Origin of the sequence: Sphingobacterium sp. 2149, from assembly GCF_031455655.1 — a bacterium.
Classification (GTDB): Bacteria; Bacteroidota; Bacteroidia; order Sphingobacteriales; family Sphingobacteriaceae; genus Sphingobacterium.
Genome location: NZ_JAVDTD010000018.1, coordinates 1 through 115,343, shown reverse-complemented (window position 1 = coordinate 115,343; position 115,343 = coordinate 1). Strand labels below are relative to the sequence as shown.

Sequence of the window (115,343 nt, the reverse complement as noted above, 5' to 3'; positions counted from 1 at the left end):
CGATTATAATTTCAACGAGCGATACGAGTTTGCTGGCAAAGCTAAAATGTTCAGTATTATCGCTGTTGTACTAGGTATAGCTGCTGTAGCTATCGGGTTGCTTTCGGGCGATCACGATACTGTAGAGCGTACTTATGCCAACTTGTTATTGATGGGTTATTACTTTACATGTGTATGCGCAGCTGGAACATTCTTTGTTGCCTTGCAATATGTGACCCAATCTGCATGGTCTGCAGGTTTGGTACGTATACCTCAGGCTATGGCGAGTGTTTTACCAATTGCTTCATTGATTTTATTAGTTATTGTAGGTTTAGGTTTAACTACACATAATTTATACCATCACTGGAATGCAGACGGTATCACTGATCCGCATAGTACAAATTATGACCCTATCATCGCAGGGAAATCTGCTTATTTAAATGTTCCATTCTTCTTGATCCGTCAAGTGGTATTTATGGGTACATATAGCATTTTTGCAGTTATTTTTGCGAAACTTTCTTATAAAGAGGATTTGGAAGGCGGATTGACTTCTTATAAAAAGTCATTCAAATTGTCAGCAATCTTCTTGGTTATTTTCGGTTTTACCACACCTATCTGGTCTTTCGATACCGTGATGTCTTTAGAAGCTCACTGGTTTTCGACGATGTTCGGTTGGTATAACTTTGCAGCAATGTGGGTAAGTGGTATTTCATGTATTACCATCATTGTTGTTGTGTTGAAGAAAGCGGGTTATATGAACTGGGTAAACGAAAATCATTTACACGATTTGGGTAAATTGATGTTCGGTTTCTCGATCTTCTGGACTTACGTTTGGTTTGCACAATTCATGCTGATTTGGTATTCAAACATTCCAGAGGAAACAGTTTATTTCTACAAACGTTGGGAACCGGAATACAAACCTTGGTTTTGGTTAAGTATTATCATTAACTTTGTGGCACCTTTGTTATTATTGGTAGACCGCGATGCAAAACGTAAGCAAAACGTTATGTTGTTCGTTGGTATTCTATTGTTGGCTGGTCACTGGCTTGACTATTACATCATGATTATGCCAGGTACCGTAGCAGAGCACAGAGGATTTGGTGTCATTGAAATCGGAACTGCGCTTGGTTTCTTAGGTTTGTTCACTTTCTTAGTGTTTAGCAAATTAAGCAAACAGGCATTGGTGCCTAAAAATCATCCTTTGTTGGATGAGAGTTTGCATCACCAAATATAGTTTCACTTTTAAAGGAAGGTTACGTAAAAAACGTTATAAAAGAAATGAGCTTTAAATTAAATAATAGATTCAAATCCATCTCGGGTTTTGTGCTTGCTCTAGGGTTGCTTTTTGCAAATCCTATCCTGGCGAGTCAACAAGATACAGTAGCATCTGATTCTGCAAAAGTGGCAACTACAGCGGTAGCGGCCCCTGCAGCGACGGATTCGGTTGCAAAAGATACAACAGCGGCAGCAGGTACTGCTGCTGTTGCATCTGCTAGTTCTTCTACTGAAGCTAGCGCGGCTGCTCCTGCTGTTGAAGAAGTGAAGCAGATAGACCCTCAGGTTTATAAAAACTTCACATATTATGTGTTGTTATTCTTAGTTGTGTGTACAGTCGTTGCCGTTATTGGCAAAGTACTTTCGATCTATGAATTGACAAGAAAAATGAACGGTAAATACAATCCGTTTGCGAATAACACATTTCAATCGTCATTGTTATTCATTTTCTTGGTCGTATTTCTTTATGGTGTGTATTGGTCCTATGTACATTGGGGAGCAGCTTATTGGCGCTCAGCAGTGACGGAGCATGGCGAGCGTATTGATACCATGTTTATCATTACGACAGCGATCACAACATTTGTATTGGTTATCACACACATTCTGTTGCTAACGTTTACATTTTTGTACCGTATGCGGGCAAAACGTCAAGCTTATTATTACCCACATAACAATGCAATCGAGAAATTGTGGACAATTGTTCCTGCTGTCGTATTGACAGTATTGGTATTGTTCGGTTTCTTTACGTGGAGATCGATTACAAATATTCCTGAAGATCTTCAGAAATCAGCATTACAGGTTGAGGTTCTTGGTGAGCAGTTTCAATGGAATGTTCGTTATGCTGGTTCAGATGGCGTTATTGGTAAGCGTAATTATAAAATGACGACGCCAACTAATCCATACGGTATTGACTTTAATGATAAAAATTCTTGGGATGATATTCAAGGATCTGAAATTTGGTTGCCTGTCAATAAACCTGTACGTTTCCATATCATTTCAAAAGATATTATTCACTCTTTCTACATTCCGGATTTCCGCGTTCAGATTAATGCGGTACCAGGGATGACCAACTATTTCCAATTCACACCTACTGTAACGACAGAAGAGATGCGCGATCGTTTGGGTGATTATAACTATGACTTCGTGATGTTGTGTAATAAGATCTGTGGATCTGGTCACTACAATATGCAGAAGAAAGTTGTTGTCGTAACAGAGGAGAAATATAAAGAATGGTTAGCTAAACAAAATAAATATTTTACTGAGGATTTGCAAAAAGAGTTCAGTGGTAAAACAGCTAACGTGAAAAAGGATAGTGTACAAGTTACAGCATCTTTGAACTAATTAAGAATTTTTGAATATAAAATCGAATATGTCAAGTACAGTAATATCGCATAGCGCTGAACATCACGATTCGCACGGCCATCATCACGAGGAGTCGTTCATCAGAAAGTATATCTTTTCGGGTGACCACAAGATGATTGCCAAGCAATTCTTGATCACTGGTATCATCATGGCAGTTTTTGCGATGCTTTTATCAGTATTATTCCGTATCCAATTAGCATGGCCGGATAAAGAGTTCCCTATATTAGAAGTATTCTTAGGTAAGTGGGCTGAAGGTGGACGTATAAAACCGGAGTTTTTCCTTTCCTTGGTAACCATTCACGGTACCGTAATGGTATTCTTCGTGTTGACGGCTGGTCTGTCAGGTACTTTTAGTAATTTATTGATTCCATATCAAATCGGAGCACGCGATATGGCATCTCCTTTTATGAACATGTTGTCCTACTGGTTGTTCTTCGTAGCATCGGTGATTATGGTGGCATCGTTCTTTGTAGAGAGTGGACCTGCTTCTGCTGGTTGGACAATCTATCCGCCATTATCGGCTGTTCCTACCGCTATCGCAGGATCTGCAACTGGTATGACCTTGTGGTTAGTGAGTATGGTTCTATTTGTTGCTTCACAGTTGATCGGTGGTATTAACTATGTAAGTACAATTTTGAACATGCGTACAAAAGGTATGGACTTATGGAAAATGCCTTTAACAATTTGGGCATTCTTCTTGACTGCAATCGTAGGTATGTTGTCATTCCCGGTATTGGTTTCAGCGGTTGTTCTTTTGATTTTTGACCGTGCAGCTGGTACGTCATTCTATTTATCTGATCTTGTTGTTCAAGGACAGATTTTGCCGAATGAAGGTGGTTCTCCAATTTTGTTCCAGCACTTGTTCTGGTTCTTAGGTCACCCTGAGGTATATATCGTTGTTATGCCCGCTTTGGGGCTAACATCTGAGGTTATTGCTACAAACTCTCGTAAACCAATCTTTGGTTACCATGCCATGGTTTATTCGTTAATCGGTATTACTGTATTATCGTTTATCGTATGGGGTCACCATATGTTTGTAACGGGTATGAATCCGTTCTTGGGTGGTGTATTTATGATTACAACACTGATTATCGCAGTTCCTTCTGCTGTAAAAGCATTTAACTACCTTGCAACCTTGTGGAAAGGTAATATCCGTTTCACTCCTGCAATGATGTTTGCTATCGGTTTGGTATCATTCTTTATCTCTGGTGGTTTGACAGGGTTATTCTTGGGTAATGCGGCTTTAGATATCAACTTGCATGATACGTATTTTGTTGTTGCTCACTTTCACTTGGTGATGGGATCTGCATCAATTTTCGGTATGCTTTGTGGTGTTTACCATTGGTATCCTAAGATGTTTGGCCGTATGATGAACGCCAAATTAGGTTATTTACACTTCTGGTTGACTTTCATAGGTGCTTATCTGGTATTTTTCCCAATGCACTTTATGGGTATTGATGGTGTTCCCCGCCGATACTATGCATTTACAGAATTTGCTTTCATGGCTAAGTGGGTTTCTGTAAACAAATTGGTTACTTGGGCTGCGATTATCGCTGCCTTAGGTCAGGTAGCATTCTTATGGAATTTCTTCACATCGATTTTCTTCGGTAAGAAAGCGCCTCAAAACCCTTGGCAGTCGAATACATTGGAATGGACTACTCCGGTAGAGCATATTCATGGTAACTGGCCAGGTGAGATTCCAACTGTGCACCGTTGGCCTTATGATTATAGTAAGCCGGGTCATGGTGAGGATTTTATTCCTCAAGATGTTCCTTTCTCTGAAACGATGAGTTCTAACTTACCTCATGATTTTGAAGGAGATGAGGAAGCTGAGCGCATCCAATCAGAATGGAATGCTCAAAATGGTAGAAAAGACTAATAGAATCTTATCAATAGAGTGGGAGCAATCCTACTCTATTTTATAGAAGTTTGTATTTTTTTAAGAGGTAGGGGTAGTATTATGTTTCCAGCAGCTGAGAAGCGATTTATAAAGACCAATTTTATAACAATCATTGTGTTGTTTTTGGTCATTGTTGCTGGAGGAGTGGTTCGGAGTACAGGGTCAGGTATGGGATGCCCAGATTGGCCAAAATGTTTTAACCGTATTATTCCTCCCACAGATATTTCTCAATTACCTCAAGGATATGAACAGCATTATATTGAAGGAAGAGCAAAGAAGAACGAACGTTTCGCGAAGATTGTAGAATTTTTCGGGGATAAGGAAATGGCTTACAAACTCCGTACCGATAAGAGTATTTTGCAGCATGAAGAGTTTAATGTCGCAAAGACCTGGACGGAATATATTAATCGGTTGGTTGGTGTTGTTTCTGGATTCTGTTTGTTATTAACAGCGATTTATTCTTTCACCTATTTAAAATTACGAAGTTCGATCGTTGTATGGTCAGTGATCAATCTTTTTGTTGTAGTCCTTCAGGCGTGGTTAGGATCGATTGTAGTATCGACTAATCTGATGCCATGGATTATTACAGTGCATATGCTTTTGGCGATTGTAATTGTTTGTATTAGTATTTATACTTATTTCAAAGCGGTTACTTTACGAAACAAAAGCCTACTGGTCAATCGTTCGTTGGGTATATTAAAAGGGCTTGCTATAGCTTCTATTTTACTGATGCTAACACAAGTGGTTGTCGGAACGGGTGTCCGGGAAGAGGTTGATTTGTTAACCGGTTCTACAATAGCCCGAACTGATTTTATAACGACTATCGGCCAACAGTTTGAATTACATCGCTGGTTGGCATATTGTTCTTTGATTTTAGTAATCGTATTATTCTTTTTGGTCCGCACAAGTTTTAATTCGGGGTCTAAGCAGTATAAATTTGCTTTGATTGCACTAATTCTAGTGGGTATCCAAATGCTATCAGGAATTATTTTAGCTCGATTTGCAATACCTGCCTTTGCACAGACAACACATTTGGTAGTGGCTACGCTCTTATTTGGAGCGCAGTTTTACTTGTTGTTATTGTTAAATAAGCAACGGCACTAATACCGCACTCGAGATGTTTATGTTTAAAAGGACGTGTTTAATTACACTGATAGTAGGAGGTCTCTTTTAGTTATGAAAGAATTTATTTCAGATTTCAAAAAGCTTATTAAGTTGCGACTTACGTTGACGGTGGTATTTTCTGCCTCAATTGCTTTTTTGATCGGATCAAAACAACAGGGTGATATCGTCTGGATCAACTGGTTATTGTTGACTTTGGGTGGTTTTCTGGTAACAGGGTCTGCCAATGGTTTTAACGAGATCATTGAAAAAGATTTGGATAAACTGATGAAGCGTACGGAAGACAGACCCTTGCCTTCTGGCCGAATGACAACTGGACAGGCTTTGGTATTGAGTGTCTTTATGGGCATATTAGGAACCTTGGTACTTGTTCGATTGAATTTCGTAGCGGGCTTGCTATCGGTATTCTGTATTCTGCTCTATGCGTTTATCTATACACCTTTAAAAAGAAAATCGCCAATAGCAGTGTTTGTCGGTGCGTTTCCGGGTGCATTTCCTCCGTTAATAGGATATTATGCAGCCTTTTCGCAAGATGATTTAGCCTACTATAGTGGACATAACGAAGAGGCCATTATTATTATACCTTTTGTATTGTTTGCTATTCAGTTTTTATGGCAGTTTCCGCATTTTTGGGCAATTGCCTGGGTGGTGGATGACGACTATAAACTGGCGGGCTTTCGCTTATTACCGACGACAAAACGTGATAAGATATCGGCCTTTATGGTGTTTTTAACAGGGTTGTTTATGATACCTGCAGGTTTTATACCTTATTATTTTGGCTTTGGTGGGATTTGGTTTACGGTTGTTTCCGTGATTGGTGGATTGATGTTTGGTTATTATGGTTATTTGCTGTTTAAGAATTGTGATATTCCCTCAGCAAAGAAAGTGATGTTTACCTCATTTATCTATCTGCCTGTTACGCAACTCGTATTATTGCTTAACTTTATTCCATTGAAATAATGTTAGATATACAAACACAAACTGACGAGAAGTTAGTACAGAGAAAAGCCCAGAAGTTCAACCTATGGTTGGGCATGTTGGGTATGTTTATGATGTTTGCCGCGTTATCCAGTGGTTTCATAGTATATACGGCGAGTGGTGTTGACAAAGGAATTAAGACCTTATTACCCAACGCACTTTTGTATAGTACACTGGTGATTGTGGTTAGCAGTCTGACCATGTTTTTAGCGCATAGATCGGCTAAAAATGGTGAGCCTTCCAAACAGCGGTTGTTTTTGATAGCAACTTTTATTTTGGGAGTCGTATTTTTTGCCTTGCAAGTTCATGCTTGGAATGTATTGATCGATAGGGGTGTTTATTTTGTGAATAACAATGCATCACAATCGTTTGTATATGTTTTTATATGGATGCACTTGGCACATATTATTGCGGGTTTGATCGTTTTGATTGGCGCGATTATAGGAATTAACAAACTTCCTAAAGACGGCAATCTTTTCCGCATGGATCTTGCCAGTATTTTTTGGCATTTTCTCGATCTTTTATGGATTTATATATATGTTTTCTTACTTTTGAATCAATAATAGTAAACAATGAGTACAACAGTATCGCAATTGGATAAGGTAAAAACTGGTCCATGGAATGGTGGAAAATCACCTTGGAACTTAGAGTATGGAAAAATCATGATGTGGTTTTTCTTGGTAGGGGATGCCTTCACATTTTCTGCATTTTTGGTTTATTATGGCGCACAACGCTTTTCTCATCCAACCTGGCCTGATCCAGATAAGATCTTCCAATCTATCCCTGGAATTGCGGAGCATGGTCAGCCATTGGTATTCGTCGGTTTGATGACATTTATTTTGATTATGTCTTCGGTAACGATGGTATTGGCTGTAGAGGCAGGCCACCGTAACCAAAAGAATGAAGTAGTCAAATGGATGTTGTGGACTATTTTGGGCGGTATCTGTTTCGTTGGTTGTCAGGCTATTGAGTGGACCCACTTACACCACATGGGTTTCTGGTTTGGTAAAAATCCAGCAACTGGATTGGAAGGTGATGCTATCAAAACAGCATTATTACCTTATTTCACACACGACATTTCCTATACTTCCGCGTTACAATTTGCTAACTTGTTCTTTACAATTACTGGTTTTCACGGATTTCACGTTACAGTAGGTATTATTTTAAATATCATCGTTTTATGTATGACATTAAATAATACATTTGAAAACCGTGGTTCTTACCTAATGATCGAAAAAGTAGGTTTATATTGGCACTTTGTGGATTTAGTATGGGTATTTGTTTTTACATTCTTCTACTTAATCTAATTACGCAATAAATAATTTTAGATAGCTATGTCACAATATCAAGATAATATCGCTCATGGAGAGCATGCTCACGAAGGTGGGATGGATAAAAAAGCCATTTGGAGAGTATTTGGCGTGCTTTTAGCGCTTACTTGTCTAGAGTTCTTAATTGCATTGGGCTTTGTGCACCATTGGCAAATTTTAGCGAAGGGTGCATTGGTAAATACCATTTATATTGTACTTACTTTGGTTAAAGCTTATTATATCGTTGCATTCTTTATGCACTTGAAATTCGAAAAATCGAGCTTTATCGTTACCGTTGGAATTGTCTTTATTTTTATTATTTATTTTATTGTTTTGATGCTTGTCGAAGGGGGGCATTTAGCTTCTGTTTTTCAAGAACATCAATTATTTCCCAATAAATAGATAAAGTGAATGGATAATAATACTGGACAAAAGAAAGGTATTAAAACTATATTGATCCTGGCCGTAATTCTTTTACTGCCAGGATTTTTATATTTTATACTGAATAAAAGCGGTTCGAACAGCTATGCTTCTTTGCCAATTTTTGGAAAGAAGGAAGTGCCTGGCACTACCCATCGAAAATGGGGGCGGGACATTGTTGACACAATTTATCATACCGTACCCTCGGTTGATTTTGTTAATTACGATGGTAAAGAGGTGCATCTATTGGATAATGATACGACGCTTTCTGTAGTGCATCTGATGTATTCTAGGGATGCTTCGTTATCTCGAACTATGATTAAGCGACTTGATCAAATTGCTAATCGATTTATTCAGAATAAGAAGGTTAAGTTGTATTCGATTACCGTTGATACTACTTATGATACACCGGATGTATTGGCAAAATATGCAAAAGTTTACAAGCCCTGGACCAAATCTTGGTTTTTTGTGACGAATCCTTCGGTGGATATCTTTAAATTTGCGAAAGAAAGTCTTTTACAGGATGCGCTTGTCAACCCTGATGGTAGCAAGCCATTTATTATCGGATCAAATTATCTGTTGCTCGATACCAAAGGTAGGATAAGAGGAATATACGATATCAATGTGAAGACTGACGTTGATCGTCTTGAGGATGAAATTAAATTATTATTGGTCGAGGAAATCCGGAACCATCCAGCTACTATAGAACAAAAAAGGTAATTATATCATGAGAGAGAGTCTCAACACAGAGAAAAAGTATAGTAAGTGGATTTGGCTACTATCTATTGTGATTCCAATAGTAGTCGCTATCCTTTTTACAGTGAATTTGCAGAAATTGGGTTATAATGTGAAGCCGCTTACATTTTTACCTCCGATCTACGCTACGATAAATGGCATTACTGCTGTATTGCTTTTTTGGGCTGTAGCTGCAATAAAAAGGGGTAATAAGTCCTTGCATGAACGTCTGATCAAATGTTGTATCGCTTGCTCTTTGGCATTTTTGGCGATGTATGTTGCCTATCACATGACTTCGATTGAAACAAAGTATGGTGGTGAGGGCATTTGGAGACCGATCTATTTTTTCATCCTGATCACACATATCCTGCTTTCTATTATCATTATTCCTTTTGTACTATTTACATTTGTACGCGGTATATCGGGATCTTACGAACGACATAAGAAATTAGCTCGAATTACTTATCCGATGTGGTTATATGTTGCTGTTACAGGAGTAATTGTTTATTGGATGATTTCTCCTTATTATATTGGTTAATTTAAGCAAGGAAGGGAGTTTATTTATGAAACGTATTTGGATTTATCAGGCTGATCGCATATTGTCTCAAGAGGAAAGCGCGCAGATTTCGGCCGAATTGATGACTTTTGCCGAACAGTGGAAAGTGCATGGAAAGCCACTTTCGGCTTCTGCGGAATTGCGTGATGGGCTTTTTATTATCCTTAAAGTGGACGAAGAAATCGCCGCTGCCTCTGGTTGCTCGATTGACAGCTCGGTACGCTTTTTAAAAGGCATTGAATCTAAATATAATATTCAATTATTTGACCGTATGCAGTTCGCATACAAGTCCGAGGATGGGATCGCCGTAGTTAGCCGTGATGGATTTGAAAAGTTATTGGCTGATGGTATCATCAATGACGATACTTTAGTATTTGATAATACGATTACACAGGAGCATCAAATGGAAAATGCTTGGGCCATACCTTTCCACAGCAGTTGGCATAAGCGACTTTTCAAATAATTCTATTATAATGACAACTAAAGGCCATAGTACTGAACTATGGCCTTTAGTTGTTTAATAAACTGCCTCGTTTTTGCCACTTTCAGGGCCTTCGCCAGAGGCATGATTCTCCGCTTACTCAGGAATGGTATAATGGTGCATGTATTTTGCAATTGCATTTGCGCGTCTATTGACATACGTGGAAGGGTTGCGTGCATCCCATTCTCTGGGATTTGGCAATATAGCTATGATTAGGGCAGCTTGCTTTTTGGAAAGATTGCTCCCTGTCTTGCTGAAGTAATATGCTGCCGCGGCGTCAGCACCATAAACCCCTTGTCCCATTTCAATCACATTCAGATAAACTTCAAGAATTCTTTTTTTACTCCAAAAGGTCTCAATAAGTACGGTGAAGTAGGTTTCAAATCCTTTTCTCAACCAGGATCTTCCAGGCCATAGAAATACATTTTTCGCTACCTGCTGGCTAATGGTACTTCCTCCGCGCAGTTTTTTGCCTTGTGCATTTTTTTTGATGGCATTTTGAATTCCCTTTAAGTCAAAACCCCAGTGGGTCATAAAATGGGCATCTTCTCCTGCAATAGCGGCTAACTTGAGGTTATCGGACAGCTCATCGTAATCCAGCCAATTTTTTTCCAATTTGAAGCCTTTTCCTTGTTCTTTCAGTTCAAATCCGCGTTGAATCATCAGCCAAGTGATTGGGGGATTGATAAAACGTAAGCTAATGACCCAAAATAATGTAACACCTATAAAATAGAGAATGACTCGTGTGACAATACGGAGGATGGGCGACTTTATTGACTTCAACGGGTTGAATGAATTCTTTTTGAAGGTGTTTTTTTGTGTGCTGGACGTATTTTGTTTACCAGTTCTTTTGATGGCCATGACTAATTTTTTTCGCTTACAAACTTAGCTTATATTCTTGTTTAATGGAAATGATTTTATTGAGAAGTTGAGTGTATCGTTTGCCAAAGCGATGTTATTATCCTATTTTTACGCTTCATAAAAATTGATTTTAAAAGTTGGCAAAAGAAAAGAAAGTAACCCCATTGATGCAACAGTACAATGCGATCAAGATTAAGTATCCTGGAGCGTTGTTGTTGTTCCGTGTTGGCGATTTTTACGAGACATTTGGTGAGGATGCAATTAAGGCTGCTCAGATTTTGGGTATTGTTTTGACGAAGCGTGGAAATGGCTCGGAATCGGAAACGGCATTGGCTGGTTTTCCGCATCATTCGCTGGAAACTTATCTTCCGAAGCTGGTACGTGCTGGTCAAAGGGTGGCGATTTGTGATCAACTGGAGGATCCGAAGACTACGAAAACAATTGTTAAGCGTGGTGTGACAGAGCTGGTTACTCCTGGTGTTTCTTACAATGACAATATTGTTCAACAGAAGTCCAATAATTATTTGGCATCAATTTTTATCGAAAAAGAGCGGATTGGGATTTCTTTTCTCGATATTTCAACAGGTGAATTTTTAGTTGCTCAGGGAAGCGTTGCGTATATCGATAAATTGCTTCAAGGGTTTAAACCGACGGAAATTATTCTATCCAAAAAACAGAGCAAGGAATTTATCGAGCAATTTGGGGCACAGTATTACACGTATTTTCTTGATGAATGGCCTTACACGGGCGACTATGCTACTGAAACATTATTGAAACATTTTGAGGTTTCATCAATGAAAGGATTTGGAGTTGACCGTATGTCTGCGGGTATTGTTGCTGCTGGTGTGGCTTTACATTACCTCAATGAAACCGAGCACCGTAACTTACAGCATATCTCTACGCTTTCCCGGATCGAAGAAGACCGTTACATGTGGCTGGACCGTTTTACGATTCGCAATCTGGAACTAATTGGCTCGATGAATGAAAATGCAGTCACGTTGTCGGATGTATTGGATCATACATCCAGTCCAATGGGGGCGCGCTTGCTTAAGCGCTGGATTGTAATGCCTTTGAAAGATAAAAAGAGTATTCAGGAGCGATTGAATGTTGTGGATTTCTTTTTCGCTAACCGCGATTTAAGAGATGAATTGATTGGCCAGATCAAGCAAGTGGGCGATCTTGAACGCTTAATCTCGAAGATCGGGCTTCAGAAAGCGAATCCCAGGGAAATCGTGCAATTGAAGCGTGCGTTATTTGCTATCGAGAAGTTGAAGGAACTTACAGATCGCAAAGATGCAAATGCACTGCGTACGATTTCGGAACAATTGGATGCTTGTACGGCTATTCGTGAGCAAATTGAGCTACAGGTTCAGGCAGAACCACCTGTTGCCATCAATAAAGGGAGTGTAATTGCTGATGGGGTTGATGCGGAACTGGATCGCTTGCGTAAAATTGCCTTTGGAGGAAAGGATTATTTGCTGGAAATCCAAAAAAGGGAAGCAGAGATCACGGGTATTCCTTCCTTAAAAATTGCGTTTAACAATGTGTTCGGCTACTACCTGGAGGTTACTAATACACATAAGGACAAAGTTCCAACTACTTGGATACGTAAGCAGACCTTGGTAAATGCCGAGCGTTATATTACCGAGGAACTTAAAGAATATGAAGAACAGATTCTTGGAGCCGAAGAAAAGATTCAGGCTTTAGAGAGTAGGTTGTATGCTGAGCTGTTGATTTCGATCGCCGAATACATTAAACCTATTCAGCTGGATGCACAGTTGATTGCTAAGCTGGATGTACTCCTCAACTTTGCCGTTGTGGCGGAGAAGAATTATTATGTCAAACCAGAAGTCAGTGAGAGCAAGATTTTAGATATAAAAGGTGGAAGACACCCTGTCATCGAAAGAAACCTACCGGTGGGTGAGGATTATATCACTAATGATACCTTTTTAGATCCGAAGACACAACAGATTATTATCATTACCGGGCCTAATATGGCGGGTAAATCGGCACTGCTCCGTCAGACTGGATTGATTGTATTAATGGCACAAATAGGCTGTTTTGTTCCTGCAAAAGAGGCTAAAATTGGCTTAGTTGACAAAATATTTACTCGTGTTGGCGCATCGGATAATCTTTCTTCTGGAGAATCTACCTTCATGGTCGAGATGAATGAAACTGCGAGCATTATGAACAATCTGTCAGACCGCAGTCTTATTCTCTTGGACGAAATTGGCCGTGGTACAAGTACATATGACGGGATTTCTATTGCTTGGGCCATTGCGGAATTTTTGCATAATCACCCGGCTGCCAAAGCAAAAACACTATTTGCGACCCATTACCATGAATTGAATGAACTGACAACTTCTTTGGATCGTATCAAGAACTATAACGTTACTGTAAAGGAGGTCAATAATAAAGTCATTTTCTTGCGGAAACTTGTTCCGGGAGGTTCGGAACATAGTTTTGGTATACATGTAGCCAAGCTGGCAGGGATGCCCCAAAAACTACTCAATCGCGCTAATCAGATTTTAAAAAGGTTGGAGCAGGAGCGTACTGGTGGAGAGCAGATTAAGGATAGTATGCGTAAGATCCAGAAACAGGCGTATCAGCTACAGATGTTTTCGATTGATGATCCTGTCCTAAACAAGATTAGGGATATGTTGAATAATTTGGATGTTAACTCGTTGACTCCCGTCGAAGCGTTGATGAAACTGGATGAAATTCAGCGGTTGCTAAAGCATTAATCTTTAAAATAGGGCTTATTTTTCGATTGGAATAGCGCAGTAGCGCGCTATTTTGGGTGTACAGGCATAAACTGACTTATTCATTTTGGATTACCTATATTTTTAAAATCTAAAGAATAGTGCTAAGCTTCCATAGTTCGCCTGGATGGGGCTCAGTACTTTGCTGCTGGCGTCATACGGTGCGTAATGATAGCCTAGTTCGAAGCCGATGTACTTTTGGTTTTTCATCCGGAATAGTGAGGAAAGACCAAGTCCGAGGTGAATATTGTTGATGGTAACCATATTCTCTGTATATCCACCGTCATAATAATAACCATCCGGATCATAATAACCTGAAGAATACGTATTCTCCGTGATGCCGGTATCTGTGATGTCAATACCTAGTATGGCTTTTGGAATTAGGATGAATTTGTCATTGTCAAAAACTTTATAGCCCACCGCACCTCCTATAAAAGCGGTCGCTGATGAATTGACTGATACTTCTGATCCATCATAATTATAGTCGATATTGCGATCGTTTGCGTTGATGCGTACCTTTAAACCTCCTTCGAAGATCAATTTCCTTTCCAGCGAGCTCATCAACATAAATCCGAGCGTGAGGTTTGTACCGAACACTTTGTTGCCTCCTCCTAGCGGGCTCATCACGCCTATGGAAGGGACATAGCCTAGTTTGGCTTTATGCCGGTTTCTATAAACTTTAGGGGTTGGAAATTGTTGTTCATCACTTTGTGTATTGGCTTGTTTGTCTGCGATTTCTTCAGGTGCTTGTGTATCCGCAAAGAGATGAAGGATTTTTATTTCCTGACTGCTTAACGTGTAATTATCAGATGCAAGTAGTGCCTTCGCCCTTAATTTGATAAGGTTATCTAATGGATGACGCAATGGATAGAAATGGAATTTTGCTTTATTTTGCTCATACTGCGTTGTAAAATCTTCTTGATCTGCAGCATCTAGTCTTTGGAGCAGGCTCTTATCAAATTGATTGTTCCAGTATAGGTCGACCGCTGTCGTGCTATTTTTCTTTTCAATAATGAGTATTAGGATGCGCAGTCTTTGTATATATTCGTTGATGCCGCAGCTTGCTTGTATAGTATTCAGTAGGGGGTCAATTTTTTCGAACTCATTGTTGTTTAAGGCTTTGGTCAACAAAGGAAGGGTCTCAACCGTATATCGTTCACAATTTTCCTGTGCATGCAAGCGTGTAGTGGGAAGGATGCTACTAATGATCAATATGAAAAAAGCAAGCTGGCGGATATTCATGGTTTATCTAGATTTATTGCAAACTAAATTAGTAAATAAATCGCAGGATATATTCGTTTGTTTGTGCCAACGGCGTTAAAAGTTTTATCTTTGGTCTATGGCGTCGATATTTCGGTTTAAAGAATTTGAGGTTGATCAGTCTGATTGTGCAATGAAGATTAACACAGACGGCGTATTATTGGCTTCACTGTTGGAAGTGGGGACTGTAGGACGAATTCTCGATATCGGTACAGGAACCGGAGTCATTGCATTGATGTTGGCTCAACGGTTTGTGGGCAGTTGGGTAGAGGCTGTCGAGATGGACCCTTTAGCTGCTGCGATGGCAGATAAGAACTTTCGTCATTCCGTTTTCTGTGATCGGCTTATGCTTCATGCCTGTGCCTTTCAGTGTATGGAAATGGCAGAGCCTTATGATTTGATTGTTTCAAATCCACCATTTTATACGGATTCACTCCATAATCCTGACAATCGAAAGAAGCTCGCGCGGCATACTGACCTGAATTTTTTTGCTGAATTATTGGATTTCGCTTCTTTGCGCTTATCGAATCAGGGAAAATTAATTCTGATCGTTCCTACAGCTTTGGCAGCTATACTGATGGAGATTTCAACAGAGAGAGCTCTTTATTGTTGTGCTGAAGTTCAGATAAGTTCCTTTGAAGGTGGATCGGTCATCCGTAAGATCATTACATTTGAACGGAAGCCTGTCGAATCGGTTACTGTACGTGAGTTTGTTATATACGCAAAGAAAGGTATTTATTCAGCAGCTTATCGAAGCGTATTGGCACCTTATTTTTTAGCTTTTTAGGTTATGACAAAAATCGGATTACTTTCGGATACACATTCTTTTCTAGACGAAGCGGTATTTACTCATTTTGCAGCCTGCGACGAGATCTGGCATGTCGGAGATTTTGGTGATGGTGTTATTGCAGACCGATTGGCGTCGTTTAAACCATTACGCGGCGTTTATGGAAATATTGATGGTCAGGATATTCGTTTGCAATTTCCCGAAGATTTGAGATTTAGATGTGAGGAAGTAGACGTTTTTATGACGCATATTGGTGGCTATCCAGGGAAATATGCTGCGCGTGTTAAGGGGGAATTAATGAAAAATCCTCCGAAATTATTTATCACAGGACACTCACACATTTTAAAGGTGATGTTTGATCCCAAAATACAATGCCTTCACCTCAATCCAGGGGCAGCAGGAAAGCACGGCTGGCATAAAGTGCGGACATTGATGCGATTTGACATCAATGCGGATAAAATTGAAAATCTTGAGGTTATTGAGCTGAATGGGCGTTAGATCAGAGCAGCTTTTTATGCTTCTTTTTTTAGAATGGATAGCCTAACAATACTTTGAGCGATAGCAAAGAGATCATGGGGTGTATTGGGTTCTAATGCAACTAACATGCCTTTCGTCAGACTGATTTTACTTCCGTTAACACCAAAGTCTATATTACCTTCGACAATTTCAACAACTATTGATGCCGCAGTTTTATGCTCTTTCATGTATTGTCCTTTGGCAAAAGCTAGACGATATTCTTTGCTACCATTTGTTTCCAGCAGAAGATCCATTTTGGGCTGTTTATCTTGGTATGTAACGTTTTGAAAAATAGATGCTGTTTGCATAGTCTTTGTTCTATTAGATGGTGTTGCTCAATATGCTTTTGGGACCTCTGTTCAACGAAAGGATTTCTGCAGTAAATAGGGTGTTATAAGGAATCACGAACTTCAACAAGAAAGCTCTTTAGACGCTCTAGTGAATCGATAACGCGTTGATTTTCTTTTGCTTCTGATTTGTTGTCTCGCAGATAATCGCGTGCTCCCTGAAGCGTGTAGCCTTTGTTTTTAACCAGATTGAAAATGATTTTTAAATTGGCAATATCTTCCTGCGTAAAAAGGCGATTACCTTTTTTATTCTTTTTAGGTTGTAAAATATCAAACTCACGCTCATAAAAACGTATTTGGGAGGCGTTTACTTCGAACATCTCTGTAACTTCTCCCATTGTATAATACAATTTATTTATTTCACGCTCTTTGTACGGCATATCTTCACAATTAATCTATAGCAAACTTAATAAAAATTCCTATTCAAAAAGAAATTTTTGCGATCATCTTATGTAGTGAGCGACTGAAAGAGAACAGCGTAATCTAATCTATATGTAATCGCTAATTATTGTGGGTAAGCGTAAATTTTTATAAGTTTGATTCGTGTGAAAAGGGTTAAAGTATTATGTATGGTTATAGTTAGCAAATTTTGGACAAATTTATTTTCTTTTGGAAGAGCGAATGCAATTACTATTTATCCCTTTATTTTTCTAAAAAGTACCTCTTTCAAATGCAACGAGAACCTGATCCGTCATGAACGTATACATTTGCGCCAAGCGCTTGAATTGGGTATTCTCTTCTTCTATGTATGGTATCTTATTGAGTTTGTCTTTCGCTTTATTCAATTGAAAGATTTTGATCGCGCGTATCTACGTATATCTTTTGAGCGGGAAGCGTATGATAAGGAAGGTGAACCGGACTATTTGAACAGGAGAACGCTATGGTCATTTTGGCGATATCTTTGAATAAGACTCTGATGGTGTTTAAAAAGAGAAAAGCGGTACCAAAACTAGTTTTGGTACCGCTTTCTGTTTTATCTTTTGGAAGATTAATTATCCGACTAATTTTAGATAAGTAGCTACCTTGTTTTTCAACTGTCTGCGGTCGACAATGAAATCTAAAAATCCATGTTCAAGAACAAATTCTGAAGTCTGGAACCCTTTTGGTAGATCCTTTTTTATTGTTTCTTTAATGACACGTGGGCCAGCAAACCCGATTAACGCACCTGGCTCTGCAATATTTACATCACCCAACATGGCATAAGATGCTGTAACTCCCCCCGTAGTTGGATCTGTCAGCAAACAGATATACGGAAGGCCTGCTTTGGCCAATAGGGCTAATTTGGCCGAAGTTTTAGCCATTTGCATCAATGAAAATGCAGCTTCCATCATGCGCGCACCACCTGATTTTGAGATTAGCATAAATGGAATTTTATGCGCAATACAGTAATCTATCGAGCGTGCTATTTTCTCACCGACCACTGACCCCATTGATCCGCCGATAAAACTAAAGTCCATACAGGCGATAACAATATCTTGGCCATTCATTTTTCCATGTCCAGAACGTAAAGCATCTTTAAGGCCTGTTTTGGCCTGGCTTTCTTTTAAACGATCGGGGTATGGCTTTGAATCGAAAAATTCTAATGGGTCACCCGAACTGAGATTGGGAAATAGTTCGGTAAATTCGTTATTGTCAAATAAAATTGAAAAATATTCTTTGGAGCCAATTCTTAAATGGTGGCCACAATATTGACAAACATAGTCATTTTCTACTTGTTCAAGATGCAATAATGGCTTTTTGCAAGTGGGACATTTGTTCCACATGCCATCAGGTGCTTCTTTTTTATTAGCGGTAGCTGTGCTAATACCAGCTTTTTCTCTTTTAAACCAACTCATACGATAGTTCTTATTCGATTACAAACTTATATAAATTTGAGTTTATATACAATTATAATTATGTTGAATGTATAGGCCACGCGATGAAAACGCCTTGTCTAACAGGCCTTCTATTCATAATGGGACTATGGGCCACCGTTGGGATATATAAGACATTGAGCTGATTATTAGATTGAAATTAATTTTGAAGTGGCAGGTCAGCCAAAAATTAGGGCACAAAAAAAGGGTAAGCTACTTCTATCGCACCGCTCAACCAAATACCCTTGCTTTGTTCCCAACCTGGGGGAGTCAATGGGAGCTGGTCGTAGAAGACTTACCCGTCACAAAAGTAGAAAAAAAAACAGTTTTAGGAAAGAAAAAATGCTATTTTATCTTATGCGATTGATTATCATGGTGATAATTTGTTTGAAGTGATGAAAAAGGCTTACATTTTGTTTTGGTCATATTCTCCCAATAGCGAATAATACCCAAATAAGCCAAGTCCAATGGAGATAATCGGTGTCAAGATACATAGGATAATGATTCCAAATACTACATCTTCCTGGTGACCGGTGGAGATTTTTGGCAATGCTAGTTCAAAAACGGAAAAATAAGCGGTAAATAGCGCTAAAGTTATCCAGAGTATGCCAAGTAATTTTTTGATACTATTCATGATTAGTGGGAGTTGATTTGTTATTGATATAAATACTGCCGATGATAAAACATACAATTGCGATAATAATCGGATACCATAGTCCCGCAAGATAAAATTGTGGTGTCTGCGCTACTTCGGCATTGGTAGTTAGGTAGGTGGATACGGCGGGCAGGAGTCCACCGAATATTCCGTTTCCAACATGGTAAGGCAAGGACATGGACGTGTAGCGGATTTTTACCGGGAACAGTTCGACGAGAAAGGCAGCAATGGGACCATATACCATGGTAATATAAATCACCTGGATAAAGATAAGGAGAATGAGGCATATATAGTTCCAGTTGGCAATATGAACAGTTGTTGTGACTGTTTGCTGTCCTTTTAGTTTGCCCGATTGGTGTATTGTTTTAGCACGAGTGATTTCGGTTCCGTCGTCATATTGCGTTTTGACAACTGATTTTATTTCTGTTTTTTCTGTAACCGTCGGACTTTCGACTGTTTCATTCAGTTTGACTTTGTGCTCTGCATTGGAAAGTTGGTACATCGATTCATAAATTGGGCGATAGGTCAACACAGCGAGTAACATACCGCCGAGCATAATCCACTTTCTTCCAATTTTGTCACTGAGCCATCCAAACACGACAAAAAATGGTGTCCCTAAAAGTAGGGCTATCCCAAGAATGGTATCTGCCTGATCCGATTGGAGGTGCATCACTGTTTTCATGAAACTCATGGAATAGAACTGTCCGGTGTACCAAACAACACCTTGTCCCATGGCGGCACCAAATAGTGCGAGCAGCACAAATTTGAGGTTGTATCGGTTACCGAAACTTTCTTTTAATGGATTTGTACTTGTTTTACCTTCTGCTTTAGCTTTGCTAAACTCGGGTGACTCCTTCATTTTTTTACGAATAAGGTAGGAGACATACACCATAACTAAAGAGAGTAAGAAAGGAACCCGCCATCCCCAGATGTCAAATTGTGATTCGGTGAGCAAGCTTTTGGTCAGTAAGATGACGACTAGTGATATAAAGAGGCCAAATGTCGCTGTTGTCTGTATCCAGGAGGTCCAGTATCCTCGCTGCCCAATAGGCGCATGCTCGGCCACGTAGGTTGCTGCGCCGCCATATTCTCCACCGAGGGCAAGACCTTGTAACAGGCGAAGGATCAAAACGAGCAGGGGAGCCCAAAATCCGATGCTTTCGTAGCTTGGAATGCAGCCTATGAGAAATGTTGCTCCGCCCATAAGCATTAAGGTAACCATAAAGGTATATTTTCGACCGATGATATCACCTAGTCTGCCAAAAAATAGTGCACCAAATGGGCGAACGACAAATCCAGCCGCAAATGTGGCTAATGTGGAAAGGAAAGCAGCTGTTGGATTTTCTGCGGGGAAGAATTTGGTGGAAATTACGATCGATAGGCTCCCAAAGATAAAAAAGTCATACCATTCGATGAGGGTTCCCATAGAGGATGCTCCGATGACTTTCCAGATACTTTTTGTGTTGTTTTCGTTCATTAATTGTTTGTTTTGTTGGTTTAGTTTATAATATTGAAAGTAACATGTCCTGCTTTTTACTTCACATGTGCGTTGAATTGCAACGGTCTTTGGCTTTTTGGAGGAAAGTGTATCAATTTTTTTTAGCTCCTACCATTCCAACCGTTTTATACCTTTTGCCAGGCAGGGCGTGAATGAATGATTGCATTTCGAGTTCCAGTAGGATTAATGCCAATTTGCTTTGCGGCCATTTTGTGAGTTCAATCAAGTGATCTAATTCGAGTTGTCCCTTTTGTTGAATGAGTGTAAAGAGGAGTTGCTGATCTTTTGTCAGTGTTAATGGGAGGCTAAGCTGTGGGGCAGCAGTTTTTTTTGTGATTTCCCAATTCATCAGGTATTCAAGATCCTGAAGTCCTCGAATCATATGCGCGCGGTTGGTTTTGATGAGGTAGTTGGTACCTTCAGCGCTTTTTTCATAAATGGAACCTGGGAAAGCACATACATCTCGGTTGTAGCTGTTGGCCAGTTCTGCGGTGATCAAAGCACCGCCTTTAATGGCTGCCTCCACGACAATGGTGACATCGGCGATTCCTGCTATAATTCGATTGCGCATAGGGAAGTTACCGCGTTCGGGTAAGGTATTGGATGTAAATTCTGTCAGTAAGCCGCCATGGTCTAACATTTTTGCAGCAAGCTCGCGATGAGATGCTGGATAAATTCGATCGAGACCATGTCCTAATACGGCAATGGTAGGTAGATGGTTTTTTAATGCATTGCGATGTGCCAATGCATCTATACCATAGGCGAGACCGCTAACGATCAAGGTGTCTTTGGATCCATTCATGGCGTCCAGCAGATCTTCGCATATTTTCTGGCCATAGTGGGTTGCATGTCTAGTACCAACAATACTAATGATCTTCGAACTGTTTAGCGGCTGGTTCCCCTTATAGTAGACAACAAGCGGAGCATCTTCACATTGGCGAAGCCTGTCTGGATAATTTTCGTCTTCCAACCATAAGGCTTGTATCTGGTGTTTTTCGATAAAAGCGAGTTCTTTTTCGCAGGCGGGCATATAACTTTTGTTGTAAATTGCTTCAGCGATTGACTCCCGTATACCGAGAAGCTGCATCAATTCTCGTTTTGAATAGGTGAACACATCTGCTAGGCTATGACCTTGGTCAATGATATTGCGTGCCGTTCTAGGGCCAATGCCCTTGATTTGCGTCAAAGCTATGGGGTAAATTAGTTTCATAATTGGGTTTGTTTAAAGATAAGAAAAATATAAGTAGCTGCTGTACTTTTTGTTAGAATTGCTTGGAGCTACTGTATTTTTTGTTCCAATTAAGCAATATCGATAAGAGACGTAGGGGCGAGGTATAATATGATATGAAATATCGGTCTATTTTGGAAAGAAAGAAGAGGAATTGGTAACTTTGTTCGACTAATGATATTTTAACGATGGAAATGAAAGAACCTTTTGATATTGAATTGGGAGATATAGTTTATTCTGTCTTCCCTGAAGAGGAGGATACCTATGTTATTTTTAAAGATGGCGCTGAATACGTCAAGATTATTAAAGATAATGATACAAACTGGTTAAAATTGAATCCGGAGACAGAACTACCTATGTTTGGGATGGATGAGGAAATCAATCTCATTGGCCTAGAAATCAAAAAAGAGTTAGGACATTAACTTTTTTAGTTAAAGATAGTTAAAAGGCGGTTAAAGATTTTTTAACCTTATTTTTAATTGATTATTTTTAGTTAATCAATTGTAAATATGGTACGGATCGCATTGCTATCTTTATTGTTTTTTTGTGTCTATTTTTCATTTTATCGGGAGAGGCTTTTTGCCTATCCGATGGTTTCTTATGATCAGGATACTATTGAGAAAAGAGGAAGTAAACGAGATACACTTCTATTGGATACTGTTTTGATCAAACGTAAATCTGCTGGGGATAAATCCATCTTTTTTTGGGGCGATACGAAAAACATGGTTACACTTTCCCATCAAGGTGGGATTGCTGTCAATCTAAACAAGCTTTACAATAAATTCAGCCGGAAGGGACGAAATTCAAGGAAGCTCCAGCGTCAGTTTGAAAAGGAATACCATCAGGATCTGATCCGGGAAGAATGGTATCCGCTGACGCAGGAGTATAGTAAGTTGTCGGGAGATTCGTTGCGCAAATTTAGGATATACTATGAGCCCTCCTTAAAATGGCTTCGAGATAATGATCGTTATGAGAAGATCGCTTATATCCATCAGTGTTTAACGAACTACATCGATTCTGTAGACATTATCCATAGGCGGCTACAGTTTCCAATGGGTAATGCCAAGCTTTAACTACATCGGTACATATACCAGATATTTTGTGTCGAAGAAGTCTTCTTTAAAGTAATCTGATAGTGGATGTAATTCTGCTTTGAGTTTGGATTCTTTGATTTCTTCACTGAGATCGCCCCCTTTTAGATAAAGAATACCATTGGGAATTCCGTTTTTATCTTTTTTTGAAAACTTGTTTCTTATCCAAGGTGTAAATTCTGCGAGTCTTGTTACCGCTCTTGATAGCACAAAATCATATTTGTCGTCGAGTTGTTCGGCACGGATGTGGTCTGCTTCGACATTGTTAAGCCCTAATCCGGAGGCAACTTCACGTACGACTTTTATTTTTTTTCCAATCGAGTCGACTAAGTGGAATTTGACTTCAGGAAACATAATGGCCATTGGAATGCCCGGAAAGCCTCCTCCGGTCCCGACGTCCAAAATTTGAGTTCCAGGTGTAAACTCTTGGACAAATTTGGCGATACCTAACGAGTGTAATACATGATGCAGGTAGAGGCTATCAATATCTTTACGTGAAATGACATTGATTTGGCTATTCCAAAACGTATATAGATCGGCTAGTTTTGCAAACTGCTCTTTTTGACTATCGGTCAGTTTTGGAAAATAATTATAGATGATATCGACTGTTGGATTCAAAGTGTGATATTTTAAATGTGAACTATTTCCAGCTTATTTTTTTCTTTTTTCGGCTGAACATACCATTGATGCAAATATAGAAATAGTAGATGAAGTCTACCAAAGGCAACCACCAAATCAGTTCCTTTACAGCTAGTTTTTTATAGATGTTGTTAAATATTATCCATTGTGCAATAAGCCGAAGGAGGTAGGCACTCAAAGGCACATACCAGTACATTGGGAAAGCAACTGTGGTCGCAATGATCGTTATGTAAAAAAGGAATGCGGATACCAGCTGGGTACCCAGCATGCGTTGATGACGTTTTTTATAAATAGTAGATGCACCTGAATGCCTTGCTTTTTGTTTGTAGTAGCTTTTCCAAGTCGTTTTGGGTTCCGAATAGACAATGGATTCTGCCGACAGTACGATGTTGACATTGATCGGATTTGCATTTTGGTTGACAAAGAGATCATCATCGCCAGATTTAATATGCATGTGGGCCGCAAACCCTTTGTTTCGAAAGAAGAGATCTTTTTTGTAGGCCATATTCCGACCGACCCCCATATAAGCATCCCCCTTCAGGGCATAGGAGAAATAACTCATGGCCGTATGACTGGTTTCAAATCGAATCAATAGATTTAATAAGCTTTTTTTCTTAAAATACGGGGAATAGCCGAGCACAATTTCTGTTTCAGGTCTGAAAGCGGCTGCGACTTCTTTAAGCCACTGATTGGATTGTGGTGCACAGTCGGCATCAGTAAACACCAGTGTCTGGTGTTTTGAAGCCTTGATACCCATACTTACGGCGAACTTTTTGCCATGTTTTAAGCGGATATGTTCTTTGATATCGACAATTTTTAAATGCGGATATTTTGCTTCGAATTCATGTAATATCCAAGGCGTATTGTCTGTCGAAAAATCATTGACAACGATTACTTCAAAATTAGGATAGTCTTGATGCATTATGTCCGGGAGGAATTGGGCGATATTATCCTGTTCATTGTGTGCACAAATAATTACGGATAACGGCGGGAATTCCGTTCCTTCTTGTACTGGGGGAATTTGATAACGGCTCAATTTACTATATACAAATAAGATGTAGTATAATTGTATACATAGAAAAAGGCCCAATACTCCGAAAGCAATATAGGGGAGATTGGCCAAAAATACGTGAAGGTCAAGCATAGCTCACAAAGATAAGTGCTTTCCACAACTTTTTTACAGCTGAAAAATGATAATTTATTTTTGAAACATCCTGTTTGCAAATCTTTTTATAGTATTTTTGCAACATATTCTAGGGATGAATCCCAATTTAGGTGGGTATTAGGTAGGTTATCGTAGTTTTTTAAGCTATAAATAATTGATAATGAGCTTGTAGTTAGTTGTAGGCAAATACTTATGGCGCCATCTTTCTGGCAAATCATCCTTTAAAATAGAAATAGTCTCAGAGGAAAAATATTAATGAAATTTACGCTACAAGCACAAGATAAGCTGTCTAAAGCACGTGCAGGTGTTGTCGAAACTGCACACGGTCCCATTCAAACACCTATTTTTATGCCTGTTGGTACGGCAGGTACAGTGAAAGCAATTCATCAACATGAATTGAAGAATGATATTGAAGCGCAGATTATTTTGGGTAATACCTATCATTTGTATTTACGACCAGGATTGAATGTATTGAATAAAGCGGGAGGATTGCACAAGTTTAACGGTTGGGATGGTCCTATTTTGACCGATTCGGGTGGTTATCAGGTGTATTCATTGACTGAAGTACGTAAGATTAAAGAAGAGGGGGTTACCTTTCGCTCTCATATTGATGGATCAAAGCATCTATTTACACCAGAAAATGTAATGGATACGCAACGTATTATCGGTGCCGATATCATTATGGCATTTGATGAGTGTACACCGTATCCATGTGATTATAATTATGCACGTCGTTCTTTGGATATGACGCATCGCTGGCTGAAACGTTGTGTGGATCGTTTTGATAGTACGGATCCGCTTTATGGCTATGATCAAACTTTATTTCCAATTGTTCAAGGTTCTGTTTATAAAGATTTAAGAATAAAATCTGCGGAGACTATTGCCTCATTTAATCGTGATGGGAATGCGATTGGCGGATTGTCGGTAGGGGAGCCTGCGGAAGAAATGTACGCGATGACCGAGGTTGTCTGCGATATCTTGCCGCATGACAAGCCACGTTATCTTATGGGGGTGGGTACACCGGTGAATATTCTTGAAAACATTGCGTTAGGGGTGGATATGTTCGATTGTGTCATGCCAACCCGCAATGCCAGAAATGGTATGCTGTTCACACAAAATGGGATTATCAATATCAAAAATGAAAAGTGGAAAGATGATTTTTCGCCAATAGAAGTGGAAAGCGATTTGCATGCAGATCAATTTTATTCAAAAGCTTATCTTCGACATTTGATTAAATCGCAAGAAATTCTTGGAGCACAAATTGCTTCTTTACATAATTTACATTTTTACCTTTGGTTGGTTAATCAGGCTAGGGAGCGAATCATTGATGGGACTTTCTACGATTGGAAAAGCAAAATGGTGAAAATATTGGATCAACGTTTATAAGACTAACTCGTTCAAGGAAATGCTGTCGTTAATCGATCGTTACATTATTAAAAAGTATCTATCTACTTTTTTATTCACCATGGCCATATTTACTGTTGTCATGGTGGTTTTCGACGTGTCCGAACGATTGGATGATTTTTTAAAGTATCATGCTCCTCTAGATAAGATTATTTTTGAGTACTATGCTGGGTTCATTCCTTTTTATCTGAACTTTCTTTGTCCACTGATCAATTTTATTGCGGTTATCTTCTTTACGTCAAAAATGGCGGATCAAACTGAAATTGTACCGATTCTAAGTGCTGGGTATAGTTTTAATCGGCTTCTTCGTCCTTATATGATTGCAGCTACTTTGATTTTTGCCGTTTCGCTGGTATTCAATATTTTTATTATTCCGAATACCAATAAGATGAAGGTTGATTTTGAAAACATCTATGTTAAGCCACCTAAGGATAATTCAAGGGTTTCTACCCATATGCAATTGGACAAAGACAGCTATGTGTATATAGACAATTTTGATAATACGACCAAAACAGGTTACGGATTTGTTCTTGAAATTTTTAAGGGGGATACGCTTAAAGAAAAAATGATGGCTGACCGTATTACTTGGGACTCAGTGGCCACGAAGTGGAAGATTGAAGGGTATACCAATCGTATTATCAATGGATTGCATGAACGCATGGAAAAAGGTACTGTTAAAGACACTACCTTAGATATGAAACCTTCGGATTTTGAGGTGCGTGATAATATGTTTACTGCAATGGATACACACGAATTAAATATTCGTATCCGTAAAGAGGAGATCCGTGGTACCGGCGTCATGAACGATTTATTGCTTGAGAAATACAAGCGTTATGTGTATCCATTTTCAGCTTTTGTACTGACCTTGATGGGTGTGGCACTGTCCTCCAAGAAAGTGCGTGGGGGGATAGGATTGAGTCTGGGTATCGGTATCGCGTTAAGTTTTACGTATATCGTCTTTATACAGTTTGCAACTATGTTTTCTTTGAAAGGGGGACTACCACCGTTGATAGCCGTATTAATTCCAAATGTTACTTTCTTTTTGGTAGCAATATATCTGGCGATTAAAGCGCCAAAATAAATTTTTGTTCAGTTTTCAATAACTTCAGTGAGCCTGCCTTATTAAGGGAAATAGTAGGTATTGCTCATCATTTCCATACACATGTATTCTAGAGAATATGACTAAAATTAAATTAAATCGGAATATTCTAATTCTGCATTTAACAATACTTATTTGGGGATTTACCGGAATTTTGGGGAGTCTGATCTCCGTATCTGCCCTTCATTTGGTATGGTATCGCGTTGCAATAGCATCTATTGCTCTGCTGATCTATTTCTTAGTGACCAAACAATCTATATTAGTTTCGAGGAAGCAGTTTCTCCAATTTTTTATGGTAGGAGCGGTGGTGGGCCTGCATTGGGTACTATTCTTCTATTCGATCAAAGTTTCTACAGTTTCAGTGACGTTGGTAACACTTTCGTCGGTGACATTATTCACGGCAATATTGGAACCTATTGTGAATAAAAAGCGCATCGCGCGTTTGGACATTGTAGTGGGGCTAGTCATTATTATCGGTATTTATACGATCTTTTCTTTTGAAACGCATTATCTAGTCGGTCTGCTGGCTGGACTTGGCTGTGCTTTTTGTGCGAGTATATTTTCAATTGCCAATGCGCGGATGGTTAAGAAATCGAGCCCTACACTGATTACGTTTTATGAGATGATGGGGGCGTGCTTTTGGATAAGCATATTGATGCTGTTTACAGGAGATTTTAATGCCGGGATGCGATTGGGACAGCAAGATTTAATCTATCTTTTATTGTTAGGTGTGGTTTGTACTGCTGTGGCTTATGTAATGGGTGTTGCTGTCATGAAGGAATTATCTGCATTTACTGTTGCGCTGACGACGAATTTAGAGCCAGTTTACGGTATTCTACTTGCGATGCTGATTTTTGGGCAAAAGGAAACAATGAGTGGTGGATTTTATCTCGGCGCCTGTATTGTTTTAGGAGCGGTGTTCACTTACCCTTATGTAAAAACCAAATTGGAAAATAGACAAAAGGATTTGGTTATCCGTAAATTGCATTAATTGAATGAGGTGCTATCCAATCTTTTTGGACAGCACCCGATTCATGTGACTTTAGACGTCTCCCATTACAGCATCGTTTCATAGATTCAATTTTCAACGGATTCATTTGACTTTTTGATCACCTTTTGTCTCTGCTCATCTACTGGAATGAAAATTCGCCAATCCCAATATTGCGCTCTTTATCTCGGTCAAGATAGATCGTGACGATTTTTCGTTCCTGCTTTCCACTGCTGTAATAGGTGTAGATTTCGGCCATAACTGCGGCAGGACCAGCTAAAGTGAGTGAATTGTCATTATAGAAATCTACTTCAATTTTGTATGTTCCATTAAGTGCTTTTTTCAATAAAAATTGTTCTGGTCCATATCCTCCGGTGAAGTCATTGCTGAGTCGGCCCCCGATTGCTGTAGCAGGATTACTATAGAAACATTTTTCTCCATTTGGATCCGTTACCCAGAGATCGATATCTGTGTTTTGTGAATTCCAGTTAATAACAACGCGGATATCCACAGGCAGGTCTGCAATCAAATTTTTGTTCACCGCAACTTTGGAGCTTGCAGCTTTGTTTGCTTTAATGAGATTATTGATTTCCATGACCAATGTTTCTTCAATACCATCATCGCGATCGGCAGCTTCTGGGGAGTAGCTCTGGGTCAAAATCCCATATAATTGTTCTAGTGCCTCCTTGAACATACCTTTGTCTTGTAAAACGAGGGCATAATCGCGGTGACTTTGAGGATCCATTGGCCGCCATTTCAACACTTTGGCTGTAATGAATAGTGCTTTGTCGTAATCTCCCCATTCGCGTAGTTTGTATGAAATGGTTTTATAGAGATCGGCATTTTCGATCTGCAAGTCAGCCAGTGCGCTTAGGATTAGTACGGCTTTTTGTGTATTCCCTCTTTTGAAGAAAAAGTTTGCAACATCAAAATAGAAAGTTGGTGTTCCCATGTACTGATTCCGAAGCTGGAGATAGGTTTTGTAGGGATCTTTGGATTGATCGAGTTCTTTGAGATAGGCCTGATCTTCTTTAATGTCGGGTATGCTGATTTTTCCACGGATGTTGTCGATGCTGTTGCCCGTTGGTACGCCCGCTACAGGTTCTTCCAAGGATTGAACAACAACGGATTCGTGAAGAACGTCGTCAGATGTGGTTGCCATTGCTAATTCGCTTGTTGCTGCCTTGGCGGTATTTGAATTGCCAACGACTGATATTCTTTTTTCGCTGGCAGCATCTGATGACCTCAATTCTTCGGCGCGTGTTGTCGCGACAGGACTGGCTGAAGCACGTGACGGAACAGGTGTAACAGGAACAACTCCGGTGGCGATCTCTTCGACAGCCATATAGTCTGTGGGCTCAATCTGCGTGTCCCGTTGTGGATATTTCTTTTTTGCCCGAAAGTCTGTATTCCACCAGGAGCGAAGTTCTTCTGCGCTATTTTCGGCTTTATCTAAGAGATTCGCTACACGCTCTTCCCTTTCGATAGCATGTTCTTTTTTGAGTGCATTAAATTGCGGAAGTAATTCTGCTGGAGGTGTTATTGCATAACGTATGTAATCTTCTACAGTTTCCAGTACAATTAGGCTAGTATTTCGCGTCACGATTCCGAACTGTTTACCCAGGGTTTCTATTTCCTCACGATTATTGTCGTATTGAAGGTCCAATGCTTCGATTTTCTTTTGTGCCCAGATCTGCTGCAGGTCAATTTCACCATGATCTTGATGCAGCGCTATGCTTACTTCTTTTGGGGTATGTTGTCCATCTCCTACAAGTAATGTGAGTTGCTTCAATCCTAGGTATTTTCCTATTCCAGCAATAGAAAAATTGGCTTGTATAGGGGTTCCTTTCTTAGGGTAAACTTCATCGAAATCATTGTGCTCTTTTATTCCCAAGTAAAGAAGATCGATTGTATTTAGATTGTGGTAGGCTTGATTTACGGAAACATTGGTCAAATTGATCATCTTTCCGCTATGTTTCTGAGCAATCTCTTTTAGGATACCGTAGTCAGATCCACTGGACGAAGTAATGCAATAAACGGGATTTTCAAGGGTAATTTCACTTTGGCCAAATGTGGAAAGTCCGTCGGTAAACAGCAGGTAATTGCTGGCTTTTATTACTCCAGGTTTTATTTGACTATAATCTGTGCCGCCATCGTAGTCCATTTGTTTGAGATAACTTTTAAGTTCATCCCAATTACCTTGTCTAACTTGAAACGTCGGTCCTTTTACAAATTGGATGTCCAATAAACCCATTTCAACCTGCATGTTAGGATTATCTTTAAAAAAGAGATCTAATAGGGCAAGTTCCTTTTCTATAGCTCTATTTTTAGTACTCAGTGAACGGTCCCAGATAATTCCGATGGTGTCGCCCCATTTTTTCTGAGTAGGTTTCACGGAATTGATGCTTGCATTGGCAAGAAAATAAAAAGTCTTATCATGATTTGTTTGAAATAAGCCCGATGACTCTTTGCTGTCTGTTGGCAGTAGAATGACCAGATTCCGCTGGGATTGAAAATGTTGTTTACGTAAAGAAGCTGTGTAATTGTTGTTGTGTTGGGAGAATGCTAGAGAACCATCTGGTTTTTCTGTGAAATCTGGTTTATGGCTGTCTTGAAGGACATGAATATCCAAGGCAAAGTTATGAATGGCAGCGGTGTAAGTTAACGGCAAATAGTAATAACGTGCCTGATCGGATTCCGTAGTTAGATTTTCGGAATAACTGATCTGAATAGTCCGTTTACCATTCGCTGGCAAAGGATAAATGCGGGTACGGAAGTTGTTACCCTCAACTTTCTCCAATAGTCCGGGGTCGACACGATGTGTTTCTATACTTTCAAAAACTTCGGTGCCTTTATTTTTATCGACTGCAACTGCTTGCCGTAATTTGCCATTGATATCTAAGGCATAGCCGCTCACCGATACGCCTTCCGGCATAGGGAATGTCAGTTCGCCCTCGAGATCGCGATTGGTTTTATTTTCAAACACCATTGTCATCGTCGTTTTGGCGATATTTCCGAAGATGGCAACTTCTACTTTTAGGTCTGCCAACACAACGTTGTCTTGCCGACCATCGTCGTTTTTAATTTTTAAACTGGGTATCTCTCGCGTAGTTCTGATCTGAGATTTTGTATCTACATTGGAAAATACCAAAACTATGAAAAGGGCAATTATGATCTTTTTCATCTTTCTATTTTTAGTAGGTGAGGGCAGAGAATGTACCGTTGATTCGCTGCACAATTAGCTATTTATTTTTGTAGTGATGCATGAAAAAGTAAAATTCCATAACTGGGTGTATTTAATTGATGCGATATGATGGAGCGTACCGATTTGCAGGCTGTAAGTGGAATCGCTGCCGTGAGCAATTCAACATTTATTGTCTTGGAACGCGACGGGGAATATGCGACAGAAGCATCACGTTCTACTGTATTTAAGAAAATTTATAAAATAGATCTTTCTGGCGCAACGGATATCTCGGATACGGATAATACTGCAACTGGGAAATTATTTGATGGTAAAACTGTCGAGGAACTCAAAGATGCGGCTACATTGGCAAAATATACTATTAAACCGGTCCAAAAGGCCATGGTTGCCGATTTAATGACTGACATCACGGAATTGTATCCGCATGATAAAGCAGAAGGCTTGGCTGTTATTAATCCATCCCTGATTGCGGTATGTAATGATGATGATTTTGGGGTAACCGGAAAAGGTTTCTATAAATCGAAAATATTGCCTTACATAAAGACCGTTGACAAAAACAGTATTTATTTTATTAAACTTAAGGACTCTTTGAAATAGGTGCTAATTATTGATGATAAAAAGGTCCGTTGAGCATTCAATGGACCTTTTTATCATTTTATACTGCGCAAGCTTTTGTTCTTATTACTAAAGATTAAACAGTGGCTTGGCATATCACTGGTATGGGGGCTCTATTGCGCGTGCCCAACTCTTATGCATTTATTGTTGCTAAGAAATCTTTGCTTTCAAGTTCGGAATATCCCATCAGGTATTCGTCTACTTTTCTGGCACACTCGCGTCCTTCAGAGATCGCCCAAACAACCAAGGATTGTCCCTTACGACAGTCTCCGGCAGTGAAAATATTGTCAATGGTGGTTTGGTAGTCTTTGGCATTCGCCAAGATGTTTCCTTTTTGATCGACACGGACGCCTAGTTGTTCTAGCAGTGTATGCTCGGTATGTTGATATCCAATGGCCAATAATACGAGATCGGCTGGTATTTCACGGATTTCAGATTCGCCTAAGCGGGTTCTTCGTCCGAATTCATCCACTTCGTATTGAACCTCTTTGATTTTTACAGCTTTGATATGGCCATTTTCATCTTGAACGAACTCTTGGGTTTCTGTAGCCCAAAGTCTTTCACAGCCTTCTTCTTGAGATGAGGATGTGCCAAATGTAAGCTTATCCATGGGCCAGGGGTTGCTTTTTAGCCGTTCTTTGGATGGCGTTGGTTTACGGGCAATCTGTGTGATACTTTTCGCACGGTGACGGTTGGATGTACCGATACAGTCTGATCCAGTATCACCGTCGCCAATGACCACAACATGTTTGTCGGTTGCCAGGATACGGTCTTGGTCGATCGTAATTCCGCTTACTTCTTTATTCTGTTGGGTCAAAAAGTCCATGGCAAAATGGATACCTTTGGCATCATGTCCCGGTAATTGCATATGCCAGGGTACAGTTGATCCTGTTGCCAATACAATAGCGTCGTAAGCTTTTAATTCGTAAACACTTATATCTTTGCCCACTTCAGTATTCACCTTGAATTCGATTCCAGATTCTTTCATGAGGTTGATACGACGATCAATCACTGATTTTTCTAATTTAAAATCGGGAATACCATAGCGTAGTAATCCTCCAACTTGGTCATCGCGTTCGAATACAACAACATCATGACCTGCTTTATTGAGCTGTGCAGCTGCAGCCAGTCCTGCTGGGCCGGAACCGACGACAGCGATGCGCTTGCCTGTTTTTAAATAGCTTTTGTAAGCTTTGACATAGCCCTTTTTGAAAGCAATTTCGATGATGTGTTTTTCGATCTCTTCAATAGTGATCGGAGTACTATGAATACCCAGTACACAAGCCGACTCACAGGGTGCCGGACATATTCTGCCTGTAAATTCTGGGAAGTTATTGGTGGAGGATAAAATCTGATAGGCCTCTTCCCATTTTCCATCGTATACAGCATCATTAAATTCAGGGATAACATTGCCCAATGGACAGCCCGAATGGCAGAATGGAATACCGCAGTCCATACAGCGCGCGGCCTGTTTATTAAGTTCATTCTCAGAATAACCTTTGTTAAATTCCTTGAAGTGTTGTACGCGTGCTTCGACAGCTTCTTTTGTCGGAAGCACGCGCTCAAATTCTTTAAAACCTGTAATTTTTCCCATGATTTGTGCTTCCTATATTATGCTTCAACTAATTTTTGACGAATGACATTTTTGTATTCTCTTGGGAATACCTTAATGAATTTATTTTTTTCTCTTGACCAGTTTTGTAAAATAAAATCTGCTCTGCGACTATTGGTAAGCAAGATATGACGTTTTAACAAAGCAATAATTGCGGTTTCGTCTTCACTTTCCAATGGATCCAGATCAACCATTTCCTGATTACAGTTTTCGCGGAAATCTTCGTTAATGTCGTAGATCCATGCGATACCACCGCTCATTCCGGCAGCAAAGTTACGACCCGTTGCCCCTAAGATCAGTGCACGACCTCCAGTCATGTACTCACAGCCATGGTCACCAACACCCTCAACTACAGCTGTTGCACCCGAGTTACGTACAGCGAAGCGTTCGCCGGCCTGTCCGTTGACGAATAGATGTCCGGATGTTGCTCCAAATAGTGCAACGTTGCCGATAATGATATTATCTTCGGGTACGAGAGCACTTTCTGCAACTGGATAGATTGCTAGCTGAGCTCCTGATAGCCCTTTTCCAACATAATCATTGGCTTCACCTTGTAATTCAAATGAAAGACCCTTTGTTGAAAATGCACCGAAACTTTGTCCGGCCGAACCTTCAAATTTGAAATTAATGGTATTATCAGGCAGGCCTTCAGAACCGTAGAGTTTTGAAATTTCATTGGACAACATTGTTCCGATCGTACGGTCTGTATTTTTGACCTTAAAGGTGCCAAACACAGGAGTTTTGCTCTCAAGAGCTAATTTAGACTGTTTTAATAAGCCCCAATCCAAGATCATGGCCATACCGTGATCCTGCTCTTCGGTATTGTATAACGATTGTCCAGGCTCGTTGCGTTCCACGTGCAAGATGTCGGTAAAGTCAATTTTCTTGGCTTTCCAATGATCTATATTTTCACGTTTTTTTAAGAACTGGGCTCGTCCCACCATTTCGTTGATGGTACGGAAGCCTAGATAAGCCATTGTTTCACGGACTTCCTCTGCGAGAAAGGTAAATAAGTTGACAATATCTTCTGGTTTTCCAGAGAATAATTTACGCAGTTCTGGATCTTGGGTTGCAACACCTACAGGACATGTATTAAGATGGCATTTACGCATCATGATACAGCCGCCGGCAACCAATGCTGCTGTCGATACGCCCCATTCCTCAGCGCCCAATAGTGTGGCGATGATGATGTCGCGACCTGTTTTTACTTGGCCGTCCGCTTGTAATACGACGCGACTGCGCAATTTGTTTTTAACAAGTGTCTGATGCGCTTCTGCAAGGCCTAATTCCCAAGGTAGTCCAGCGTGTTTAATTGAACTGATTGGAGACGCACCTGTACCACCATCAAACCCTGCAATAAGAATGACGTCGGCATGGGCTTTTGCAACTCCGGCAGCAATGGTACCAACACCAGCTTTAGAGACCAATTTTACGTTGATTCTTGCTTGACGGTTAGCATTTTTTAGGTCAAAGATCAGCTGGGCTAAATCTTCGATGGAGTAAATATCGTGGTGGGGTGGTGGTGAAATCAGACCGACACCCGGTGTAGAGTGTCTGGTTTTTGCAATCCAGGCATCAACTTTAGGTCCTGGTAATTGTCCCCCTTCACCTGGTTTGGCTCCTTGCGCCATCTTAATCTGTAACTCATCTGCTTGCGTCAGGTAATTGGACGTGACACCAAAACGTGCCGAAGCGACTTGTTTGATTGCTGAACGCATGGAGTCTCCATTTGGGAGGGGTTTATAACGCAATTCATCCTCTCCACCTTCACCGGTATTGGATTTTGCTCCGATGCGGTTCATGGCTATGGCGAGTGTACTATGTGCTTCGTGCGAGATTGAACCAAAAGACATGGCACCTGTAGCGAAACGTTTAAGGATCTCACTGGCAGGTTCTACTTGTTCTAGTGGAATGGAATTGCGATGTTTTGCAAAGTCCAGTAATCCACGAAGGGTAAACATATGTTCTTTTTGCTCGTTGATTTTCTGCGCGTATTTTTTATAGGTCGCGTAGTCTCCAGTGCGACAGGCCTGTTGTAAGAGGTGGATTGTGTCTGGATTCCAAAGGTGTCCTTCACCTCGGCGTTTCCATTGGTAAATACCACCTTCTGGCAATAGATTTTGTGGGGTACGGCTTTTTTCGAATCCGCGCCAGTGTTTTGAGAGTGCTTCTTTAGCAAGATCATCTAAGGTCATGCCACCAATGCGTGAAACAGCTCCACAAAAGAATTTATCGACGACAGATTTGTCGATACCGAGCACTTCGAAGATCTGCGCTCCGTGATAGGATTGTAATGTTGAGATTCCCATTTTAGAGAAAATTTTCAACAATCCATTGTTGACGGCTTTCACGTAGTTTTTGGACAATTCTGGCCATGTCAGTTCGGTATCCAATGTATTTTGTTCTTTCATGGTACGGATACTGGCTAATGCCATATAGGGATTGATAGCTGTAGCACCGAATGCCAATAAGCAAGCGAAGTGATGCACTTCCCAAGCATCGCCCGCTTCAACCACTAACCCTACTGCACCGCGATTTCCGGTTTTGATCAAATGGTGGTGTACCGCCGATACAGCGAGTAAGGAAGGGATCGCAGCGTGTTTGGAGTCGATTGCGCGATCCGAAAGGATTAAGACTTCAAAACCATCACGCACAGCATCATCAGCATAGCGACACAGGCGCTCTAAACCTGCTTCTAACGCCCCAGGCTTGCCATCTGAGCGGAAGTAGGATTGAATTGTTTTTGCTTGGAATAACCCTGTATCGATGGAACGCAATTTTTCCAGTTCTTTGGAGGTTAAGATCGGATGTGGTAAAGTTACACAGTGACAGAATTTTTTGTCTTCGATCAGAATATTGCCGGCGTTACCGATGAATGTTGCTAAACTCATGACCAAGCGTTCGCGAATCGGATCGATTGGTGGGTTGGTTACTTGGGCAAAAAATTGCTTAAAATAACTTGAAATATGCTGTGGTTGGTCGGAGAGTATCGCTAAGGGGACATCTGAACCCATTGATCCTGTGGGTTCGTACCCTGTTAAAGCCATTGGGGTCAGGATCGTTTCTAGATCTTCCCGGGAGAAACCAAATGTCTTCTGATATTTGAATACGGAATCTTTGGAAAGGTAGGTGTAGGTAACTCGAGGTTCTTCGAGTTCTTCTAATTTGATTTTATAATTGTCTAACCATTCGCTGTAGGGTTGTTGATTGATCAATTGATCTTTTACTTCTTTATCGGTAAGGATACGGCCCTGTTCCATGTCGACAAGAAAAATCTTACCTGCTTGTTGCCTTCCTTTTTTGATGATGGTAGATTCGTCGATTGGAAGTGCCCCAGCTTCAGAAGCAACCACAACGCGGTCGTCAGAAGTGACGGCATAGCGCAACGGACGGAGGCCGTTACGGTCTAACGTAGCGCCAATGTGTTTACCATCGGTAAAGCAAAGCGCTGCAGGACCATCCCAAGGTTCCATTAATGTGGCGTGATATTCGTAGAAAGCGCGTTTTAACGGATCCATTTGTGTGTTACCATCCCAAGCTTCAGGAACTAACATTAACATGACATGGGTTAAACTACGGCCGCTATGTAAAAGCAATTCGGCAACATTATCGAGACATGCAGAGTCTGATTGACCACGGTCTACAACAGGGAGTAGGATTTCCATTTCCTCTTCTGTAAAGTAAGGCGATGATAATGCACGCATGCCTGCATAAAACCAATTGAGGTTACCTGTCAAGGTGTTGATCTCGCCATTGTGTGCCAACATACGGAAAGGCTGTGCGAGTGACCATGAAGGGAATGTATTGGTTGAAAAACGAGAGTGAACTAATCCGAAAGCAGATACTACACGAGGATCGCGTAAATCGAGATAATAGGTTCCGACTTGGTATGTTGTTAATTGACCTTTGTAAATAATTGTTTTGCAAGAAAGGGATGCAAAGTAAAGTGGGAGAGGGTATTCTTGTTGTTGTTTAACTTTTTGGATGATCAGGCGACGTAGTACAAAAAGCTTGCGTTCAAATTCTTCAGTGTTTGAAACGCCGTCCGGTCTGCTGACAAAAAATTGGACAATCTCGGGTTCCGCACTGAGCGCTGTCGGTCCAATACCTTCACGATTGACAGGTACTGGACGGTAACCAAGGAATTTCATACCCCTTTCTACTGCCGCTTCTTCAATTAAATCCCGACATATTTTGTTCATGTCTTCTTCTTTAGGAAGAAAAACCATCCCTGTGCCATAATAACCTGGCTCCTCCAATTGTATACCCAAGCTGATACATTCTTCCCATAAAAATTCATGGGGAAGTTGGATCATGATACCTGCTCCGTCACCACTTTCTGGATCACAACCGCAAGCACCCCGGTGCTCCATATTCTCCAGCATGGTCAATGCATCTTTTACTTGTGCGTGTGATTTATTCCCTTTGATATGGGCAACAAAGCCTACCCCACAGGCGTCATGCTCAAAATTAGGGTCGTAAAGGCCCTCCGTTTTCGGTCTTTGTTCGATCATCTTTCCTTTTCAAATAATTATAATTGCTAATATAGGAATAAAAAACTTAAATATTATAAAAATTATAATGAAAATGTGTTTAATTTAATTTTATTACTTCTTTTAGTGTATTTTATTGCTGATATTGTATTTGATGATTACGGCTGTTATTAGCTGTTTACGCGTACCTGAAATATGCATCATTTGGCAATATTTTTATATTGGATATGAGAAATGCATCTCAAGATTGCGATAATATATATAAATTAGGCAAAGTATTGCATATCCTTTATAATGGTATCGCTATGGCTTAACTAAAGAGAATAAGATGAAAATAACTGAAATTGAAATTTATCGATTAAGTATACCAATGGAACCTTTTGTGATTGCGACTGGTACGATGGATTATGCTCAGAATACGTTTATACGTATTCATACTGACGCCAACTTCTATGGTGTGGGTGAATGTTCAGCCTTTCCGATGATCGTAGGAGAAACACAAGATACCTGTTTAGTGCTGGCAAGAGATTTTGCAAAGATCTGGAAGGGGCGCGATCCTTTGGCTATAGAAGAACGATTGGCTGAATTGGACTTATATATTGCGGGCAACAAAACGATTAAATCAGCTTTTGATATGGCCTTACATGATTTAGCGGCCAAACATGCTGGCCTGCCGCTTTATCAGTTTCTAAAGGGAACGAAGCGGGAAATTACGACAGATATCACCTTAGGGATTGCTTCTCCGGAAGAGATGGCAATGAAAGCAAAGCGTTTACAGGACGAAGGTGCGGTCATGTTGAAAGTTAAACTGGGGAAGGATCCGAAAATAGACATTGCGCGTATTCGAGAAATACGTAAGGCTGTTGGATTCGAGATGCCTATTCGCGTTGATGCAAATCAAGGTTGGTCTTATGCGGGTGCAATAGAAGCATTGCGGGGATTAGAGCCTTTTAAGATACAATTTTGTGAACAGCCTATGCGTACATGGAACGATGAGTATTTGCCTCAGTTGCGCGCAGAAACAATTGTTCCTGTGATGGCGGATGAATCGGTTTATTCTCACCATGACGCGGAGCGCCTCTGTAAAGCCGGTGCTTGCGATTATATCAATATTAAATTTTCAAAATCAGGTGGTATTCAAGAAGCTTTAAAAATTCATGATATTGCCGCTGAATATGGGATTATCTGTATGATCGGTGGCATGTTGGAATCACGACTTGCGTTGGCGGCAAAAGTACATTTTGCGTATGCTGCTCCACATGTCAAGTTTTTTGATTTGGATACCTGTATGGTTGGCCATCTTAAAGATCCCGTGATCGGAGGTATTCGATATGAAGGATATAAAATACATATTTCAGACGAAATTGGTATCGGGGCTGATATAGACCAAGTGTTCTTGGATAGTTGTGAGAAATGGATCATTTAAATTGTGGTAAATTATGAATAGTATGAATTGGGGAATAGGGATACAAGAGATTATTGTTCTGATTATTATCGTTATCTTTTTGGTAGCGGCCTATTTGTTTTTCTCTAAGTTGTTGAAAAAGTAGGTTTAGTTGGCGTTTAAAAAAAATGTGCTGTATACTCGTTTTGAATCTCGATTGGAGCGAAAATAGATTATATTCAGTACCTTTGCGGTACTTATTATTTTATAAAAGTTAGAAAATATCATGAGTACTCAAAAAGGACCTATTTCTCAATTTATTGAGCATAATTACCGTCACTTTAACGCTGCGGCATTAGTAGATGCTGCAAAAGGTTACGAGGAACATCTGTTGGATGGTGGAAAAATGTTGATCTCTTTAGGAGGTGCAATGTCTACCGCTGAATTGGGTGTTTCTTTAGCAGAAATGATCCGTCAAGATAAAGTACACTTTATTTCTTGTACTGGTGCTAATTTGGAAGAGGATGTGATGAACCTTGTGGCGCACTCACATTACAAAAGAATCCCTAATTATAGAGATTTAACAGCTGAACAAGAAAGAGAGCTATTGGATAATCACTATAATCGTGTGACAGACACTTGTATTCCTGAAGAGGAAGCTTTCCGTCGTTTGCAGAAGCATCTTGAAGATGTTTGGCATGATGCTGAAGCAAAAGGCGAGCGTTACTTGCCACATGAATTTCTTTATCAAGTCGTGAATTCAGGTGTATTGGAACAGTATTATGAGATTGATCCAAAGGATTCTTGGATTGTTGCTGCCGCTGAGAAAAATTTGCCGATTGTATGTCCGGGATGGGAAGATTCAACGACAGGTAATATCTTTGCATCCAATGTGATCAAAGGTAAATTGAAAGCCAGTACAGTGAAGTCAGGTATCGAGTATATGATTTATTTAACAGAATGGTACCGCAATAACTCTGCGGGTAAAGGTGTTGGATTTTTCCAAATTGCTGGTGGTATTTCTGGTGACTTCCCAATCTGTGTAGTTCCGATGATGTATCAAGATCTGGAATGGGAAGAAGTTCCTTTTTGGGCTTATTTCTGTCAGATTTCTGACTCAACAACGTCTTACGGTTCTTACTCAGGCGCTGTTCCGAACGAGAAAATTACTTGGGGTAAATTGGATATCGACACGCCTAAATTTATCGTTGAATCTGATGCGACTATCGTAGCGCCATTAATCTTTTCCTATATCTTAGGTCATTAATCTTTTCGATATACAGAAAGGAGCGATTTATCGCTCCTTTTTCTTTTCCCTTTTCTTGTTTATCTTTACTTTCTTATATATCTTTTCTTGATGAGCAATCTTACAACAGATAATCCGGTAGCGCTTCAGGTGTTAATGGATGAAACAATCTTTGCAAATGGTTTTGATTTTCAAAAGGATGTGTCTATTCATCCTATTCCTGAGGGGAATAGTACTCCTATATTATCTGCTGCGCTCAACTCTTCAGCGGCGAGGGACACCTCATATCTGGCAGTAGGATTAGATGCTGAGGAAGCAGTTAAGGGTATTGGGTCTGATAATGGGCGGCAGGATGTGGTTAACGATCTTGAAGAGTTGGGGGGTGAGTTTATCTATCAGGGAAGCAAAGAACAAGGTATACTCTTTATTTTACGTTATGAGCATTATCCTTACTTCTCGCCAGCAGCCCTCGATGCCTTTGAGAAGACAATTGGTGCCTTAAAACTGACCAAAGAGACCGTTGCGGTACTCAATTTGGCAAATCCCCATAATCCGAATGATTTTAAGCGCATTATGCAGTTTTTTCAGCCCACTAAGATTATATTATTGGGTGTAGAGCCGGCCTCCTTAAAATTGCCTTTTATTGCCCATAATTCCTATATGAAGGGTCGTATTGCTACAGTTTTCAATACCTTCAGCTTTGAGGAGATGTTTGCCGATGTGAATAAAAAGAAACTATTCTGGAACGAATTTAAGACCTTTATTGGCTCCTAACTTTTCTCAGATACCTAATGCTGATACTGAGTCATACTAGATTTAGTGGGATTGGTAAAAATCTTTTTTTTGATTTTAATATTGGATAGAATACCATCTTTTTTAGGATAGACCTGATGTAGACTAATCCATTTACACCATTTTTTCATTGTATCAATCGGATATGTGTAGTTTATGGCTACAAAGCGTATAAAACTGCCTATTTCTTATCAATAGATTGGGTGGAGTGGTCTTTTCTTAAATATAGGTGTGGGAATGTTAATGTGGATAAGATTGCATATTTTTGATGGGATATCAAAATAAATAGAAGATGCTAGAACTTGTGTTTGCCACCAATAATACCCATAAACTGGAAGAAGTCCAAGCAATTGTGGGAAATGCTTTTGTCATTAAGAGTTTAAACGATATTGACTGTCAGGATGATATTCCAGAAACAGGCGTAACATTTCAGGAAAATGCACAACAGAAAACAGATTATTTAGTGAATAAATATGGTCTTTACTGCTTTGGTGATGATTCTGGATTGGAGATCGATGCATTAAACGGTGAACCGGGAGTTTATTCAGCCCGCTATTCTGGGTCAAGAGATATGGAAAAGAACATTGATCTCGTCTTGGAGAAATTGGGTAATAACCCTAACCGCTCGGCGAGATTCAAAACGGTTATTTCCTTATATTTGAATGAGCAGCAGCACTTTTTTGAGGGAAGTATTGAAGGTAAAATTAGTGCGGACCGTAGAGGTGTTGATGGTTTTGGTTATGATCCTATCTTTATCCCTAATGGCTATGACAAAACTTTTGCGGAGATGACTGCCAAGGAGAAAAACAGCATAAGCCATCGTGCGATTGCTGTGGGTAAACTTGCTGCTTATTTAAAAACGAAGTAAGTTATAATAACGATCTCGTTCGAATTAATTATAAATGGAAATTTTTATTGATTTAATTTAATGAATGAGCGCATCTGAGAGGAGCAGCAGATAGTCTTGAATCAAAAAAGCAGCGCAAAACAATTTGTTTCGCGCTGCTTTTTTGTGCGACCTGGTAGTGGCGCGGTTATTTAGCTTTTACCTTTGTCTGTGTACTATCTTGCGCCGGTGTCATCGCCGGTTTATTAGTTGTTGAGTCGGACTTTGCAGTTGCTTTGTCGGCTGCAGTTTTTACATTTGGTTGCGCTCCGTTCGTTTTGTCTGTCGTTTCAACCGGTTTGACTGTTGACTTTGCAGTGTTCGTTTTATTATTTTCGGATGTAGGATTTAAATCTTTCAATTTCTCGCTACTCTCGTTCGAATCTGCTTTTTTTGCAGTATCCTTTTGATTGGTAGTAGTTTTATCCCCTTTTTTTATAGACTTCATTGTCCCTGATTCCTCACCTTCCGGTGCAGTAGGAACCGTAAATGAAGCTTTTGAAAGATCTCTTTTTCGATTTAATAAATCATCTTTAGATTTCGGTCGATCTTCCGGGCGCCACGTGAAATTCGGAAGGAATTCCTTATCGGCAGTGACTTCAGCAATAGGATAGACTTTACCGTCCACTTTCCGAATTGATACATATTCTTTTAGCTTATTGTCTTCCATCAAGATCTTGAAACGACTGCTGCGATCGTGGACAAGCTCTGTGGTTACATTGGTCTTCTCATCAATATTGTAGAATATGTTTTCCGCATTACCATCAACGAAAAGGCGTTCCATGCGGTTATTGGTGAAAAAACTTGTGATTTTTCGGCCTTTTATTTGATTAAATTTGAGAGAGTCACTCGTTGCATTAACCATAAAAGCATTCCCTACGAGTAGTGAATTGTCTAATTTCTGATTCTTTACTTGTAGGAAGATGGTATCTCCTGAGATTTGTGAGTTTTCGGCCCACATCATTGGTTTCCCCATAAGTCTGAACATAGAATCTTGCATACCATAATACATGGAATCGGCTACGGCCTGCAAATCAGATTTAAACAGTCGCGCATTATAATAGGCTTTGATAATCCTCGTTTTTGCTGTGTCCTGTGCAAGGGAATCGCTTTTTCCTTCTTTTGCATTTTTTAGTGCAGCTCCCATGAGTTTATCGGATTCTCCACCCTTTGGGATAATCGCTTTTTTGCGTAATACACTATCAGCCTTTAGGTTTTTTTCAATTTCTATTTTGTTCTGATCACCAACGATAATTGGTGCTTTTTTCGGAACAACCGGCTTTTTATTCGTCAGGTTATCGTGTACTTTGTTTGTGTTTTTTTCTACTACGGGTTTCCTGTTGTCTTTTTTATGCAGACTATCGAGGTCTTTTTGAAGACTATCTGCAACGGTTTTTAAAGCATCGATAGAGTCAATCTGTGCTGATGTTGAATCTTTTTCGCCATAATCGACCTCATTATCGTCTTCAATAGCTCCACCTTCACGATCCAATTTGAAATCTTTAGCTACATAATCTTTGCGGAATATCATTTGCGAGAACAGTGTATCGGCCGTCATAAAAACTGAATCTACTTGTGCGTTAGACTGTAACTGTTCTTTTTTGCCGCTGTTTGTGTTTTTACCCGAACGATCCTTTTCTTCGACAATTCCTTCTGATGCGGTCTTATTTGATTTGAGGTTACCTTTCTGTCGATCTTTCTCAATTTCCTTTAACTCTTTAGTTTCTTTTTTGAGCTCTTGCCCTGGTTTTTGTGGAGCAGGAGACAAAGAAGATACAGAATCTTTTTGTGTTGAATCTTTTTTGACAACCGAAATGATCAACGGCTTATCTGTCATGGTGATGGATTCGTTCCTCCCATTGTACAGGCCAAATCCGCCGTAGGCGTAAAATTTGTCTAATGTGTCAACAAAGACCACGTTTTTTACGGCTTTACCTATTCCCACCTGCCTATCGTAGAATAGACTATCTCCCTTGAGAAACTTTGTTCCTTCGGTGTAGAGATTATTTTTAGAAAAATAGGCTTGGCCTGTTGCCATGTGATATCGGCCTTTTTCAGTATATAAGTTTTCCCCCTTATTCCCTTTGATATTAGTAGGGCCATAGAATTCGGTAATACGTGTATTGCCATTGTATTTCATGGAGTCCGTGTAGACTTTTACATTGGTTGATCGAACCACAACTTTTTGGTTGAAATAGGACTCGCCTGTATTTTCGAAGTAAGTAGCCCGCTGGCTGGTAATCGTATCACTTCCTGAAAGAATACGCCCACCACTGTAATAATTACCGATTTTACTCCGCATATTATAGACAAGGTGGTCGGTCGTCAGTATGGAGCCGTTGGTGCTGACCATGCGCACTGCTCCCGTAAGTGTAGCGAGTTGCATGGCAGCTTCATAGTGTAATTTATTGGAAAATATTTGGGTACCGTCGGGTTGAGTGATGATAACATTCCCAAAGGCTTCAAAAAATTGTCGGCCAATGTTGTCTTTATGCAAATAGCCACTATCTGAGGATAGCGTTGAGCCTACATGTTCATAGACTGGACGGTAAAACAGGATATTGCCATCTTTTCCAGTAATAATATGGGATGATGAAAGAAGCTTTAGCTCATCCTGTTTCTGTGCTTGGACCGACAAGCCAGTTAAAATAAATACAATAAGTGTATAAATGTATTGTTTCACATGGGCAAAAATATGGATTTTAATTGCTACTTTACTGGATTTCACAAATTTTAAGACTTGAATTTATCTTTGACATAAAATATACCTTAACTTTGTTCTATGAATGTGCTGGAAAGACTAAAGGGCTATATTGAAAAGGAGCATTTATTAATGCCCCATCATAAGGTATTGCTTACAGTGAGTGGAGGAAAGGATTCAATGCTCATGGCACATCTATTTGTAAAAGCGGGTTATACCCTTGCTATTGCACATTGTAATTTTAAATTGAGGGGGACGGATTCTGATGAAGACGAAGCATTGGTTAGAAAGTTCGCAATGGAAAATAATGTTCCGATATTTGTGCGGCATTTTGATACAAAAGCCTATGCGAAGGAGCGACAGATTTCGATTCAAATGGCTGCCCGTGAACTTCGTTACGCCTGGTTTGAGAAATTGCGACATGAAATGGGGTTCGATCGAATTGCAGTGGCTCATCATCTGAATGATCATATCGAAACGGTACTATTAAACCTCTGTCGCGGAACTGGTCTTCAGGGACTTCAAGGTATTCTCCCTCTCCGGGAGCGCATCATTCGACCCTTACTTTTTCTAAAGGCCAGCGACATTGAGCATTTTGTTAATATGTACGGTATTGCCTATCGGGATGATCAATCCAATTTTTCAACAAAATATGCCCGAAATAAAATACGGATTGATATCATTCCGCATTTTCAAAAGCTTCAGCCAGATTTCGAAATGGTCTTTGAGCAGAATATTAATCATTTTAAAGAGTCTTATCAGCTGCTGCAGCAATTTGTAGAGCCTATTCGGAGGAAGCTCTTTTATCCTACTGGCGAAGGGTGGGAGGTTCGGAAAGAAGATTTAGAACCTTATCTTGATAATCTTCCACTGCTCTATGAGCTATTTTCGCCCTTTAATTTCTCAAAGGCGATATTAAGTGATCTCCAACAGGCGTGGGTAAGAGAGTCGGGGCGTATTTTTCAATCTGATTGCTACCATATGCTCTTGGACAGAAATGAACTTTTTATTCGAGAGAAGGAATTTATTTCTGCTGATGAGGTTTTGATTACCTCTGAAACTTCGACCGTGGAGTGGAAGCAGTATTGTTTTCATGCTGAGGTTTCTACAGATGTAACTATTATCAACGCGACAGAGGTTGCGAAACTGGATTATGACCTATTGGTCTTTCCTCTCACGATTCGATCGTGGAAAGTTGGCGATAGCTTTTATCCTTTAGGTATGGAAGGGCGTAAGAAGCTGAGCGATTTTTTTATCAATAAAAAGATCAGTTTATTTGAAAAAGAAAATATTCCGATAGTGGTGAATGGAAACGGAGATATTCTTTGGGTAGCAAATTATCGGATAGACAATCGTTATAAAATTACCTCCAATACAAAAAAAGTCCTTACTTTAGTTTGCAGAACGGATTAGCGAAAAATACTGACGCTGATTATGACAAAAAACTCTGTTTTTGGAGAGAGTACAATGTGTTTCTATGATCTAATACAGTATCGTGTGGATGGTGAATCCATAGAAGCAAAGCGATGCTATTGATAAGTTGAAATATACGAAAACAATGGTATTGAGTCTCCCAATTGACAGCTAAATCTTAAATAAATGAAAGAAGGTGTACTCTATTCGGAAAATCAATATTTAGGTCGTGACCGTGTTTGGATAAGCGTGCGTTTGGTGCTTGTACTTTTTTGCTTTACTGCATTTTATCTAAATTTGGATCATTTGATTTCCAGTCAATTGTTTTTTATTGTCGGGGTAGGTATTATCATCACATCTATCGTAATGATGTATATGGTGTTATTCCGTACGGAGGTCTTTCAAGATCATATTCTTATTAGCGGGCTTTGGTCTACCCGAGTGGTCAAAATAGATCTTGCTTCTATCACAAAGATAGAAAAGGCGCCATATAGCACTTTCTTTTTTAATAATCCAGTTTACAATCTTCATACAAAAGGTAGAATTAAATTTTTTGCTGGCGGCAAAAATGCTGTTTTTCTGACAGATAAAAATGGCCTTACTTATGTTTTGGGTACGCAGCGTCAAGAAGAACTCTACCGGATTATTATGGAAACGAAAGAGAAATTAGGAAAGTCTTAAAATGTGTTAATAAATTCTTATCTGACATTTTAAAGACATCAATTTTCCGAGTTATTGGTTATTTTTGATAAAATAACAACGAATTAACTATGGCATTTTTAAAATTTATACTTATTGCATTCGCTGTTTACTTTGTAGTAAGATTCTTATTTAAATTATTTTTACCTTTTGCGATGCGCAAAGCAGCTGAAAAGTTAATGAAAAAAGCGCAGCAACAAGGGGGAGCATATAATAGCCAAGGGCAAGGCGGAACCTTTTATTATGAATTTAACGGCCAACGACAAGAGCAAGCTAAAAGATCGCAGCCAGAAGGTAAGGTGCATGTAGATTACATTCCGCCAAAAGAAGGTGTCGAACGTAAGGGGACGGAAACAGCTGGTGAGTTTGTCGATTTTGAGGAAATTAAATAATTTTTAGCAATCCAAATAGCGTATCTTTGTGCCATGTGGCTCAAGCAACTTTCTGTTCTAAATTTCAAAAATTACGCGGAATCATCTTTGGAATTTCTTCCTGAGGTAAATGCATTTACAGGTGATAATGGGGTTGGAAAAACTAATCTTTTAGATGCGATTCATTATTTATCCCTTTGTAAAAGTTATTTTAATCCGATCGATTCACAGCACATCAAATCGGGCAACGACTGGTTTATGGTACAGGGAGAATTTGATAAGGAATCATCCAGTGATTTTATATCTTGTAGCTTAAAAAAAAATCAAAAAAAACAGTTTAAAAAAAACAAGAAAGATTATCCTAGATTGGCTGATCATATCGGTTTGTTTCCTTTGGTCATGATTTCGCCAAACGATAGCATCATCGTCACAGACGGAAGCGAGGAACGAAGGAAGTTTGTGGATAATGTTATCTCACAAACTGATAATAAATATTTGGATACGTTAATTGTCTATAATAAGCTCCTTGCGCAGCGAAATAGCCTTCTCAAACAAGCGCGTCAAACCAGTGTACTTGATCTTGGACTAATTGAAATTCTTAATTTTCAACTTGAGGAAGTAGGAAATATTATTTTCCAAAAGAGAAGTTGTTTCATGGAAGAGTTTCAGCCCGAATTTGACCGACATTATCAGTTTCTCACTGACGACGCGGAGTCCGTACAATTGCACTATGAATCGCCTTTAATGACTGATTCTTTTTTACATATTTTAGAAAAGAACTTGGAGCGTGACCGTATGTTAGAGCGTACCACCCAGGGCATACATAAGGATGATCTGATATTTACAATTCACGGTGGAATGCCTTTGAAAAAATTTGGTTCTCAAGGACAACAGAAATCTTTTCTAATTGCGCTAAAACTTGCTCAATATTCTTATTTGCAACATAAAAAGGGTTTTAAACCTCTGCTTCTTCTGGATGATATTTTCGATAAACTAGATGATCGTAGAACACACAAATTGATGCAAATGGTTTCCGAAGATGATTTTGGACAGATTTTCCTGACCGATACAGATTCAAAAAGAATTGAGCGAATATTTGAGGAAATCAACCGTCCTGTTCGTATATTTGATATTGTAGGAGGACAAGTCAATGTATAAGAAGCAAGTTAAGAAAAGCCTAGAATTTATTCGGTCAAGCGATGATATGACGATTAAGGAGGGAGTTGAACGTCTTCTTGAGGCTTATAAACTGCGAAGGAAATTTGACGAAACATCGATTGCTTCCGTTTGGCCCCAATTGATCGGCAAAGCAATCGCTAACCGCACACAGCAGCTATATGTTCGTGATAAAAAGTTATTTGTACGAGTAGAATCCGCGGTTATTAAGAATGAATTAGCACTTATGCGAAGACAAATTCTAGGACGGGTAAATGAATATGTTGGTCACGTCATTATTGAAGAAGTCGTCATTTTGTAAAGGCTGGTTTTATGTTAGATCAACTCTTTAAAGATTTTTTTTCTACTTCTGATGCTAACGCCCTAAAACTTGTTCCCAACTTCGAACGTGTTGAATTAAAGCGCGGTGAATATCTGATCAAAGAGGCTGATTATTCTTCTCATTTGTTTGTTATTGAATTTGGATTGATTCGTCAATACCCCTGGTCAAATAAAGGAGAGTTTACGCAGTGGATAGGTACTGCAAACTATTTTGTGACCGATCTTGCTTCATTTATTTTTGACAAACCTTCCATATGGAACTTCCAATGTATAAGCGATCTTGGTTCCTTTTTTAGGAAAACTATTTACAGAAACAGAACGGGGATTTGGCCTTTTCAACACGGCGATTAAAAGAAGAGTTGAGCGTGGTTCTTAACTTTCCACAGGAATCTGTTAATATAGTTTTTTTATAAACACGATAGTTAATCAATTTGTCGATGATCGCTAACTTATTCACATTTTCATGTGTATAACCCCTTAGTTTTGCACATTTTGTAGTTTTTTGAAGCTTTTCAACTTGTGTTGTTAACAATGTGATGTTGGTAAGTAGTAACTTATACACATTTTATACTAATACATATAAGTCAACAAGGTACTTGTTAACATTTTATATGTTAGTAAGCGGCTTGTTTTGTTAATAACCGTATTGAAAGGAATAGTTTATCCACAATTTACCAACAATGATGTTGGAGAGATCTCTGAACAATGCTCATTCTGGAGAACTTACATTGAAAGTCGGTTTTTATAGGAATTGTTCTAAATCACCTTTACCTTCACGGACAACTTCAAAAGTACCTTCTGTGAGGTCGACAACAGTGGATGCTATATTATCACCATACCCTCCGTCTATAACCGCATCAACGAGATCTTCGTATTTCTCGTGAATTAATTCAGGATCAGTAGAATATTCAATAATTTCATCTTCATCGTGAATGGAGGCTGTCACAATAGGGTTGCCTAACTGTTTGACAATTTCTCGTACAATATTATTGTCTGGAACACGGATACCCACAGTCTTCTTTTTGGAACTTAGGAGCTTAGGGACTTTCGTTGTTGCATTAAAAATAAAAGTAAAAGGTCCAGGTAAGGCTTTTTTTAATACACGAAATACGGACGTGTCAAATGATTTTGTATATTGCGAAATATCTGTTAGATCATAGCAGATAAATGATAGATTTGCTTTTTCCGGCTTTAGGCCTCTGATTTCACAGACGCGCTCTATTGCTTTTTGTTGCGTAATGTCACAGCCAATACCATATACAGTATCAGTGGGGTAGATGATCACTCCGCCGCGGCGAAGAATATCAACTGCCTGTTCTATTGCTTTGGGATTGGGATTATCGTTATATATCTTAATAAGCATTTTTTCTTTGTTAATCACCTGAATTAGGTCTAATCTCGAGCCCTGCTGAAAGATGTCAATAGGGCATAAATTATTATCTGAATTCAGATACGCTATATTTAAATTAACAACAGCCAAAATATTTTGTTTTGGCTGTTGTTTTTTATATTAAAATTCTGCGTTTTTAGGCGTACGTGGGAATGGAATGACGTCGCGGATATTGGTCATTCCCGTCGTGAATAAAACGAGGCGCTCGAAACCTACGCCAAATCCTGAATGTGGTACCGATCCAAAACGTCGTGTATCCAAAAACCACTCCATTTCTTCCGCAGGAATACCAACTTCAGCCATACGATCCAGTAGGCGTTCCAGATTTTCTTCACGCTGTGAACCACCGACCATTTCACCAATTCCTGGGAAAAGAATATCCATTGCACGGACGGTATTTCTTCCTTGCGCATCCGGTGCATTTTGCTTCATATAGAAGGACTTGATTTCGCGAGGATAATCTATTAATATAACGGGCTTTTTGAAGTGTTTTTCTACCAAATAGCGCTCATGTTCCGATTGTAAATCAGCACCCCAATCGTCAATTAAATATTTGAATTGTTTCTTTTGATTTGGTTTGCTACGTTTTAATATTTCAACGGCATCTGTGTAGGTAACGCGTTCGAAATCGTTTGTTAAAACAAAGTTTAATTTCTCAACGAGATTTAATTCAGAGCGTTCTGTAGCTGGTTTTGATTTCTCTTCTTCCAGCAAACGATTTTTTAGGAATTCAATTTCTTCTGGACAATTTTCCAAAGCGTATCGGATGACATATTTCAATAAGGCTTCGGCCAGATCCATATTGTCCTCTAACTCGTAAAAAGCCATTTCAGGTTCAATCATCCAAAATTCGGCTAAATGGCGTGTTGTATTGGAGTTTTCTGCTCTAAACGTTGGGCCGAAAGTATAGATGTTGCCAAATGCCATGGCACCGAGTTCGCCTTCCAATTGGCCAGATACAGTCAAGTTTGTTGATTTTCCAAAGAAATCTTCTTTAAAATCAATCTCTCCGTTTTCTTTGCGTGGAGGATTTTTTAAATCCAGTGTCGTAACTTGGAACATTTCTCCTGCACCTTCCGCATCTGAACCTGTGATGATCGGTGTATGCATGTAGACAAAATCGTTTTCCTGAAAAAACTTATGTACAGCAAATGCCAAAGCATTACGAACTTTAAATACAGCATTGAAAGTACCGGTACGGAAACGTAAATGCGCAATTTCACGTAAGAATTCTAAGCTATGTTTTTTAGGCTGTAAGGGATACTTCTCAGGATCAGAATCACCAATAATGCTTACTTCAGTAGCTTTAACCTCAACTTTTTGACCTTTACCCAGTGATGCTATCAACTGACCTTTTACGCGAACTGCTGCTCCAGTGGTGATACGTTTTAAGATATCCTCAGGTGTATTTTCAAAATCGACAACTGCTTGAATATTATTGATTGACGAACCGTCATTGATTGTTATAAACTGATTGTTACGGAAAGTTCTAACCCAACCTTTAACAACGACCTCTTTGCCAAATTCTGTGGCATTCAATAGTTCCTTTATTCTTGTGTGTTCCATCTTAATTTTTGGAGATTGACTTGTAAAAGATGCTTTGTTAAAAAAGCAATACAAAAATACGCTATTCTGTTGGTTTATTGGCTATAAATGTTGATTTAATTCAATTCACGATGGGGCACTATAGCTCATGGGACAAATATATTATTACAATCACGACAGGTGGAAATTAGAAAATTAGAAAGTGAAATAGGTCTCATTTCTATAGGAAACATAACTTTGGCAAGCTGGGTTTCATAAGATGAGGTACAATAACAAAAAGCGCGAATTATTTTTAATTCGCGCTTTTTTGCTATGATGATTCAAGGAATTATCCTTTCAATACTTTCGTCACTAATTCAGCAGCTTCTTTCAATAAGATTGCAGAATAGACTTGTAAACCGGATTCATCAATTAATTTTTTCGCTTCTTCAGCATTAGTACCTTGAAGGCGAACAATAATAGGAACTGGAATGTTTCCAATTTCGCTATACGCATCAATTACACCTTGAGCAACACGGTCACAACGAACAATACCACCGAAGATATTAATTAAGATTGCTTTTACGTTAGGGTCTTTTAAAATGATATTGAAACCAGCTTTTACAGTTTCAGCATTTGCTGTACCACCTACATCTAAGAAGTTGGCAGGTTCACCGCCGGCTATTTTGATGATATCCATGGTAGCCATTGCCAAACCAGCGCCATTTACCATACAACCTACGTTACCATCTAATTTAACATAGTTTAGGTTTGATTCACCAGCTTCAACTTCTGTTGGGTCCTCCTCTGTTACGTCGCGCATAGCTGCGTAATCTGCATGGCGGTATAAAGCGTTCTCGTCAAGATTTACTTTAGCATCAACGGCTAAAATCTTGTCGTCAGAAGTTTTCAATACAGGATTGATCTCAAACATGGAAGAGTCTGTAGAATCGTATGCTTTGTAAAGGGCAGCAACAAATTTTACCATTTCTTTGTGGGCAGCACCAGAAAGACCAAGATTGAAAGCAATTTTACGTGCTTGGAATCCTTGTAAGCCTACTTTTGGATCGATTTCTTCTTTGAAAATCAAGTGCGGTGTTTTTTCTGCAACTTCTTCGATATCCATACCACCTTCTGTAGAGTACATAACGATGTTACGTCCTTTAGCACGGTCCAATAATACGGACATGTAGAATTCTTTTGTTTCGCTCTCGCCTGGATAGTAAACGTCTTGAGCTACCAAAACTTTGTTTACTTTTTTACCTTCAGGCCCAGTTTGAGGCGTTACTAATTGCATACCAATGATGTCAGTTGCTCTTTGTTTGACTTCATCTAAGTTCTTAGCTAACTTGACACCACCACCTTTACCACGGCCACCAGCGTGAATTTGAGCTTTGACAACAACCCAATCAGAGTTGTAGTCTTCTTTCATTTTTTTGGCCGCTTCCACAGCTTGCTCTGGAGTATCTGCTACGATACCTTCCTGTACGCGCACACCAAAGCTCTTTAGTATTTGTTTTCCTTGATATTCGTGAATGTTCATTTGCAAAAATATTTGGCGTAAAAATATAATTTTTTGGGGGATAAGACAAGTGATAAATTGCTCTTTTATCTATTTTTTGACATTTAGACAAAATAAAATGGCTGGAATTGAGAAATAACAGCTTATTTATTCAAACGCGTTGTATCGTAAATTTATTTATCTTTGTCCTATGATGTTACATGCCAAAGGAATTCACAAAGCTTATGGGTCATTACCGATTTTGAAAGGTGTTGATATCGCTGTTGAAAAGGGCGAAATCGTTAGTATTGTAGGTGCATCGGGGGCTGGAAAAAGTACGTTGCTGCACATCATCGGTACCTTAGATAAACCCGATCAGGGATCGGTTTTGATCAATGGTGTTGATGTCCAAAAATTGAGTGCTAAAAAGTTAAGTGCTTTTCGCAACGAACATATCGGTTTTGTATTTCAATTTCACCATTTGCTGCCTGAATTCACTGCTTTAGAAAATGTATGTATTCCTGCTTTTATTCACGGAAAGGGAAGATTTGAGGCGGAGGAAAAGGCGAAGAAATTGTTGGAGTTATTGGGGGTTTCTCATCGTATTGACCATAAGCCTGCTGAAATGTCTGGAGGTGAACAGCAACGTGTTTCTGTGGCTCGTGCGCTGATCAATGATCCTTCTATCATTTTGGCAGATGAACCTTCCGGTAATCTCGACTCTGAAAATGCAGCCGCTTTACATCAATTGTTTTTTGATCTTAGAGATAAATTTCAGCAGACATTTATTATCGTTACGCACAATGAAGAGCTTGCTCGAATTTCGGATCGAACGATTCATATGCGTGATGGTGTAGTCGTTTAACAGATCCACAACATCCTGAAATATTGGGATTATAAATAGGTTTTAATGAAAAAAATACTCATAACTTTCGGGACTAGGCCTTTGGCGATGCGTATAGCAAAAAAGCTCGGCGCTGATTTCGAAGTATTATTTGCAAGTTCAGAAGAAATCCCCGGATTGCTTTTAAAGTCGGATAAATACGCCAGAATTCCGAAAGGTCTTCTTCCTACTTTTGCACACGAGGTGCTTAAATTATGTCTAGATCAACAGGTGGATTATGTATTGCCTTTGGGCGGCTTCGAACTTGAACCCCTGTCTGTAGCCAAAGTTTTATTTGAGGAATATCAAATCTCAGTTCTTGTTCCGGATAAAGATCTGCTCGAAACAATCCCTCTTATGGAAAACCCTCCAACAGACCTGCCTTATAGACTTCTTTCTAAGGGTAACGATTTATTGGACTCGACGACTATCGAAAGATCATTGGACGGCTTGTTTGGCGCCTCTGATTCTGGAGAGGATTTAGCACTAATTTGTGTATCCAAATAGCCTCTTATTTTTACTGCCAGCGCTATTGTTTTTGTTTTATCGATGTAGGCACTGTCCATAATTTTAAGCTTTATTCATAGATGATGTTTCCAGAAGAAAAAAAGGTTTATATTTTTGAATTAGATGATGTTGTTTTCTCTAAAAGAGATTACCTACTACAGGTCTATTACCTTTTCGCTAATTTTATAGAATTTACTGAGACGGTTCCAGCTCAAGCAGATTTGATTCAATTTATGAAAGATCACCTCGAGCGTCAAGGAGAAGATTTATTGTTTGAACATGCGCAACAAGCCTTCGGATTGGACCAAAAATATAAGGAGAATTTTGAGCGACTTCATGTGAATGCTATTTTGCCACTGAGATTACAGTTGTTTGATCACATTAATATGCTATTTAAAGCGTTAAAAGCTGAAGGTAAGCATATTTGTATCTTAACAAAAGGAAATCCGCTTGAACAGCTTAATAAAGTGAAATTTGTGGACTGGGGCGAATATGAGAATGAGATAAAAGTTTACTTTTTGGATGAACTTATTTTTAGGGGGATCGTGCCTTTGGACTTCCTTGCGAATGAGTTTACTGTTGAACCAAGCGCAATTCAATTTGTAGACTAAGTTTACAGTAAGTATATTTGTTTAATCTACCAAGACGATATTGTCATTAGAATCGTAGTCAATATTGTTGGAAAAAATTATGATTAGGGATATAAAAGCCCTATTTTTATATAAAGCCCTTGGATTTATGAACAAAGTGAACAAGCCTGCCACGATTAAAGAAATTGCCAAGAAGCTGAAAATCAGTCCTTCAACAGTTTCTAGAGCATTGAATGATCATCCGAGTATTGGATTGGTAACAACAATGCGGGTAAAAAAAATGGCCGAAGAATTGAATTACGAACCCAATCAAACAGCCATATTCTTCAAACAGCGCAAAACATTTACCATCGCTGTTATCTTGCCGAGTCTGTCTGAACCGTTTTTTTCCTTTGCTATCAGTGAAATTGAAAATGTTGCATCTGAGCACCGATACACTGTTCTAATGGGACAATCATTGGATGATCCCGATCGTGAAGAGCAGATCTTAAAAACATTTAAAAACCATCGTGTCGATGGAATTTTAATGTCTATCGGTAAAAAGACTACTAATTTGGAGTTTATCGAAAAATTGGGTGCTTCGGATATTCCGGTTGTCTTCTTTGACTGTGTACCTAGTTTGCCTCATATCAATAAAGTACAAAGTGACCTTTCTACTGGTATGAACGAAGCTGTTGATGCTTTCGTGGCCTGTGGTCACAAAATTATTGCTCTTGTAAATGGACCGAAAACATTGCCAGCTAGTGAAGACAGAAAAGTTGCCTATCTATCTGCTATGAAGAGAAATGGTATGGATATTCTTGATAAGAATATCATCGAAACGGATTTGAGTACGGAAGGAAATGAAAGCGCTATGGATAGTATATTTGCGATGTCTGAGCGACCCTCAGCGATAATTTCTTTTAATGATTTTGTAACGCTTGACTTGATGAAAGCGGCCCGGCAGAAAGGTCTTGTATTGAACCAGGATATCTTTTTCATCAGCTATGCGAACTATCCTTTATGGCAATATATGGAAAATCCACCAATGGGACGTATTGAACAGTTTCCGGGAATGCAAGCGCGCAAAGCAGCAGAAATTCTATTCGATCGAATAGATAATCCTGAAGCGCCAGACCAACAGATCGTCTTTAAGTCAAGACTGGTTATGTAGCTTCTTTATTCATTCGGAAAATAAAATTTAAAAAGGGGAAAATCGCTAGATTTTCCCCTTTTTAAATTTTATTTTCCGAATGCTATAAGTGGATTACTTCACCGTAGGCATCAGCACAAGCTTCCATAATTGCTTCACTCATGGTAGGATGAGGATGGATAGTTTTAATCATTTCGTGACCTGTTGTTTCCAATTTACGGGCAACAACAACTTCCGCAATCATCTCTGTCACATTGGCTCCGATGAGGTGTGCACCTAGGAATTCACCGTATTTAGCGTCAAAGATAACTTTTACAAACCCATCTTTTGCACCAGCAGCTGAAGCTTTTCCAGAAGCGGAGAAAGGGAACTTACCAACTTTTATTTCATAACCAGCTTCTTTAGCAGCTTTTTCGGTATAACCTACAGATGCAATTTCTGGTGAACAATATGTACAGCCGGGGATGTTGTTGTAATCGATCGGTTCAACATGTAGACCTTTGATTTTTTCAACACAAGTGATCCCTTCTGCTGACGCAACGTGAGCCAAGGCTTGACCTTTAACGATATCTCCGATAGCATACACGCCTTCGATGTTTGTTTTGTAGAAATCATCTACTACAACACGTCCACGCTCGGTTTTTACACCAACTTCTTCCAATCCTATATTTTCGATATTTGGAGCAATACCAACAGCAGATAATACAATCTCTGCTTCGATCACTTCTATACCTTTTTCGGTTTTGATTGAGACTTTGCTCAACTCACCTGATGTATCAACAGATTGAACTTCTGACTTAGTTAAAACAGAGATGCCTTGTTTCTTTAAACTTTTCTCTAATTGTTTTGAAATTTCTTCATCTTCAACAGGAACTATTCTATCCATAAATTCGACGATAGTCACTTTCGTTCCAATTGCATTATAGAAATAAGCAAACTCGACACCGATAGCACCAGACCCTACAACAACCAAAGATTTTGGTTGTTTAGGTAGTGTCATTGCCTGACGGTAACCAATTATCTTTTTACCATCTTGAGGTAAATTAGGCAATTCACGCGAGCGTGCACCAGTCGCAAGGATCGTATGTTTTGCCGAATATTCTTTAGTAGAACCGTCTGCTCCTTTAACATCGATTTTACCACCTTTTTTAATTTTTGCAGTACCATTGATAACGTCGATTTTATTCTTTTTCATCAAAAACTGGATACCTTTACTCATTCCTTCAGCAACTCCGCGACTTCTTTTGACGATAGCTTCAAAATCGGCCTCACCACCTTGAACATTGATGCCGTAATCAGCGGCATGGTTTAAATATTCAAATACCTGAGCACTTTTCAATAATGCTTTTGTAGGGATACAGCCCCAGTTTAGACAGATTCCGCCTAATGATTCGCGTTCAATAATCGCTGTTTTGAACCCTAACTGAGCGGCTCTAATGGCAGCAACATACCCGCCTGGACCACTACCGATTACAATGATGTCGTAATTCATATAAATAAATATTCTGTAGTTGAGTGTTATAGCTTCAAATACCAAAATATGTGAAGCCTATATTCATTCAAAAGTACGCATTTTTTCTGATGAAACTGAACAATTTATTGTAAAATTGGCGGTTTCCGATAAAACACTGTCGTTGTTTGTAGGTGAATGTCACATCTTAGTCAAAGGGGTAAAAATAATAGTTAATCCTTATTTAGAGTCTTATTTTTGGAATTCACAATAGACAGTTTATCATTATGTTAAGAATATTTAGACAGATTGCACTGTGGGAAGCTATTTCCACAATTTGCTTGTTTTTTATTGCTATGCCTCTGAAATATCTCGCGGGAATACCCGAAGCAGTGAAAATAGCAGGCTCCATTCATGGCTTTTTTGTCGTTATTTTTGTCGTTATGCTAATTATGTCTACCGTAGAATACAAGTGGCCTATCTTAAAGGCTATTAAATATTTCTTGGCTTCTTTGATTCCTATTTTTGGCTTTTGGGTAGAATTGGATCTAAAAAAGGAAATTGAAGGAAAAAGACAAAAGTCTTAGTCTTCTTGTGATACAGTGTATTGATGCCTGAATTTTCTTAGCGAGTGAGATCGAAAATAGAAAGGAAGAAAAGCCTATCTGTAAGACGAACAGTAGTTCGCACGATTATTGACAAGAAACACAGATTTTAAGAGGAACAGGGAGATGTTTAATCATCTCTTCCTGTTTTCTCAATACCCATGTAAGCATAAGTGATGCTATTCCTGCCATGAGGTGCTGGATTGCCATCCTCATCCAAATTTACAAATACCAGTTTTTCGATCGATAGAATTGTCTTTTTGGATATTTTATTGCGGACTTCACAGCGCATAGTTAAGGATGTTGTTCCAAAATTGATGGCTTCAATGCCGAGTTCTAGAATATCACCTTGTTTTGCTGAGCTTACAAAGTTTATTTCTGAAATAAACTTTGTAACTACTTTTGGGTTCCCAAGTTGAACGATAGCATAGATTACCGCTTCTTCATCTATCCATCGCAGCAATGTTCCTCCAAATAATGTTCCGTTAGGATTTAGGTCTTCGGGTTTGACCCATTTTCTTGTATAAAAATTCATTGTGTATAGATATTTAAGGCAAAGGGGAAAAGTTTCCTTTTCCCCTTGAGTATTTTACATTGACGCCTAAGCGTGTATTGCTCGATTTGCAGTAGCTGCTAGCGCAGCTTCTTTGAGTGCTTCTGTATAGGTTGGGTGTGCATGGCAAATACGTGCGATATCTTCTGCAGATGCGCGGTATTCCATGGCTACCGTCGCCTCAGCAATTATATCTGCGGCACGTGGACCAATCATATGTATGCCTAATACTTCATCAGTAGTGGCATCAGCGAGTACTTTTACGAAACCATCAGTATCGCCAGACGCTTTTGCACGGCCAGAGGCTTTGAAAGAGAATGATCCTGCTTTGTACTTAATACCCGCCTCTTTAAGTTGCTCTTCAGTTTTTCCGACAGATGCAACTTCTGGCCACGTATAAACGACGCCCGGAATCAAATTATAATCAATATGTGGTTTTTGACCTGCTATGTATTCTGCGACATATACACCTTCGTCTTCAGCTTTATGGGCTAACATCGCTCCAGTGATTACATCCCCAATAGCGAAGACGCCTTGTACGGCTGTTTCAAGGTGTGCATTAACGGGTATTTTTTTACCTCTTTCTTCTACAGTAATGCCGATATTTTCTAATCCTAATCCTTCTGAATATGCGGTACGACCAACCGCTACGATGCAATAGTCGCCCTCTAAAGTAATTTCTTGTCCCTTCGGATCCTCTGCCGTTACATTTACGACATCGCCATTAGCGGAAGCTCCTGTTACTTTATGCCCCAAATAGAACTCCATTCCCAATGATTTTTTCAAAACACGCTGTAGTTCTTTCCCTAACCCAGCATCCATTGTGCCGATAATGGATTTTGCAAATTCAACAACAGAAACTTTTGAACCTAAACGGCCGTAAACTGAACCCAATTCCAAACCAATCACACCACCACCGATGACAATAAGGTGTTTAGGTATCTCTTTTAGGTTAAGCGCTTCTGTAGAGGTAATGATTCTCTTTTTATCAACCGGCAAAAAGGGCAATGAAGTTGGTTTCGATCCGGTCGCAATAATTACATTTTTACCAGTGATCTGTTCTGTAGAACCATCTGCTTTTGTTATTTTGATCGTGTTTTTGTCCACAAATGAACCCACACCCTGAAAACTGTCAATTTTATTCTTTTTGAATAGGAAGGTAATACCGGCAGTATTTTGTGCAATGACATCGTCTTTACGAGCAATCATCTTTGCCATATCTACTTTCAGGTCTTTCAAACTGATGCCGAATGTATCAAAATTGTGCGCAGCATTGTAATAATGCTCCGAAGCATCTAAAAGCGCTTTAGAAGGAATACATCCAACGTTAAGACAAGTACCACCAAATGTGCTATATTTTTCGATAACAGCTGTTTTTAATCCTAATTGGGCACAACGGATAGCTCCTACATATCCACCTGGACCACTTCCGATTACAATTACGTCGTATTGCATTGATTACGTTTTATTTTTTTGTACCACAAATTTAATGATTATTAATGGGATAGGAAATCAAAACTTACGATTTGTGACTAAAGCGCCTTACTTTACATTTATTTGATAAATAGCGAGAAATTACACACCATAACCGAAATGATAAGCGCTTGGGAGGGAGGATAAGTAAAAAGGTATTCATGTTTTGAATACCTTTTTTTATTTACTGATTATTCTGCAACAATTTTTCCTTGCATGACACCGTAGTGACCAGGGAAGCTACAGATAAAAGTATAAACACCTTTTTCAAGTGTAAACGTGATTTTATCAGTTTCTCCAGGTCCCAACAATTTGGTGTGGGCTGCAATTGAAGATAAAGCCGATTTTGGGATATATTCGTCTGCAGCAGCTGCAGCAGCTTCAGCACCAAAAGTGGGCAGATCAACTCCTGGTTTTAAGATAACTACATTGTGCCCCATAGACTCTTTAGGCATTGTACCTGCATTTTTAAAAGATAATTCAACAGGTTCGCCAGCCTTTACACGGAATAAATCCTTGTCAAATTTCATTTGATCGTTACCTTCTAAAGATAGGTTGTTGGAAATAGCTACGTTTTCAATACCAGGTACTGTTTCTGTTGCTTGGCTTTCTGTCGAGGTTGCCGCTTCTGTACTCGTAGATTTTTCAGACTTGTCACTGTTTCCACCGCAAGAGGCAATTGATAAAGCAACTGCAACTGCTGGTATCATAAAAAGTTTTTTCATTTGAATGATTGTTTGTTTATCTTCTATTTATTATAGGCATTTCCACTGCCTTCAGCGGTTTAGTGATGAAGTTATTATAAACTTTGATCCCTTTCTGGATATATGTTCATGACAAACAACATCAATACATATTGTTTATGTTCTAAAAGTAATCAATTCATTGATAAATTGAAACTATCATTTCAATTTTGACAATAAAGTATCAATTGTTTTATATAGCTTGATCGGGTCGAATGGTTTTCCAACAACTTCATTTGCTCCAGCATCAAGAGCTTCCTGTTGTTCGGCTTGCAGCACAGACGCCGAAATCGAAATGATGGGCATATTGGCTATTACCGGATTTGTGTTTCGACGTATTTCCTTAATTGCTTCAAAACCGCTCATCAATGGCATATGTGCATCCATAAATACCAGGTCGATTTTTTTCTTATTAATCTCTTCTAGGGCAATAAGACCATTAGTTGCCAAAGTAATATTGCAATTCCAGCTTTTGAGGATATTCGCCAACATGAAACTGTTCAATTCGTTGTCTTCAGCAATTAGAACCATTGGGAAATTGAACTTCGGTAATTCTGTGTAGAGTACTTGGGTTTCTTTCTCTACAGGCTTATCTTTGATTTTGTCAAAATTACATTCAAATGAAAACACGCTGCCCTTTCCGTATTCACTCGAGGCAAAGACTTGACCGTTGAGCAGTGCTGCAATCCGCTTTACGATGGCGAGACCTAATCCTGTACCTCCAAATTTTTTGGTAATGCTATCCTCGCCCTGTTCAAAAGCAATAAATATTTTTTCAAGGGCATCTTCTGCAATGCCAATTCCTGTATCGATGACCTGAAACCGTAAACAAATATTGTGGTTGTCTTCCGATAAGAGCTGAATTTTTAAGAGGACAGCGCCTTCGGCGGTGAATTTGAAACTGTTGGAAATAAAATTGGTCAATATTTGTTTCAATCGCAATGGATCTGTCAGAAAATAACTTGTGATGCGATCGTCGACATCAATTGAAAAATTCAGTCCCTTGTAGTTGGCTTTATCAATAAAGAGATTGTTTAGGTCATCTGTGATATCATGGACTGATGTGGATTCCATATTAAGCTTCATCATTCCTGAGTCAACCTTGGAAAGGTCCAGTATGTCGTTGATGATATTCAGCAAATTTTGCGATGCAGAGTCCAGTTTATTGATCCAATTTTCTTGTTCTAGGGTAAGCTGGGAGTTTTTTAGCATCTGTGTAATCCCCATAATACCATTAATAGGAGTACGAATCTCATGGCTCATATTGGCTAGAAATGTTTCCTTGGATTTTCTGGCAAGGTCGGCCTCCTCTTTAGCTTTAAGAATAGCTTGCTTAGATTCCTCTAAGGCAATGTTCTTTTCTTTAATTTCTTGCTGAATCAGTAGTTGCTGAACGAAAGATTTTACTTTTGCTATAGTGGCTTCTGGATTAAGTGGTTTATACAGATAATCTACAGCTCCGCTATTGAGCCCCTGTATGAGGTATTTATCTTCTTTAGAAATTGCCGTTACCATAATTGTGATAATATGGTTAGTTTTCGGATTATTCTTTAGAAAGGAAACGAATTCAAAACCATTGATTTCCGGCATCTGGACATCGACGAGCGCTAAATCAATCTGTTCTTTCCAACAGATCTTTAAAGCATCATTGGGATCTGTACTCGTCACTATGTTTATATTTTCTATATCCTCCAACAGGGCTGTTAGACTGATAATGTTTTCAATTTTATCATCGACAATCAATATATTTATCTTCTTCATTATAGCAAATCTAACTACAATTTATGTCAACTGCTTGATGTAATCTTTAATTTCTTGAATGGTCAAAATACGTTCTTGTGCTCCAAGTTGAATAGCTGCTTCGGGCATAACGGGAACTTCAGCAGTTGTAGGATCTTGTACAACAGTTTTTCCTCCATATCGTTTTATCATGAGTAAACCTTGCGCGCCATCTTGATTCGCTCCTGAGAATAATATAGCAATACAGTTTTCTCTATATACTTCGGCTACAGACTCAAAAGTTACATCAATTGAAGGTCTTGAGTATTGAACAGGTTCAGAGATATCCAAAGAAAAACTATAATCTGGTTCAACTAATAGGTGATAACCAGCAGGTGCAAAGTAAATAGTGCCATTTTCTATTGCTTCTTTATCATCAGCGGTCTTTATTTTTTGAACGAGAGCTTTGGAGAGTGTTTCTTCGATGGTAGAAGCGTATTTAGGGTTTCTATGTACAATGACAATAACGGGTATGCGTATGGGGTGTTCCAATGATTTAAGAATGTTCAGAATCACACTAAAGCCACCTGCAGAGCCCGCTAACAAAAGAATTTTTCTTTCCATTTTCTATTACCCAATTTTTTGGTAAATATTATGTTTTTTGTTTACGATCTTAAATTTGGCAGCATCTTTATAATTGATCAGAGATTCCTTCGCCCCCAAACAGAGAAAACCCAGGTGACAGAGTGAATAATAGAATAAATCCAAGACTTTATTTTGCAAAGCAGTATCAAAATAAATCAATACATTACGACAGGTAATCATCTGAAATTCGTTAAAAACGCCATCGGATACTAAACTATGTATAGAGAAAAGGATATTTCTTTTGAGGCTATTATTAATTGTTGCGGCATTGTACATCGCTGTATAGTAATCCGACAATGAGTTTTTGGGTTCTGTTTTGATAAAGTTTTCCGAGTATTCTTTGACTTTTCCAAGAGAATAAATACCGCGTTTTGCTTTTTCTAGCACTTTGCCGTTAATATCAGTGCCATAAATGAATGCACGTTGGTAAAGATTTGTTTCTTCCAACAATATGGCTAGCGAATATACTTCTTCGCCCGTAGAACAACCAGCGCTCCAAATTTTAATATGGGGATAAGTTGCAAGATAGGGGAGCACCTCCGTTTTGACAGCTTTATAAAAATCTGGATCCCTAAACATTTCTGTGACATTTACGGTGATTTCCTGAAGAAAATAGGTGCTGAATCCGGGTTGATTGATCAAGTTGGATTTCAATTCCTGTAGATTGAATTTATTGAGTTCCATAATTCTCGTTACACGTCTTTTGAGAGATGCTCTGGTATAGCCAGATACATCATAACCGTGGAGATTTTTGACTACATCAATAATTTCTTCTAACTCTTCAAAACTTATCATTGCCACTTTTTTAACGGTTAACTCAGCCATACACGCATTAAGGATATTAATTTGTCTACGTCAACCGGTTTACTAATATAATCGTTTGCGCCAACAGCGATCGTTTTTTCGCGATCACCTTTCATTGCTTTTGCCGTCACAGCAATAATAGGAAGATTCGCAAATTTTTTGTTTGCCCTTATTTTTCCAATAGCCTCATAACCATCCATAACAGGCATCATAATATCCATTAAAACAAGATCGATCTGGTCATTTCGTTCAAGAATATCCAATGCCTCCTGACCATTATTGGCAATCTCAATCTTCATATCATAACTTTCAAACGCCGTGCTGAGGGCAAAAATATTCCGCATATCGTCATCTGCTAGTAGTACTGTTTTGGAAGCTAAATTGTTCTCAGCGATTACAGAGCTCCCCGAATTGTTGAACATCGTGTATTCGTGTTTGTCGCTACGAATTTTATTTAAGAATAAATTTACTTCATCAATTAGACGGTTGTTTGACTTAGCGGATTTGAGAACCATGGCTTGGCTATGGTGGAGTATTTCAGAAGTCTGCTCTGTACTGAGTTCCATTGCTGTATTGATGATAATCGGTAAATTCTTAAATTGATTGTTCGATTTGATTTCGTTCAGGAGTTCAATCCCCGATCTGTCTGGGAGATTTAAGTCCATAATGATACAATCAAATGATTTCTCCTGATTCAATAAATCGAGTGCTTGTCCCGCATTGAAGGCCTGAAAGATCTGAATATGCTGTTCTTCCAAAGATTGTTTGATAAAATCGCTTTGGATTTCTTGATCTTCTACCAACAGAATTTTTTTCAGTGGATGACTTGTCGATGTCTTTATTTTTAAGAAAGTTTCGGCCAGAGATTCTTCTGACACTGGTTTGGACATAAAGCCGATGGCTCCTGCGGAAATAGGTTCATCATGTAAAAATGTTCCTGCCGACATCATGTGTACTGGGATATCCTTGGTGTTGTCATTTTTTTTCAGGTTTCGAAGTACTTCCCAACCATCCATTTTGGGCAACATAATATCTAGTATCACCGCGGCAGGTAGTAAATTTTTAGCTTTTTGTAAGCCATCTTTTCCATCATAGCTGATGTAGACATCATAACCATTTTGTTCGGCATAGTCTTTTAAAATATCTGCAAAAATAAAGTCGTCCTCAATAATCAGCAATTTATTGTTTTTTCCATCGTTTTCTATCCCCTGAATTTTTGCAGCAATCGGAGTTTCATTTAGAATTAGCGGCGGATAATTATTTTCATTATCGATAGATGCTACTTTTAATAATGGGGTTTGTATTTCCTGTTCTAGTGGAATACTAAAGATGAAGATGCTACCTTCGCCGATTTTGCTGGATAAGGTTATTTTTCCTTTCAATAAATTGGCGATTTCCCGACAGATCGATAAACCTAAACCAGTGCCGCCATATTTACGGCTTGTTGAACCATCTTCCTGCTTAAAAGCATCGAAGATAAGCTCTTGTTTTTCAGGGGCGATTCCAATACCGTTATCTTTGACCGTAAAAATAAGATTTTGCGCGTCAGCTTTTATTCCAAAAAAAACTTCTCCTCTTTCACCTGTAAACTTAAATGCATTCGATAATAAATTCTTAAGGACTTGTTGTATACGATGTTCATCACCAACAAATTCCTGTGGAGCATTCATATCGACGTCAAGTAGGAAGCGGATATTTTTGGATGCTGCGGTATCGTTGAAAAAATCTTTAATATAATTTACGAGATAGTTGGTGTTGATCCGTTCTTTTTGTACCTCAACTTTGCCGGATTCTATTTTTGCCAAATCCAACAATTCATTGATTAAATGTAAAAGATCTGAGCCGGCACTATGAATGACAGAAGCATATTTAATTTGATCTTCTGTGAGATTTTTCTTTTTATTATCCTGAAGCAATTTGGCCAGAATCAGAATACTATTAAGGGGTGTCCGTAATTCATGGCTCATATTGGCCATAAATTCAGATTTATACTTGCTAGATAGCTCTACTTCCTCTATTTTTTGGGCTATCGCCTGACGGGCTTTTTCCAGATCTTCGTTTTGAGCAAAGAGTAGTTTTGCTTTCTCATCCAACTCATTATTTGTTTGGATCAGTTCTTCTTGCTGCACTCTAAGTTCTTCTTCAGAGGCTTCTAACAGATGCGTTTTATGTATCAGCTCTTCATTCGTTGTTCTCAACTCTTCCTGTTGAGTCTCCAGTTCTTCGGTTTGTTGTTGAAGTTCCTCATAAAGATCGGCAAGCTTCCCATGCGTTTGGGCCACTTTAATGATAACGGCAATGTTATCTTTCGCTTTATTTAAAAAGTTAAATCGCAGTTTTTCGTCTTTCTTGTTGACAACTGGGCAGCATATCTCCATGATACCGACACAATGTTTTTCATAAGAAAAAGGAATAATATAAATCTCAGTTTCTACCCGATCTGCCAATGAGGTTTCTAATAAAAGGTGCTTGTTGTTAACATCTTTAATTTTAACAACCTCATGATTGTTTGCGACCTCTCCTAATATACCGTCATTTTCCTTAAATGTTTGTTTGATATATTGTGTTGCGGAAATGCCGATTTTGTGGCAAAGCTGATATTCCTGATAATTGTCGTCGAAGATATAAACTGTTCCTCCCAGTGCTCTAGTCGACGAGGCAATCGCCTGTAGGCTTATTTCAGCAATTTTCTTGTCTGTATAATCTCCACGTAACTGTTCATCGATGCTACTGATTGCATTCAAAATCCAGTTATCATTGTTTGTTTGTTCCTGCAATAGTTGGAGACGGCTGTTAGACTCCTGCTGACTTTTCACGGTGGCCCTTAGAAATCTTGAGATAGAAGAAATCTTGGAAAGAATATAGAAGAATCCACTTAAGCCTATAGCAATGAACAGGTAGGTAATGTATTGGGCTATTTGCAGATCGTTTCTAGATTTTTCTAAAAGATTTCCCCGCTGATCCAATAAGTCTTTTGACATTAGATCGATCTGACCTAATATGGAGGCTTTTTGTTCGTGAATGTGATTGGATCCGAATTGAATTTCTCTTGTATCTGCGATATCTTTTTCAAAGTTATAAAATGCTGAAATTTCTTTGCGCAAGCTTTCAATTTTGTTCAATGGGAAATGATAGAAATCATCTTTAAGGCTTAATGAGCGGAGTAGTTCATCGGTTTTTCTTAATTCCAATTTGTAGGGAATAAATAGCGAAGCATCTTTCTTATTCAGGTAATCAAGTTTGACATCATTTACTTCGTCTACATTTGATTTAATTTCATTAATAGTATTAAATCTATTTTCGGCGATTTGAACGATAGTTCGCTCGTTATTTAAATTATGATGCAGCGATATGAAAAAATATAGGGCTGAAAGGAAGATAAGCAAAAAAGAAATGATCACTCCTAGGGTAATTTGCTTTCTATAGTTTTTTCGATTCATGTGAGAATGAGTTTATCGTTTTACTTTTCTGTAGGTAATGTTTTTTGATTGTACCTGGGGAAAAAGATATATGTAAAATAACAAAAAAACTTGCTATTAATCAAAAGCTACAATAGAAACAGCGCTATAGAAAAGTCAAGGGGCATCCCAAATACATTTATATCGACACGACAGTCTTTTTCTATTCCTGATGTGTAGCTCATTATTCGGGCAAGTATAGCATCGTATAAAAAAGTTTGGACTAGGATGCCAATGGATCAGTTTCAAAAGCTGTGGACTAAACAAATAATTTGGTCAATCTGAACAGGAAAGAAAGTAGGTAAAAACAAAACCCTGATGATGGGCACCAGGGTTCGTTACTAACCAATTATAAACCTAAATTATGAAAAGACTCTTTAAAGGCCGCTAAACTAAATTAGTTGCCGTTTTTTTTACTATGAAAACTAAAATGATTGTTTTTTTATCTTTTGCAAATAAAACGTGAATAACGTCTTTGATTGCTTGCTATTAGTGTTTCATAGTGAGATAACCTTTAATTATCTTCAACAAAGATACAGTAAATATGCAGTAGCTTCCAAATATTTTTTCTAATAAGTTGCTAATACAACTATGTTGTGACACACAAATGATATTTTGACTAATCTGAATAATTATTTGACAGGGTTGGTCATTGGATTAATGTCATTACTCGAATTATTTATTAGAAATGCCTTACATTTACAAAAATATATTTTTATGATATTGACCGAATTTAAATCGATAAAGGCTTTTGTATTGGATGTGGACGGTGTGTTGACTGACGGAACCGTGCAGGTAAATGAAGACGGACATCAATTGCGCACCTTTAATATCAAAGATGGATACGCAATGCAGTTGGCAATCAAAAAAGGTTATCCGATTTTTATAATTACCGGGGGTGGATCGATCGGTGTTGAAATGCGTATGAAAGGATTGGGTGTTAGTGAAGTACATTCAAAAGTGAGTGATAAGCTTTCAAAAATGAAAGAACTTGCTTATGCTTACAAGTTGGAATTAAATCAGTTGATGTACATCGGTGACGATGTACCTGATTTCAGCTGCATGAAAGCAGTTGGTGTAGCTGTTTCTCCAGCGGATGGTGTGGAAGAAATTAAGGAAATTTCACATTATGTGTCTGGTTTTGGCGGCGGTAAGGGGGTTGTGCGTGAAATGATCGAAAAAGTAATGAAAGTGCAGGGCAATTGGTATGAGGATGAAACGATAAAAAGTATATAAGAATGTTGGAAAATATAAAAAATAGTACAGTGATATTAGGGTCTCAATCCCCCCGGAGAAAACAGTTATTGGCAGGGCTTGGTCTGACATTCGAAGTTGAGGTAAGGGAGACAGCGGAATCGGTTGATCCAAATCTTTCTGCTATAGAGGCTGTTCGTCAAATCGCTATTTGTAAAGCCGAAGCATTTAGGGATAGAGTAGATTGTTTGATTATCTGTGCCGATACGGTTGTAGTTTCTGATAAGGGCGAAATTTTGGGTAAACCAAAAGATTCGCAGGAAGCTATAGCAACTTTAACAAATTTATCTGGTAAGAAGCATTTGGTATTGACTGCAGTAGCGATCTTGTGGAAAGGCAAGATTAGCACTTTTGTCGAAAAGACAACAGTCTATTTTTATGAATTAAATCGGGATGAAATCGAATATTATGTTACTAAATTTGCTCCGTTAGATAAAGCTGGTTCTTATGGAATACAGGAATGGATCGGCTTAATTGCCATAGAAAAAATAGAGGGAGAATATAATAATGTCGTCGGATTACCAACGGCAAAGCTTTATCAAGAATTGAAAAAATTAGTATAAAAAAGCGGCAGAAACCGCTTTTTTATACTAATAGATTTTCATTTTTATTTGATGAAATACCGAATACCAGTGTAGAACATGCGTCCTGTTAAAGGCCCCCAAAGCATTGATGTATCAAAATAGTGTCCAAAAGGTTGATCTGCTGCGAGGATTGGCATACGTTGGAAATAATTAGATAGATTTTCTCCACCAACATACACGGTCAAATTTTTCTCTTTCCCAAAAGTTTTGCTAATCTGTGCATTCATTGTCGCGTATGCTTTCGATGCTGTAGGCATCTGATATTCGACAGGGTTTTCAATGGTTGATGGAATGCGTTTTTGTCCAACCACATTTAATGTATAATCTACACTCCAGCCAGCATGGTGGTTATAGGCTAGGTTGACAAAGCCGCGGTGTTTAGCTAATAGCGGTTTGGTCTTTCTGCCACTTTCGAAATCAGTCTGCACATCAAGTAGGCGATAGGCCAACCTCGTTTCAAAATGAGGAGCTGGCATAAAACGAAATTCTGTTTGTAAGCTATTGGAGAAAGAATTTCCAGACAAATTATAGAAATTGATTTCTCGGGGATTTTCATAATCTACGACAACCTGATTAGAGAAGCTGTTATGGAAGAACTCAACAGATGCCGAAGCCTCTCGTCCAAATATTTGCAAACTTTGGTCTATCGCTATTCCGCTGTTCCACGAAACTTCCGGTTGGAGCCCATAAGCTTTATCGTATACATTAGGTGATTGAATAATCAATTTTCTGCTACTTGCCAGGACTGCGGTATTCTCTGCAAATATATTTGCTGTACGTTGACCTCGTCCAGAACTAGCCCGAATTGTTGTTCCTGAAATCGGCGCATAACGTAAATGTATACGAGGAGTTGTAAACCAACCATACAGGGAGTTGTAGTCTTGGCGTAGACCAATGATAGCATCAAACTTTTCTGATGGACTATAGGTATATTCTGCAAATGCGCCCGAAACAACCTCTTTACGTTTGAAGTTTTTGTCTTTTAAGTACCACTCGTCGTAATTGTCATAATTAACCGATGCTCCAACACGATATTTATGGGCAACAGTTCCGATGATATCTTGAAATAAGAGGTTGGCATAGCCATTTTGTTGCTCCGAATCGTAGTTATTAAGCCCAAAATAGCTTTTCTGATTATAGTTTGATCCTGCGAGTTGGAGACCAATGCTACGGTGCTTATTTTCGGGGAACACGTAACCAATTTTGGCAAAACCTTCTACGCGTTCAATATCAAATCCTAAACCATAGCGATTTGTGGTTCCCTTATCTGTCTTTTCGTTGAAATCAATCTGTCCACCCGTACGGTCATCATTGAGATATTTGACCCCAAATTGTACCATCAGCCCTTTTCCATTTTCATAAAACCAGCGGTTGACACCGGAGAATAAATTACCCACTGGTATATCTCTAAACCCGTTGTGACTAAAGTTCATAGATTTATTGTACATAAAATTGTCGTGCAATAGGACTGCCGTCGACCAATGTTGACCAATTTTTTGTGAAAGATTTAAGTTGACATCTGTGCGGCCCATGTTGTTCGCATAGGCATTAAAAAACAATCTTTCCGAATTTTGAGGTTTCTTCAGTTCGACGTTGATCTGTCCGGCCATGTTTTCGAAACCGTTAGCAACGGAACCTATGCCTTTCGCGATTTGAATTGATTCAATCCATGTTCCTGCAATAGAATTTAAGCCTAATGGAGAAGCCAGCCCACGCGGCCCGGGTAAGTTTTCGACAGTTAATTGGGTGTAAATACCACTCAGGCCTAGCATCTGAATCTGTTTACTACCTGTTACAGCATCAGCACTGACAACATCGACAGAAGCGTTAGTTTCAAAGCTTTCGCTTAAATCACAGCAAGCTGCTTTAAAGAGCTCTTTTCCCGTGAGAACTTCTAATCGTGCAGGTGTCATACGGTCGATGTAATTTGAGCGTCGTGTTCCTTTAACCTCAACTTCCATCAACACATTACCCTTTGCTGTAATCATAATGACTTCATGCAGATCTTTGATGGTGATGGTGTCAGGTTTCATTCCAACGTAACTTACCACCAATTTGTCGAATCCTTCTTTATGGTCTAATTTAAAAACGCCATTTTCGTTTGTCCTTGTATTTTTGGTAGGCAGGTTGGCCCAGTGTAAATTGGCTCCAACAATGGGTTTAAGATCCCCCTTTTGGTTTTCTTCAACGACCACACCGGTTACTGTATGTGGATGGTCATGGTTATCGGTTGTTATAGTTTTCTTTTCGGGTATTTTGCCATTTTCCAATCGCGGATACATACAACATTCATGGAGCTTAGCATAGGATTCATCAGTGGCAACTAAGTTGTCTACATCATGGCCAACTTGAGCGATATTTTTCTTGATTGTCTCCAGCTGAACTTTTTGGGAGTTATATCTGATTTGCAAGAGGTTGTCTCCTGTATTCCAAACGGCCGTTTCTACACCATGCATTTTCGCTGCGGTTTCAATGCGTTTTTTACACATGGCACAATTCCCAGCTACGGTAAGCGTCCTCGTACTGTCGGTCTGTGCCTGTACAAATGCCAGAAAAAATAAGGTTAGAATGGTTGTCGTATATATTTTTTTGAAAATTCGATTCATCATTTTAATTAAGAGTATTCGCTTCAACTAGCATTTAATTTTTACCTCCATGATATCGCGCAACCATATGCAAGGAGTACGGATTTATTTTTTTCAGTTCTACAATTTTTTTGCTGAACGATTTAAAATCCGCTTTTTTTGTTCCGTGATACGCTACGGAAAGATGATTGTTGGGAATAACAGTCTGCCATTCTTATGAAAATATAAAAATTATACTGCGTTTAAATCAATTCAAGAAAGTGAACTGCGTTCAGTGAAAAGAGGTGATATTAAATTCTAAAATTTTGATTGAGAATAAAAACAGGAGGGCTCTGTCTATTGTAGCTCGCAAAACCGGTATACTTTAGTTTAGAAAAATCGTCTTCCTCCCCAGAGAAATGATAATAATTAAGTATCCAATGAAGCGTAATTATTGCGGGAGAAAAAGTATTAAAATCAAGATTTTGTGTTACTCTGCTGAAGTTGTCGACCTTCTGTGCTTCGATCTTAACATCTTTACAGCTTCCTGTTTCATGACAGTGTTTCTGCTGTTTTTTTGTAGACTTGACACAAAGAGGGCAGGCTATATTATGGCTTTCCGATAACGAGACACTTTGTGTTTCCCCTTGGCAAAAATGAAGATGCACTGAGGCACCACTTGCTGCGAGCAAATAGAAAAATAAGCCGATAAATAGTGCGATTTTCTTCATCAAGACAAAAATACAGAAAATATGCAATTTTTTTTTATAAAATTTTGGATAAATGTTATAACTTGTAGACACAAATGAAAAACCAAAAATAACCAGAGTTATGTATGTATTATTTATCAATTCGGTCGGCTCATATTTATTAGCTAGCTTTTTGATTGTTGGGGCAGTACTATTATATAAGGGCTTCTACCATCTCGCTCGTCGTATACAGGAATAACGTATCGGATCTTCTTTCGGTGTAGTTTGTGACTTGAATGTGCTTTATCTCTGCTGAAGGTAACCGTATTCTTGTATTTTGTATTCGAGATTAATCGTTTTGTAATTGTTACGAATGAATGTATTAAAGCGGTTTAGTCAGGAAATTTTGTGGGTCAGCAGCAAAGTCGAATAAACGTGGGCTATCCAGTCTTTTTGAACAGCCCTTCTCTTTGTTTATCGATTGAATAAGGGATCGCTTTTTCCTGCATTTCCAATCTCGACACGACCGGCATAGTGTTCCACAAAGTTTGGAAAGCCAGCGCAAGTGAGTCGGAAGTCATACCAAAAGTGTTGATTAGCCAAGTCAAAATGTATGATGATAACTTGTCCAGCTTTAATTTTCACAGTCTTTTTTTTCTGACCATAGCTGATATCTTCAAACATAAGTTGTTGAGCTGTTTTTCCATGATTTGTACAGGAGAAAGATAAACGGCCACTAAATGCTGATTCATTTTTACATTTTTCATAGGTGCATCGTATCTTTACATGTGGATTATTCGCATCGCCTTTAAATTTGCGATAAAATCCATTTGGACCGTGAATTTCGAGATGATATATTTCTTTTTCGAAGTCGTTTAGTGACCAAAGGTCTGTTACACTGTCTCCTGGAGAAATAGCATAATTTCTTGAGGTTCCAACTTCTCCTTTGTAGTCAGCCGCATGGTAGACTGTAAAAGGCGAACCCGCTGAATGCTCGCCAAAGATTTTATTTGAAGCCTCAAATGTGACCCAATAATTCCCTTTGGGTTGGTATTCGCCATGTACATAAAGTTCATAAGGAAGGATACACGAATCCCGAAGCCCCTTTTCTTGTTTTGGGAAATAGGGCGAACTACTAGGGGCTTGTTCAATTTGTGTGATTTCCGATTGATCAAGCGCTTTAAAGCCCATGGGAACGCCTTTAAATTTTGCTTGGTGGATCTCTTGGATAAAAGGCTCTCGTTCAAGTACCATTGGTTTATTCATAGTTTCACCATGGTAGGGTCTAAATGCCGAAGTTAAGTCTCCACATACGGTACGTCGCCAAGTGCTGATGTTGGTCTCCTTTACCTCTTTCTTGGTTTTATATGTTATAAATTTCTCTAGGAATTGTAAACTGGAGGTATGGTCAAATACTTGCGAATTAACCCAGCCACCTCTGGTCCATGGAGAAGCTATGATCATCGGTACACGATAACCGAGACCTATATTGCTTTCTCTTCCGCTTTCAGGATAATATTGCTCATCACGACGTACAAATTCTAGCGCAGGATTTATTCCATCTGATACTTTCCCACTTTCTATTTCGTTAGGATTTGGTGCTGTAAAAGGTGCAAAGTGATCAAAATATCCATCATTCTCGTCATAGGTAAGTATAAAGACTGTTTTTTTCCAAACTTCTGGATTCTGGGTAAGAATGTCCATAATTTCGCTAACATACCATGCTCCAAACCAAGGAGAATCGGGATGGTCAGAAAAAAGCTGCGGTGGAGCTAACCAAGATACCGTGGGAAGTTTACCCTCCTCAACATCTTTTCGGAACTGATAAAGAACATCGCCTTTAGGAATCAGTAACTTTCGCTGTTGATCCCCTTCCTGATACTGCATAGTTTCTAATTCCATGTAATCGGACTGTGCGCTGTTGTTAACAAAAGCACGGCGATGAATATCTTTTGTCCGCTCGTCAAGCTTCTCAAAGTTCTCGGCGGTATATAACTGTAGTTCCTCTTGGATATGCTTGAGCTCTTTATTTAATTTTTCACGTGTGTCGACAGCTGTTGTTTCGTTCATTTTACGCTCGAGATCTTCCTTTTTTAAAGTAAGAAGCTGACGGTAGCGCGGATGATATTTGACCTGATATTGTCGAAAGTACTCCATTGGATTGCAGCCAAAATTAGCTAACCAGCTGTTTGCTTCACCACTATATCCCGCACTGCTCGAAGAAATTTCATTTTGATAGATCTTCCAGTCTACACCTAATTCGGAAAGGCGTTCGGGAAAGGTTGTCCATGTCGCCTTGCCACTAAACTCGGAGTCGCCATTCCAAACTAAAGCTTTTCCCGTCAGATTTTCTCTGATATTAGCAGTCCAGAAGTAAAGTCTATTGGGATTAGTACCGGTGATACTTGAACAAAAGTGCTGATCGCAAATAGTGAAACAGTCTGCCAGTGAATAGTAAAAAGGAATATCTTCACGGGTATAATACCCCATAGTTAAAGGCAGATTGGCAAATTCTTTAAATCCGGAACGTTTGACATCCAGCCATCTGTTCATTTTACCATTATTTCTTGCGTCGGTTTGATCGGTCCAGCTGTGTGGGAGACAGCCCATCCAGGTAATTTTTGAATCTTTGATATCCAATCGAAAAGGAGCAAACGTTTCTCCGGATTTTTGCGTCTGAAACCAGACTTTATTCCGATTGGGTTGCCGGATAGCTCTAGGATCATTAAAACCTCTTACACCACGCAGTGTCCCAAAGGCATGATCAAATGAACGGTTTTCCTGCATTAATAAAACCACGTGCTCGGCATCATAAAACGTGCTGCCCAATGCTGGATTTATGGCCATTGCCTTTGCAATAGCGGATGGAATAACATGGGAGAGAGAGGCCCCTCCAGCAAGCATAGCTGCTTTTTTTAAAAAATCTCGTCGAGTATCCATGGTTATATCAGTATTGATCGCCTGGCTGTTTTATTCCTTGGTGAATCAAGACAGCAAAGTTATTCGCTTTGAAAAAAAATATATCTTCAAAACTGCCTTAAAAATAAGCGTTCGATCCAAGAAAAAAGAATTTAGATCGAACGCTTATTAAAAAAATAATGTTTTGCTAATTTTTAGCTTGTGGATTAAGCTTTGATGGACGAGATAAATGATGGGATTTGGTTGAGGTAATCCTGATCTTTTAACCGTTTAACAAATGCGGTGCCTATGATAGCTCCTGCAGTATCTCTAGTTGCCTTTTGAAAGGTTGTTTTATCAGAAATACCGAAGCCGACGATCAAGGGGTTTTTTAATTGAAGGTCATTTACCCGCTTGAAGTAAGCTGCGGTATTGTCTCCGACATCGAGTGTTTTACCCGTTGTGGCATTTGAAGAAAGTAAATAAATAAAACTCTTAGAAAGGCTGTCTATTTTTCTGATTCGTTCTGTCGATGTCTGTGGTGTTACAATAAATACATTGGCAACTCCATTTTTCTCGAATGTTTCTTTATAAAAGTCTTCATATTCATCCATGGGTAGATCCGGTATAATCACTCCGTTTACACCTACATTTTTACATGCTTCACAAAATTTTTCAACACCAAATTGTAGCACAGGATTAAAATATCCCATGAGAAATACAGGGATGCTGATATGCTCACGGAGGTCATTCAATTGGTCGAACAGCTTTTCTAGCGTCATACCGTTTGCCAAAGCAATTTCTGAACTGTGCTGAATGACAGGTCCGTCCGCAACAGGATCGGAATAGGGAAAACCAATTTCCAGAAAGTCCGCTCCGGCTTCTTCCAATTTCTTGGCAATACTTATTGTACTGTCCAATGTTGGATACCCAGCTGTAAAATATATCGATAAAAGGGGAGTACCTTCTTTTTTTTCAATTGTATTCATGACTTAAAAATCAAAGTATTTCATATAATTATCCAGATCCTTATCGCCGCGGCCAGAAAGACAGATAACGACGGTCTCATCACCTTTAAAAGGAATTTTCTCTAAATAAGCGAGCGCGTGGGCACTTTCAATTGCCGGTATGATACCTTCTAATCGCGTAAGTTCAAGGCCTGCACGCATGGCTTCGTCGTCAGTCACACTAACGTAGCTGCCTCTACCAGATTTGAATAACCAGGCGTGCTGCGGGCCAATTCCGGGATAGTCGAGCCCAGCGGATATGGAATACGGTTCTATGACCTGACCATCTGCTGTTTGCATAAGGATGGAGCGACTTCCATGCAAGACTCCTTCTTTTCCTAACGCTGTTGTAGCAGCGGATTCGCCTGAATCAACACCGTGGCCAGCGGCCTCGACAGCATACAATTGAACTGATTCTTCATCCAGATAGTGATAGAACATACCTGCGGCGTTGGAGCCTCCTCCGACACACGCCAACACTATATCTGGATTTTCTTTTCCCGTCTTTGTGAAGAGCTGTTTTTTCGTTTCTGCAGAAATAATAGACTGAAACCGAGCAACCATATCAGGATAAGGGTGTGGGCCTACAACAGAGCCAATGATATAATGGGTGTCGACAGGATTGTTTATCCAATCCCTTAACGCTTCATTTGTAGCATCTTTTAGTGTTTTTGACCCTGATGTCGCTGGGATAACTTCGGCTCCCATCATCTTCATCCGTGCAACGTTTGGAGCTTGGCGTTGAATATCAATTTCACCCATATAAACCGCACATTGTATCCCTTTTAGTGCACACACTGTAGCGGTGGCAACACCATGCTGCCCTGCACCGGTCTCTGCGATGATACGCTTTTTACCCAAGCGTTCTGCTAATAGAATTTGGCCAATGGTATTATTGATTTTATGGGCTCCGGTATGGTTAAGATCCTCACGTTTTAAGTAAATGGTAGTTCCATATTTTTCCGATAGACGCTTGGCATGATATAAGGGAGATGGACGTCCAACATAATCGCTGAGCAGTTGATTAAATTCCTCCTGAAAGCTCTCTTCTTCGATAATCTTGAGATATTCTTCACGTAGCTCCTTCACATTTGGATAGAGCATCTCAGGGATATAGGCTCCTCCAAATGGGCCATAATATCCTTTTTCATTGACTTGATATATACTCATTTTTAATAGTATTTATACTTTGGCTTAATAGATCAATATCTTTTAACCCGGGTTCTACTTCAAATTTTGAATTTAAATCCAGGGCGTATAGCCGAGGATCATTTCTTTCTAGCGCTGTTTTGATATTTTCAGCGTCCAAACCACCGCTCAGAAAATAGGGCGTGATAAGTGTGTATTGGTCCAATAGGGACCAGTCAAATTGTAATCCCGTACCGCCGTAGGAATTGCTTTTCGTATCAAATAAAAAGTAATCTACAATATTAGCGTAAGAATCCAAAGCTATCCAATCAAAGTCTTGATCTACTCCGAAAGCTTTAACGATCGTAGCTTTTGATTTTTCTTTCAATTCGCGGCAGAATTCTGCAGATTCATCTCCATGTAGCTGAATTACATTTAATTTAAATTCAGTTTTTTTAACAAGAATTTCTGACAGGCTTGCATTGACGAAAACTCCAACCTTGTTTAGGTTCTCAAGCTCCTTTATATATATTGAAGAGTTTTCGCCAACATAACGTTTGGATTGATCATAAAATATAAATCCCATATAGTCCACTCCCAGAGAAGCTACAGCCGCTATATTGTCGGAATATTTCATACCACAAACTTTTATTTTGATCGCCATCTTATTTTTTAATTAGTTTTTGGAAGCTTCGCAAAGCTTTGCCTTCCATCAATGAGCTTTCAGCTTCATAAAAACAGTCACCGAAAGATTTTTCGGGATTAAATGTTTTAATAGCAAAGGCAGCATTGGTCAAAACAATATTATTTTGTACATCTGTCCCCTTGTTATTCAAGATAGATAAAAATGTTTTGGCAGCGTCTGCTACGCTGTCTCCCCCGGTTAACTCATGCGCTGAAACCGTCTCAAAACCGAGATCTTCCATACTGTAGTAATTCTCCCCTTGATTATTGATTATCTTGAAATCGCCAGTCATGGATATCTCATCATATCCATCTAAAGCATGAATAATGGAATATTGTTTATTGGTGTTTTGATATAAATATCCATACAGTCTTGCTAATTCTAAACTAAATACACCAACAGATTGAAATCTTGGATTGGCCGGATTTGTCAATGGTCCAAGCATGTTAAAGAATGTCTTAACGCCTAGCGCACGACGTATTGGAGCAACGGTTTTCATGGCCGGATGAAACAGCGGTGCATGTAGAAAACAAATATTGGCCTCATCAAGCTGACGTTGTAGTTCAGATTTATCGTTGCTAAATCGATAACCTAAATATTCCATGACATTGGATGACCCACAGCTTGAGGAGACGCCGATGTTACCGTGCTTCGCGACGTGGTAACCAGCTCCAGCTGTAACAAAAGATGCTATCGTTGAGATATTGAAAGTATTTTTACCATCACCACCAGTACCACAAAGGTCAATTAAATTATAACCGCTAAACTCCAGTTTGAGGCATAAGTCATACATCGCATCTCTAAATCCCCCGAGCTCTTCAACACGGATACTTCGCATACCGTAGGCCGTCATAAAAGCAGCAATCTGGTGGCTGTCATATTTGCCCATCGTAATGTTGGTGAGGATTTCGTAGGCTTCTTGCCGAGAAAATGTCTTGTATTCAAATAAATGAGCTAAAATTTCTTTCATGGTTAATTTAAATAAAAAAAGGCTTACCTAATTTAGGCAAGCCCATCATATCTTGATGTATTAATCAAATAATGCAATAGGATTTTGCCACAACGTTATCCGTTGCGCCACCACCAAGCTTTATTTGATACAGTTATTATCATTGTTATTTTTATTAATACAAATATGGTTGATAGAATTATAAAATGCAAGTGTTTTTATTGAAAAATTTTTAAGGAAGCATCATTACCCTCCTATTGCTTATAATTATGCTATACAATATAGTGTCAAAAGACTACTTGAATTTTTCTTTGATAGCGATATTTAAATAAGTGATATAAAATGACCTAGGTATAAGATCTTAAGAGAAATTAATAAAAAACAAAATGGGCTTTGTTATTGCCTTTAGAGACTAATGTGAGCGATGCAATTTTTTTATCACGAATGACTACAGCAAATACAAAACGTTTGAGATATTTGACAAAGTAAACTTGCTGCGGATCAATACCTTCTAGATCTATATCGCTTGTTTCTTTCCTTCCCGCTTGATCAAAGCTGAGATATTCCAATTTTTCAATATCCTTACTTTGTATATTTATCCTGATTTCGTCGATACTCGCCAATAAGTACTCCTGCATATCTTCTTCTTGTTTTTCTGATGTTATTAGGTCTTGACTTAGAATAACATCGGTAGCTAGATTATGATCATGTAGACGTTGGACAAACCTTTTTAAAACAACAATATTTTTATTGGCAATTTGTTGTTCTTGCGCAAATGAGCTTGGGCAGACCATACAGCGTATAAACAAAAACAATAATAGCTTTAATTTTATCTTCATACCTATGAGACTTGTCTTTATTAAAATGGATTAAAACTATAGCATAAAAACCTTTGTGAGACACCATATGAGCTACACTGTATCGTCTACGAATGGCAGGAGCAGCCTTTAATAAAAAACGCCTTTATTTTAAAGGCGTTTTTTATTTTTTAGTATTCATCTTCATTGAAGAAGAAATCGTCTTTTGTTGGATAGTCGGGCCAAATTTCTTCGATATTTTCATATGGCTCGCCATCATCCTCAAGAGATTGTAAGTTTTCAATCACCTCAACAGGTGCACCCGAACGAATAGCGTAATCGATTAATTCATCTTTTGTTGCTGGCCACGGTGCATCTTCTAGATGCGAAGCTAATTCTAATGTCCAATACATATAAAAACAATTTAAGTTCTCTATTTTCGCAAAACTATGATTTAATTTAACTTAAGCAAGTAAATTGCATGTTATTTTTGAGGGTTTAATGTAAGTTGTTGATTTATAGTTTTATAATATTTTTAAATATTCTCGAAATCACTTCCCTTTTCATTTAAAGCATTCAATCTTGGGGACACTGATTTAATATCGGGGTTAGGATAATCATTTTCAATCAGCCCATCCCGCATACGTACAATACGGTGTGCATGTAACGCGATATCTTCTTCGTGTGTGACTAGAATGATGGTATTACCTCTAGAATGAATTTCTTCAAGTAGGCCCATAATTTCAATGGACGTTTTTGTGTCGAGGTTTCCTGTTGGCTCATCGGCAAGAATAATGGATGGATCGTTAATTAGTGCTCTTGCAACAGCAACACGTTGTCGTTGTCCTCCCGAAAGTTCATTGGGCCTATGGTCCATACGATGTCCTAAGCCCACGCTTTCTAGTGCAGCAGTGGCTTTTTCTTCCCGCTTAACCTTAGTATACCCCGCATAAATAAGCGGGAGAGCTACGTTTTCAAGTGCTGTATTCTTAGGTAAAAGATTAAATGTTTGAAAGACAAAACCAATCTCTTTATTTCTTACTTCCGCAAGTTCATCGTCAGTCATCTCGCTAACATTAATTCCATTGAGGATGTAATCTCCCCGGCTTGGTGTATCCAAGCAGCCAAGAATATTCATTAACGTGGATTTTCCTGAGCCCGAGGGCCCCATTAAGGCGACAAATTCTCCTTTATGGATATTGAGCGTTACAGAGCTTAAAGCATGAATTGTTTCAGCGCCAATCTGGTATTCTCTTGCAATATCCTTGATTTCGATTAAGATCTTTCCTGACATATTTTTTGGAGATTCTCTAGGTTATGAAAATACGATTTATTCTTCATAATCCAATAGGATTGCATTTTCTCATAGACCACTTTCTCCAATTCTGCTGCATTATCATCGTTAAAATCTTTGGTCTCTATCGGATTGAACACATGTATTTTAACAATTCCTGGTCGAGATCCCCTTTTCGAACCGTCATCGAAGAAGATATCCCAAGCATTTTCTATAATAATTGGAACCGTGGGTACATCGTTCTGAATCGCGATACGAAAGGCACCAGATTTAAATTTGTGTATCTGAGGTGGAAAACTATCGTCAATTTTTCCTTCTGGAAAGATAACGACACTTCGGCCATTTTGCACAAGTTCATTGGCGCGCTGGAATGCCTTGAATGACGATACTTTACTTCTTCTAGTGACGGGGATGTCTATTGTTTTGAAAAAAATTCGTGTCACCGGATTTTTAAGTAGTGAAGCTTTTCCGATAAATGAAAAAGGGGCGGGGCACAAATAGGTGAGGGCTGTTATATCCAGGACTGAAGTATGATTGGGACACAGTACCATGGAACGGTTCCAATCTATTTTTGATTCATAGCTGACCTTAAAAAATACACCGGCCAGTGCCGACCCACCAACTGATACCCAGCGTCTCATCCGCGCAATTTTGGCATAGTTTATTTCGGGACGCCGTGCTAAAAAATAGATATAAGGGAAAAATAGGACGAAAACAAGGAGAACGCTGATAAAGTACCAATACCGATGGATTTTTTTAAGCAATAGGATCATACAAGTCAACTAATTTTGACCTAAAGTAAAGAAAGAAAATGGATAATTAATTACCCATTTTCTTTTTTAGTCTACTGTGAAGCCGTATTTTCTGTAAATGAACTTCGCTGTCGGCGATTTCATGAATTTTAAAAAGTCATCGGCAGCCCGGGGATGTGGCGCTTTTTTTAACTTAGCAGCAACGTAGCTTGCATTAGTGTTGTAAGCATCCGGAATGATAATTCCTTCAACAGGATGACCAATGAGTTTTTGGTATACTACTTCTGAAGTCCAGACTGGAGCCGCGTCTGCCTGATTGTATAATATCCGCATAGGGCTCTCGCGATGGTGAATCTTGGTTAGGTAAGTACTGCCATCTTTGACCTTATCTTCCATGATTTTCTTGACGAGTTGTTCGCCGCCCGCTTTTTTATAGGATGCTTTGATCTGTTCACCGATTCCTTCCCATTGAGGGTTAGGCATGCTAATACGAATATTTTCCTTTCCCAGATCATTCAATGTGCTGACATTGCCAGGATTTCCTGCTGGAACCATTAAACAGATATTGTTGTAGCAATAAACCTGTGTATAGCTGAAATAATCTGCCATTTCATTGATCGCTCTTTTACTTGCGGTATAAATATCTGGCTTATGTGTAAGGCGTAGATTACCTATCGTGATTGATCCGCCTTTAATCTGCTTAGCTAAAATGCCTGGTGGGAGTGTTTCAACAAAAATACGCTCGTATTGTGGGTATTCTTTTTTGAATGATGCAAGTAGATCATCGACCACCATAAATTGATTGCCCGCGAAAAAAACGGTAAGCTGCGGATTTTCGATATCACCATATAAGTCTGGAATATTATCTATCCCGGGTACCGTAAAATTCAGCGCCGATTCGGGTGGATTATTCCAAGGTGGGTCAAAACGATGCTCTTGTGCTTTAATTTCCTGAGCTCCCAATAATGCGATTGTTAGACCAAGCAGTAGAAAATTTTTCATTATACTTATGGTTTAACGATAACCCAACCTTCATTTGCTCGTAAGATTAATTCACCATTGCCACTGGGTACGTAGCCTATAAAATCAAATAGCTCTTCTTTGGCAATATGTTTCTCTTCCAAAGTATTTAAGCATTGGGCTATGATAACACCTTTCTCTACCAGATCCTTCAATGGTTTCTCATACTGACTGTTCTTTTTTAAGTAAGCTTCTGTACCACCAGAAAATGCAACTAATTCAACCTGCAAGTGCCCCTTTAATCGCGGGTCTTTTAATACATTGTTAATATTACGGATTGCTTTTTCAATTGTTTTTGGATCATTACTGTCCAACTGATAGATCGCTTTATACGTTTTTTTCTTTGCAACAGCACCAGTGTATTGCTGATTATTGAGCAACAATTTGTTTTCCTGTGCTTTCGCTTGTATAGTCGTTATCGCTAAAAGAATACAAGCGATTGTAAATTGTTTTTTCATATTTATTATTGATTTAATGGGGTGTCTACGGTTAGAAATTATAAGGACCGCGTTTATGTTGTTCTATGCTTATGTTATCGGCGTACGGGGGGTATGGGCTGTCTTTGGGCTTTCTGTTTAGATTGGGATAGTCCAATTGCTTATTTGATTTTTGGGGCCTATCGAAAGAATTGATATATGCTGCGACATCATAGGCCTCATCGTCCTTCAATTGCGGTGCGTCATAAGTTGCGCCCAAAGGCATATTAGCTTTGATAAAACGGGTAGCGGTAAGTAATCGTGCCATTCCAGCACCATCATTGTAGCTATCTTTTCCCCATAAGGGAGGATATTGATATCCTTTTCCAGCCACTTGCGGAAGACCTTGTCCATCCTTTCCATGACAGCTTGTACACTTGTTCTCAAAAACCAGCTGACCATGTTTCAAGTTTGCAGCGCGGTTGGGAATATCCATTTTAATAAATCCTTGACCTGCCAGCCGACCCTTGTTAACGGTATTTACGCTAATATTCTTAATATAGGTGACGATAGCTCTCATCTCTTTGCTGTTTTCTGGTATGGCTCGGCCGTTCATGCTTCGCTCAAAACAACCATTAATACGTTCTTCGAGTGATTCAATCTTATTTTCCCGTGCGATATATGTTGGGAAAACATTCGTGAGACCAACATATGGAGCCGCAAAAGCTTTTGTGCCACCATTGAGATGGCAGCTGCTACAGGCAAGCTTGTTCCCTATTTTGACTTCCCCATCATAAAAATAATCGTAGGTTCTTTTAATTAGATGTTCACCATAACGGGCCATTTCGCCCTCGGGATTATCATTGAAGGAAATTCCTTTGAATTGGGAAACGTGGGTAACAAGCGAGTCGTTGCGTATTTCAAGAGAATCTGGTTCTCTTTGATGTCCCTCATATTTTAACGGAAATACACATAAAGTTGTACACGTAATGATCAATGCGACAATGATCCAGCTTAGGGCTTTTAAATAATTTGTCAGACTTTTATAATCCATTACACTAATTTATTTGTACAAATCTAGTTGCCTCAACCCCGAAATTAAAACCCCGTTTTTTTATGAGATATAACCTTTAGTTATAACCCGAAGTTTTGTCGCAGGCAGAATTGTAGAAACTGATTAGGCGTGCCCGAAAGACCTCCATACAAATGGGTAAAATAAAAGTAACGTTCTATTTTCAGTTGTGGAATATCGATAATGGTCAGCAAATTATTTAATACTTCTTTTTGAACCGTATGAATAGACAAAAAAGCGAAGCTGTCGCGACGGGCTAGGTAGCCTTTTATACTCTCTGTTGAAGGTAAGATCATTTCTATATGTACTGCTGATAAGTTAATGCGATTATCTTTTAGTGCGTTCTCAATAATTGTTCGTGTCCCCGAACCTTGTTCGCGTAGTACCAAAGGCAGTCGTGTCATGTCTGACAATGCAGGTTTTTTTAATTGTGCTAATAGTGGGTTTTTGCTATTTGTGACTAGGACGAGCTCATCCTTCATAAAAGGAATATATTTCAGGGCTCTATTGTCTGTAGAACCTTCAGTAATACCTAGGTCCAATGTTTTATCGATAAGTTGTTCTTCAATGCTGCGGCTATTGGATTGAAAAGACTCGATGCGATTGTTAGGATATTGCGTTAGAAAGTCGGCAAGTAAAGCTGGTAAAACGTATTGAGAAATAGTTGTACTAGCCCCTAAAATAAGTTTTCCTTTTCGGCCTTCCTGCAATTCTTGTATTTCTTGGCCAGCCTGATTATACAGCGTAATAATCTGTTGGGCATATTTATATAAAATTTGACCTGAATCAGTGAGGTTGAGGTTGTTTCCCTTTCTTTCGAAGAGCGGTACTCCGAGTTTCTTTTCCAGTTCTTGGATATTTTTGCTTACTGCAGGTTGCGAGATGAAAAGTGCCGAAGCAGTTTTGGTGAAATTAAGGTGTTGAGCTGCAGTATAAAAAACAATTAAGCGAAAATCAAAATCCATAAAACGATAAAAGGTTATTTCTAAAATTTAAAAATAACCCTTTATCTAATGAAAAACTAAATTATTTACTTAGTTCTGCGTAATATTTATGAAATAATGGAATTGTTGAAATTCCCATGAGGTAATTCACAATACCATATTTTTCATTTGGCGAGTGTAGGTTGTCGCTATCCAAGCCAAAGCCCAAAAGCACTGTTTTTAAACCCAGTACTTCTTCAAAAAGAGCAACGATTGGAATAGAACCGCCGCCACGTGTAGGGATAGGCTGAACACCAAATGTTTCATGCAGGGCTTTTTCTGCAGCTTTGTAAGCGACGCTGTCGGTCGGTGTCACAACTGGTTCACCACCATGGTGAGGTTTGACCTCTACCTTCACATAATCTGGGGCAATAGCTTCAAAATGTTTTTTGAAAAGTTCTGTAATACGTTGGGAGTTTTGGTTTGGCACAAGGCGCATGGAGATTTTTGCATTCGCTTTCGAAGGCAATACGGTTTTGGCCCCTTCACCAATATATCCACCCCAAATGCCATTTACTTCTAAGGTTGGGCGAATACCGGTACGTTCTAGTGTCGTAAAGCCTTTCTCTCCCCAGACATTTTGAATACCAAGGTCTGCTTTGTATTCTTCAATGTCAAAAGGCGCTTCATTTAATGCTTTGCGTTCTTCAGTAGTTAATTCGACAACGTCATCATAGAATCCTGGAATAGCGATATGATTGTTCTCATCATGTAACGACGCGATCAGTTTTGCTAATATTGTCGCCGGATTGGCAACAGCTCCTCCATATACGCCGGAGTGTAGATCTCTGTTCGGACCAGTAACTTCCACTTCGACATAAGAAAGCCCACGTAAGCCAGTTTCTAAGGAAGGTTGCTCCATGCTAATCATCGATGTGTCCGAAATAACGATAACATCAGCTTTCAGTCTTTCTGTATTTTCTTTAACGAAGGTACCTAAATTGACTGAGCCAACTTCCTCTTCACCCTCAATCATAAATTTGACGTTACATGCCAAGGCATTATTTTTAATCATGTATTCGAAGGCTTTTACATGCATATAAAATTGACCCTTGTCGTCGGCAGAACCACGTGCATAAATTTTGCCATCACGGACTGTCGGTTCGAAAGGAGGGGTATCCCACAACTCATATGGATCAGCAGGTTGTACGTCGTAATGCCCATAAGTCAATACAGTAGGTAGCGCCGGGTCAATAATTTTTTCTCCATAAACGATTGGATTACCAGCAGTAGGACAAACTTCTACATTGTCGGCTCCTGCTTCACGCAATTTCTGAGCAACAAATTCAGCAGTCTTCTCCACATCTCCTTTAAATTTAGGATCAGCACTTACTGACGGTAAACGCAATAAATCAAACAACTCATCTAAAAAACGTTGCTTGTTTGCTTCTACATATTCTTTAATGTTTTGCATATTGTTTGTGTTTGAAACAAATTTACACAAATCGACACATTTAACTCAATTTGTTGTAACCTTTTCGGGAATGATGGTGACTAATGAGTAAACTAATTCAAATAATTATGGAAAAGCAATCAGTAGGAGCCATTTTGGGGATCGGGTTATTTACATGTATCACCCTGTGTGTTTATTTTATTATGCGCTATCGGAGTACCGCAGTACATGTTCCCGGCGAGAGCAGAAAAAGGGAGCCTATAGATTGGCAAAAGCCGGGGATTTTGGTTCTAGGTATCGGAATTGGTTTATTCATTGTCGGTGTATTGGACAATTATATCAAGACTGATTTGCCGGATTCACTCGCCGTAGCAATTTTGATTATTTCTGCAGGGCTTGCAATGATAATTGCTAACCGATTGGATAAAAAACGCGATATTTAACCCACCAATGGATGAGATCTATATTCGGAAAGTTCTGTCAGGTGACGTGGAGTCTTATCGTTATTTTATAAAAACGTATAAGGATATGGCATTTTCTGTCGCTCTTTCTATTGTAAAGGAAGAGCATTTGGCAGAAGATGCCGTTCAGGAAGCATTTATAAAGTGCTATCAATCGCTGTCATCCTTTAAAGGAAAATCCAAATTTAGTACCTGGTTTTACCGGATTGTGGTGCATGTGGCTTTTAATGCCATTCGCCATAAGAAACTAGACCTGGTCAATTTTGATCTATCCCATCATGACACGTCGCATGAGGATTCTGTATTGGATGAAATAATCGAACATGAAAGAAAAGAAATGATCAACGATGCACTCACTATTCTGCCTGCCCGGGAGTCTGTTGCGTTACGCTTATTCTATCTCGAAGAACAGTCGATGGATGAAATTCAGGAAATTATGGGGTGGACATTAGCAAATACAAAAGTGATCTTGCACCGGGGCCGTAAAAATATGCAGATCATATTGAGTCAGTTAATTAAAAAAGCAGAATATTATGGATAAGCAGCATGAAAAATTCAGTAAGGTTATGCAAATGAGCAAAGTAGAAGTGCCATTCGACGATTTTGAACAACGGATCATGGGTAGTATTGCAGCACTTGAGAAAAATAGAGAGAAAGCGCTGTCAAATAAAAAATATGCAATTACATTTTTTCTCCTGGGAACCGTTTGCGGAATCATGTTGAATAACTATCTCATGGCCAAAATTGAACTGGCGGACATAAACCCAAATCTTAAAAATTATAGTGGGATAGCTTGCCAAATATCTTTTGCCGTGTTGATATGTTTCTTCTGTCTCCAGTTGTGGCAGTTGATCTATATGCAACAGAAGAAACATTATCCATTATCGTAAAAAGTCCTTTTTTGGTAGAATATACAGGATCTGAGTTTTTGCGAAATGGACTTTCTTGTTTCCGTCGATTACTTGAGCTAGATGCGAGAATCCATCTTTCAAGAAATAAAATTAAATTTACTGTAACAAAACATTGGTTTTATCTACTAATGTTATATTTATAATAATTCACTATCCAACAATTTTATGAGAAGAGTTTTACAAATGCTCTTATTTTTTATTTTTGCTATTCCTGGTCTGGCCTTAGGTCAATCCAAGATTGCTGGAAAAATAAGTGATGTAAAGGACCAATTAAAGTTATCAGACGCAACAATCATGCTGTTGACTGCTAAAGACTCTATATTAACAGGCTTTACGAGATCTGACGAAAATGGTCTGTTTTCCTTAGCCAAGCCCGATACAGGATCTTATGTGCTGATTGTGAGTTATCCCAAGTATGGCGATTTTTATACGGAGATTCAACCTGGTGTGGATTACTCCAGATTGGCTATTGGTATGACAAATACAGCTACATTATTACAAGAGGTTATCGTTACTGGCCGTATTCCGATTACAATTAAAGGCGATACCACAGACTATGATGCCGGTAGCTTTAAAGTGGAAAAAAATGCCAAGGTCGAAGATTTGCTAAAAGCTTTGCCCGGAATCACCGTTGATGCGTCCGGAAAGATTACTGCACAAGGTAAAACAGTGAAGAGAGTATTGGTAGACGGAGAGGAGTTTTTTGGCGACGATCCGACCTTGGTGACGCGCAATATCCGATCGGATATGGTGGATAAAGTTCAGGTTTACGAGAAAAAATCAGAACAGGCCGAGCGAACTGGGGTGGATGATGGTCAGCGTGAGCAAACCATCAATGTTAAGTTGAAGGACGGTTCCAAAAACGGTATGTTTGGGAAAGCACTTGTTGGAGTGGGAACCGACGACTACTATATGGGGCAATTGATGCTGAACAAATTTAAGGGAGCACAGAAAATATCCTTATATGGGCTTTTTGGTAACAATGGTACAACGAGCATGAATTGGCAGGATGCACAAAAGTATGGTGGTGATTCGGGGGTATCTTATGGTGAAGACGGATCGATGAGCTGGTCCAGTTTTACAGATCCTTTTTCAGGAGAAGGGGTAGTTGGTGTACCTAAGGCTATAAATTCGGGCGTTAACTTCTCGGATAAATTTGATAAGGATAAACATACAGTTAACATGAATTACAAATATGGACGATTGAGCAGCGATGGAAATGATGAAACGATTATGAGCGGTTTGATCAATAACAAATCAGTGAAGAATGTCGATACTGAAAATGACCAGCATCGTGCCAATCTGAAATATGATCTGAAATTAGATTCATCAAATCTGCTGACCATACGAGGTGGAGCATCAAGAAAGAATCTTTGGTCAGATAACAAACGTGAAGCTTATCAGTTTGGCCAAGACGCAGATACAACCATTGCCGAGAATACAAGGGAATTGGTGAAAAATAACATCAACGAGTTCAACTTTAGCGCCTATTTTACCCATAAATTCAAGAAAAAAGGACGCTCTTTTACATTTGATGGTCAATGGAAAAGAAATGAGATGAAAGGTACTGGGCATCTCAACTCCGATCTGAGAAATTATGGCCTAAAAACAGATTCATTGACAGATCAAAGTAAGGTGCGCAATAATACAAGCGATGTGCTGAGTGCTTCAATTTCCTATACCGAACCCTTATCCAAAATTTGGAATCTTGTTGTCGGAACAGGAATTGAGCAGAGCAGCAGTAGTTCTTTAGTGGAATCTTTCAATAATGATGGACAGGGGAATTATAATCAATTGGACCGCCGGTTCAGTAATAACTATGATTTTGATCGCAACAGTAGTCAATACAAATTAGCCATAGTTCATACCACTGAAAAATTTAAGTTCACGGTTGCTAACAATTTCAATAATGACAAACTGAAACAGTTCAATAACTATACGATCCAAGGAATTACGAGAAGCTACTTTACGTATAATCCAAATGTAAGTGCAGGCTATTCTTTTACGAAAAGTAAGGGTTTATGGTTGAACTATACCGGTAAAAATCAATTGCCTTCCATGAGTCAAATTCAACCGATCTTAGATAACTCAGATCAGATTAACCGTTATTTAGGGAATGAAAACTTAAAACCATCATTTAGGAATTCATTGAATTTGAATTATAACTCTTTCCGTGTATTGAGTGGAAATTATCTCTATGTCGGAGGTAATATTTCTACAGAAAAGAATCCAATTACGCAGAATATTGATACGCTAAAAGGAATAAACACTTATACTTGGAATAATGTGGTGGGCAAAACAAATACTTCCCTGAATGTCTGGTCTGGAGTTTACTTCAAATTGAGCAAAAAACTAGGACTGTCAAATTCACCACAGTTTTATGTGAATATGAGTGACAACTATAATATGTTCAATCACCAATTGAATAAAGTAAATACGACGAATTTCAATTTTACGTATAATTTCAAGAGAGATACCAAAACTGGTCTAAATTTCGATCTGAACTTTAGTCCACAATATCGTTTGATGAAATCAAGTTTGGAACGCAATACCAACAGCAACGGTTTTGTATTTGCTTCCAATGGAAGTGTGGAGTATTTTTTCAACAAAACATTTAAGGTTTATACCAATTATACCTACTCCTATGAAGCAGCTACAAAAGCATTTGACGAGAAGTTTGAGCAGTTTCTGTTGCATCCGGGTGTGAGTAAGAAATTCTTGAAAGACGAATCATTGGTCTTGGATTTTATGATCAACGATATTCTTAATCAGAATAAAGGCTTTAGCCGCTCGGCATCGACTTCTGTCTTCACCCAACGCCGGTATGATACGATACGCAGATATTATATGCTTAAACTATCATGGGATTTTACAAAAATGTTTTTATAAAATATTAAGCAAGATACAATGTTAAAATATATCTTTTTTCTCCTTTTCTGTTGTTCTGCCCTAGGTTTAAAAGCACAGTACGTGCTATTTGGACGAGCTGGGACTATTTCCTACGACAAAACGATGTACATGAAGAATATCGTAACTAAAAAATTTATCAGTAAGGCCGATAATAACTCAAAGCAGTTTTTTGAGCGTATAGTACCTAGGTTGCCGGAAAGTGCGATATTGAAGAAATCTCTGAAATTCAATACTACAGAGACTTTATTTGAATCTATAAAAGATGATGGGCTGGACGCTGAGATTAAACAGTACATTATGATGCTTGCATTGGATTTTGATGCAACAACACTTTCCAATATGCTTAACCGATCGTTTTTGAGATATAACGATATAGTAGGTGAGAAAATCATCGTTCAGGACTCGATGAGGCGTATCAAGTGGAAAATCACAGATGAGTATCGCGAGATTGCAGGGTATAATTGTAGGAGGGCCAATGGTATTACACCAGACTCTATTTATGTCATTGGCTACTATTGCAATGAAATTCCCATCAGCGGCGGTCCCGAATCTATCAATGGTCTGCCTGGGATGATTTTAGGGTTAGTGGTGCCAAGTCAGCACGTTTCCTATTTTGCAACAAAAGTCATATTTAGTAACACCGTTGTGATGGATAAAAAGAAGTTAGAGAACACTAAAGTGAAACGTTTGTCAAGAAAGGCGATGACCGATCAGTTTACAAGTGTACTATCTGAGCACATGAATAAAGAAACTGTTCAATTTATTATGGAACTTGGCAATTTATAAACATTGCAAAATGCTGTTCCAATAATAATTACCTTTTTGTCAGCTAACTTGTAATACAAAGTAAAAACGATGGAGGGGAAAAGGTCTATGAGAGACTGCAGCCTTCTAAAAAAAGGCCTTTCATTTGAAAGGCCTTTTTTATGTTAACTCCGAAAAAGACTATTTTCCGTCGTTTTTCTTAGCAGTTACTTCGTTACGAATTTCTTGTGCTAAAGTTTTGATTTCTTGTAATCCTTTACGTACACGTGTACCAGCTGCAGAATTACCATTGTTGAAGAACTTGTCTGCATCAGCTTCGATAGAAGCTACTAACTCTTTTAATTTTACGTAGTTTTCCATTTTTTTATAATTATAATTTTAGTTTTTATGGTTTTTCCTAAACACTCCTTAAATATACAAAAACGAATCAAATAGAAAATAAATTTCGTTTTTTTTATTCGAAAAAGCTGAAAAAACTATTCAACAATCTTTAGTTCGTCAATAATGTTGGTCGCCCCTGCAAATTTATCGATGATAAATAATACATAACGAATATCCACTGAAATTGTACGTTGTAGCTTATGGTCAAAGATTACATCACCAGCCATTGCTTCAATATTACCATCAAAAGCTAGGCCAATTAATTCGCCATTACCATTTATTACTGGCGACCCGGAGTTTCCGCCTGTTATGTCGTTGTCACTTAGGAAGTTTACTGGTAAATATCCTTTTTTGTCCGCATAGCGACCATAGTCCTTATTATTATACAGGTCAATTAAACGTTGTGGTAAATCAAACTCCTCATCACCTTTTTTGTACTTTGCAATGGTACCTTTTAATGTCGTGTAAAAGTTCTTGTCAGCATCGTTACGCGGATCGTTTGGTAAGCCTTTTATCGAACCGTAAGTTAACCGCAAAGTACTGTTGGCATCCGGATAGAATTTACCTTTTGGATTCGAGGCCAATACCCCGGCAACATACTTACGATAAGCAGCTTCAAATTTGTCGTCCTGGATTTTCCAGTTAGGATCGGTTTGACGATATCTATTGAGTAAAGCTGAAGAAAGTTTATACAATGGGTCATTTGCCAAGATTTCAGCATTCGGAGTTTCCAAGTAATTGTTCAGGCGTTCAGCCGAAGCGAAGATGCTGTTCTTCACAGCTTCTTTGACAAAAGCTGTAAAGTCGCCATTGTTCTTAGCTGCCAATTCTGCAATATATGGTGCTATATTTCCAGCCTTTTTAGCATACAGGTTCAATTCGTCAATCAATACTTGCTCTTCAAGAGGCATGTACATCTTTTCATAACCAGCATCTATGGCAGATTTTAAACGTGGGAGAATTGCATTCCTTTGCGCTTCGTCTCCAGCAGTATATACTTCCAATCCGGATCCGATTGAATAGGGAAGAGCTGCAATCGCACTGGAACGCAACATGCCCATTAAATAGTTGTCATGTCTAGCTTTATCGTTCGTTGCTGCATAAAACTCATTGATTGTATTGATGACATCACCATATTCGGCTTTATTTGCAGTTTTATTTGCCCATTTGTCAAATTTAGCCTCGTCTTTTGCTTTTGCTTCCGCCGTTTTATGCAATGTCAAAGCGTCAATCATCCCTTGACGATTTTTCCAGTAATTCGCTACTTGAGAGTATTTAGACGCGTAGTTCAATTTGACCGCTTGATCTTGATCCATAAATTTTTTCATCGCATCCATACCAGTTTTAGACGCTTCTACCCAGGCGGGATAGGCGAATTTCACATTCTGATTGATCCCTCCTGAAGGCATCCAACGGTTTGTACGACCAGGGTAACCTAAAATCATCGCAAAATCTCCTTCTTGAACACCTTTTAAGCTTACAGGAAGGAAATGCTTAGGTTTCAAAGGAACATTGTCCTGTGCATACTCTGCTGGATTCCCATTCTTATCAGCGTAGACACGGAAAATTGAGAAGTCACCAGTATGACGTGGCCATTCCCAGTTATCGGTATCACCACCAAATTTTCCAATGCTATTTGGAGGGGTTCCTACCAACCGAACGTCATTGTAATCTTGGTATACAAAATAATAGTACTCGTTGCCTTGGTAGAATGATTTTACCTCAACCACGTACTTGCCGTTTTCGCTATTTTCCTTTTGGATTTTAGCCGTTTCAGCTGCGATGATCTTTTTACGTTCATCTTCAGACATTTTGTTGTTCACGAGACCTAAGATTCGCTTGGAAACATCATCCATACGAACAAAAAAGCGAACCGACAGAGATTTTGGCTTTAGTTCCTCAGATTTGGATTTGGCCCAAAAGCCATTTGTCAAATGATCATTTTCCGGCGTAGAAAGTTCGGCAATGGCACCATATCCACAATGGTGGTTGGTAAATACCAAGCCTTGGTCTGAAACGATTTCTGCTGTACATCCGCCGTTGAATTGTACAATTGCATCTTTTAGACTAGAGTTGTTAATGCTGTAGATTTCTTCGGCACTTAAACGAAGTCCTTTTTTCTGCATATCTGACTCATTCAGACGCTTCAAATACATTAAAAACCACATCCCTTCGTCGGCAAATGCAGTAAAGCCTGTTGTTATGAACAACAAACACATCCATAATTTTTTCATATCAACCTGATAAAAAGTTTGTTTATACAGTACAAAAATGCTTTAATTCTCTTAAAAACCAAAATATTAGACTTTATAATGTGCTTTTCACCAATTTTTATGTCAATTAAAAGTAAATGTGTGTGGTATTGATCGCCAAGGAAAGCCAAATGGACTCTTTTCCTTATCTTTGCAAGATGCAGCAATCATTTGAAAATTTTAAATTCAATAAACAGATCTTAAATGCGATAGCGGAGGCGGGGTATCAACACCCGACCGAAATCCAAGAAAAGGCAATTACACCCATATTGGCCGGACAGGATGTGATGGGAATCGCTCAAACGGGAACTGGAAAGACGGCGGCGTTTGTGCTGCCTATGCTGATGAAGCTAAAGTATGCTCAAGGAAATGATGCACGGGCGTTGATTTTAACACCGACAAGAGAGCTAGCCATGCAGATAGACGAAAATATCAAATTATTTTCTACTTATCTCGATTTGCGTTCAGTGGTTCTCTATGGCGGATTAGGACCAAAAACTCAGATAGAGACACTCGAAAAAGGAATAGATATAATCGTGGCAACACCAGGTAGATTTTTAGACCTGTATCTCGAGGGGCATATTGTTGTCAAATCGCTCAAGTTTTTGGTCTTAGACGAAGCAGATAAAATGATGGATATGGGCTTTATTAGTAAAATCCATCGCGTTTTGGAAATCGTACCCCGCAAACGTCAAAACTTATTGTTTTCGGCTACCATGAGTGAACTCGTACGGAAAATAGCAGGTGATTTCTTAGCATTCCCGACCGTAATTGAGGTGTCAGAACAAGCCACACCAGCAAAGACGGTTAGTCAGGCATTGTATGTTGTTCCCAACCAAAAGACAAAATTGAATTTACTTCAGCATCTTCTGAAAGATGATGAAGCCTTTAGCCGATTGATTGTTTTCTGTAAAACAAAGCAAGTTGCGGACAACGTCTTCCACTTTTTGGAGCGTAAATATGGTAAAGATGAGGTTCGTGTTATTCATGCCAATAAAGGTCAGAATACACGTATCAATTCGATCAATGCATTCAAGGAAGGAAATGTTCGTATTTTGGTCGCGACTGATGTCGCTGCGCGTGGACTTGATGTTTCGAATGTGAGCCATGTGATTAATTTTGAAGTCCCTATTGTTATTGAAGACTATGTGCACCGTATTGGACGAACTGGACGCGCGTTTAATGAAGGTGATGCAATTACGTTTTGTAATGAGGCTGAGAAGTATTACGTTCGTAAGATAGAAAAGTTAATCAAGCAAAGTATACCTGTATATCCAATCCCTGAAGATGTCTTTATAGAGAAAACACCTTTTCATGAAAAACAAGACATTGCGCGCGAGATTGACAATCAGAAGCGAAAAGACAATCCAGATTTTCAGGGTGCTTTTCACGAGAAAAAATATGTTATCAAACAGAAAGAGGTCCGAGATGCACAGCGCGCTTCCGGATTTAAACCAAAAGCAAAAAGTAAAAGTAAGTCTGCAGGCGGAAAATCGGGAGGAACTAATCGTAATTTTAAAAAACGCTAATTTATTACGTCGTGCGCTTTACTCCACTAAATATCGCTAGTGCAAGCCTTGTTGCCTGGTTTGTCATGGAAAATTCCGCTGATGAAAAGGCGCTGTTTACTTGGGGTGCATTTATCCTACTGTTGCTGATATTCACCCTAGTTGATATCGCATTTAGGGTCTTTGTAAAGCAAAATAAAAAGATGTGGTTATTACAATTAGCTTTTTTGGTAGTTGTTTGTGTGACCAGTTTAATTGTCAAAGTAACCTTTGCGTAAGAAATCAAATTAAAAATAATAGACAGGTTATGTCTTGAATTAATGGAGAATATCACCATATTACGAAACATAGCTCAATATAAATAGTTCAAATAATATTTAAGATGAAAAAAGCTGAAATAAAACTACAGGTAGAATTAGATGAAAACAACGTGCCTGAAAATATCATGTGGTCGTCTACAGATGGCAATAGTGCAGAGGAGTTACCTGCAAAAGCCATGTTTCTAGCCTTATGGGATTCACATTATAAGAATTCAATGCGTATCGACCTTTGGACTAAAGATATGCCCTATGATGAGATGAAGCGCTTTTTCTATGAGACTTTGCAAACATTGGGAGACTCTTTTATCCGTTCTTCAGGAGGCGATCCGATGGCGGAAAAAGTTATTGGTGACCTACGTGACTACTGTGCGCATTTTGCCGATAAAATGGAAGTTTTAATGCCGAAACAATAGGTTATAAAGTTTAATAATAATATTTGACCATGCAGTACTTCTTAGTAAAATCTGAACCATTTAAATATAGCTGGGAGCAATTTAATAAAGATGGACGCACCTTCTGGGATGGTGTCCGCAATTATCAAGCTAGGAATAATATCAAAGCGATGAAAGAAGGGGATTTGGTTCTATTCTACCATAGCAATGAAGGAAAGGAAGTTGTGGGTGTAGCCAAAGTAGTAAAGGAATTTTATCAAGATCCAACAACAGATGATGAGCGGTGGGTTGTAGTTGATCTGGAACCTGTAGAGACACTGAGTACCGCAGTTACACTAGAAACTATTAAGGCAGATGAGCAGTTGCAGGATATCGCTTTGGTGAGACAGGGACGTTTGTCTGTTATGCCACTTAAACCTGAAGAGTTTGATCGAATTTTGGCACTTGGCAACGCGTAGGCTATCGCGAATGAACAAGACCAACATATGCGATATAATTAAAAAAGGGAAAACGTTGCGTTTTCCCTTTTGCTTTTTTAAACAGTATGTGAACAAACAAAGTTAGGCATCAGTTCTTTTGGCTAAAAAGGTTGACCAATGCTTGTAATTTTTTTGCATTTTCCGGCTTTAATTTCCCTGCAAGAATGAGACGCAGTTCTCTTCGCTGTAATGCATCTTCATATGCTTTGCGTTCTGAATCTGTTTCTGGAATTAATAGCGGTACCGCTTTAGGATTATTATCCGAATCAACAGCAACAAAGGTATAATAGGCTTCGTTTGTTTTTACACGGGTGCCTTCCGGTAAATTAGACGCGAAAATTTCCATGCGTACTTCCAAAGAACTATTAAACGCACGTGTTACTTGAGCTTGTATCGTGACGACCTCACCCAGTTTAATGGAGCGCTTAAAAGATACATTGTCAACAGATACTGTTACGACGACATTGCTACAGTGTTTTTGAGCAGCAATAGCCGAACAGATATCCATCCAATACAATAAACGGCCACCCATCAAATTTCCAAATGTATTGGTATCGTTGGGTAATACCAATTCGTTCATCTCTGTGTATGACTCTCGCGCAAATTTCTCTATCATATCATTATTTGTCATTATCGTCCAAACGTTTTGAATTGATTATCTATGCTAGCCAAAGCATCCGTAAATGACGTCGGCACATAACCCAATTCAGCGTTAGATCTAGTCAGATCAAAGCCTGTCTGCCGTGGCCTGTTTTCTGCCTGTCCAATGCTGGCAGCGCTGATCTCCGAAATCAATCCTTTATCTAGCTGCCAGTAGTCCGCAATTTGGTAGACAGCCTCATGGATTGACATCAACTCAGCACCTGAAATGTGAAATATTCCCTGCGCCTCTCGGTCAATTGCGAGTTGACAAGCATAAGCCAAATCATCCACAAAGGTAGGCATTCTCCATTGGTCATTGACTACTTTTATGGGCTCATTTTGTGACAACTTACCTTTAGCCCATAATACGAGATTCGAACGGTTGGGGTCAGCATTGATTCCGTAGACTAATATCGTCCGTAGGATAGCATATTTACAGCCAGACTGCGCAAGCACTTGTTCGGAAGCATATTTACTCTTGCCATATTGACTTTGCGGATTGGGAAGATCTGTTTCAATGTAAGGTGCATTTTTTTTTCCATCAAAAACAAAGTCTGTAGATAAGTGGATCAATTGTGTTTGTTGCTTAGCACAATAGGCGCCGAGATAGCCAACAAGATCGACATTAAGCAATTGACAAGTCGCTTGATCTGCTTCACAAGCTTCTACACTCGTCATGGCTGCAGTATGGACGATTGTATCAAAAGTTTGCGCAGACAAAAAATCTGTTAACTGTGTACGGTCCAATAAGTCTACTTGAAAGAAAGCGTAATTCGCTTGATTCGGGTTTCGGTTTGGACCTTTTGAAAGAGCAACAACATCATATTTGTCATTGCTAGCAAGTAAATCAACGATTTTTTGACCCAGGAATCCATTGGATCCTGTCACTAGAATTTTTTTCATCAACAATAATTAAATGATATCCAAGCACCTGTTCATAGAGACTCATTTACGCTGTCTCAAGTGCGCTGTTTAGTTTATTCGTGTATATCTACAAAGCGGCTTATTTATTCGTGATGTAGCATTTGTGCATGCAAAAAGTTAAAGTGTCACATTTCGCTAAACGTCAGTCCGCTTTTTATTGTTTAATTGGTCCATACAAAATCCATTTTATTGGATTGTTTCATAATATTTTCAACTACTGTTTTTTCAAGATCTAATATGGATTTTAAAGCGTTGTAATCAATTTTATCGGCATCATCAGTCGGCATATGGTAGTCTGGGTGTCCGCCCGTATGGAAAAACAATACCGGTATATTCTTTTTGTAGAATGAAGTCTGGTCAGAGCCGCCATTCCCATCCCGGCTTAGATTAAACTTTATAGGTGCCTGAATATCTTTGAATATCGCTGGCCATTGACTACTTGTTCCGTAACCGATTACAGCGAGGCCATTGCTGGGATTATAGCGACCAATCATATCCATATTGAGCATTGCTGTGATTTTTTCCAAGGGTAGGGTAGGATGTTCCGTAAAATATTTAGAACCAACTAAGCCCAGTTCTTCTGCGCCGAAAGCAATCAACAGTAAGTTGTAGGCTTCTTTTTTATTGTTGCTGCTGAAATAACGTGCGAGCTCTAATAAGCCAGCAGTGCCAGAAGCATTGTCGTCGGCTCCGTTATGTATTTTGCCTACCCCTAAGGAATCTTTTGAACTTCCTTGGCGGCCTGTTCCAAGATGATCGTAATGTGCTCCTATAACCACAGTTAAAGCTGCGCCATTATCAATAAAACCAATGATATTATCTGCCTGACGAATGCTGTCATCAACTTTTACTTTCCATACTTTCGCCTTGAAGGATTGGCGATACCCTTTTTCACCTTTGGGCTGAAGTTTGTATTTTTTAAATTCCTTTTCAATGTAATCTGCGGCTTTAAATACTTCCTTACTGCCTGTTCCCCTGCCTTTCATTTTGTCGTCGGCGAGGAAGTAGATATGTTTTTTTAAGTTGGAAACTTCAATCTGTTGTGCCTGCGCCGTTTTGATTCCGATTAAGCAGCAGAGTATCAGAAGTAGGCTGATGTTTTTCATGTTAATAGCAATGTTTAAGTAGTTTCGCGTATTATATATACAAAAATAAAAGCCTTGAGATTAACAAGGCTTTAGGGATATTTCATTAATCTTCAACGATTTCACTATGGATGCTCGATTTCTCTTCTTTTTCTGTTTTAAAATACCGTTTTTGAAATAAAAGAATCAAAATCACCCCTACAGAAATCGCAGAGTCTGCAATGTTGAATACAGGTCGGAAGAACAAGAATTCTTCACCTCCCCAAAACGGCACCCAGGAAGGGAAGTTACCCTGAATCAAAGGAAAGTAAAGCATATCAACTACTTTTCCATGAAGAAAGGATGAGTATCCACCTCCTGCCGGAAATAGACTCGCTTTATCATACCAGGTGCTTTCACTAAAGATCACACCATAAAAAGCAGAATCTATGATATTTCCAAGCGCACCAGCAAGAATTAAGGCCACATTTAAGATAAAGCCTCGATTATATTTATTCTTGATCATGTAATGTAGGCCGTATCCAATCCCTGCTACGGCAAGAATGCGAAATACCGTCAAAAACAATTTGCCATAATCGCCGCCAAATTCCATGCCGTAAGCCATTCCATTATTTTCAATAAAATGAATCTGGAAAAATTTGCCCAAGATATGGTGGCTTTGCCCAATTGTCATGGTTAGCTTAACCCAGATCTTCGACAATTGATCTATTAAAAGAATCGCGACAATAAGTGCGATCGGTCTTGTATAACCCTTCATTGTGTTATAAAAATGGTCCTTGCCCAAGCAAAGACCATATATTTAATGCCTAAAATTAATATTGTTTGTTTTTCGCTTCGATGCTCAGAGTCGTATGTGGAACAGCTTTCAAACGTTCTTTTTGAATCAGTTTTCCGGTTTCTCTACAAATACCATACGTTTTGTTCTCGATGCGCACCAACGCTGCTTCAAGGTTGTCGATAAATTTCTTTTGACGAGCAGCCAGCTGATTAGTTTGCTCTTTTTCTAAAGTAGCTGAACCGTCTTCCAATGTCTTGTACGTTCCAGCAGTATCGTCGGTACCATTAGCATTACTGTTATTAAGCGTTGCGGTCAACGAGGAAAGCTCTTCTTTTGCTATTCTAAGCTTGTCCAAGATAATATCTTTGAATTCTTGTAATTCTGAATCGCTATAGCGTGTTTTCTCGTTGTTGTTTGCCATAATTTAATTTTTTTGGATTAATGCCTTAAGTTCTTTGCCATCGATCTCGATGGTCTCTCCTTCAGTTAGTGAATCTTCAAATACCAATGAATCGGCTAGAATTTCGGTGCAAATATACGATAAATTTTCGTTGGCAGCATTGACCACTTCTGAAGCAGCTGTTAACTTTACGTTAATTCTATCCGTTACTTCTAATCCTTTATCCTTCCTTAGATTTTGTAGGCGGTTGATCAATTCTCTTGACAAACCTTCTTTTTTCAATTCTTCGGTGATATGTACATCTAATGCTACGGTCAATTTACCTAGATTCGCTACTTGCCATCCTTCAACGTCTTCTGCTATAATTTCTACATCGCTCAGTAAAATCGTATATGGCGTGCCTGCTAGGGCCAATTCGCCTATTGATTCCAACGTGCTGATTTGATCTATAGTCAACGATTGGATAGACGAAGAAACTAACTTCATATCCTTACCAACTTTCGCGCCAAGAGCTTTGAAATTTGGTTTTATTTTTTTCTTAATAATACCAGTGGTATCTGTAATGAACTCGATATCTTTGATATTGGTCTCAGAAAGTATCAGATCTTTTACTTTCTCTACCTTTTCTTGGAAAGCACTATCAAGTACTGGAACCAAAATTTTGTTTAATGGTTGACGTACATTGATGGAGGTCTTCTTACGCAGCGAAAGTGTCAAAGAGGAGATGTCTTGTGCTAAAGACATACGTTCTTCCAATTCTTTATCGACCAAAATCTCGTTGTATACTGGGAAATTGGCTAAGTGCACAGACTCAACCTGCTCCTTGTTCGTGGCTGCATTCAAATCCAAGAATAACCGATCCGAGAAAAATGGCGATATTGGCGACATCAATTTCGCTATCGTATTAAGACAGGTATAAAGTGTTTGATAAGCAGAAATTTTATCTTCTGAGTAATCGCCCTTCCAGAAGCGACGACGGCAAAGTCGAACATACCAGTTGCTGAGATGTTCATCAACAAAGTTTTGGATAGCTCGTGCGGCTTTTGTAGGCTCGTAATCAGCCAAGTATTCGTCTACTTGTTTTGTCAAGGAATTTAATAAGGAGATAATCCAACGGTCAATTTCAGGACGTTTTTCCAAAGCAATATCTGGTTCTGAATACGAGAACTTATCGATATTGGCATACAATGCAAAAAAGGCGTAGGTATTGTATAAAGTACCAAAGAATTTACGACGGACTTCATCTAAGCCTTCCATATTGAATTTAAGATTGTCCCAAGGCGCGGCATTACTGATCATATACCAGCGAGTCGCGTCTGCACTGTATTGATCGATTGTCGAGAATGGATCAACACCATTGCCTATACGTTTGGACATTTTATTTCCATTTTTATCTAACACCAAGCCATTGGAAACCACATTTTTGAAGGAAACCGATTTGTACATCATCGTTGAAATCGCATGCAAGGTAAAGAACCAGCCCCGTGTTTGATCAACCCCTTCAGCGATAAAGTCTGCCGGATATGCATGATCAAATCCAGCTTTAAAAGGAAACTCTTCCCCTTTAGCTAATTTTTCGTGATCCAATCCCCATTGTGCATAAGGCATTGCTCCCGAATCAAACCAGACGTCGATTAAGTCAGGTTCACGGAACAACTTTTGGCCAGCGTCGGAAACAAGAACGATGTCATCCACATATGGACGATGTAAATCCAATTGTTCTGTGCCAAACTTATCCAAGTAAGCTTTGTTTTTTGCTTTTTCTTCATCAGACAAAATAGCTGAGGTCAAAGAAACTTCCAATAAGGATTTTAATTCAGGTAAGGAGCCTATACAAACTTCTTCATTTTCGTCTTCTGAACGCCAGATAGGAAGTGGAGTTCCCCAGTAACGCGAACGTGAGAGGTTCCAGTCTACCAAGTTTTCTAACCAGTTTCCGAAGCGGCCGGTACCGGTTGCTTCAGGTTTCCAGTTGATGGTTTTATTTAATGCAACCAAATCTTCCTTCACTGCTGTCGTGCGGATAAACCAGCTATCTAATGGATAGTATAGGACAGGTTTGTCTGTACGCCAACAATGTGGATAGGTATGCTCATATTTTTTGACATCGAAAGCTTTGTTGTCCTCTTTTAATTTGATAGAGATCAATACGTCTGTAGGTTTGAAGTCTTCTTTTGAACGTTCCTCTAGACTATAATATTCCTCTTTAACAAATCTTCCGGCAAAATCTGTGATTTCACTTACAAAACGGCCCGTACGGTCAACGGTAGGAACTTCTTTTCCATTTTCATCTTTTACCAAGATGCCCGGTACACCATGTTCTTTCGCTACACGAAAGTCGTCCGCACCATATGTAGGAGCGGCGTGGACAATACCAGTACCATCTTCGGTGGTAACAAAATCACCTGGGATAACGCGGAAGGCATTTTCTTGTAAGTCCTCGTTGGTGATATAAGGTAACAATTGTTCATAGCGCAGGCCTACAAGCTCTTCACCTACAAATTCAGCGGCAAGTTCCCAAGGAATTACTTTGTCGCCCAATTTATAGTCCTGGAAGGATGCATTTTCTCCTTCTGCTTTAAAATGCTTACCGATTAAATCTTTCGCCAATATAACAGATACAGGAGCGCCGGTATATTTATTGAAAGTTTTAACCTTAACATAGTTTATTTTCTTGCCTACAACCAAAGCCGTGTTGGATGGTAAAGTCCATGGTGTGGTCGTCCAGGCGATAAAAGCGACATCTTCGGCTTCATCATCAACTAACTTTTCTATCGCTGGATGAAGCTGACTTTTGATCAGTCTAAATTCGGCAACGATGGTCGTATCCTTCACATCTTTATAGGTGCCTGGTTGGTTAAGTTCATGTGAACTCAATCCAGTACCTGCGGCAGGGGAATATGGCTGTATCGTGTAACCTTTATACAAAAGACCTTTTTTGTAAAGCTCTTTCAGTAAATACCATAAGGTTTCGATATACTCATTTTTGTAAGTAATATAAGGATGTTCAAGGTCAACCCAATAGCCCATTTTGGTGGTTAGGTCATTCCATACATCGGTATATTTCATTACTTCCTTACGGCAGGCATCATTATATTGTTTTACGGTGATTTTTTTACCGATATCCTCTTTAGTGATACCAAGAGCTTTTTCGACCGCAAGTTCAATGGGCAGGCCATGGGTGTCCCAGCCGCCTTTTCGTTTCACTTGGTAGCCTTTCAAAGTCTTGTAACGGCAGAAAATATCCTTAATCGTACGGGCCATCACGTGGTGAATCCCTGGCATTCCATTTGCAGAAGGTGGACCTTCAAAAAATGTATAGGTCTTGCTCTCAGGACGATTATTGATACTTTTTTCGAATATTTTTTCCTGTTTCCAACGGGTCAAAATCTCTTTACCTATCTCGGGTAAATTTAACTGCTTATATTCTTTGTACATCAGACTGTTGTATGCTTCTTTTCTAAAGGTCGCTAATTTAGTGATTTATGATGGAAAATGAAAGAGGGCTTTGTAGTGGTAATATCATTAAGTTGCAGGGAACTTTATAGCATCTAACTTCTGTCAAATGGCAAACAGGATGTCGACAGCTGCAACAATAAAGGGACTACCCATGGCAGTCCCTTTATTATTTCATTCGTCAATAAATGCTGCTATGCAGAGAAGCTGCTTCCGCATCCGCAAGTGCTAGTTGCATTCGGATTATTGAATGTGAAGCCCCGTGCATCGAGCCCTGATTTAAAGTCAATTTCCATACCTGCAAGATATAAGCCATGTGCTTTGTTCATAAAGATGCGAATTCCTTGGATTTCGTATTCGTTATCACCATCCTTTTTTTGATCAAAGCCCAAGATATAACTCATTCCCGAACAACCGCCACCTTCGACACCTACGCGTAAACCAAAATCATCAGAGATTTCTTGTTGATCCTTTAATTTATTCAGTTCCTTGATTGCCCCTTCTGTCAACGAAACAGGAGCAACTGCTGTATGTTCTGTACTCATTATAATAATTTTTTTAGCCAATCCAATACAAAAATACACTTTTTTAGTGGCAAATCGCTTGATATGGATTTTTTGACATTTTCGAAACATTCAGTTTTTCGTGTGCATATTTAGCCCATCGTACGGTATAATGTTCCTTGACTAATTAGGTAATTTGCATAAATAAGTTGATTTTGCTAAGAACATTTAATAAAATATGGCTTTTTGTCGATATTCTTTATGGAATATGCTATCTTTGAGGCATTAAAATAAACTACAAAATTTACTTTACAACATTTAAAAATAATGGAAAGAGATCAAGCCATTTTTAATTTAATAGCTGATGAGCTTAAACGCCAAGAAGAAGGTATTGAATTAATTGCTTCAGAAAACTTTGTTTCAAAACAAGTGATGGAAGCTGCTGGTTCAGTGTTGACAAATAAATATGCAGAAGGCCTCCCAGGAAAACGTTACTATGGAGGTTGTGAAGTTGTGGATGAGATTGAAACCATCGCAATTGATCGCGCAAAGCAATTGTTTGGTGCAGAATGGGTAAATGTTCAGCCTCACTCTGGTGCACAGGCAAATGCCGCTGTTTTTTTGGCAACCATCAAACCCGGCGACAAAATCTTAGGCCTTGATTTATCTCATGGTGGTCACTTGACACATGGTTCACCAGCTAACCTATCTGGTAAGATCTATCAACCATTATTTTATGGTGTAAAAGAAGATACTGGTCTAATCGACTATGAGCAATTGGAAGAAACAGCACTTCGCGAAAAACCTAAAATGATCATTTGTGGTGCTTCTGCGTATTCTCGTGATTGGGACTATGCACGTATCCGTAAAGTTGCAGACGAAATTGGAGCTATCGTGATGGCTGATATTTCTCACCCTGCTGGTTTAATCGCGCGTGGTTTATTGAACGATCCACTTCCACACTGTCATATCGTTACGACAACGACACACAAAACGCTTCGTGGTCCACGTGGCGGTATGATTATGGTCGGTAAAGATTTTGAGAATCCTTGGGGTATCAAAACACCTAAAGGTGAAATCCGTACAATTACGCAACTATTGGATCTGGCTGTATTCCCAGGTACACAAGGTGGTCCTTTGGAGCATACCATTGCTGCGAAAGCAATCGCATACGGTGAGGCTTTATCTGATGATTATATGGAATATATCGTTCAGGTGAAGAAAAATGCAGCGGCATTGGCACAATTCTTTGTAGAAAGAGATTACAAGATCATCTCTGGCGGTACAGACAATCACTTGATGTTGGTGGATCTTCGCAACAAAGATATTTCTGGTAAAGAAGCAGAGGCTGTATTGGGCAAAGCAGGTATCACGACAAACAAAAACATGGTTCCTTTCGATACACGTTCTCCTTTTGTGACTTCAGGCGTACGTTTTGGTACAGCTGCCATTACAACACGTGGTATTAAAGAAAATGAAATAATACAAATCGGCGAATTGATCGATGAGGCATTGAAAAATGCATCTAACGATGCCCAACTGGATTTGATCCATGGTAAAGTAAGAGCAATGATGGCTGAGTTCCCATTGTATAAATAAGACATTCCCCTAGGAATAAAAAAAGCGGAATTACCGATAAGGTGGTTCCGCTTTTTTATTCCTTTTTCTAAAGCTATTCTCAATGTCATGTTTACGATATAAGTACCTGTCAACTTAACCTATCATAGGAATTTTATACTTATCTGAATCGTACTTTAAACAGTTCTTATAGGGATCATCCGAATGAGGTCCCTATTAGCTCCCTACAAAGTACCGATTATATAATGCCTTGATACCTTGTTGTTCCTCTCATGTACTACTGCTATTTTTAGTTTGCTCTGTGGTGAAGGAATTGCCGTAAGAGCGTCGTTTCGGAAATGTGGAGAGGAAACTTATTTTTAAATGTTAAAAAGTCTTAAAATAAAATGTAATAATTTGATTACTCATTTATTTTGCTGTAATTTGATTCGTGATTAATTAATTGTTTTACAATAAGAAAGGATAGGTTATACGACAAACATTTACATTTTAACACAGAACTGATAATTTATTTGCGAACTGCTAAAAAAGTAAGTGACGTATGAGACTTTTAAAAAGTAAAAGCGATCAAGAGTTGATCCAAATGTATGTCGGTGGCCAAGAGTCTGGCCTAGAGACATTGTTGAATCGATATAAATCGAAAATTTATACCTCTATATATATGAAAGTGAAAGATGAATATCTTGCTGAAGATATCTTTCAAGAAACTTTCATTAAAATCATCAACACACTAAAATCAGGTAAATATAATGAGGAAGGGAAGTTTTTACCTTGGGCTATCCGTATAGCACATAATATGATTGTTGACTTTTTTAGAAAGGCAAAGCGTGCTCCGAATATTGTAAATGCCGATGGGTTTGATATTTTTGAGGTTCTCGAATTTAGCGAAGAGAGTGCTGAGTCAAAGATGCTAAAAAAACAGGTCGATGTGGACCTCAAAAAAATGATTCAAAAGCTTCCCGATGATCAAAAAGAAGTGCTCATTATGCGGCACTTTTGTGATATGAGCTTTAAAGATATCGCAGAAATCACCGAAGTAAGTATCAATACAGCTTTAGGAAGAATGCGTTACGCACTGAGTAATTTACGTAAGATGATCGAAGGTACCGATCTTACATTACAAATGGGGTATTTGTAATAAATAAGGGCGTTAACCGCCCTTATTTATTATCCCCCTTTTCTATCCTCTGCTCAATTATACGGCTATAGTTCCAGCCCGCAAAAGTAGTTTTTTAAAAAGCATTCATTGTATATTTTACCCGCCAATTGATTTAGTCTATTTCCGAAAGGCATACTTTAAGAACGGCTTCTTGTGTATTGTTAGAACGCGAGGAGGTTAGTTGAAACCTAATATGATGGTAACTTATTTAAGGTCATGAGGTAAATATGTCATGTGGAGATCAGAAGAATATGTTCTTTTTGTCAGGTCAAAGAGTTTTTTTATCTTAGAAGTTTATGTAAATGCCTTTTTTCAAGAACTGGAATAAGGTTTGATAGTCATATAATAACTATAAAAACGATTAAATAGCTATGTACTTGATTTTATTCATTGGGATAATGGTGGTGAGCCTGATTGTCCAAACAAGATTCAAAAACAAATTTAAGAAATACGCTGAGATGCCATTGAATAATGGGATGTCCGGAGCTGAGATTGCGCAAAAAATGTTAAACGATAACGGTATATATGATGTAAAGGTATTATCTATCCCAGACCGTTTGGGAGATCACTATAATCCGTCAGATAAAACCGTGAATTTAAGTCCCGAAGTTTACAGTGGTCGTAGTGTTGCAGCTGCAGCAGTAGCGGCGCACGAATGTGGTCACGCTGTACAGCATGCTAAAGCTTATAAATGGCTGGGATTTCGTTCGGCAATGGTGCCCATGGTAAATGCTGCTTCCAAGCTGACATCTTGGGTGTTGATGCTTGGTGTTATGTTGTTTGCTTTTTCTAAAGGTGGTAATCCATGGCTTTTAGCGGTCGGTGTAGGTGCATTGGCTATTACGACTATATTTTCTTTTATCACCTTACCTGTAGAGTTTGATGCTTCAAACCGTGCATTGGAATGGTTAAACCATGCCGGCGTGACTTATAACGGAGAAGAGCATGAGGGGGCAAAAGATGCTTTGAAATGGGCAGCGATGACATATGTGGTAGCGGCATTAAGTGCGCTGGTGACACTTTTGTATTATGCCTCAATTTTATTTGGTGGCCGTAGAAGTGATTAAATAGAGGTAGTGTACTTTTTTTACATAAATGCGATTATTTTTTATAGTCGCATTTTTTATGGCGTGTTAATGAGGTTACTATAGACAATTTTTTTAACTTTGCTGTTTATATAGAATAAGATTCAGATTTTATGTTTTCAAATCTTCAAGATAAGTTAGATAGGGCCTTTAAAGTATTAAAAGGACAAGGTAGTATTACCGAGATCAACGTTGCAGAAACGATGAAAGAAATTCGTAAAGCGTTGTTGGACGCCGATGTGAATTATAAAACTGCCAAAACTTTTACCGACGATGTTAAACAAAAAGCTTTAGGCGAAAATGTACTGACAAGTATATCGCCGGGCCAATTGTTGACAAAGATCATGAACGATGAGTTGACTGCTTTGATGGGCGGGTCTGTTACGGAGCTTGAAACTGGGAAAAATCCAACAGTTATTTTAATTGCGGGATTGAATGGTGCTGGTAAAACAACGTTTTCAGGTAAGTTGGCGTTGTATCTTAAAGATAAAAAAAATAAAAAACCACTGTTGGTTGCCGGTGATGTTTACCGTCCCGCTGCGATCGATCAATTGGAAGTACTTGCAGAGCAAGTGGGGGTACCAGTTTATGTGAATCGTGAATCTAACGATCCTATTGCTATTGCAAAGGCCGGTGTGGAGGAAGCTAAACGTAATGGAAACAATGTTGTAATTATTGATACAGCTGGTCGTTTGGCAATAGATGAGCCTTTAATGGTAGAAATTACTGCAGTTAAGGAAGCTACAAAGCCTGATGAGATCTTATTTGTTGTGGATTCAATGACTGGTCAGGACGCAGTTAATACAGCAAAAACATTTAATGACCGTTTAGACTTTACAGGAGTAGTCCTGACTAAGTTAGATGGAGATACACGTGGTGGTGCCGCATTATCTATCAAATCTGTCGTAAATAAGCCTATTAAGTTTATTGGTACGGGTGAAAAGATGGATGCGCTTGATGTATTCCACCCGGATCGTATGGCTTCCCGTATTTTGGGAATGGGTGATGTCGTGTCCTTAGTAGAGCGGGCGCAACAGCAATTTGACGAGAAACAGGCTGCAGAACTTCAAAAGAAAATCCGTAAGAATAAATTCGATTTCAACGATTTTAAATCCCAAATTCAACAGATTAAGAAAATGGGTAATATGAAAGACCTTATGGGAATGATCCCTGGTGTTGGTAAAGCAATGAAGGATATTGAAGTCGATGATAATGCATTCAAACCCATTGAAGCAATTATCGATTCTATGACTCCCTTCGAACGTGAAAATCCAGATGTCATTGATCAAAAACGTCGTTTACGTATTGCAAAAGGATCAGGTACTGATATTAATGAAGTGAATAAATTATTGAAACAATTTGGTGATATGCGTAAAGTCATGAAGCAGATGTCTAATCCAGCGATGGCCGCTAAATTGATGCGTAATATGCCCAAAATGCCGGGAAAAATGTAATTTTTTAGAGAATAGTTACATCATAAGGGGGCATCGTATCAATACGGTGCCCTATTTTTTTATGCCTTAATTTTTGGATGATTACGCTGTTCATTCATCCGATTGTGTGATTACATTGTGAGTCGCATTAGGCGGATGTTGTGGGATACTTCTGTTGATTTTGTAGGATACAAACGGTTTTTAAAGAAATAATTTGTAATTTTAAGTTCCTCACCCGAGTGAACGAAATATTTGTTAAATTTGTAATCATTATGGATGACCCCGCGCAATTATCGGAATACGGCAAAATCCTTATCATTCTTCTGATAGGGGCGCTGTTAGTCTGTGCGACCATTTTCCTGGCACGTCTAATCTCTCCCAAAAAGAATAATCCGATAAAATCCGGTACTTATGAATGTGGCGAGGAACCAATTGGTTCCTCTTGGGTTCAGTTTAATCCGCGCTTTTATGTTATTGCCCTCGTTTTTTTACTTTTTGATGTGGAGCTTATCTTTATTTTTCCATGGGCTACTGTATTTGGACAATCGGAATATATTGCAGCAGATGAAAGATGGGGGTGGTTTACTATGATCGAAATGGCCATGTTTATTGGTGTTTTAATCCTAGGATTGGTGTTTGTATGGAAGAAGGGGGATTTGGAATGGGTTAAACCGCAAGTATCGTTACCGAAAGTCCCTGTATATATTCCAGATAGCGCCTATGCGAGCTTAAATAGTAAAACATATCAGCTGCGTGATTATGTAGTGGTAGCAGATGAAACAGTAGTTGGAGAAGTAGTAACGGCAAACGAAGTCGTCTCTGTTCCTAAACCAGCTTTTAAACCGCGATTTAAAAAACCTGAATAAGCATGAGTCTAGATAGTCAATTGCAAAATGATGGTGTTATTGTTGCCAAATTAGATGATTTACTCAACTGGGCAAGGCTGTCGTCCATGTGGCCGATGAGTTTCGGTATTGCCTGTTGTGCCATAGAAATGATGGGAGCAATGGCATCTACCTACGATTTGGATCGGATGGGTGTCTTTCCAAGACCTTCTCCTCGGCAATCCGACGTGATCATTATCGCCGGAACAGTCACCTTCAAGATGGCTGATCGCATTAAGAAATTGTATGAGCAAATGCCTGACCCCAAATATGTTATTTCGATGGGATCATGTTCAAATTGTGGAGGCCCGTATTGGCAACATGGGTATCATGTCGTCAAAGGAGTGGATAAAATCATTCCTGTAGATGTGTATGTTCAAGGGTGCCCACCTCGGCCCGAGGCGCTGATCGGAGCTTTTATTGAATTGCAAAAGAAAATAGACAAAGAAAGCTTACTTGGAGAACAGTTGTTCAAAGAGAAAGCTTAAAAAGATAAAATTTATAAGATTTAAATCAATTATGGCAAAAGATTTTTATGGCGAACTGCAATTAGGTATTCTTGGCGGTGGACAACTGGGAAGAATGTTAATCCAGGAAGCCATTAATTACAATGTAAACGTTCATGTATTGGATCCCGATAAGAATGCTCCTTGTCGCAAGTTGTGCAATAGATTTGAATGTGGATCATTGGGCGATTTTGAAACGGTCTATAATTTCGGTAAGGATTTGGACATGATTACGATCGAGATTGAGAAGGTAAACGTTGATGCGTTGGAAAAGCTGGAAGGTGAAGGAGTGATCGTTTATCCGCAATCACGTATCATTCGTCTAATTCAGGATAAAGGTTTACAAAAACAATTTTTTAAACAAAATGATATACCGACATCTACATTTCAATTGATATCCAATAAGGATAATATGATGAATGCTCCACTGAACCTGCCTTATATCCAAAAATTACGTCGGGACGGATATGATGGCAAGGGGGTAAAGAAGATTGTCACACAGCAGGATATTCAAGATGCTTTTGAGGAGCCAAGTTTAATTGAAGAATGGGTAGATTTTGAAAAGGAAATTGCTGTTATTGTTGCCCGGAATGATAAAGGAGAAGTTTCTACCTTTCCAATGGTGGAAATGGAATTCAATCCACAAGCAAATTTGGTTGAATTTTTGATCGCTCCTTCTTTGTATGGTGTGGAAATACAACAGCGAGCAGAGATGATTGCAAAGAAGATCGCAGACGATCTACAAATTGTTGGAATATTGGCCGTAGAGATGTTTCTAACAAAAAACGGCGATATTTTAGTTAATGAGTTGGCTCCGCGTCCACACAATAGTGGCCATCAGACCATTGAGGGTAATTATGTGTCGCAATTTGCACAACATTTAAGAGCTATATTTAATCTACCACTGGGGGATACGCGCTGCAGGACGAATACAGTTATGATTAATCTATTGGGTGAAGCGGGCTATGAAGGGTTGGCTAAATATGAAGGTGTTGAAGAGGTACTTGCTATGGAAGGTGTGTATATCCATCTCTACGGCAAGAAATATACGAAGCCTTTCCGTAAAATGGGGCATGTCTGTATTATCAATGACGATCGGGAGAAAGCCATCTCCAATGCGAGAAAAGTACAAGAAATATTAAAAGTTAAAGCTTAAAAAATACTATGTCAGTCAATAATAAGGCCCAAGTTGGCATCATCATGGGGAGTAAATCGGATCTTCCGGTCATGCAGGATGCTATCGATGTTCTGAAAGTCCTCGGTGTAGAGTTTGAAGTAACGATTGTGTCAGCGCACCGTACACCTCAGCGGATGTTTGATTACGCTAAAAATGCTGCAATTCGTGGTTTGAAAGTTATTATTGCTGGTGCAGGCGGAGCTGCACACTTACCAGGAATGGTGGCTTCTATTACACATTTACCGGTCATAGGGGTACCTGTCAAATCTTCGAATTCAATTGACGGATGGGACTCTGTGCTTTCTATCCTTCAGATGCCCAATGGCATTCCTGTAGCGACAGTGGCTTTGAATGCAGCTAAGAATGCGGGTATATTGGCCGCTCAGATTCTAGGTACAAGTAATGAAGTAATTGGCAATAATATTATTGATTATAAAGAAGAGTTAGCGAGAAAAGTAATTGAGACAGCTGTGCAAGTAGAGGATACAGAATTCTAAGTTGAAATCTTACTAAATAAAGAAGGGAGCATTGCTCCCTTCTTTATTTAGTAAGATTTGCTTGAACATAGTCATAGCTCTTTTTAAGGCTCTCCATCTTATTTGGCATATCAATATTATCCTGTTCAACAAAGGCATATTTAAGTCCCGATTTGTTTCTTTCTTTGACAATTTCAGGGAAATTGATGCTGCCTGTTCCCACCTCAGTATACTTAATATCCTTGAAAATTTGCTCGATAGGCAAATTCCCATCTTTAGGCCACTCAATAGGATTGGATTTTGTTTTGTCCATATCTTTGACATGCCACAGTTTAAAACGATTTGGAAACTTTTCGAAGAGCGCTATCGGGTTTTTACCAGCTTTCTCTGCCCAGAAAAGGTCTAACTCAAAATCAACCAGGTCTGGCTCGGTAAATGCAAGCATTACCTCTTCTCCGGTTGTATTATTTCCAAGATCCCTGAATTCCCAGAAGTGGTTGTGATAAGCTATTTTTAAACCTAATTTTTTAGCCTGCTCACCAGCTTTATTCAATTGCTCCGCAGCATACAGATAATCGTCTTTTTTCAATGCGTTAAGATCGAACATCGGGGTTACAGGAGCAATTACATATTCTTGACCAAGTTCTTTTGCTGCATCAAAATAAACAGCTATGTCCTCTTTGTCTGTATGTACTTTACTCAGGTATTTGGCCATGTCGTAATGACCTGAATGTGTTTTGAGACCATTGTCATCCAATATTTTCTTCAACTCTTTGTAGGGCAATTTCCAAAACTGCTTAGCCGTAGGGTCGATCCCATAGAGCTCAACGTGTTTGTACCCAATTTTGGCAATTTGTTCTAAAGATCCTTTTGGGTCTTTATCCATCAAATCACGAATGGAATAAAGCTGTACGCCTATATTCTGTAATGGATTGTCGCTGATTGCCCCGGCTTTATTTTGACAGGATATAAAGTTGGGCACCAGATAAGCTGCCGAAATACCTATTCCAGCTTGCTTTAAAAATTGACGGCGAGAATTGTTCATCATATAATTGATTACTTGTTAGTGTACAATGTACAATTATTTGTTTAAAAATCAATGGTGCAACAAGGAATATTTTGAAAGATGCGTTGAGTTTAAAATACTAAATATTTGGAAAGCAATAGTTTATAAGTGTATGAGTATGGTCTTTGGAGAGTTAAGGTGGATCACTAGTGTCGGATGACCTTACAA

The 115,343-nt window shown here is 39.0% G+C and carries 106 protein-coding genes and 1 other RNA gene (1 of these 107 running past the window's edge); 55 read left to right on the top strand and 52 right to left on the bottom strand.

What is annotated here, in order from left to right; genetic code table 11:
- The 11 genes from J2X77_RS22360 to J2X77_RS22310 form a co-directional block, all read left to right on the top strand.
- Positions 1–1,213: the 3' portion of a quinol:cytochrome C oxidoreductase gene (locus tag J2X77_RS22360; protein ID WP_293879560.1), read on the top strand. Its footprint begins 23 nt before the window's first position; the window shows 1,213 of its 1,236 coding nt (coding positions 24–1,236); its start codon lies beyond the left edge, outside the window; the stop codon is at positions 1,211–1,213.
- A 44-nt stretch (positions 1,214–1,257) separates the two neighbouring features.
- Positions 1,258–2,595 carry a cytochrome c oxidase subunit II gene (locus J2X77_RS22355; protein WP_209578655.1) on the top strand — a complete coding sequence of 446 codons (1,338 nt, stop codon included), beginning with the start codon at positions 1,258–1,260 and terminating at the stop codon, positions 2,593–2,595.
- A gap of 28 nt (positions 2,596–2,623) precedes the next feature.
- Positions 2,624–4,495 (top strand): cbb3-type cytochrome c oxidase subunit I, encoded by a 1,872-nt coding sequence (locus J2X77_RS22350; protein WP_209578654.1) that lies wholly within the window; start codon positions 2,624–2,626, stop codon positions 4,493–4,495.
- Between the two features lie 81 nt (positions 4,496–4,576).
- The gene (locus tag J2X77_RS22345; protein ID WP_209578653.1) at positions 4,577–5,620 is read left to right on the top strand and encodes a heme A synthase; all 1,044 of its coding nucleotides are present in this window, start codon (positions 4,577–4,579) and stop codon (positions 5,618–5,620) included.
- 72 nt (positions 5,621–5,692) lie between these two features.
- Positions 5,693–6,598 (top strand): heme o synthase, encoded by a 906-nt coding sequence (gene cyoE / locus J2X77_RS22340; RefSeq protein WP_310082573.1) that lies wholly within the window; start codon positions 5,693–5,695, stop codon positions 6,596–6,598.
- Positions 6,598–7,179 carry a cytochrome c oxidase subunit 3 gene (locus J2X77_RS22335; protein ID WP_209578651.1) on the top strand — a complete coding sequence of 194 codons (582 nt, stop codon included), beginning with the start codon at positions 6,598–6,600 and terminating at the stop codon, positions 7,177–7,179. The genes cyoE and J2X77_RS22335 overlap by 1 nt, the downstream gene beginning before the upstream one ends.
- Before the next feature lie 9 nt (positions 7,180–7,188).
- The gene (locus tag J2X77_RS22330) at positions 7,189–7,923 is read left to right on the top strand and encodes a cytochrome c oxidase subunit 3 (protein ID WP_121125511.1); all 735 of its coding nucleotides are present in this window, start codon (positions 7,189–7,191) and stop codon (positions 7,921–7,923) included.
- 27 nt (positions 7,924–7,950) lie between these two features.
- Complete coding sequence (locus J2X77_RS22325; protein WP_209578650.1) at positions 7,951–8,328, top strand: cytochrome C oxidase subunit IV family protein; 378 nt, start codon at positions 7,951–7,953, stop codon at positions 8,326–8,328.
- 9 nt (positions 8,329–8,337) lie between these two features.
- Positions 8,338–9,066, top strand: a complete 729-nt coding sequence (locus tag J2X77_RS22320) for an SCO family protein (RefSeq protein WP_293879561.1) — start codon at positions 8,338–8,340, stop codon at positions 9,064–9,066.
- Positions 9,067–9,073: 7 nt separating this feature from the next.
- Positions 9,074–9,619 carry a DUF420 domain-containing protein gene (locus J2X77_RS22315; RefSeq protein WP_209578648.1) on the top strand — a complete coding sequence of 182 codons (546 nt, stop codon included), beginning with the start codon at positions 9,074–9,076 and terminating at the stop codon, positions 9,617–9,619.
- Positions 9,620–9,644: 25 nt separating this feature from the next.
- The gene (locus tag J2X77_RS22310; RefSeq protein ID WP_293879562.1) at positions 9,645–10,100 is read left to right on the top strand and encodes an ABC transporter ATPase; all 456 of its coding nucleotides are present in this window, start codon (positions 9,645–9,647) and stop codon (positions 10,098–10,100) included.
- A gap of 114 nt (positions 10,101–10,214) precedes the next feature.
- On the opposite strand, the gene mtgA is transcribed toward J2X77_RS22310, so the two are convergent.
- Positions 10,215–10,979, bottom strand: a complete 765-nt coding sequence (mtgA, locus tag J2X77_RS22305; RefSeq protein WP_209578646.1) for a monofunctional biosynthetic peptidoglycan transglycosylase — start codon at positions 10,977–10,979, stop codon at positions 10,215–10,217.
- Positions 10,980–11,116: 137 nt separating this feature from the next.
- Here mtgA and mutS point away from each other — a divergent pair, with 137 nt between their 5' ends.
- Positions 11,117–13,723 carry a DNA mismatch repair protein MutS gene (mutS, locus tag J2X77_RS22300; RefSeq protein ID WP_310082568.1) on the top strand — a complete coding sequence of 869 codons (2,607 nt, stop codon included), beginning with the start codon at positions 11,117–11,119 and terminating at the stop codon, positions 13,721–13,723.
- A 102-nt stretch (positions 13,724–13,825) separates the two neighbouring features.
- Here mutS and J2X77_RS22295 read toward each other — a convergent pair whose 3' ends face one another.
- Complete coding sequence (locus tag J2X77_RS22295) at positions 13,826–14,983, bottom strand: hypothetical protein (RefSeq protein ID WP_293939535.1); 1,158 nt, start codon at positions 14,981–14,983, stop codon at positions 13,826–13,828.
- Between the two features lie 97 nt (positions 14,984–15,080).
- Here J2X77_RS22295 and J2X77_RS22290 point away from each other — a divergent pair, with 97 nt between their 5' ends.
- Both J2X77_RS22290 and J2X77_RS22285 read left to right on the top strand, forming a co-directional pair.
- A complete protein-coding gene (locus J2X77_RS22290; protein ID WP_293939537.1) occupies positions 15,081–15,788 on the top strand; it encodes a tRNA1(Val) (adenine(37)-N6)-methyltransferase in 708 nt (235 codons plus the stop codon).
- A 3-nt stretch (positions 15,789–15,791) separates the two neighbouring features.
- Positions 15,792–16,286, top strand: coding sequence for a metallophosphoesterase (locus J2X77_RS22285; RefSeq protein ID WP_209578641.1), 495 nt, complete (start codon positions 15,792–15,794; stop codon positions 16,284–16,286).
- Positions 16,287–16,300: 14 nt separating this feature from the next.
- Here J2X77_RS22285 and J2X77_RS22280 read toward each other — a convergent pair whose 3' ends face one another.
- Both J2X77_RS22280 and J2X77_RS22275 read right to left on the bottom strand, forming a co-directional pair.
- Positions 16,301–16,612: a cupin gene (locus J2X77_RS22280; RefSeq protein WP_209578640.1), complete on the bottom strand. Its 312-nt coding sequence runs from the start codon at positions 16,610–16,612 to the stop codon at positions 16,301–16,303.
- An 83-nt stretch (positions 16,613–16,695) separates the two neighbouring features.
- A complete protein-coding gene (locus tag J2X77_RS22275) occupies positions 16,696–17,031 on the bottom strand; it encodes a MerR family transcriptional regulator (protein WP_209578639.1) in 336 nt (111 codons plus the stop codon).
- A gap of 189 nt (positions 17,032–17,220) precedes the next feature.
- On the opposite strand from J2X77_RS22275, the gene J2X77_RS22270 reads away from it, so the two are divergent.
- Complete coding sequence (locus J2X77_RS22270) at positions 17,221–17,556, top strand: hypothetical protein (RefSeq protein ID WP_209578638.1); 336 nt, start codon at positions 17,221–17,223, stop codon at positions 17,554–17,556.
- Between the two features lie 87 nt (positions 17,557–17,643).
- Here the strand turns inward: J2X77_RS22270 and accD are convergent, their stop codons facing one another.
- From accD to dprA, 5 genes are all read right to left on the bottom strand, one after another.
- Positions 17,644–18,486: an acetyl-CoA carboxylase, carboxyltransferase subunit beta gene (gene accD, locus J2X77_RS22265; RefSeq protein ID WP_209578637.1), complete on the bottom strand. Its 843-nt coding sequence runs from the start codon at positions 18,484–18,486 to the stop codon at positions 17,644–17,646.
- Between the two features lie 221 nt (positions 18,487–18,707).
- Positions 18,708–18,805, bottom strand: an RNA gene (gene ffs, locus J2X77_RS22260) — signal recognition particle sRNA small type.
- A gap of 105 nt (positions 18,806–18,910) precedes the next feature.
- Positions 18,911–19,138, bottom strand: a complete 228-nt coding sequence (locus J2X77_RS22255) for a DUF6814 family protein (protein WP_209578636.1) — start codon at positions 19,136–19,138, stop codon at positions 18,911–18,913.
- Complete coding sequence (locus J2X77_RS22250; protein WP_209578635.1) at positions 19,131–20,636, bottom strand: MFS transporter; 1,506 nt, start codon at positions 20,634–20,636, stop codon at positions 19,131–19,133. The genes J2X77_RS22255 and J2X77_RS22250 overlap by 8 nt, the downstream gene beginning before the upstream one ends.
- Positions 20,637–20,748: 112 nt before the next feature.
- On the bottom strand, positions 20,749–21,867 hold the full coding sequence (dprA, locus tag J2X77_RS22245; protein WP_209578634.1) for a DNA-processing protein DprA: 1,119 nt from the start codon (positions 21,865–21,867) through the stop codon (positions 20,749–20,751).
- Positions 21,868–22,073: 206 nt separating this feature from the next.
- Between dprA and J2X77_RS22240 the strand changes: the two genes are divergently transcribed.
- Both J2X77_RS22240 and J2X77_RS22235 read left to right on the top strand, forming a co-directional pair.
- Positions 22,074–22,307, top strand: a complete 234-nt coding sequence (locus J2X77_RS22240) for a hypothetical protein (protein WP_209578633.1) — start codon at positions 22,074–22,076, stop codon at positions 22,305–22,307.
- An 87-nt stretch (positions 22,308–22,394) separates the two neighbouring features.
- A complete protein-coding gene (locus J2X77_RS22235; RefSeq protein WP_209578632.1) occupies positions 22,395–22,958 on the top strand; it encodes a hypothetical protein in 564 nt (187 codons plus the stop codon).
- On the opposite strand, the gene rsmG is transcribed toward J2X77_RS22235, so the two are convergent.
- Both rsmG and J2X77_RS22225 read right to left on the bottom strand, forming a co-directional pair.
- The gene (rsmG, locus tag J2X77_RS22230) at positions 22,959–23,594 is read right to left on the bottom strand and encodes a 16S rRNA (guanine(527)-N(7))-methyltransferase RsmG (protein ID WP_209578631.1); all 636 of its coding nucleotides are present in this window, start codon (positions 23,592–23,594) and stop codon (positions 22,959–22,961) included. It lies immediately after the preceding gene.
- A 22-nt stretch (positions 23,595–23,616) separates the two neighbouring features.
- The gene (locus J2X77_RS22225; protein WP_293939542.1) at positions 23,617–24,759 is read right to left on the bottom strand and encodes a glycosyltransferase; all 1,143 of its coding nucleotides are present in this window, start codon (positions 24,757–24,759) and stop codon (positions 23,617–23,619) included.
- Between the two features lie 276 nt (positions 24,760–25,035).
- On the opposite strand from J2X77_RS22225, the gene tgt reads away from it, so the two are divergent.
- The 3 genes from tgt to J2X77_RS22210 all read left to right on the top strand — a co-directional run bounded on the left by tgt (position 25,036) and on the right by J2X77_RS22210 (position 28,274).
- A complete protein-coding gene (tgt, locus tag J2X77_RS22220) occupies positions 25,036–26,166 on the top strand; it encodes a tRNA guanosine(34) transglycosylase Tgt (RefSeq protein WP_209578629.1) in 1,131 nt (376 codons plus the stop codon).
- Positions 26,167–26,188: 22 nt separating this feature from the next.
- Entirely contained in the window at positions 26,189–27,265 is a 1,077-nt protein-coding gene (locus J2X77_RS22215) for an LptF/LptG family permease (RefSeq protein WP_209578762.1), read from the top strand.
- Positions 27,266–27,362: 97 nt separating this feature from the next.
- The gene (locus tag J2X77_RS22210; RefSeq protein ID WP_209578628.1) at positions 27,363–28,274 is read left to right on the top strand and encodes a DMT family transporter; all 912 of its coding nucleotides are present in this window, start codon (positions 27,363–27,365) and stop codon (positions 28,272–28,274) included.
- A gap of 139 nt (positions 28,275–28,413) precedes the next feature.
- Here the strand turns inward: J2X77_RS22210 and J2X77_RS22205 are convergent, their stop codons facing one another.
- Positions 28,414–31,455, bottom strand: coding sequence for a VIT domain-containing protein (locus tag J2X77_RS22205; RefSeq protein WP_209578627.1), 3,042 nt, complete (start codon positions 31,453–31,455; stop codon positions 28,414–28,416).
- Positions 31,456–31,581: 126 nt separating this feature from the next.
- Here J2X77_RS22205 and J2X77_RS22200 point away from each other — a divergent pair, with 126 nt between their 5' ends.
- Positions 31,582–32,070, top strand: a complete 489-nt coding sequence (locus tag J2X77_RS22200) for an esterase-like activity of phytase family protein (protein WP_310082558.1) — start codon at positions 31,582–31,584, stop codon at positions 32,068–32,070.
- Positions 32,071–32,221: 151 nt separating this feature from the next.
- Here the strand turns inward: J2X77_RS22200 and J2X77_RS22195 are convergent, their stop codons facing one another.
- Both J2X77_RS22195 and gltB read right to left on the bottom strand, forming a co-directional pair.
- Positions 32,222–33,682 (bottom strand): glutamate synthase subunit beta, encoded by a 1,461-nt coding sequence (locus J2X77_RS22195; RefSeq protein ID WP_310082555.1) that lies wholly within the window; start codon positions 33,680–33,682, stop codon positions 32,222–32,224.
- 17 nt (positions 33,683–33,699) lie between these two features.
- On the bottom strand, positions 33,700–38,214 hold the full coding sequence (gltB, locus tag J2X77_RS22190) for a glutamate synthase large subunit (RefSeq protein ID WP_310082553.1): 4,515 nt from the start codon (positions 38,212–38,214) through the stop codon (positions 33,700–33,702).
- Positions 38,215–38,521: 307 nt separating this feature from the next.
- Here gltB and J2X77_RS22185 point away from each other — a divergent pair, with 307 nt between their 5' ends.
- The 4 genes from J2X77_RS22185 (at position 38,522) to rdgB (ending at position 42,483) form a co-directional block, all read left to right on the top strand.
- Complete coding sequence (locus J2X77_RS22185; RefSeq protein WP_209578623.1) at positions 38,522–39,619, top strand: mandelate racemase/muconate lactonizing enzyme family protein; 1,098 nt, start codon at positions 38,522–38,524, stop codon at positions 39,617–39,619.
- A gap of 244 nt (positions 39,620–39,863) precedes the next feature.
- Positions 39,864–40,844 (top strand): deoxyhypusine synthase family protein, encoded by a 981-nt coding sequence (locus J2X77_RS22180; RefSeq protein ID WP_209578622.1) that lies wholly within the window; start codon positions 39,864–39,866, stop codon positions 40,842–40,844.
- Positions 40,845–40,934: 90 nt separating this feature from the next.
- Entirely contained in the window at positions 40,935–41,597 is a 663-nt protein-coding gene (locus J2X77_RS22175) for a hypothetical protein (protein ID WP_310082551.1), read from the top strand.
- A gap of 310 nt (positions 41,598–41,907) precedes the next feature.
- Complete coding sequence (rdgB, locus tag J2X77_RS22170; protein WP_209578621.1) at positions 41,908–42,483, top strand: RdgB/HAM1 family non-canonical purine NTP pyrophosphatase; 576 nt, start codon at positions 41,908–41,910, stop codon at positions 42,481–42,483.
- Between the two features lie 166 nt (positions 42,484–42,649).
- Here the strand turns inward: rdgB and J2X77_RS22165 are convergent, their stop codons facing one another.
- On the bottom strand, positions 42,650–45,229 hold the full coding sequence (locus tag J2X77_RS22165; protein ID WP_310082549.1) for an OstA-like protein: 2,580 nt from the start codon (positions 45,227–45,229) through the stop codon (positions 42,650–42,652).
- Positions 45,230–45,283: 54 nt separating this feature from the next.
- Here J2X77_RS22165 and tilS point away from each other — a divergent pair, with 54 nt between their 5' ends.
- The 6 genes from tilS to J2X77_RS22135 all read left to right on the top strand — a co-directional run bounded on the left by tilS (position 45,284) and on the right by J2X77_RS22135 (position 49,533).
- Positions 45,284–46,615, top strand: a complete 1,332-nt coding sequence (tilS, locus tag J2X77_RS22160) for a tRNA lysidine(34) synthetase TilS (RefSeq protein ID WP_209578620.1) — start codon at positions 45,284–45,286, stop codon at positions 46,613–46,615.
- A 186-nt stretch (positions 46,616–46,801) separates the two neighbouring features.
- Entirely contained in the window at positions 46,802–47,296 is a 495-nt protein-coding gene (locus tag J2X77_RS22155) for a hypothetical protein (RefSeq protein WP_209578619.1), read from the top strand.
- A gap of 89 nt (positions 47,297–47,385) precedes the next feature.
- Entirely contained in the window at positions 47,386–47,706 is a 321-nt protein-coding gene (locus J2X77_RS22150) for a DUF4834 family protein (RefSeq protein ID WP_209578618.1), read from the top strand.
- Positions 47,707–47,739: 33 nt separating this feature from the next.
- A complete protein-coding gene (gene recF / locus J2X77_RS22145) occupies positions 47,740–48,843 on the top strand; it encodes a DNA replication/repair protein RecF (RefSeq protein ID WP_209578617.1) in 1,104 nt (367 codons plus the stop codon).
- Complete coding sequence (locus J2X77_RS22140; protein ID WP_310082546.1) at positions 48,836–49,162, top strand: DUF721 domain-containing protein; 327 nt, start codon at positions 48,836–48,838, stop codon at positions 49,160–49,162. Before recF ends, J2X77_RS22140 begins: the two co-directional genes overlap by 8 nt.
- Before the next feature lie 11 nt (positions 49,163–49,173).
- Positions 49,174–49,533 (top strand): hypothetical protein, encoded by a 360-nt coding sequence (locus J2X77_RS22135; protein ID WP_209578616.1) that lies wholly within the window; start codon positions 49,174–49,176, stop codon positions 49,531–49,533.
- A gap of 391 nt (positions 49,534–49,924) precedes the next feature.
- On the opposite strand, the gene J2X77_RS22130 is transcribed toward J2X77_RS22135, so the two are convergent.
- The 3 genes from J2X77_RS22130 to sucC form a co-directional block, all read right to left on the bottom strand.
- The gene (locus J2X77_RS22130) at positions 49,925–50,545 is read right to left on the bottom strand and encodes an L-threonylcarbamoyladenylate synthase (RefSeq protein ID WP_209578615.1); all 621 of its coding nucleotides are present in this window, start codon (positions 50,543–50,545) and stop codon (positions 49,925–49,927) included.
- A gap of 147 nt (positions 50,546–50,692) precedes the next feature.
- Positions 50,693–52,138 (bottom strand): asparagine--tRNA ligase, encoded by a 1,446-nt coding sequence (asnS, locus tag J2X77_RS22125; RefSeq protein ID WP_209578614.1) that lies wholly within the window; start codon positions 52,136–52,138, stop codon positions 50,693–50,695.
- A 307-nt stretch (positions 52,139–52,445) separates the two neighbouring features.
- Positions 52,446–53,639: an ADP-forming succinate--CoA ligase subunit beta gene (gene sucC, locus J2X77_RS22120; RefSeq protein ID WP_209578613.1), complete on the bottom strand. Its 1,194-nt coding sequence runs from the start codon at positions 53,637–53,639 to the stop codon at positions 52,446–52,448.
- Positions 53,640–53,811: 172 nt separating this feature from the next.
- Between sucC and J2X77_RS22115 the strand changes: the two genes are divergently transcribed.
- The 4 genes from J2X77_RS22115 (at position 53,812) to J2X77_RS22100 (ending at position 56,730) form a co-directional block, all read left to right on the top strand.
- Complete coding sequence (locus J2X77_RS22115; protein WP_209578760.1) at positions 53,812–54,462, top strand: ABC transporter ATP-binding protein; 651 nt, start codon at positions 53,812–53,814, stop codon at positions 54,460–54,462.
- Positions 54,463–54,507: 45 nt separating this feature from the next.
- Positions 54,508–54,987 carry a hypothetical protein gene (locus J2X77_RS22110; protein WP_209578612.1) on the top strand — a complete coding sequence of 160 codons (480 nt, stop codon included), beginning with the start codon at positions 54,508–54,510 and terminating at the stop codon, positions 54,985–54,987.
- Between the two features lie 80 nt (positions 54,988–55,067).
- Complete coding sequence (locus tag J2X77_RS22105) at positions 55,068–55,598, top strand: HAD hydrolase-like protein (protein WP_209578611.1); 531 nt, start codon at positions 55,068–55,070, stop codon at positions 55,596–55,598.
- 127 nt (positions 55,599–55,725) lie between these two features.
- Positions 55,726–56,730, top strand: a complete 1,005-nt coding sequence (locus tag J2X77_RS22100) for a LacI family DNA-binding transcriptional regulator (RefSeq protein WP_209578610.1) — start codon at positions 55,726–55,728, stop codon at positions 56,728–56,730.
- Between the two features lie 82 nt (positions 56,731–56,812).
- On the opposite strand, the gene lpdA (J2X77_RS22095) is transcribed toward J2X77_RS22100, so the two are convergent.
- Positions 56,813–58,201, bottom strand: coding sequence for a dihydrolipoyl dehydrogenase (gene lpdA / locus J2X77_RS22095; RefSeq protein WP_209578609.1), 1,389 nt, complete (start codon positions 58,199–58,201; stop codon positions 56,813–56,815).
- Positions 58,202–58,446: 245 nt separating this feature from the next.
- Between lpdA (J2X77_RS22095) and J2X77_RS22090 the strand changes: the two genes are divergently transcribed.
- Entirely contained in the window at positions 58,447–58,746 is a 300-nt protein-coding gene (locus J2X77_RS22090; RefSeq protein WP_209578608.1) for a DUF3817 domain-containing protein, read from the top strand.
- A 148-nt stretch (positions 58,747–58,894) separates the two neighbouring features.
- Here the strand turns inward: J2X77_RS22090 and J2X77_RS22085 are convergent, their stop codons facing one another.
- The 7 genes from J2X77_RS22085 to J2X77_RS22055 form a co-directional block, all read right to left on the bottom strand.
- Positions 58,895–59,299 carry an acyl-CoA thioesterase gene (locus J2X77_RS22085; protein WP_209578607.1) on the bottom strand — a complete coding sequence of 135 codons (405 nt, stop codon included), beginning with the start codon at positions 59,297–59,299 and terminating at the stop codon, positions 58,895–58,897.
- A gap of 66 nt (positions 59,300–59,365) precedes the next feature.
- A complete protein-coding gene (gene lpdA, locus J2X77_RS22080) occupies positions 59,366–60,772 on the bottom strand; it encodes a dihydrolipoyl dehydrogenase (RefSeq protein WP_209578606.1) in 1,407 nt (468 codons plus the stop codon).
- A gap of 209 nt (positions 60,773–60,981) precedes the next feature.
- Positions 60,982–61,515, bottom strand: a complete 534-nt coding sequence (locus J2X77_RS22075) for a plastocyanin/azurin family copper-binding protein (RefSeq protein ID WP_209578605.1) — start codon at positions 61,513–61,515, stop codon at positions 60,982–60,984.
- 177 nt (positions 61,516–61,692) lie between these two features.
- Complete coding sequence (locus tag J2X77_RS22070; protein ID WP_209578604.1) at positions 61,693–63,294, bottom strand: response regulator; 1,602 nt, start codon at positions 63,292–63,294, stop codon at positions 61,693–61,695.
- A gap of 21 nt (positions 63,295–63,315) precedes the next feature.
- The gene (locus tag J2X77_RS22065) at positions 63,316–63,876 is read right to left on the bottom strand and encodes a chemotaxis protein CheB (RefSeq protein ID WP_209578603.1); all 561 of its coding nucleotides are present in this window, start codon (positions 63,874–63,876) and stop codon (positions 63,316–63,318) included.
- Between the two features lie 6 nt (positions 63,877–63,882).
- The gene (locus tag J2X77_RS22060; protein WP_293879594.1) at positions 63,883–64,722 is read right to left on the bottom strand and encodes a protein-glutamate O-methyltransferase CheR; all 840 of its coding nucleotides are present in this window, start codon (positions 64,720–64,722) and stop codon (positions 63,883–63,885) included.
- The gene (locus tag J2X77_RS22055) at positions 64,710–68,141 is read right to left on the bottom strand and encodes a response regulator (RefSeq protein ID WP_209578602.1); all 3,432 of its coding nucleotides are present in this window, start codon (positions 68,139–68,141) and stop codon (positions 64,710–64,712) included. The genes J2X77_RS22060 and J2X77_RS22055 overlap by 13 nt, the downstream gene beginning before the upstream one ends.
- A gap of 774 nt (positions 68,142–68,915) precedes the next feature.
- Here J2X77_RS22055 and J2X77_RS22050 point away from each other — a divergent pair.
- A complete protein-coding gene (locus tag J2X77_RS22050; RefSeq protein ID WP_409050323.1) occupies positions 68,916–69,395 on the top strand; it encodes a KdsC family phosphatase in 480 nt (159 codons plus the stop codon).
- Between the two features lie 2 nt (positions 69,396–69,397).
- Positions 69,398–69,976, top strand: coding sequence for a nucleoside triphosphate pyrophosphatase (locus J2X77_RS22045; RefSeq protein ID WP_209578600.1), 579 nt, complete (start codon positions 69,398–69,400; stop codon positions 69,974–69,976).
- Between the two features lie 44 nt (positions 69,977–70,020).
- Here J2X77_RS22045 and J2X77_RS22040 read toward each other — a convergent pair whose 3' ends face one another.
- The 16 genes from J2X77_RS22040 to J2X77_RS21965 all read right to left on the bottom strand — a co-directional run bounded on the left by J2X77_RS22040 (position 70,021) and on the right by J2X77_RS21965 (position 87,665).
- Positions 70,021–72,606 carry a TonB-dependent receptor domain-containing protein gene (locus J2X77_RS22040; protein ID WP_209578599.1) on the bottom strand — a complete coding sequence of 862 codons (2,586 nt, stop codon included), beginning with the start codon at positions 72,604–72,606 and terminating at the stop codon, positions 70,021–70,023.
- 266 nt (positions 72,607–72,872) lie between these two features.
- The gene (locus tag J2X77_RS22035) at positions 72,873–73,292 is read right to left on the bottom strand and encodes an HYC_CC_PP family protein (RefSeq protein ID WP_209578598.1); all 420 of its coding nucleotides are present in this window, start codon (positions 73,290–73,292) and stop codon (positions 72,873–72,875) included.
- A 432-nt stretch (positions 73,293–73,724) separates the two neighbouring features.
- Positions 73,725–76,190: a phosphocholine-specific phospholipase C gene (locus J2X77_RS22030; RefSeq protein WP_209578597.1), complete on the bottom strand. Its 2,466-nt coding sequence runs from the start codon at positions 76,188–76,190 to the stop codon at positions 73,725–73,727.
- A 185-nt stretch (positions 76,191–76,375) separates the two neighbouring features.
- Positions 76,376–77,137, bottom strand: a complete 762-nt coding sequence (gene trpA / locus J2X77_RS22025; protein ID WP_209578596.1) for a tryptophan synthase subunit alpha — start codon at positions 77,135–77,137, stop codon at positions 76,376–76,378.
- A gap of 3 nt (positions 77,138–77,140) precedes the next feature.
- A complete protein-coding gene (gene trpB / locus J2X77_RS22020; protein ID WP_209578595.1) occupies positions 77,141–78,325 on the bottom strand; it encodes a tryptophan synthase subunit beta in 1,185 nt (394 codons plus the stop codon).
- Complete coding sequence (locus J2X77_RS22015) at positions 78,303–78,920, bottom strand: phosphoribosylanthranilate isomerase (RefSeq protein WP_293939569.1); 618 nt, start codon at positions 78,918–78,920, stop codon at positions 78,303–78,305. Before J2X77_RS22015 ends, trpB begins: the two co-directional genes overlap by 23 nt.
- Before the next feature lie 28 nt (positions 78,921–78,948).
- The gene (gene trpD, locus J2X77_RS22010; protein WP_209578593.1) at positions 78,949–79,938 is read right to left on the bottom strand and encodes an anthranilate phosphoribosyltransferase; all 990 of its coding nucleotides are present in this window, start codon (positions 79,936–79,938) and stop codon (positions 78,949–78,951) included.
- A gap of 350 nt (positions 79,939–80,288) precedes the next feature.
- Positions 80,289–80,756, bottom strand: a complete 468-nt coding sequence (locus tag J2X77_RS22005) for a hypothetical protein (protein ID WP_209578592.1) — start codon at positions 80,754–80,756, stop codon at positions 80,289–80,291.
- 149 nt (positions 80,757–80,905) lie between these two features.
- Positions 80,906–81,127, bottom strand: a complete 222-nt coding sequence (locus tag J2X77_RS22000; RefSeq protein WP_028072584.1) for a DUF2795 domain-containing protein — start codon at positions 81,125–81,127, stop codon at positions 80,906–80,908.
- Positions 81,128–81,249: 122 nt separating this feature from the next.
- Positions 81,250–82,008, bottom strand: coding sequence for an ABC transporter ATP-binding protein (locus J2X77_RS21995; RefSeq protein WP_209578591.1), 759 nt, complete (start codon positions 82,006–82,008; stop codon positions 81,250–81,252).
- Positions 81,990–82,649: a lysophospholipid acyltransferase family protein gene (locus J2X77_RS21990; RefSeq protein ID WP_310082528.1), complete on the bottom strand. Its 660-nt coding sequence runs from the start codon at positions 82,647–82,649 to the stop codon at positions 81,990–81,992. The genes J2X77_RS21995 and J2X77_RS21990 overlap by 19 nt, the downstream gene beginning before the upstream one ends.
- 198 nt (positions 82,650–82,847) lie before the next feature.
- The gene (locus J2X77_RS21985) at positions 82,848–83,762 is read right to left on the bottom strand and encodes a substrate-binding domain-containing protein (protein ID WP_209578589.1); all 915 of its coding nucleotides are present in this window, start codon (positions 83,760–83,762) and stop codon (positions 82,848–82,850) included.
- Positions 83,763–83,767: 5 nt separating this feature from the next.
- Positions 83,768–84,238, bottom strand: coding sequence for a DsrE family protein (locus J2X77_RS21980; RefSeq protein ID WP_209578588.1), 471 nt, complete (start codon positions 84,236–84,238; stop codon positions 83,768–83,770).
- A gap of 31 nt (positions 84,239–84,269) precedes the next feature.
- The gene (locus J2X77_RS21975) at positions 84,270–85,250 is read right to left on the bottom strand and encodes a c-type cytochrome (RefSeq protein ID WP_209578587.1); all 981 of its coding nucleotides are present in this window, start codon (positions 85,248–85,250) and stop codon (positions 84,270–84,272) included.
- Positions 85,251–85,330: 80 nt separating this feature from the next.
- Positions 85,331–86,233 (bottom strand): LysR family transcriptional regulator, encoded by a 903-nt coding sequence (locus J2X77_RS21970; RefSeq protein ID WP_209578586.1) that lies wholly within the window; start codon positions 86,231–86,233, stop codon positions 85,331–85,333.
- Between the two features lie 61 nt (positions 86,234–86,294).
- Positions 86,295–87,665 carry a dipeptidase gene (locus tag J2X77_RS21965; protein ID WP_209578585.1) on the bottom strand — a complete coding sequence of 457 codons (1,371 nt, stop codon included), beginning with the start codon at positions 87,663–87,665 and terminating at the stop codon, positions 86,295–86,297.
- Between the two features lie 107 nt (positions 87,666–87,772).
- On the opposite strand from J2X77_RS21965, the gene J2X77_RS21960 reads away from it, so the two are divergent.
- The 5 genes from J2X77_RS21960 (at position 87,773) to J2X77_RS21940 (ending at position 92,712) form a co-directional block, all read left to right on the top strand.
- Positions 87,773–88,087, top strand: coding sequence for a hypothetical protein (locus J2X77_RS21960; RefSeq protein ID WP_209578584.1), 315 nt, complete (start codon positions 87,773–87,775; stop codon positions 88,085–88,087).
- 7 nt (positions 88,088–88,094) lie between these two features.
- The gene (locus tag J2X77_RS21955) at positions 88,095–88,646 is read left to right on the top strand and encodes an RNA polymerase sigma factor (protein ID WP_209578583.1); all 552 of its coding nucleotides are present in this window, start codon (positions 88,095–88,097) and stop codon (positions 88,644–88,646) included.
- The gene (locus tag J2X77_RS21950; RefSeq protein WP_209578582.1) at positions 88,639–88,995 is read left to right on the top strand and encodes a hypothetical protein; all 357 of its coding nucleotides are present in this window, start codon (positions 88,639–88,641) and stop codon (positions 88,993–88,995) included. Before J2X77_RS21955 ends, J2X77_RS21950 begins: the two co-directional genes overlap by 8 nt.
- A 186-nt stretch (positions 88,996–89,181) precedes the next feature.
- Positions 89,182–91,905, top strand: coding sequence for an outer membrane beta-barrel protein (locus J2X77_RS21945; protein WP_209578581.1), 2,724 nt, complete (start codon positions 89,182–89,184; stop codon positions 91,903–91,905).
- Between the two features lie 18 nt (positions 91,906–91,923).
- The gene (locus J2X77_RS21940) at positions 91,924–92,712 is read left to right on the top strand and encodes a GLPGLI family protein (protein ID WP_209578580.1); all 789 of its coding nucleotides are present in this window, start codon (positions 91,924–91,926) and stop codon (positions 92,710–92,712) included.
- Positions 92,713–92,871: 159 nt separating this feature from the next.
- On the opposite strand, the gene J2X77_RS21935 is transcribed toward J2X77_RS21940, so the two are convergent.
- Both J2X77_RS21935 and J2X77_RS21930 read right to left on the bottom strand, forming a co-directional pair.
- A complete protein-coding gene (locus J2X77_RS21935) occupies positions 92,872–93,051 on the bottom strand; it encodes a hypothetical protein (RefSeq protein ID WP_046674057.1) in 180 nt (59 codons plus the stop codon).
- 116 nt (positions 93,052–93,167) lie between these two features.
- Positions 93,168–95,306: a S46 family peptidase gene (locus J2X77_RS21930; RefSeq protein WP_209578579.1), complete on the bottom strand. Its 2,139-nt coding sequence runs from the start codon at positions 95,304–95,306 to the stop codon at positions 93,168–93,170.
- 176 nt (positions 95,307–95,482) lie between these two features.
- Between J2X77_RS21930 and J2X77_RS21925 the strand changes: the two genes are divergently transcribed.
- From J2X77_RS21925 to J2X77_RS21910, 4 genes are all read left to right on the top strand, one after another.
- The gene (locus tag J2X77_RS21925; RefSeq protein WP_209578578.1) at positions 95,483–96,853 is read left to right on the top strand and encodes a DEAD/DEAH box helicase; all 1,371 of its coding nucleotides are present in this window, start codon (positions 95,483–95,485) and stop codon (positions 96,851–96,853) included.
- A 65-nt stretch (positions 96,854–96,918) separates the two neighbouring features.
- Complete coding sequence (locus J2X77_RS21920) at positions 96,919–97,110, top strand: hypothetical protein (protein WP_209578577.1); 192 nt, start codon at positions 96,919–96,921, stop codon at positions 97,108–97,110.
- 104 nt (positions 97,111–97,214) lie between these two features.
- The gene (gldC, locus tag J2X77_RS21915) at positions 97,215–97,565 is read left to right on the top strand and encodes a gliding motility protein GldC (protein ID WP_209578576.1); all 351 of its coding nucleotides are present in this window, start codon (positions 97,215–97,217) and stop codon (positions 97,563–97,565) included.
- A 29-nt stretch (positions 97,566–97,594) separates the two neighbouring features.
- Complete coding sequence (locus J2X77_RS21910) at positions 97,595–98,002, top strand: EVE domain-containing protein (RefSeq protein WP_209578575.1); 408 nt, start codon at positions 97,595–97,597, stop codon at positions 98,000–98,002.
- 109 nt (positions 98,003–98,111) lie between these two features.
- Here the strand turns inward: J2X77_RS21910 and J2X77_RS21905 are convergent, their stop codons facing one another.
- The 7 genes from J2X77_RS21905 to J2X77_RS21875 form a co-directional block, all read right to left on the bottom strand.
- Positions 98,112–98,639, bottom strand: a complete 528-nt coding sequence (locus J2X77_RS21905; RefSeq protein ID WP_209578574.1) for an acyl-CoA thioesterase — start codon at positions 98,637–98,639, stop codon at positions 98,112–98,114.
- Between the two features lie 14 nt (positions 98,640–98,653).
- Complete coding sequence (locus J2X77_RS21900) at positions 98,654–99,568, bottom strand: NAD(P)-dependent oxidoreductase (protein WP_209578573.1); 915 nt, start codon at positions 99,566–99,568, stop codon at positions 98,654–98,656.
- Between the two features lie 182 nt (positions 99,569–99,750).
- The gene (locus J2X77_RS21895; protein ID WP_209578572.1) at positions 99,751–100,695 is read right to left on the bottom strand and encodes a M20/M25/M40 family metallo-hydrolase; all 945 of its coding nucleotides are present in this window, start codon (positions 100,693–100,695) and stop codon (positions 99,751–99,753) included.
- An 85-nt stretch (positions 100,696–100,780) separates the two neighbouring features.
- A complete protein-coding gene (locus J2X77_RS21890) occupies positions 100,781–101,431 on the bottom strand; it encodes a lipoprotein signal peptidase (protein ID WP_209578571.1) in 651 nt (216 codons plus the stop codon).
- 55 nt (positions 101,432–101,486) lie between these two features.
- Positions 101,487–101,873, bottom strand: a complete 387-nt coding sequence (locus tag J2X77_RS21885) for a TraR/DksA C4-type zinc finger protein (protein ID WP_046674049.1) — start codon at positions 101,871–101,873, stop codon at positions 101,487–101,489.
- Between the two features lie 3 nt (positions 101,874–101,876).
- Positions 101,877–105,290 carry an isoleucine--tRNA ligase gene (gene ileS / locus J2X77_RS21880; RefSeq protein WP_209578570.1) on the bottom strand — a complete coding sequence of 1,138 codons (3,414 nt, stop codon included), beginning with the start codon at positions 105,288–105,290 and terminating at the stop codon, positions 101,877–101,879.
- Between the two features lie 212 nt (positions 105,291–105,502).
- Entirely contained in the window at positions 105,503–105,853 is a 351-nt protein-coding gene (locus J2X77_RS21875) for an iron-sulfur cluster assembly accessory protein (RefSeq protein WP_046674047.1), read from the bottom strand.
- Positions 105,854–106,138: 285 nt separating this feature from the next.
- On the opposite strand from J2X77_RS21875, the gene glyA reads away from it, so the two are divergent.
- From glyA to purE, 8 genes are all read left to right on the top strand, one after another.
- Positions 106,139–107,410 carry a serine hydroxymethyltransferase gene (gene glyA, locus J2X77_RS21870; protein WP_209578569.1) on the top strand — a complete coding sequence of 424 codons (1,272 nt, stop codon included), beginning with the start codon at positions 106,139–106,141 and terminating at the stop codon, positions 107,408–107,410.
- Positions 107,411–107,930: 520 nt separating this feature from the next.
- A complete protein-coding gene (locus J2X77_RS21865) occupies positions 107,931–108,527 on the top strand; it encodes an RNA polymerase sigma factor (RefSeq protein WP_209578568.1) in 597 nt (198 codons plus the stop codon).
- A 392-nt stretch (positions 108,528–108,919) separates the two neighbouring features.
- Complete coding sequence (locus J2X77_RS21860; RefSeq protein WP_209578567.1) at positions 108,920–109,615, top strand: zinc metallopeptidase; 696 nt, start codon at positions 108,920–108,922, stop codon at positions 109,613–109,615.
- 131 nt (positions 109,616–109,746) lie between these two features.
- Positions 109,747–111,087 carry a signal recognition particle protein gene (gene ffh / locus J2X77_RS21855; protein WP_046674043.1) on the top strand — a complete coding sequence of 447 codons (1,341 nt, stop codon included), beginning with the start codon at positions 109,747–109,749 and terminating at the stop codon, positions 111,085–111,087.
- A gap of 251 nt (positions 111,088–111,338) precedes the next feature.
- Positions 111,339–111,932 (top strand): NADH-quinone oxidoreductase subunit A, encoded by a 594-nt coding sequence (locus J2X77_RS21850; protein WP_209578566.1) that lies wholly within the window; start codon positions 111,339–111,341, stop codon positions 111,930–111,932.
- 2 nt (positions 111,933–111,934) lie between these two features.
- Positions 111,935–112,438: an NADH-quinone oxidoreductase subunit B family protein gene (locus J2X77_RS21845; protein ID WP_209578565.1), complete on the top strand. Its 504-nt coding sequence runs from the start codon at positions 111,935–111,937 to the stop codon at positions 112,436–112,438.
- Positions 112,439–112,469: 31 nt separating this feature from the next.
- Positions 112,470–113,612, top strand: a complete 1,143-nt coding sequence (locus tag J2X77_RS21840) for a 5-(carboxyamino)imidazole ribonucleotide synthase (RefSeq protein WP_209578564.1) — start codon at positions 112,470–112,472, stop codon at positions 113,610–113,612.
- Between the two features lie 8 nt (positions 113,613–113,620).
- A complete protein-coding gene (gene purE, locus J2X77_RS21835; RefSeq protein WP_209578563.1) occupies positions 113,621–114,130 on the top strand; it encodes a 5-(carboxyamino)imidazole ribonucleotide mutase in 510 nt (169 codons plus the stop codon).
- A 43-nt stretch (positions 114,131–114,173) separates the two neighbouring features.
- Here the strand turns inward: purE and J2X77_RS21830 are convergent, their stop codons facing one another.
- On the bottom strand, positions 114,174–115,157 hold the full coding sequence (locus J2X77_RS21830; RefSeq protein ID WP_310082513.1) for a sugar phosphate isomerase/epimerase: 984 nt from the start codon (positions 115,155–115,157) through the stop codon (positions 114,174–114,176).
- Positions 115,158–115,343 lie beyond the last annotated feature (186 nt).

Bases quoted from the DNA above. Each gene is read 5' to 3' on its own strand.
- J2X77_RS22355 (WP_209578655.1), top strand. From the start codon at position 1,258: ATGAGCTTTAAATTAAATAATAGATTCAAATCCATCTCGGGTTTTGTG.
- J2X77_RS22350 (WP_209578654.1), top strand. From the start codon at position 2,624: ATGTCAAGTACAGTAATATCGCATAGCGCTGAACATCACGATTCGCAC.
- J2X77_RS22345 (WP_209578653.1), top strand. From the start codon at position 4,577: ATGTTTCCAGCAGCTGAGAAGCGATTTATAAAGACCAATTTTATAACA.
- cyoE (WP_310082573.1), top strand. From the start codon at position 5,693: ATGAAAGAATTTATTTCAGATTTCAAAAAGCTTATTAAGTTGCGACTT.
- J2X77_RS22335 (WP_209578651.1), top strand. From the start codon at position 6,598: ATGTTAGATATACAAACACAAACTGACGAGAAGTTAGTACAGAGAAAA.
- J2X77_RS22330 (WP_121125511.1), top strand. From the start codon at position 7,189: ATGAGTACAACAGTATCGCAATTGGATAAGGTAAAAACTGGTCCATGG.
- J2X77_RS22325 (WP_209578650.1), top strand. From the start codon at position 7,951: ATGTCACAATATCAAGATAATATCGCTCATGGAGAGCATGCTCACGAA.
- J2X77_RS22320 (WP_293879561.1), top strand. From the start codon at position 8,338: ATGGATAATAATACTGGACAAAAGAAAGGTATTAAAACTATATTGATC.
- J2X77_RS22315 (WP_209578648.1), top strand. From the start codon at position 9,074: ATGAGAGAGAGTCTCAACACAGAGAAAAAGTATAGTAAGTGGATTTGG.
- J2X77_RS22310 (WP_293879562.1), top strand. From the start codon at position 9,645: ATGAAACGTATTTGGATTTATCAGGCTGATCGCATATTGTCTCAAGAG.
- mtgA (WP_209578646.1), bottom strand. From the start codon at position 10,979: ATGGCCATCAAAAGAACTGGTAAACAAAATACGTCCAGCACACAAAAA.
- J2X77_RS22295 (WP_293939535.1), bottom strand. From the start codon at position 14,983: ATGAATATCCGCCAGCTTGCTTTTTTCATATTGATCATTAGTAGCATC.
- J2X77_RS22290 (WP_293939537.1), top strand. From the start codon at position 15,081: ATGGCGTCGATATTTCGGTTTAAAGAATTTGAGGTTGATCAGTCTGAT.
- J2X77_RS22285 (WP_209578641.1), top strand. From the start codon at position 15,792: ATGACAAAAATCGGATTACTTTCGGATACACATTCTTTTCTAGACGAA.
- J2X77_RS22280 (WP_209578640.1), bottom strand. From the start codon at position 16,612: ATGCAAACAGCATCTATTTTTCAAAACGTTACATACCAAGATAAACAG.
- J2X77_RS22275 (WP_209578639.1), bottom strand. From the start codon at position 17,031: ATGCCGTACAAAGAGCGTGAAATAAATAAATTGTATTATACAATGGGA.
- J2X77_RS22270 (WP_209578638.1), top strand. From the start codon at position 17,221: ATGGTTATAGTTAGCAAATTTTGGACAAATTTATTTTCTTTTGGAAGA.
- accD (WP_209578637.1), bottom strand. From the start codon at position 18,486: ATGAGTTGGTTTAAAAGAGAAAAAGCTGGTATTAGCACAGCTACCGCT.
- J2X77_RS22255 (WP_209578636.1), bottom strand. From the start codon at position 19,138: ATGAATAGTATCAAAAAATTACTTGGCATACTCTGGATAACTTTAGCG.
- J2X77_RS22250 (WP_209578635.1), bottom strand. From the start codon at position 20,636: ATGAACGAAAACAACACAAAAAGTATCTGGAAAGTCATCGGAGCATCC.
- dprA (WP_209578634.1), bottom strand. From the start codon at position 21,867: ATGAAACTAATTTACCCCATAGCTTTGACGCAAATCAAGGGCATTGGC.
- J2X77_RS22240 (WP_209578633.1), top strand. From the start codon at position 22,074: ATGGAAATGAAAGAACCTTTTGATATTGAATTGGGAGATATAGTTTAT.
- J2X77_RS22235 (WP_209578632.1), top strand. From the start codon at position 22,395: ATGGTACGGATCGCATTGCTATCTTTATTGTTTTTTTGTGTCTATTTT.
- J2X77_RS22225 (WP_293939542.1), bottom strand. From the start codon at position 24,759: ATGCTTGACCTTCACGTATTTTTGGCCAATCTCCCCTATATTGCTTTC.
- tgt (WP_209578629.1), top strand. From the start codon at position 25,036: ATGAAATTTACGCTACAAGCACAAGATAAGCTGTCTAAAGCACGTGCA.
- J2X77_RS22210 (WP_209578628.1), top strand. From the start codon at position 27,363: ATGACTAAAATTAAATTAAATCGGAATATTCTAATTCTGCATTTAACA.
- J2X77_RS22205 (WP_209578627.1), bottom strand. From the start codon at position 31,455: ATGAAAAAGATCATAATTGCCCTTTTCATAGTTTTGGTATTTTCCAAT.
- J2X77_RS22200 (WP_310082558.1), top strand. From the start codon at position 31,582: ATGATGGAGCGTACCGATTTGCAGGCTGTAAGTGGAATCGCTGCCGTG.
- J2X77_RS22195 (WP_310082555.1), bottom strand. From the start codon at position 33,682: ATGGGAAAAATTACAGGTTTTAAAGAATTTGAGCGCGTGCTTCCGACA.
- gltB (WP_310082553.1), bottom strand. From the start codon at position 38,214: ATGATCGAACAAAGACCGAAAACGGAGGGCCTTTACGACCCTAATTTT.
- J2X77_RS22185 (WP_209578623.1), top strand. From the start codon at position 38,522: ATGAAAATAACTGAAATTGAAATTTATCGATTAAGTATACCAATGGAA.
- J2X77_RS22180 (WP_209578622.1), top strand. From the start codon at position 39,864: ATGAGTACTCAAAAAGGACCTATTTCTCAATTTATTGAGCATAATTAC.
- J2X77_RS22175 (WP_310082551.1), top strand. From the start codon at position 40,935: ATGAGCAATCTTACAACAGATAATCCGGTAGCGCTTCAGGTGTTAATG.
- rdgB (WP_209578621.1), top strand. From the start codon at position 41,908: ATGCTAGAACTTGTGTTTGCCACCAATAATACCCATAAACTGGAAGAA.
- tilS (WP_209578620.1), top strand. From the start codon at position 45,284: ATGAATGTGCTGGAAAGACTAAAGGGCTATATTGAAAAGGAGCATTTA.
- J2X77_RS22155 (WP_209578619.1), top strand. From the start codon at position 46,802: ATGAAAGAAGGTGTACTCTATTCGGAAAATCAATATTTAGGTCGTGAC.
- J2X77_RS22150 (WP_209578618.1), top strand. From the start codon at position 47,386: ATGGCATTTTTAAAATTTATACTTATTGCATTCGCTGTTTACTTTGTA.
- recF (WP_209578617.1), top strand. From the start codon at position 47,740: ATGTGGCTCAAGCAACTTTCTGTTCTAAATTTCAAAAATTACGCGGAA.
- J2X77_RS22140 (WP_310082546.1), top strand. From the start codon at position 48,836: ATGTATAAGAAGCAAGTTAAGAAAAGCCTAGAATTTATTCGGTCAAGC.
- J2X77_RS22135 (WP_209578616.1), top strand. From the start codon at position 49,174: ATGTTAGATCAACTCTTTAAAGATTTTTTTTCTACTTCTGATGCTAAC.
- J2X77_RS22130 (WP_209578615.1), bottom strand. From the start codon at position 50,545: ATGCTTATTAAGATATATAACGATAATCCCAATCCCAAAGCAATAGAA.
- asnS (WP_209578614.1), bottom strand. From the start codon at position 52,138: ATGGAACACACAAGAATAAAGGAACTATTGAATGCCACAGAATTTGGC.
- sucC (WP_209578613.1), bottom strand. From the start codon at position 53,639: ATGAACATTCACGAATATCAAGGAAAACAAATACTAAAGAGCTTTGGT.
- J2X77_RS22115 (WP_209578760.1), top strand. From the start codon at position 53,812: ATGTTACATGCCAAAGGAATTCACAAAGCTTATGGGTCATTACCGATT.
- J2X77_RS22110 (WP_209578612.1), top strand. From the start codon at position 54,508: ATGAAAAAAATACTCATAACTTTCGGGACTAGGCCTTTGGCGATGCGT.
- J2X77_RS22105 (WP_209578611.1), top strand. From the start codon at position 55,068: ATGATGTTTCCAGAAGAAAAAAAGGTTTATATTTTTGAATTAGATGAT.
- J2X77_RS22100 (WP_209578610.1), top strand. From the start codon at position 55,726: ATGAACAAAGTGAACAAGCCTGCCACGATTAAAGAAATTGCCAAGAAG.
- lpdA (WP_209578609.1), bottom strand. From the start codon at position 58,201: ATGAATTACGACATCATTGTAATCGGTAGTGGTCCAGGCGGGTATGTT.
- J2X77_RS22090 (WP_209578608.1), top strand. From the start codon at position 58,447: ATGTTAAGAATATTTAGACAGATTGCACTGTGGGAAGCTATTTCCACA.
- J2X77_RS22085 (WP_209578607.1), bottom strand. From the start codon at position 59,299: ATGAATTTTTATACAAGAAAATGGGTCAAACCCGAAGACCTAAATCCT.
- lpdA (WP_209578606.1), bottom strand. From the start codon at position 60,772: ATGCAATACGACGTAATTGTAATCGGAAGTGGTCCAGGTGGATATGTA.
- J2X77_RS22075 (WP_209578605.1), bottom strand. From the start codon at position 61,515: ATGAAAAAACTTTTTATGATACCAGCAGTTGCAGTTGCTTTATCAATT.
- J2X77_RS22070 (WP_209578604.1), bottom strand. From the start codon at position 63,294: ATGAAGAAGATAAATATATTGATTGTCGATGATAAAATTGAAAACATT.
- J2X77_RS22065 (WP_209578603.1), bottom strand. From the start codon at position 63,876: ATGGAAAGAAAAATTCTTTTGTTAGCGGGCTCTGCAGGTGGCTTTAGT.
- J2X77_RS22060 (WP_293879594.1), bottom strand. From the start codon at position 64,722: ATGGCTGAGTTAACCGTTAAAAAAGTGGCAATGATAAGTTTTGAAGAG.
- J2X77_RS22055 (WP_209578602.1), bottom strand. From the start codon at position 68,141: ATGAATCGAAAAAACTATAGAAAGCAAATTACCCTAGGAGTGATCATT.
- J2X77_RS22045 (WP_209578600.1), top strand. From the start codon at position 69,398: ATGTTGGAAAATATAAAAAATAGTACAGTGATATTAGGGTCTCAATCC.
- J2X77_RS22040 (WP_209578599.1), bottom strand. From the start codon at position 72,606: ATGATGAATCGAATTTTCAAAAAAATATATACGACAACCATTCTAACC.
- J2X77_RS22035 (WP_209578598.1), bottom strand. From the start codon at position 73,292: ATGAAGAAAATCGCACTATTTATCGGCTTATTTTTCTATTTGCTCGCA.
- J2X77_RS22030 (WP_209578597.1), bottom strand. From the start codon at position 76,190: ATGGATACTCGACGAGATTTTTTAAAAAAAGCAGCTATGCTTGCTGGA.
- trpA (WP_209578596.1), bottom strand. From the start codon at position 77,137: ATGAATACAATTGAAAAAAAAGAAGGTACTCCCCTTTTATCGATATAT.
- trpB (WP_209578595.1), bottom strand. From the start codon at position 78,325: ATGAGTATATATCAAGTCAATGAAAAAGGATATTATGGCCCATTTGGA.
- J2X77_RS22015 (WP_293939569.1), bottom strand. From the start codon at position 78,920: ATGAAATATTCCGACAATATAGCGGCTGTAGCTTCTCTGGGAGTGGAC.
- trpD (WP_209578593.1), bottom strand. From the start codon at position 79,938: ATGAAAGAAATTTTAGCTCATTTATTTGAATACAAGACATTTTCTCGG.
- J2X77_RS22005 (WP_209578592.1), bottom strand. From the start codon at position 80,756: ATGAAGATAAAATTAAAGCTATTATTGTTTTTGTTTATACGCTGTATG.
- J2X77_RS22000 (WP_028072584.1), bottom strand. From the start codon at position 81,127: ATGTATTGGACATTAGAATTAGCTTCGCATCTAGAAGATGCACCGTGG.
- J2X77_RS21995 (WP_209578591.1), bottom strand. From the start codon at position 82,008: ATGTCAGGAAAGATCTTAATCGAAATCAAGGATATTGCAAGAGAATAC.
- J2X77_RS21990 (WP_310082528.1), bottom strand. From the start codon at position 82,649: ATGAGACGCTGGGTATCAGTTGGTGGGTCGGCACTGGCCGGTGTATTT.
- J2X77_RS21985 (WP_209578589.1), bottom strand. From the start codon at position 83,762: ATGAAAAATTTTCTACTGCTTGGTCTAACAATCGCATTATTGGGAGCT.
- J2X77_RS21980 (WP_209578588.1), bottom strand. From the start codon at position 84,238: ATGAAAAAACAATTTACAATCGCTTGTATTCTTTTAGCGATAACGACT.
- J2X77_RS21975 (WP_209578587.1), bottom strand. From the start codon at position 85,250: ATGGATTATAAAAGTCTGACAAATTATTTAAAAGCCCTAAGCTGGATC.
- J2X77_RS21970 (WP_209578586.1), bottom strand. From the start codon at position 86,233: ATGGATTTTGATTTTCGCTTAATTGTTTTTTATACTGCAGCTCAACAC.
- J2X77_RS21965 (WP_209578585.1), bottom strand. From the start codon at position 87,665: ATGCAAAACATTAAAGAATATGTAGAAGCAAACAAGCAACGTTTTTTA.
- J2X77_RS21960 (WP_209578584.1), top strand. From the start codon at position 87,773: ATGGAAAAGCAATCAGTAGGAGCCATTTTGGGGATCGGGTTATTTACA.
- J2X77_RS21955 (WP_209578583.1), top strand. From the start codon at position 88,095: ATGGATGAGATCTATATTCGGAAAGTTCTGTCAGGTGACGTGGAGTCT.
- J2X77_RS21950 (WP_209578582.1), top strand. From the start codon at position 88,639: ATGGATAAGCAGCATGAAAAATTCAGTAAGGTTATGCAAATGAGCAAA.
- J2X77_RS21945 (WP_209578581.1), top strand. From the start codon at position 89,182: ATGAGAAGAGTTTTACAAATGCTCTTATTTTTTATTTTTGCTATTCCT.
- J2X77_RS21940 (WP_209578580.1), top strand. From the start codon at position 91,924: ATGTTAAAATATATCTTTTTTCTCCTTTTCTGTTGTTCTGCCCTAGGT.
- J2X77_RS21935 (WP_046674057.1), bottom strand. From the start codon at position 93,051: ATGGAAAACTACGTAAAATTAAAAGAGTTAGTAGCTTCTATCGAAGCT.
- J2X77_RS21930 (WP_209578579.1), bottom strand. From the start codon at position 95,306: ATGAAAAAATTATGGATGTGTTTGTTGTTCATAACAACAGGCTTTACT.
- J2X77_RS21925 (WP_209578578.1), top strand. From the start codon at position 95,483: ATGCAGCAATCATTTGAAAATTTTAAATTCAATAAACAGATCTTAAAT.
- J2X77_RS21920 (WP_209578577.1), top strand. From the start codon at position 96,919: ATGGAAAATTCCGCTGATGAAAAGGCGCTGTTTACTTGGGGTGCATTT.
- gldC (WP_209578576.1), top strand. From the start codon at position 97,215: ATGAAAAAAGCTGAAATAAAACTACAGGTAGAATTAGATGAAAACAAC.
- J2X77_RS21910 (WP_209578575.1), top strand. From the start codon at position 97,595: ATGCAGTACTTCTTAGTAAAATCTGAACCATTTAAATATAGCTGGGAG.
- J2X77_RS21905 (WP_209578574.1), bottom strand. From the start codon at position 98,639: ATGATAGAGAAATTTGCGCGAGAGTCATACACAGAGATGAACGAATTG.
- J2X77_RS21900 (WP_209578573.1), bottom strand. From the start codon at position 99,568: ATGAAAAAAATTCTAGTGACAGGATCCAATGGATTCCTGGGTCAAAAA.
- J2X77_RS21895 (WP_209578572.1), bottom strand. From the start codon at position 100,695: ATGAAAAACATCAGCCTACTTCTGATACTCTGCTGCTTAATCGGAATC.
- J2X77_RS21890 (WP_209578571.1), bottom strand. From the start codon at position 101,431: ATGAAGGGTTATACAAGACCGATCGCACTTATTGTCGCGATTCTTTTA.
- J2X77_RS21885 (WP_046674049.1), bottom strand. From the start codon at position 101,873: ATGGCAAACAACAACGAGAAAACACGCTATAGCGATTCAGAATTACAA.
- ileS (WP_209578570.1), bottom strand. From the start codon at position 105,290: ATGTACAAAGAATATAAGCAGTTAAATTTACCCGAGATAGGTAAAGAG.
- J2X77_RS21875 (WP_046674047.1), bottom strand. From the start codon at position 105,853: ATGAGTACAGAACATACAGCAGTTGCTCCTGTTTCGTTGACAGAAGGG.
- glyA (WP_209578569.1), top strand. From the start codon at position 106,139: ATGGAAAGAGATCAAGCCATTTTTAATTTAATAGCTGATGAGCTTAAA.
- J2X77_RS21865 (WP_209578568.1), top strand. From the start codon at position 107,931: ATGAGACTTTTAAAAAGTAAAAGCGATCAAGAGTTGATCCAAATGTAT.
- J2X77_RS21860 (WP_209578567.1), top strand. From the start codon at position 108,920: ATGTACTTGATTTTATTCATTGGGATAATGGTGGTGAGCCTGATTGTC.
- ffh (WP_046674043.1), top strand. From the start codon at position 109,747: ATGTTTTCAAATCTTCAAGATAAGTTAGATAGGGCCTTTAAAGTATTA.
- J2X77_RS21850 (WP_209578566.1), top strand. From the start codon at position 111,339: ATGGATGACCCCGCGCAATTATCGGAATACGGCAAAATCCTTATCATT.
- J2X77_RS21845 (WP_209578565.1), top strand. From the start codon at position 111,935: ATGAGTCTAGATAGTCAATTGCAAAATGATGGTGTTATTGTTGCCAAA.
- J2X77_RS21840 (WP_209578564.1), top strand. From the start codon at position 112,470: ATGGCAAAAGATTTTTATGGCGAACTGCAATTAGGTATTCTTGGCGGT.
- purE (WP_209578563.1), top strand. From the start codon at position 113,621: ATGTCAGTCAATAATAAGGCCCAAGTTGGCATCATCATGGGGAGTAAA.
- J2X77_RS21830 (WP_310082513.1), bottom strand. From the start codon at position 115,157: ATGATGAACAATTCTCGCCGTCAATTTTTAAAGCAAGCTGGAATAGGT.